Annotated in this window: 98 protein-coding genes (2 of these 98 cut by a window edge); 45 read left to right on the forward strand and 53 right to left on the reverse strand. The window is 64.4% G+C overall.

Annotated elements, in window-relative coordinates; all coding sequences use genetic code 11:
• From AC07UC_RS11210 to AC07UC_RS11255, 10 genes are all read left to right on the forward strand, one after another.
• Nucleotides 1–137, forward strand: the end of a protein-coding gene (locus AC07UC_RS11210; protein ID WP_494905695.1) for an NAD-dependent epimerase/dehydratase family protein. 592 nt of this gene lie to the left of the window's left edge; only the last 137 of its 729 coding nucleotides appear in the window; the start codon falls outside the window, past its left edge; its stop codon occupies nt 135–137.
• A gap of 16 nt (nt 138–153) precedes the next feature.
• On the forward strand, nt 154–666 hold the full coding sequence (locus tag AC07UC_RS11215; protein ID WP_494905697.1) for a cupin domain-containing protein: 513 nt from the start codon (nt 154–156) through the stop codon (nt 664–666).
• A gap of 156 nt (nt 667–822) precedes the next feature.
• Nucleotides 823–2,604, forward strand: coding sequence for a chloride channel protein (locus AC07UC_RS11220; RefSeq protein ID WP_494905699.1), 1,782 nt, complete (start codon nt 823–825; stop codon nt 2,602–2,604).
• Nucleotides 2,605–2,762: 158 nt separating this feature from the next.
• The gene (locus AC07UC_RS11225) at nt 2,763–3,422 is read left to right on the forward strand and encodes a helix-turn-helix domain-containing protein (RefSeq protein WP_140771765.1); all 660 of its coding nucleotides are present in this window, start codon (nt 2,763–2,765) and stop codon (nt 3,420–3,422) included.
• Nucleotides 3,423–3,461: 39 nt separating this feature from the next.
• Nucleotides 3,462–4,538 carry an extracellular solute-binding protein gene (locus AC07UC_RS11230; protein WP_494905701.1) on the forward strand — a complete coding sequence of 359 codons (1,077 nt, stop codon included), beginning with the start codon at nt 3,462–3,464 and terminating at the stop codon, nt 4,536–4,538.
• Between the two features lie 25 nt (nt 4,539–4,563).
• On the forward strand, nt 4,564–5,433 hold the full coding sequence (locus AC07UC_RS11235) for an ABC transporter permease (protein ID WP_494905702.1): 870 nt from the start codon (nt 4,564–4,566) through the stop codon (nt 5,431–5,433).
• Nucleotides 5,433–6,230, forward strand: coding sequence for an ABC transporter permease (locus AC07UC_RS11240; protein ID WP_202326020.1), 798 nt, complete (start codon nt 5,433–5,435; stop codon nt 6,228–6,230). The genes AC07UC_RS11235 and AC07UC_RS11240 overlap by 1 nt, the downstream gene beginning before the upstream one ends.
• Entirely contained in the window at nt 6,227–7,342 is a 1,116-nt protein-coding gene (locus AC07UC_RS11245) for an ABC transporter ATP-binding protein (RefSeq protein WP_494905704.1), read from the forward strand. Before AC07UC_RS11240 ends, AC07UC_RS11245 begins: the two co-directional genes overlap by 4 nt.
• Before the next feature lie 80 nt (nt 7,343–7,422).
• Nucleotides 7,423–8,808, forward strand: a complete 1,386-nt coding sequence (locus AC07UC_RS11250; RefSeq protein WP_494905706.1) for an NAD(P)/FAD-dependent oxidoreductase — start codon at nt 7,423–7,425, stop codon at nt 8,806–8,808.
• Nucleotides 8,809–8,903: 95 nt separating this feature from the next.
• Nucleotides 8,904–9,272, forward strand: a complete 369-nt coding sequence (locus tag AC07UC_RS11255; RefSeq protein WP_202327250.1) for a cupin domain-containing protein — start codon at nt 8,904–8,906, stop codon at nt 9,270–9,272.
• A gap of 27 nt (nt 9,273–9,299) precedes the next feature.
• Here the strand turns inward: AC07UC_RS11255 and AC07UC_RS11260 are convergent, their stop codons facing one another.
• From AC07UC_RS11260 to AC07UC_RS11410, 31 genes are all read right to left on the reverse strand, one after another.
• On the reverse strand, nt 9,300–10,943 hold the full coding sequence (locus AC07UC_RS11260) for an MFS transporter (protein WP_202326023.1): 1,644 nt from the start codon (nt 10,941–10,943) through the stop codon (nt 9,300–9,302).
• Nucleotides 10,944–11,278: 335 nt separating this feature from the next.
• A complete protein-coding gene (gene fliQ, locus AC07UC_RS11265; protein ID WP_013893193.1) occupies nt 11,279–11,545 on the reverse strand; it encodes a flagellar biosynthesis protein FliQ in 267 nt (88 codons plus the stop codon).
• A 13-nt stretch (nt 11,546–11,558) separates the two neighbouring features.
• Nucleotides 11,559–11,954 (reverse strand): flagellar hook assembly protein FlgD, encoded by a 396-nt coding sequence (gene flgD / locus AC07UC_RS11270; RefSeq protein WP_172352860.1) that lies wholly within the window; start codon nt 11,952–11,954, stop codon nt 11,559–11,561.
• 11 nt (nt 11,955–11,965) lie between these two features.
• Complete coding sequence (gene flbT, locus AC07UC_RS11275) at nt 11,966–12,409, reverse strand: flagellar biosynthesis repressor FlbT (RefSeq protein ID WP_140771750.1); 444 nt, start codon at nt 12,407–12,409, stop codon at nt 11,966–11,968.
• Nucleotides 12,406–12,753, reverse strand: coding sequence for a flagellar biosynthesis regulator FlaF (flaF, locus tag AC07UC_RS11280; RefSeq protein WP_140771748.1), 348 nt, complete (start codon nt 12,751–12,753; stop codon nt 12,406–12,408). The genes flbT and flaF overlap by 4 nt, the downstream gene beginning before the upstream one ends.
• A 29-nt stretch (nt 12,754–12,782) precedes the next feature.
• Nucleotides 12,783–13,826: a flagellar hook-associated family protein gene (locus tag AC07UC_RS11285; RefSeq protein ID WP_140771746.1), complete on the reverse strand. Its 1,044-nt coding sequence runs from the start codon at nt 13,824–13,826 to the stop codon at nt 12,783–12,785.
• Between the two features lie 3 nt (nt 13,827–13,829).
• Nucleotides 13,830–15,284, reverse strand: coding sequence for a flagellar hook-associated protein FlgK (flgK, locus tag AC07UC_RS11290; RefSeq protein ID WP_202326024.1), 1,455 nt, complete (start codon nt 15,282–15,284; stop codon nt 13,830–13,832).
• A 27-nt stretch (nt 15,285–15,311) separates the two neighbouring features.
• Entirely contained in the window at nt 15,312–16,568 is a 1,257-nt protein-coding gene (locus tag AC07UC_RS11295; protein ID WP_202326025.1) for a flagellar hook protein FlgE, read from the reverse strand.
• Between the two features lie 79 nt (nt 16,569–16,647).
• A complete protein-coding gene (locus AC07UC_RS11300) occupies nt 16,648–17,316 on the reverse strand; it encodes a response regulator transcription factor (RefSeq protein WP_019860967.1) in 669 nt (222 codons plus the stop codon).
• A 224-nt stretch (nt 17,317–17,540) separates the two neighbouring features.
• A complete protein-coding gene (locus AC07UC_RS11305) occupies nt 17,541–18,128 on the reverse strand; it encodes a transglycosylase SLT domain-containing protein (RefSeq protein ID WP_056578273.1) in 588 nt (195 codons plus the stop codon).
• Nucleotides 18,058–19,425: a flagellar hook-length control protein FliK gene (gene fliK, locus AC07UC_RS11310; protein WP_494905707.1), complete on the reverse strand. Its 1,368-nt coding sequence runs from the start codon at nt 19,423–19,425 to the stop codon at nt 18,058–18,060. The genes AC07UC_RS11305 and fliK overlap by 71 nt, the downstream gene beginning before the upstream one ends.
• Nucleotides 19,422–20,795 carry a MotC family chemotaxis protein gene (locus AC07UC_RS11315; RefSeq protein WP_494905708.1) on the reverse strand — a complete coding sequence of 458 codons (1,374 nt, stop codon included), beginning with the start codon at nt 20,793–20,795 and terminating at the stop codon, nt 19,422–19,424. The genes fliK and AC07UC_RS11315 overlap by 4 nt, the downstream gene beginning before the upstream one ends.
• The gene (locus tag AC07UC_RS11320; protein ID WP_494905710.1) at nt 20,792–22,171 is read right to left on the reverse strand and encodes a MotB family protein; all 1,380 of its coding nucleotides are present in this window, start codon (nt 22,169–22,171) and stop codon (nt 20,792–20,794) included. Before AC07UC_RS11320 ends, AC07UC_RS11315 begins: the two co-directional genes overlap by 4 nt.
• Nucleotides 22,168–22,788 carry a hypothetical protein gene (locus tag AC07UC_RS11325; RefSeq protein ID WP_494905712.1) on the reverse strand — a complete coding sequence of 207 codons (621 nt, stop codon included), beginning with the start codon at nt 22,786–22,788 and terminating at the stop codon, nt 22,168–22,170. The genes AC07UC_RS11320 and AC07UC_RS11325 overlap by 4 nt, the downstream gene beginning before the upstream one ends.
• Nucleotides 22,789–22,791: 3 nt before the next feature.
• Nucleotides 22,792–24,441: a flagellar basal-body MS-ring/collar protein FliF gene (fliF, locus tag AC07UC_RS11330; RefSeq protein ID WP_140771733.1), complete on the reverse strand. Its 1,650-nt coding sequence runs from the start codon at nt 24,439–24,441 to the stop codon at nt 22,792–22,794.
• 132 nt (nt 24,442–24,573) lie between these two features.
• Nucleotides 24,574–25,644: a flagellin N-terminal helical domain-containing protein gene (locus AC07UC_RS11335; protein ID WP_494905714.1), complete on the reverse strand. Its 1,071-nt coding sequence runs from the start codon at nt 25,642–25,644 to the stop codon at nt 24,574–24,576.
• A gap of 274 nt (nt 25,645–25,918) precedes the next feature.
• Entirely contained in the window at nt 25,919–26,914 is a 996-nt protein-coding gene (locus AC07UC_RS11340) for a flagellin N-terminal helical domain-containing protein (RefSeq protein WP_202326031.1), read from the reverse strand.
• Nucleotides 26,915–27,166: 252 nt separating this feature from the next.
• On the reverse strand, nt 27,167–27,898 hold the full coding sequence (fliP, locus tag AC07UC_RS11345) for a flagellar type III secretion system pore protein FliP (RefSeq protein ID WP_056578257.1): 732 nt from the start codon (nt 27,896–27,898) through the stop codon (nt 27,167–27,169).
• On the reverse strand, nt 27,895–28,389 hold the full coding sequence (locus tag AC07UC_RS11350) for a flagellar basal body-associated FliL family protein (protein WP_494905716.1): 495 nt from the start codon (nt 28,387–28,389) through the stop codon (nt 27,895–27,897). The genes fliP and AC07UC_RS11350 overlap by 4 nt, the downstream gene beginning before the upstream one ends.
• Nucleotides 28,390–28,409: 20 nt before the next feature.
• Nucleotides 28,410–29,120, reverse strand: coding sequence for a flagellar basal body L-ring protein FlgH (gene flgH / locus AC07UC_RS11355; RefSeq protein WP_494905718.1), 711 nt, complete (start codon nt 29,118–29,120; stop codon nt 28,410–28,412).
• Nucleotides 29,117–29,701: a MotE family protein gene (locus AC07UC_RS11360; RefSeq protein ID WP_494905720.1), complete on the reverse strand. Its 585-nt coding sequence runs from the start codon at nt 29,699–29,701 to the stop codon at nt 29,117–29,119. The genes flgH and AC07UC_RS11360 overlap by 4 nt, the downstream gene beginning before the upstream one ends.
• 3 nt (nt 29,702–29,704) lie before the next feature.
• Entirely contained in the window at nt 29,705–30,946 is a 1,242-nt protein-coding gene (locus AC07UC_RS11365; RefSeq protein WP_140771720.1) for a flagellar basal body P-ring protein FlgI, read from the reverse strand.
• Complete coding sequence (gene flgA, locus AC07UC_RS11370; RefSeq protein WP_494905723.1) at nt 30,943–31,479, reverse strand: flagellar basal body P-ring formation chaperone FlgA; 537 nt, start codon at nt 31,477–31,479, stop codon at nt 30,943–30,945. The genes AC07UC_RS11365 and flgA overlap by 4 nt, the downstream gene beginning before the upstream one ends.
• A 6-nt stretch (nt 31,480–31,485) precedes the next feature.
• Nucleotides 31,486–32,274 (reverse strand): flagellar basal-body rod protein FlgG, encoded by a 789-nt coding sequence (gene flgG / locus AC07UC_RS11375; protein WP_140704515.1) that lies wholly within the window; start codon nt 32,272–32,274, stop codon nt 31,486–31,488.
• Between the two features lie 10 nt (nt 32,275–32,284).
• Nucleotides 32,285–32,608: a flagellar hook-basal body complex protein FliE gene (fliE, locus tag AC07UC_RS11380; RefSeq protein WP_172224748.1), complete on the reverse strand. Its 324-nt coding sequence runs from the start codon at nt 32,606–32,608 to the stop codon at nt 32,285–32,287.
• Entirely contained in the window at nt 32,605–33,021 is a 417-nt protein-coding gene (flgC, locus tag AC07UC_RS11385) for a flagellar basal body rod protein FlgC (RefSeq protein WP_140771716.1), read from the reverse strand. The genes fliE and flgC overlap by 4 nt, the downstream gene beginning before the upstream one ends.
• Before the next feature lie 2 nt (nt 33,022–33,023).
• The gene (flgB, locus tag AC07UC_RS11390; RefSeq protein ID WP_202326036.1) at nt 33,024–33,404 is read right to left on the reverse strand and encodes a flagellar basal body rod protein FlgB; all 381 of its coding nucleotides are present in this window, start codon (nt 33,402–33,404) and stop codon (nt 33,024–33,026) included.
• Between the two features lie 156 nt (nt 33,405–33,560).
• Nucleotides 33,561–34,439 (reverse strand): hypothetical protein, encoded by an 879-nt coding sequence (locus AC07UC_RS11395; protein WP_494905727.1) that lies wholly within the window; start codon nt 34,437–34,439, stop codon nt 33,561–33,563.
• Entirely contained in the window at nt 34,420–35,817 is a 1,398-nt protein-coding gene (gene fliI, locus AC07UC_RS11400; RefSeq protein ID WP_494905729.1) for a flagellar protein export ATPase FliI, read from the reverse strand. The genes AC07UC_RS11395 and fliI overlap by 20 nt, the downstream gene beginning before the upstream one ends.
• A gap of 1 nt (nt 35,818) precedes the next feature.
• On the reverse strand, nt 35,819–36,544 hold the full coding sequence (flgF, locus tag AC07UC_RS11405) for a flagellar basal-body rod protein FlgF (protein ID WP_056578233.1): 726 nt from the start codon (nt 36,542–36,544) through the stop codon (nt 35,819–35,821).
• Between the two features lie 2 nt (nt 36,545–36,546).
• Nucleotides 36,547–37,668, reverse strand: coding sequence for a DUF1217 domain-containing protein (locus tag AC07UC_RS11410; protein WP_494905731.1), 1,122 nt, complete (start codon nt 37,666–37,668; stop codon nt 36,547–36,549).
• A gap of 161 nt (nt 37,669–37,829) precedes the next feature.
• Between AC07UC_RS11410 and motA the strand changes: the two genes are divergently transcribed.
• From motA to AC07UC_RS11440, 6 genes are all read left to right on the forward strand, one after another.
• Entirely contained in the window at nt 37,830–38,705 is an 876-nt protein-coding gene (gene motA, locus AC07UC_RS11415; RefSeq protein ID WP_140771708.1) for a flagellar motor stator protein MotA, read from the forward strand.
• Nucleotides 38,706–38,737: 32 nt separating this feature from the next.
• Complete coding sequence (locus AC07UC_RS11420) at nt 38,738–39,685, forward strand: FliM/FliN family flagellar motor switch protein (RefSeq protein ID WP_140771706.1); 948 nt, start codon at nt 38,738–38,740, stop codon at nt 39,683–39,685.
• 17 nt (nt 39,686–39,702) lie between these two features.
• Entirely contained in the window at nt 39,703–40,101 is a 399-nt protein-coding gene (gene fliN, locus AC07UC_RS11425) for a flagellar motor switch protein FliN (RefSeq protein ID WP_140771704.1), read from the forward strand.
• A 46-nt stretch (nt 40,102–40,147) separates the two neighbouring features.
• The gene (locus AC07UC_RS11430; protein WP_202326041.1) at nt 40,148–41,158 is read left to right on the forward strand and encodes a flagellar motor switch protein FliG; all 1,011 of its coding nucleotides are present in this window, start codon (nt 40,148–40,150) and stop codon (nt 41,156–41,158) included.
• 117 nt (nt 41,159–41,275) lie between these two features.
• Entirely contained in the window at nt 41,276–42,358 is a 1,083-nt protein-coding gene (gene flhB, locus AC07UC_RS11435) for a flagellar biosynthesis protein FlhB (RefSeq protein WP_202326042.1), read from the forward strand.
• Nucleotides 42,355–42,789 carry a BspJ family T4SS effector nucleomodulin gene (locus tag AC07UC_RS11440; RefSeq protein WP_140771698.1) on the forward strand — a complete coding sequence of 145 codons (435 nt, stop codon included), beginning with the start codon at nt 42,355–42,357 and terminating at the stop codon, nt 42,787–42,789. The genes flhB and AC07UC_RS11440 overlap by 4 nt, the downstream gene beginning before the upstream one ends.
• A 185-nt stretch (nt 42,790–42,974) precedes the next feature.
• On the opposite strand, the gene AC07UC_RS11445 is transcribed toward AC07UC_RS11440, so the two are convergent.
• Both AC07UC_RS11445 and AC07UC_RS11450 read right to left on the reverse strand, forming a co-directional pair.
• On the reverse strand, nt 42,975–43,745 hold the full coding sequence (locus AC07UC_RS11445; RefSeq protein ID WP_494905735.1) for a helix-turn-helix transcriptional regulator: 771 nt from the start codon (nt 43,743–43,745) through the stop codon (nt 42,975–42,977).
• On the reverse strand, nt 43,742–44,452 hold the full coding sequence (locus AC07UC_RS11450; protein WP_140771696.1) for a helix-turn-helix transcriptional regulator: 711 nt from the start codon (nt 44,450–44,452) through the stop codon (nt 43,742–43,744). The genes AC07UC_RS11445 and AC07UC_RS11450 overlap by 4 nt, the downstream gene beginning before the upstream one ends.
• A gap of 509 nt (nt 44,453–44,961) precedes the next feature.
• On the opposite strand from AC07UC_RS11450, the gene AC07UC_RS11455 reads away from it, so the two are divergent.
• Complete coding sequence (locus tag AC07UC_RS11455; protein WP_494905737.1) at nt 44,962–46,155, forward strand: TMEM43 family protein; 1,194 nt, start codon at nt 44,962–44,964, stop codon at nt 46,153–46,155.
• A 70-nt stretch (nt 46,156–46,225) separates the two neighbouring features.
• Here AC07UC_RS11455 and AC07UC_RS11460 read toward each other — a convergent pair whose 3' ends face one another.
• Together AC07UC_RS11460 and AC07UC_RS11465 are read right to left on the reverse strand one after the other, a co-directional pair.
• Nucleotides 46,226–47,257: a histone deacetylase family protein gene (locus tag AC07UC_RS11460; RefSeq protein ID WP_140771692.1), complete on the reverse strand. Its 1,032-nt coding sequence runs from the start codon at nt 47,255–47,257 to the stop codon at nt 46,226–46,228.
• Nucleotides 47,258–47,280: 23 nt separating this feature from the next.
• Entirely contained in the window at nt 47,281–47,934 is a 654-nt protein-coding gene (locus AC07UC_RS11465; protein ID WP_494905739.1) for a TetR/AcrR family transcriptional regulator, read from the reverse strand.
• Between the two features lie 259 nt (nt 47,935–48,193).
• On the opposite strand from AC07UC_RS11465, the gene AC07UC_RS11470 reads away from it, so the two are divergent.
• The 8 genes from AC07UC_RS11470 (at nt 48,194) to AC07UC_RS11505 (ending at nt 58,797) form a co-directional block, all read left to right on the forward strand.
• Nucleotides 48,194–49,873, forward strand: coding sequence for an amidohydrolase (locus AC07UC_RS11470; protein ID WP_494905741.1), 1,680 nt, complete (start codon nt 48,194–48,196; stop codon nt 49,871–49,873).
• A gap of 139 nt (nt 49,874–50,012) precedes the next feature.
• Nucleotides 50,013–51,107: an ABC transporter ATP-binding protein gene (locus AC07UC_RS11475; RefSeq protein WP_140771687.1), complete on the forward strand. Its 1,095-nt coding sequence runs from the start codon at nt 50,013–50,015 to the stop codon at nt 51,105–51,107.
• Nucleotides 51,107–52,027, forward strand: a complete 921-nt coding sequence (locus AC07UC_RS11480) for an ABC transporter permease (protein ID WP_140771685.1) — start codon at nt 51,107–51,109, stop codon at nt 52,025–52,027. The genes AC07UC_RS11475 and AC07UC_RS11480 overlap by 1 nt, the downstream gene beginning before the upstream one ends.
• The gene (locus AC07UC_RS11485; RefSeq protein ID WP_140771683.1) at nt 52,020–52,820 is read left to right on the forward strand and encodes an ABC transporter permease; all 801 of its coding nucleotides are present in this window, start codon (nt 52,020–52,022) and stop codon (nt 52,818–52,820) included. The genes AC07UC_RS11480 and AC07UC_RS11485 overlap by 8 nt, the downstream gene beginning before the upstream one ends.
• A 22-nt stretch (nt 52,821–52,842) precedes the next feature.
• The gene (locus AC07UC_RS11490; RefSeq protein ID WP_494905744.1) at nt 52,843–53,877 is read left to right on the forward strand and encodes an ABC transporter substrate-binding protein; all 1,035 of its coding nucleotides are present in this window, start codon (nt 52,843–52,845) and stop codon (nt 53,875–53,877) included.
• A 61-nt stretch (nt 53,878–53,938) separates the two neighbouring features.
• Nucleotides 53,939–55,135, forward strand: coding sequence for a serine hydrolase domain-containing protein (locus AC07UC_RS11495; protein ID WP_494905746.1), 1,197 nt, complete (start codon nt 53,939–53,941; stop codon nt 55,133–55,135).
• 33 nt (nt 55,136–55,168) lie between these two features.
• Nucleotides 55,169–56,350, forward strand: coding sequence for a serine hydrolase domain-containing protein (locus AC07UC_RS11500; protein WP_494905748.1), 1,182 nt, complete (start codon nt 55,169–55,171; stop codon nt 56,348–56,350).
• Between the two features lie 125 nt (nt 56,351–56,475).
• A complete protein-coding gene (locus tag AC07UC_RS11505) occupies nt 56,476–58,797 on the forward strand; it encodes a Tex family protein (RefSeq protein WP_494905750.1) in 2,322 nt (773 codons plus the stop codon).
• Here the strand turns inward: AC07UC_RS11505 and AC07UC_RS11510 are convergent, their stop codons facing one another.
• Entirely contained in the window at nt 58,798–59,709 is a 912-nt protein-coding gene (locus AC07UC_RS11510) for a LysR family transcriptional regulator (RefSeq protein WP_494905752.1), read from the reverse strand.
• A gap of 157 nt (nt 59,710–59,866) precedes the next feature.
• Between AC07UC_RS11510 and AC07UC_RS11515 the strand changes: the two genes are divergently transcribed.
• The 9 genes from AC07UC_RS11515 to amaB all read left to right on the forward strand — a co-directional run bounded on the left by AC07UC_RS11515 (nt 59,867) and on the right by amaB (nt 73,738).
• A complete protein-coding gene (locus tag AC07UC_RS11515) occupies nt 59,867–61,063 on the forward strand; it encodes an acyl-CoA dehydrogenase (protein WP_494905754.1) in 1,197 nt (398 codons plus the stop codon).
• Nucleotides 61,064–61,178: 115 nt separating this feature from the next.
• The gene (locus AC07UC_RS11520) at nt 61,179–64,538 is read left to right on the forward strand and encodes a transglutaminase family protein (protein WP_494905756.1); all 3,360 of its coding nucleotides are present in this window, start codon (nt 61,179–61,181) and stop codon (nt 64,536–64,538) included.
• Between the two features lie 6 nt (nt 64,539–64,544).
• On the forward strand, nt 64,545–66,956 hold the full coding sequence (locus AC07UC_RS11525; RefSeq protein ID WP_202326049.1) for a circularly permuted type 2 ATP-grasp protein: 2,412 nt from the start codon (nt 64,545–64,547) through the stop codon (nt 66,954–66,956).
• 164 nt (nt 66,957–67,120) lie between these two features.
• Nucleotides 67,121–68,005 (forward strand): transglutaminase family protein, encoded by an 885-nt coding sequence (locus tag AC07UC_RS11530; RefSeq protein ID WP_140771665.1) that lies wholly within the window; start codon nt 67,121–67,123, stop codon nt 68,003–68,005.
• Nucleotides 68,006–68,151: 146 nt separating this feature from the next.
• Nucleotides 68,152–69,090, forward strand: coding sequence for a glycosyltransferase family 2 protein (locus AC07UC_RS11535; RefSeq protein WP_494905759.1), 939 nt, complete (start codon nt 68,152–68,154; stop codon nt 69,088–69,090).
• A gap of 103 nt (nt 69,091–69,193) precedes the next feature.
• Nucleotides 69,194–70,282, forward strand: a complete 1,089-nt coding sequence (locus tag AC07UC_RS11540) for a DNA topoisomerase IB (RefSeq protein WP_494905761.1) — start codon at nt 69,194–69,196, stop codon at nt 70,280–70,282.
• A gap of 94 nt (nt 70,283–70,376) precedes the next feature.
• Nucleotides 70,377–70,751: a YciI family protein gene (locus AC07UC_RS11545; protein ID WP_056578181.1), complete on the forward strand. Its 375-nt coding sequence runs from the start codon at nt 70,377–70,379 to the stop codon at nt 70,749–70,751.
• Nucleotides 70,748–72,022 carry an RNA polymerase sigma factor gene (locus AC07UC_RS11550; protein ID WP_202326052.1) on the forward strand — a complete coding sequence of 425 codons (1,275 nt, stop codon included), beginning with the start codon at nt 70,748–70,750 and terminating at the stop codon, nt 72,020–72,022. Before AC07UC_RS11545 ends, AC07UC_RS11550 begins: the two co-directional genes overlap by 4 nt.
• A 201-nt stretch (nt 72,023–72,223) precedes the next feature.
• A complete protein-coding gene (gene amaB / locus AC07UC_RS11555; RefSeq protein WP_202326053.1) occupies nt 72,224–73,738 on the forward strand; it encodes an L-piperidine-6-carboxylate dehydrogenase in 1,515 nt (504 codons plus the stop codon).
• 240 nt (nt 73,739–73,978) lie between these two features.
• Here amaB and AC07UC_RS11560 read toward each other — a convergent pair whose 3' ends face one another.
• The 7 genes from AC07UC_RS11560 to AC07UC_RS11590 form a co-directional block, all read right to left on the reverse strand.
• On the reverse strand, nt 73,979–74,845 hold the full coding sequence (locus AC07UC_RS11560; protein ID WP_140771655.1) for a hypothetical protein: 867 nt from the start codon (nt 74,843–74,845) through the stop codon (nt 73,979–73,981).
• A 151-nt stretch (nt 74,846–74,996) separates the two neighbouring features.
• Nucleotides 74,997–75,911 (reverse strand): hypothetical protein, encoded by a 915-nt coding sequence (locus tag AC07UC_RS11565; protein WP_494905764.1) that lies wholly within the window; start codon nt 75,909–75,911, stop codon nt 74,997–74,999.
• A 505-nt stretch (nt 75,912–76,416) separates the two neighbouring features.
• Nucleotides 76,417–76,791, reverse strand: a complete 375-nt coding sequence (locus tag AC07UC_RS11570; RefSeq protein ID WP_140771651.1) for a hypothetical protein — start codon at nt 76,789–76,791, stop codon at nt 76,417–76,419.
• A 196-nt stretch (nt 76,792–76,987) separates the two neighbouring features.
• On the reverse strand, nt 76,988–80,272 hold the full coding sequence (locus AC07UC_RS11575; protein ID WP_494905766.1) for an efflux RND transporter permease subunit: 3,285 nt from the start codon (nt 80,270–80,272) through the stop codon (nt 76,988–76,990).
• On the reverse strand, nt 80,269–83,403 hold the full coding sequence (locus AC07UC_RS11580) for an MdtB/MuxB family multidrug efflux RND transporter permease subunit (RefSeq protein ID WP_494905768.1): 3,135 nt from the start codon (nt 83,401–83,403) through the stop codon (nt 80,269–80,271). Before AC07UC_RS11580 ends, AC07UC_RS11575 begins: the two co-directional genes overlap by 4 nt.
• Nucleotides 83,400–84,785, reverse strand: coding sequence for an efflux RND transporter periplasmic adaptor subunit (locus AC07UC_RS11585; RefSeq protein ID WP_494905769.1), 1,386 nt, complete (start codon nt 84,783–84,785; stop codon nt 83,400–83,402). Before AC07UC_RS11585 ends, AC07UC_RS11580 begins: the two co-directional genes overlap by 4 nt.
• Before the next feature lie 129 nt (nt 84,786–84,914).
• Nucleotides 84,915–85,673: an SDR family NAD(P)-dependent oxidoreductase gene (locus tag AC07UC_RS11590; protein ID WP_494905771.1), complete on the reverse strand. Its 759-nt coding sequence runs from the start codon at nt 85,671–85,673 to the stop codon at nt 84,915–84,917.
• A 154-nt stretch (nt 85,674–85,827) separates the two neighbouring features.
• On the opposite strand from AC07UC_RS11590, the gene AC07UC_RS11595 reads away from it, so the two are divergent.
• The 9 genes from AC07UC_RS11595 to AC07UC_RS11635 all read left to right on the forward strand — a co-directional run bounded on the left by AC07UC_RS11595 (nt 85,828) and on the right by AC07UC_RS11635 (nt 95,047).
• A complete protein-coding gene (locus tag AC07UC_RS11595) occupies nt 85,828–87,237 on the forward strand; it encodes an aldehyde dehydrogenase family protein (protein WP_494905773.1) in 1,410 nt (469 codons plus the stop codon).
• 16 nt (nt 87,238–87,253) lie between these two features.
• Nucleotides 87,254–88,057, forward strand: a complete 804-nt coding sequence (locus AC07UC_RS11600) for an N-formylglutamate amidohydrolase (RefSeq protein WP_494905775.1) — start codon at nt 87,254–87,256, stop codon at nt 88,055–88,057.
• 164 nt (nt 88,058–88,221) lie between these two features.
• The gene (locus AC07UC_RS11605) at nt 88,222–88,806 is read left to right on the forward strand and encodes a helix-turn-helix domain-containing protein (RefSeq protein ID WP_056578162.1); all 585 of its coding nucleotides are present in this window, start codon (nt 88,222–88,224) and stop codon (nt 88,804–88,806) included.
• Nucleotides 88,807–88,951: 145 nt separating this feature from the next.
• Nucleotides 88,952–89,677: an ABC transporter ATP-binding protein gene (locus AC07UC_RS11610; protein WP_140771639.1), complete on the forward strand. Its 726-nt coding sequence runs from the start codon at nt 88,952–88,954 to the stop codon at nt 89,675–89,677.
• Between the two features lie 43 nt (nt 89,678–89,720).
• Nucleotides 89,721–90,875: an ABC transporter substrate-binding protein gene (locus AC07UC_RS11615; protein ID WP_181179788.1), complete on the forward strand. Its 1,155-nt coding sequence runs from the start codon at nt 89,721–89,723 to the stop codon at nt 90,873–90,875.
• Between the two features lie 45 nt (nt 90,876–90,920).
• Complete coding sequence (locus tag AC07UC_RS11620; protein WP_056578155.1) at nt 90,921–91,625, forward strand: ABC transporter ATP-binding protein; 705 nt, start codon at nt 90,921–90,923, stop codon at nt 91,623–91,625.
• A gap of 8 nt (nt 91,626–91,633) precedes the next feature.
• The gene (locus AC07UC_RS11625) at nt 91,634–92,533 is read left to right on the forward strand and encodes a branched-chain amino acid ABC transporter permease (RefSeq protein ID WP_202326063.1); all 900 of its coding nucleotides are present in this window, start codon (nt 91,634–91,636) and stop codon (nt 92,531–92,533) included.
• A gap of 1 nt (nt 92,534) precedes the next feature.
• On the forward strand, nt 92,535–93,620 hold the full coding sequence (locus tag AC07UC_RS11630; protein ID WP_494905779.1) for a branched-chain amino acid ABC transporter permease: 1,086 nt from the start codon (nt 92,535–92,537) through the stop codon (nt 93,618–93,620).
• Between the two features lie 32 nt (nt 93,621–93,652).
• Complete coding sequence (locus tag AC07UC_RS11635; protein ID WP_056578149.1) at nt 93,653–95,047, forward strand: glutamine synthetase family protein; 1,395 nt, start codon at nt 93,653–93,655, stop codon at nt 95,045–95,047.
• Between the two features lie 95 nt (nt 95,048–95,142).
• On the opposite strand, the gene AC07UC_RS11640 is transcribed toward AC07UC_RS11635, so the two are convergent.
• The 10 genes from AC07UC_RS11640 to AC07UC_RS11685 form a co-directional block, all read right to left on the reverse strand.
• Complete coding sequence (locus AC07UC_RS11640; RefSeq protein WP_494905781.1) at nt 95,143–98,037, reverse strand: nitrate reductase; 2,895 nt, start codon at nt 98,035–98,037, stop codon at nt 95,143–95,145.
• Between the two features lie 4 nt (nt 98,038–98,041).
• The gene (nirD, locus tag AC07UC_RS11645) at nt 98,042–98,371 is read right to left on the reverse strand and encodes a nitrite reductase small subunit NirD (RefSeq protein ID WP_494905783.1); all 330 of its coding nucleotides are present in this window, start codon (nt 98,369–98,371) and stop codon (nt 98,042–98,044) included.
• Between the two features lie 43 nt (nt 98,372–98,414).
• Nucleotides 98,415–100,865 carry a nitrite reductase large subunit NirB gene (nirB, locus tag AC07UC_RS11650; RefSeq protein WP_494905784.1) on the reverse strand — a complete coding sequence of 817 codons (2,451 nt, stop codon included), beginning with the start codon at nt 100,863–100,865 and terminating at the stop codon, nt 98,415–98,417.
• 8 nt (nt 100,866–100,873) lie between these two features.
• Complete coding sequence (locus AC07UC_RS11655; protein ID WP_494905785.1) at nt 100,874–102,175, reverse strand: MFS transporter; 1,302 nt, start codon at nt 102,173–102,175, stop codon at nt 100,874–100,876.
• A 58-nt stretch (nt 102,176–102,233) separates the two neighbouring features.
• Nucleotides 102,234–102,431, reverse strand: a complete 198-nt coding sequence (locus AC07UC_RS11660) for a hypothetical protein (protein WP_494905786.1) — start codon at nt 102,429–102,431, stop codon at nt 102,234–102,236.
• A 354-nt stretch (nt 102,432–102,785) separates the two neighbouring features.
• On the reverse strand, nt 102,786–104,024 hold the full coding sequence (locus AC07UC_RS11665; RefSeq protein ID WP_494908922.1) for a CmpA/NrtA family ABC transporter substrate-binding protein: 1,239 nt from the start codon (nt 104,022–104,024) through the stop codon (nt 102,786–102,788).
• Between the two features lie 2 nt (nt 104,025–104,026).
• The gene (locus tag AC07UC_RS11670; protein WP_494905788.1) at nt 104,027–104,629 is read right to left on the reverse strand and encodes an ANTAR domain-containing response regulator; all 603 of its coding nucleotides are present in this window, start codon (nt 104,627–104,629) and stop codon (nt 104,027–104,029) included.
• A gap of 141 nt (nt 104,630–104,770) precedes the next feature.
• Nucleotides 104,771–105,094 (reverse strand): hypothetical protein, encoded by a 324-nt coding sequence (locus tag AC07UC_RS11675; RefSeq protein ID WP_494905789.1) that lies wholly within the window; start codon nt 105,092–105,094, stop codon nt 104,771–104,773.
• A 74-nt stretch (nt 105,095–105,168) separates the two neighbouring features.
• On the reverse strand, nt 105,169–106,020 hold the full coding sequence (locus AC07UC_RS11680) for an endonuclease/exonuclease/phosphatase family protein (protein WP_140771627.1): 852 nt from the start codon (nt 106,018–106,020) through the stop codon (nt 105,169–105,171).
• A gap of 119 nt (nt 106,021–106,139) precedes the next feature.
• Entirely contained in the window at nt 106,140–107,603 is a 1,464-nt protein-coding gene (locus tag AC07UC_RS11685; RefSeq protein WP_494905790.1) for a phospholipase D-like domain-containing protein, read from the reverse strand.
• 1,100 nt (nt 107,604–108,703) lie between these two features.
• Here AC07UC_RS11685 and AC07UC_RS11690 point away from each other — a divergent pair.
• Complete coding sequence (locus tag AC07UC_RS11690; RefSeq protein WP_494905792.1) at nt 108,704–109,039, forward strand: hypothetical protein; 336 nt, start codon at nt 108,704–108,706, stop codon at nt 109,037–109,039.
• Nucleotides 109,040–109,047: 8 nt separating this feature from the next.
• Nucleotides 109,048–115,343, forward strand: partial view of an autotransporter-associated beta strand repeat-containing protein gene (locus AC07UC_RS11695; RefSeq protein WP_494905794.1) — the 5' portion only. Its footprint extends 5,326 nt past the window's final position; 6,296 of the gene's 11,622 nt are visible here — the first part of the coding sequence; it begins with the start codon at nt 109,048–109,050; the stop codon falls past the right edge of the window.

Consider the following 115,343-nt stretch of genomic DNA (forward strand, 5'->3'; position numbering starts at 1 on the left):
CTGCCCATGCGGCGCTGCTCGCACTCGAAAAGGGGGCGCCCGGCGTCTTCAACGTGGCGGAACCCAACCAGGCTGTCTCGACGCAAAGGGCGGTCGAGGAGCTGGGTTGGCGTGCTGATTTCCGTTTGCCTGCGTGAATGCGGAGATATCGAGATGATCGGCAATCAAGCTCGTCCGCGCGCCGGCCAATTTGTCATCGCGGCCAGCGCTGTCGGGGTTTTGTTCGCGCTCGCGGCAAAGTGGGCCGGCCCCGGTTTCACAGGCGTCGTGTCGAAAGGCATGGAAATGCATGTGCAGATGGCAAATGCCGATGTGAACGGTGTTGCCGGGGCGCGGCCAAAGACGGTCGTCACGCCGGTCTCCTGCGAAAAACTGCCTGACGTGCCGGGCAAGTCGATCACCACGGTGATCGTGGCATTTCCACCGAACGGTTTTACGCCTCGTCACCGGCATCCGGGCTCGGTCAGCGCCTTCGTCCTGAAGGGCACGCTGCGCTCGCAGCTCGAAGGCAGCCCGGCCGCGGTCTTCACCAAGGGACAGACATGGTTCGAGCCGCCCGGCGCGGTCCATCTCTTCGCCGAGAATGCCAGCACCACCGAGCCCGCCGAACTCTTGGCGACCTTCGTCGCCGATGACGATTGCGGGCCGCTGACCATACCGGACTGACCGCGGAGCCGGCTGCCTCGCGATCAGAAGGCTGCAAGACGAAATCAGCTGGTTTCACGGCCACAATGGCGCCTTTGATGTCGCCATTGTGGTTGTCATGTCGTGCCGCCCGGCGTATCAGGCGGTTCTGCCTTTTGATGTCGGCGAGCCGCCCCGGTGCTTTCCAGAAACCACAGCGAAGTCTACGCCCGCCGGCTGCGCGCGGTGCTTCTGAGATCCATTCCTCTGCTCGAGGCGCGCGGCATTGCCGTGGTCATCCTCGCCGGCGTCGTCGGCGTCATGGCGGGCATACTGGTCACCGCGATGAGCCAGATCGTGCAGGATTTGCACGGGCTCCTGTTCGGCGTCCAACCCGGCGGCCGGCTGTCCGGCATGTTCTCGCTCGCCAATCCGGTTCAGGCGCTGATACCGGCGATCGGCGGCGCGCTGCTCGGGCTGACGGTGATCTGGCTGCGATTGCGTAAATTCCGCACTCCGGTCGATCCGATCGAGGCCAACGCGCTCTATGGCGGGCGCATGTCGCTGACCGACACGTTCATCATCGCCGGCCAGACCATGATCTCCAGCGGCTTCGGCGCGTCGGTCGGACTGGAAGCCGGCTACACGCAGGTCGGCTCTGGCCTGGCATCGCGGCTGGCGCGCATCTTCAGGCTGCGCCGCAATGATGTCCGCGTCCTCGTCGGCTGTGGCGCGGCCGGCGCCATCGCCGCCGCCTTCGATGCGCCGCTGACCGGTGCCTTCTATGGCTTCGAGCTGGTCATCGGCATCTACTCGGTCGCCAATGTCGCGCCGGTCATGACGGCCGCGATCTGCGCTTCGCTGACGGCTGAAATGTTCGGCGGCGTGCCGTTTCCGCTCGAGCTTTCAGGACTGCCGCAACTCACCGCCAGCCAGTACGTGCCGTTCCTGCTGCTCGGGCTGCTCGGCGGCGCCGCTTCAATCGCCATCATGCAGCTGGTGACGCTGATCGAACGCGGTTTCAACAGGCTGTCGGTCGATGCCTCGCTGCGCCCCGTCATCGGCGGCGTCATCGTCGGCCTCCTGGGGCTGATCACACCGCAGGTCCTGTCCAGCGGCCACGGCGCGCTGCATCGCGAGTTCGCCATGAACTATGGTCTGACCGTGGTGGCCAGCGTCTTCGTGCTGAAATTGGCGGCGTCGGCGATCTCGCTTGGTTCGGGCTTTCGCGGCGGCCTGTTCTTTGCGTCGCTGTTCCTCGGTGCGCTGCTCGGCAAGGCATTCGCCGGCGTGATGGCGCTGGTCTCGCCGGCAACCGGTATCGACCCCTCGGTCGCCGCCGTCGTTGGCATGACCTCGCTTGCCGTCGGTGTCGTCGGCGGTCCGCTGACGATGACCTTCCTGGCGCTGGAATCGACCCGTGACCTGACACTGACCGGCGTCGTGCTGGCGGCCTCGATCATGGCGGCGATCCTGGTGCGCGAGACATTCGGTTATTCGTTCTCGACATGGCGCTTCCATCTGCGTGGCGAAACGATCCGCAGCGCCCACGATGTCGGCTGGATGCGCAGCCTCACCGTCGGCTCGATGATGCGCAAGGACATCAAGACCATCGATGCCTCGACGACACTGGCCGCCTTCCGCAAGCAGATTCCGCTCGGATCCGGCCAACGCGTCATCGCCGTCGACCCGGGCGATCAGTATGTCGGCGTGCTGATCGTGGCCGAACTGCACAGCGATCCCTCCGGCGGCGACGTGCCGGTACGCGATCTTGCTCAGTACAAGGATGCGGTTCTGGTGCCCAGCATGAACGTGCAGGCCGCCGCCGAGACGTTCCAGCGCGCCGGCGCCGAGGAACTGGCCGTTGTCGAGGATTTCACCGACCACATCGTGCTGGGGCTGCTGACCGAGGGACACCTCATGCGGCGCTATGCCGAGGAGCTCGAAAAGGCGCGTCGGGATCTGTCCGGCGAGGGGTAGGGCTCCCTACGCGTTCCGACGGTTGCGGCTTACTTCAGCCTACAGATCATCCCAGCTTGCAAGCCTGGCCCAGCCATTGGCGAGGTCCTGGCGCCACGCGTGGCTTGCCAGTTGTGCAGTGGTACTGTACACATTGTTAAGTGAAGCGAGGAGACAGCATGCGCAAGGCCTCTGGCGCGGCTTCGGTAAAGACGGGCGACGCGCCCGCCGCGACCCATGCACATGAAGTGCTGGGCATGCGCCTCAAGAGCCTTCGCCTCGCCCGCAGGTTGTCATTGCGGGAGCTTGCGGAGGCGACTGGAACCAGCGCCAGTTTCATCAGCCAGCTCGAACGCGGCCTGACCGGGGCCAGCACCGCTTCGCTCAACCAGATGGCTTCGGCGCTTGGCGTCAGCGTCGCCATGTTGTTCGAGGAAAGCGCGGCGCAAAATCATGGCGTCCTGAGACGAAGCGAGCGGCCGAGCCTGCCGCCCAGCGACGGCTGCCGCAAGATGCTGTTGTCGCGCCCGCCGCTGAGCGACATGGAAGTCTATGTCGGCGAATTCGACATTGGCGGTTCGACCGGGCCCGATCGCTACACTCATGGCGACGCGCACGAGATGCTCGTCGTGCTGCGCGGGATCGTCGAGGTCTCGCTGGGTGAGGCGCGCCACGTGCTCGAGGAGGGCGACAGCATCGAATACACGACGTCGACACCGCATCGCTCAGAGAACATCGGCAGTGGCCGAGCCGAAGTGATGTGGATCATCGCGCCGCCGACCTCGGCGCGCGCCGAACTCGAACAATATACGGCCTGGAAACCGCTCGCGGCCAGGTAGTCCGATCAAAACGCGGGCATGAATGGGAGAGTTAGTGTGATGTTTAAATCGAGATTTGCAGGCCTTGGCGCCATTCTGGCGCTTGGCGTTGTGGCCGGCGCGGCCTTTGCGCAGGACAAGCCGGTGGCGGGCGAGGTGAAGGAAGGCTCGCTCAAGGGCAAGACCCTGACGCTCGTTTCCTATGGCGGCATCTACCAGGACGGCCAGGCGGCCGCGCTGAAGGAATTCGCCGACAAGTCCGGCGTCAAGCTGCTCAATGACGGCCCGACCGAGATCGCCAAGTTGCAGGCGCAGGTCGAGTCCGGCAACGTCACCTGGGACGTTGTCGATACCGACGACCTGCCGCCTTACGTCTATTGCGGCAAGCTGTTCCAGAAGCTGGATTTGACCAAGCTCGACGTCTCGAAAATCCCGGAAGGTCAGGTCGGCGAATGCTCGGTGCCGGCGATGAACTACGGCGTCGTGCTGATGTACAACACCGAGAAGTACAAGGATAATCCGCCCAAGAGCTGGGCCGACTTCTTCGACACGTCAAAGTTCCCCGGCGTGCGCGGAATCGACGGCTCTGGCAGCCCGACCGGCGGCTTGCTCGAACAGGCGTTCAAGGTTGCCGGCGGCGACCCGAAGGCAATGACGGTGGCCGATATCGACAAGGCCATCGACGTGGTCCGCAAGCTCGGCCCCGACACGATTTTCTGGAAGACGGGTGCCGAATCGCAGCAGCTCGCCGAATCCGGCGAAGCCGATATGCTGATGATGTGGACCGGCCGCGCCATGACCGCGGTCAAGAACGGCGCCAAATATGCGCCCGCCTGGCAGGATTGGCTGGTGGTGATGGACCAGATGACGATCCCGGTCGGCGTCAAGGACACGGACGCGTCCTATGCGCTGCTCAATGCCTATCTCGGCAAGCATGCCCAGGAAGTCCTGGCGGAGCAGACGTCCTATACCCCGATCAACAGCGACGCGCAGCCCAAGGTCGACGCTTCCGTTGCCGCCTTCCTGACCAATACTCCGGACCGCCAGAAGCAGGGCTACAAGCAGAACTTCAAGTTCTGGGTCCCGAATTTCGCGGTGGCGCAGGAGAAGTGGTCGGCGCTGATGGCCGGCAACTGACCGGCTGACCAAGAAGGCAAGGCCCGTGAGCGCGCACGAACCGACGACGCCATCCGCCCCGAGACGGGCCGGATGGGCATGGCGGCCGTTCGCGCTCACGCTGCCGGCGCTGGTGTTGCTTGCCGCGGTGATAGGTTATCCGCTGCTCACCATCGTGCTGCGCAGCCTGTCGGAACCGCAATGGGGCGTGCAGAATTACGCATGGTTCTTCGGCGCGCCCATCAATCTCACGGTGCTACAGCGCACTTTCACCATCTCGGCCTGGGTGACGATCGTCTGCGTGATCTGCGCTTACCCTTACGCCTATCTGATGACCGCCGTCGGGCCGCGCGTGCGGCTCGTCCTGGTGCTCTGCGTGCTGATCCCGTTCTGGGTAAGCGGCGTCGTGCGCACGCTGTCCTGGGTGATCCTTTTGCAGGATTCGGGCGTCATCAATTCGCTGCTGCGCGCGGCCGGTTTTGACGGCATCCGGCTGATCCGTACCCAGACCGGCGTGGTGATCGGCATGGCGCAAGTGCTTCTGCCCTTCATGATCCTGCCGCTCTACTCGGTGATGAAGGGCATCGACCTCAGGCTGATGCGGGCTGCGCAAAGCCTCGGCGCGCGACCTTCGCGTGCGTTCTTTACCGTCTACCTGCCGCTGTCGCTGCCCGGCGTCTATGCGGGCGCGATCATCGTGTTCATCCTGGCTCTGGGCTTCTACATCACGCCGGCGCTGCTCGGCGGGCCGCGCTCGACCATGCTGTCGACGCTGGTGCAGACCCAGGTGCTCAGCCTGCTGCAATGGGGCCGCGGCGGTGCCATGGGCGTGGTGCTGCTCGTCACCACGTTCGTGCTTCTGGCGCTCGCGGCACCCGTGATGCGCTCGCGGTACCGGGAAGCGGGACGGAGCTGATGGAGATGAAGCCGCTCACCCGCGTGATCCTCGGCCTCGTCTGCCTGCTGGTGGCGATATGGCTTGTCGCGCCGACGCTGGTCGTGGTGCCGATGTCGTTCAACGAGAACAAGTCGCTCGCCTTCCCGCCGCAAGGCTTCTCCTGGCAGTGGTACCAGAACTTCTTCACCAATCCGGACTGGTCGTCGAGCTTCCTCAACTCGCTGAAGGTCGCCTCCGTGGTGGCGGTGCTGGCCACGGTGCTTGGCACGCTCGCGGCCTTCGGCCTCGATCGCATGAAGGCAGGGCCCGCCAACCTGTTGCGGATGCTGATGCTGACGCCGATGGTGGTGCCGGGCGTGGTGCTGGCCATCGGCATCTACGCCGTCTATCTCGACACCCATCTCGTCGGCACGCTGCTGGGCTTCGTGCTTGCCCACACCATCCTTGCACTTCCCTTCGTGCTGATCGCGGTTTCCGCCAGTCTCGAAGTGTTCGACAGGCGCCTCGAGACGGCGGCGGCAAGCCTCGGCGCGGGAGCGCTGACCGCGTTCCGTACTGTGACGCTGCCGCTGATCCTGCCCGGCATGCTGTCGGGCCTGCTCTTCGCCTTCGCCACCTCTTTCGACGAGATCGTCGTGTCGCTGTTCATCACCAACCCCTATCTCAAGACCTTGCCCGTGCAGATATTCTCCTCCATCACCCGCGACGCCGACCCGACGGTTGCCGCCGTCGGCACGATCCTGCTTTTGGCCACTACGATCCTGATCGGCGGCGGCATGCTTCTTCTTGGCCACGAGCGGAAAGGACGCCCATGAAGCCGGGACAGGAGAGCAAGGGTGCGGCGATCGATCTCGAATCGATCAGCAAGGCCTATGGCGGCTTCAAGGCGCTGGATGGCGTTTCGCTGCGGATCGAGCCCGGCGAGTTCATGACGCTGCTTGGCCCGAGCGGTTCCGGCAAGACCACGACGCTGAACGTCGTGGCCGGCTTTACCGACGTGACCAGTGGCAAGCTGCAGGTCGGCGGCAAGAGCGTGGTCGGCGTGCCGGCGCACAAGCGCAACATCGGCGTTGTCTTCCAGCACTACGCGCTTTTCCCGCATATGAGCGTCGGCCGCAACGTCGCCTATCCGCTGACGCTGCGTGGCGTCGACCCGGCAGAGCGAAAGGCGCGCGTGGCAAGAGCGCTGGACATGGTCAAGATGGGCGACTTCGCGCATCGTTACCCCAGCGAGCTGTCGGGCGGCCAGCAGCAGCGCGTGGCGCTGGCCCGCGCGATCGTCTTCGATCCGCCGCTGCTTTTGATGGACGAGCCGCTCGGCGCGCTCGACAAGAAGCTGCGCGAATGGCTGCAGCTCGAGATCAAGCGCATCCATCGCGAGCTCGGCACCACCTTCGTCTACGTGACGCACGACCAGGAGGAGGCGCTGGTCCTGTCGGACCGCATCGCCGTGTTCAATCGCGGACGGATCGAGCAGGTCGGCACCGGCCGCGAGCTCTACGACGAACCGACGACGCTGTTCGTCGGCCGCTTCATCGGCGATTCCACGGTGCTGCGCGGAGAGGCGCGAAGCGACGGCGCAAGCACGGCGCTGACCATCGCCGGCGAGACGGTGACAGCGCCGCGGCGGATGGCGGGCGAAGCCCGTCCGGTCATGTTGCTGCGTCCAGAAAAACTCGCCATCCGTCGGCCAGGCCAGAGCGCTGCGGGCACCACCAACCGGCTGCCGGGGACGATCGCGGAAGCCATCTATCTCGGTTCGGGATCGAAATATGAAGTCAGGCTCGCCGACGGCTCCACGGCGATCGTGCGCTCGCCGCTGACCGGCGAGAGTTTTGGCCTGGGCGAGAAGGTGGAGCTTTGCTTCGACGGTGCCGATGCCAAGCTTCTGGCCGATGACAGCACCGCCGACGCGACGCTGACCTGATCATCTTTTTGTTTTAACGCAATTCCGGACGGAAAACCGCTTCACACTTTTCCTGGAATTGCTCTACCGAAAGTCATCCCATGCAAGCCAAACGCAACGGCGACATATCGTTCTGGTATGCGGATCTGGGCGGGGTTCCCACGCCCCGGCCGCCCTTGCCCGGCGATGTCGAGGCCGATGTCGCGATCGTCGGCGCCGGCTATACCGGGCTATGGACGGCCTATTATCTGAAGAAGGCCAGGCCGTCGCTGCGCGTCGTGCTGATCGAGCGCGAGTTTGCCGGCTTCGGCGCTTCGGGCCGCAATGGCGGCTGGCTGTCCGGTGGCTTCTCCTGGTCGCGCGAAAAATATCTCAAGACCTCGACCCGGCAAGGGGTGAGCGCCATGCAGGCGGCCATGGCGGGCTGCGTCGACGAGGTGATCCGGGTGGCGAGCGCGGAAGGTATCGATGCCGATATCCGCCGCGTCGACAATCTGACGGTGGCCACCAACCCGGCGCAGCTCGAACGCGCGCGCGAGGAATGCGAAACGATCCGCGCCTGGGACGTCGATCCGGACCGCGTCGAGATGCTGGATCAAGCAGCGACGCGGGCGCGCATCGACGTGCGCAATGTCATGGGCGGCTTCGTCGTCCATGGCCAGGCGCGGGTGCAGCCGGCCAAGCTGGTGCGCGGGCTTGCCGCCGCCGTCGAGCGCCTGGGCGTGCCGATCTACGAACAGACGACGGTGACGTCCATAGCCAAGGGCACCGTGACGACCGACCGCGGCACGGTGCGGGCGGAGACCGTCATCCGCGCGACGGAGGGTTTTACCGCAGGCATTCCCGGCGAGGAACGGACCTGGCTGGCGCTCAACAGCGCGCAGATCGTGACCGAGCCGCTGTCGGAGGCGCTTTGGCGCCAGATCGGCTGGGAAGGTCACGAGCTTCTCGGCAACGCCGCCCACGCCTACTGCTATGCCCAGCGCACGCGCGAGGGACGCATCACCATGGGCGGGCGCGGCGTGCCCTATCGCTACGGCTCGCGCACCGACATCAATGGGCAGACGCAGCAGGCCACGATCGATCAACTGCATCAGATCCTGACGACGTTGCTGCCGCAGACGGCGAACTGCCGTATCGAGCACGCCTGGTGCGGCGTGCTCGGCGTACCGCGCGACTGGTGCACGACCGTTGGCCTCGATCCCGCCACCCGTATCGGCTGGGCCGGCGGCTATGTCGGACTTGGCGTGTCGAGCTCCAATCTTTCGGGGCGCACGCTGGCTGACCTGATCCTCGGCCAGCAGACGGAGCTGACGAAGCTGCCCTGGGTCAACCGCAAGGTCAGGCCATGGGAGCCGGAGCCGTTCCGCTGGCTCGGCGTGCATTCGATGTATCAGCTTTATCGCATCGCTGACGGACGCGAAGCCGCCGGGCTTGCGCATACGTCGAGACTGGCCGCGCTCGCCGACAGCATTACGGGTCACTGAAGCGGTTCAGCGTTCGCTGAACCGCTCCAGCAATTTGTCTTTACGCAATTCCGGACGGAAAACCGCTGGACACTTTTCCTGGAATTGCTTTGTTCATGGAGTCCAACTTGATCGACCTTTCGACCTTCCACGATCTCGCCAAGACCGACATCGGCGCGTTCTCACCCAAGCCCACTTCCATCGAGGGAGATCAGGTCGAAGCGGCGCGTTCGCTTTTCCAGTCACCGGACGGCACCGTCGATATCGGTATCTGGGAGTGCACGCCCGGCCGCTTCACCGCCGACCGGTCGGATTCGTCGGAGATTTGCCACATCATTTCCGGACGGGTGGAGGTGAGCCGCGCCGATGGCGAGGCGCGTGAACTGGGACCAGGCGACCTTCTCGTGCTGCCGCGGGGATGGAAGGGCGAATGGCGGATCCGGGAAACCACGCGCAAGCTCTACATGATCCAGTCGGCGGGGTGATCGACGGACGTCAGCGGCGTATCGAAATCAGTGCTCGATCGGCCCCTTGGCCATCACCAGTGCCGTGCCGGCGGTGGTCGGACGCTCGATGACACGGCGTACGCGCGGCGGTTCGTCACCGCTGTGCAGTGCCCGCAAGCGATCGCCAACCATGGCGTCGGCATGGGTGATGCGGCCGTTGTGCCTGACATATTCGAGCCAGGTCGGCGTGTGGTAGTGCTCGATCCATATGGTCGGATTTTCGAGATCGCGCGCCAGTGTCCAGTTGCGGGCGCCGTCGCGGCGGCGGATGCGGCCGCGTTCGGCCATGGTGGCGAGGAATTCCGCCTCGTCCTCGTGGCGGATGATGTACTCGATCATGATGGCGATAGGCCCGCTGCGCGGCTTCAGGTCGAGCGCCAGATGCGGCTCCTTGAAACGGTTGAGCGGGTCGAGGTTCAGCACCTGCTGCTGCGGCAGCGGTAGCACCAGGCCGATGGCGCCGCCGGCGAGCATGGCGATGGCGGCCGCGATCAGCGCCGTCTCGGCGCCATGCGCATCGGCCACGACGCCCCAGATCCAGCTGCCCAGCGCGATGCCGCCGAAGGTCGCGGTCTGGTAGACCGACAGCACCCGGCCGACCACCCAGCGTGGCGTCGCCATCTGCACGGTGACGTTGAAGTGCGACAGCGCGATCACCCAGCAGGCGCCGCCAACCAGCAGGCCGAGCGACGTCTGCCATGCGTGATGGCTGATCGCGGCGTTGAAGGCGCAGACGGCGAAGCCGGCGAAGGCACAGCGCACCATCGTCTCGCTGGAGAGCATTTGCCGCAGCCGCACGCTGATCAGCGCGCCGCCGACGGCACCGATTCCGAACGAGCCAAGCATGATGCCGTAGGTCAAGGCGTCGCCCTTGACGACATCGCGTGCGACGAGCGGCAAGAGCGCCAGGACGGCGCCGGCGCTGAAGCCGAAGGCGGCACCCCTGACCAGCACCTTGCCGATGTTGGGCGACATGGCGACATAACGCAGGCCGGCGCCCATGGCAGCACCCAGCGACTCGCGCGGCAAGGTCGATACCGGCACGTCAGGCTTCCACCGCGCCATCACGACGATAAGGCCGATATAGCTGACCGCGTTCGCCGCGAAGGCGGCCGCGGCGCCGGCGGCCGCGACGATGATGCCGCCGATCGCCGGGCCGACGCTGCGCGTCAGGTTGAACCCCATGGAGTTCAGCGCAACGGCCGCGGGCACCTTGTTGCGGGGAACCATGTCGCCGACGGACGCCTGCCAGGATGGGCTGTTGAGCGCCGTGCCGCTGTCGATCAGGAAGGTGAAGGCAAGCAGCGTCCAGGGCGTGATCAGGCCATACCAGGTGAACACCGTCAGGAGCACCGAGACGACGAGCATGAAGGTCTGCGCGACCAGCATCACCTTGCGGCGGTCGAAGCTGTCGGCGATGGCGCCGGCGACAAGCGCGAACAGCATGATCGGCAAGGTGGTCGAGGCCTGGACCAGGGCGACCTGATAGGGCGAGGTGGCGATCGTGGTCATCATCCAGGCGGCACCGACGCCCTGGATCAGACCACCGAAATTGGAAACGAGACTTGCGGACCAGACGGCTCGGAAAATGCCATGCCGGAAGGGCGCCAGCGCCGAAGCGCCTTCGCTATCCGGTTTCTCGTCAATCATGGATGGGTCCCCGCCACAGCGTGCTGATCCTTGCGGTGATCCGTTTCTCCGCATCGTTTGCCGAAACTATGGCATCGCGCCGCAAAGGGCGAATGCGATGCGAGGAAGATCATGGTCCAACAAGGGGATAGAGGAGGGCCACACCTCCGCATCGCGAAAAGCCAAGCCATCGCTCACGGCCGGACGCCGGCCATGGCGCACATGGTCCGCCGGTCGGTCCGGGGTGGTCCGGGGTTTTGCGAGAGGCCCTTGCGACGAATGCCGCTATAGAGCCCTACGACTTGCCGGATGATGGACGTCGCGGACGGCCCCCCGTGCATCCCCTGCAGGTTGCGTCAGAACCCGTTCTGGATGCGCTCGAAGATGACGTTGGTAAAGGCCGATATCTGGCCGCCGATGAACGGACCCGTGAGCGCCACCACCAGCATGATGGCGACGATCTTCGGCACGAAGGTCAAGGTGATTTCCTGGACCTGCGTCAGCGCCTGGATGAGGGCAATGCCGATGCCGACCGCCATGGCGACCAGCACAACCGGCGCGGAGGCGGTCAGCACCGTCCACACCGCGTACTGGACGATGTCGAGTGCGTCGGCCTCGTTCATGTGGGAGGTTGGCCTAGCTTGCCGGCTTGATCGACACGCCTGCGCCGACGGGGATCTGGGTGCCATCCTGCAGCACTGCGATCAGTCCGCTGCTGGCGAGCGTCACCGAAGACACGATGCCGGTGGTCTTGCCGTCGGCCGACGTGATCGAACGGCCGATCAGCGCATCAGCCTGCGACAGCGCCGAGGACTGCATGATCTGGTCGAGCTTGGTGTTGGTCTGCACCGATTGCTCGACCTGCGAGAAGGTGGCGAGCTGGGCGACGTACTGGGTCGAATCCATCGGCTTGGTCGGATCCTGGTTCTTCATCTCGGCGATCAGAAGCTTCAGGAAGGACTGGTAGTCGACCGCTGTCTTCGAGGTCGACGTGGTCGTCGAATTGGCGCCAACCGGTATCGTCGTCGTCATGTCCACGGTCATCAGTAGCGTGCTCCCACGGCCAGTGGGCGCGGTGCGCCCGGAACATCGTCATTGCCGCCAAGCGCGCGGCGTTCGAGAGGATAAAGCGAACGGATCGCCTTCAATGCCTCGTAGATATGATCCTCGCCGACCATGCGGTCGATCTGCTTCAGAGCGCTGCAGATATCGGCGTCCTCGAAACTCGCGATGAGCAGCGGCAATGAGCGGCGGAACATCTCGCGCGCCTCGCCAGCACCGGCCGGGTTGATCAGCATGACCTGAACGATGAAATACAGCTGCCTGAGCGGCGTCGATGCCTGGTCGGCTTGGATCACATGGCTTTCGAGCAGGAACTGCACGTCGTTCATCAGTTCAACGGTGACCTTGCGGTCGACGCGGATGACGGCACCGTTGATGTAGATCTTCTCGTTGGGCTTCAGCGATATCTTCAGCGTGTTGGTCATTGAATGCCGTCGCGGATGATCTGGGACACTTCGATCAGCCCTTCGAAATTGTTGGTGCGGCCCTGGCGGATGTCCTCCGCCTCGCGCAGCAGCCATAGGCCGATGGAAATCAGGTTGGCGCGCAATTCCTTGGGAAGCGCATTGTCGCTGGAGCCGAGATCCTCGACGAAGGTGGTCCAGACGCGATTGGTGAAATGCAGCGCCTCCACCGCCTCCATCGAATCCTGGCCGGCCACTGCCGCCGCAGCCAGCATGTCGATCGAGCGGGTCAGGAGTTCGCGCTCACGGTCCTTGGCGTCCGAGACGGAGGTGCTTTGGACGTCGGCATAGGAAAATTGGTACATCGTTGGCTCTACCGTTCCGCTGGGAGTTGTCAGGTCAGGTAATTCAACAGGCTGAGCTGCTGCAGGCGCGCCGTCAGAGCGAAGGACGTCTCGATATGCTGCGTCAGATCGGCGACGCGGGTCGCGGCTTCGGCCGGGTCGACGGCCTCGAGATCGAGGATGTGCCGTTCGAACAGGTCGACCTGCGTCTTCATGCGGTCGCTGGCATCGGAGACACGCTTCTGCACGATGCCGGTTTCGGACTGGACCTGGGCGATGCCGCTCAGCGCCTCGCCGACCAGTGTCTGCGAGTGGCTGACGATGCTGTCCTTCGCCGCCTGGCTGATGTTGGTGGACATCAGGCTGGAGACAATGGCGGCGGCCATTGCGAGCTTCTTGATGCCGTCGCTGTTGGCGCTGGTCGAGGTGGCGGTGGTTTCGTTGAGGGCGATGCGGCTGACGATCTGCTGGTCGGTGGCGTTCGACATGTTGGCCTGCCAGCCCGCGCCGAGGAATTGCGGCGTAACATCGTTGGTGATGAAGTCGTCCATCTGGGCGGTGGTGATATTGGCGGCGGCCGGATCATCGGGCGTGAAGCCGAATTTGGCGACGAAGGAGGCATCGAAGGCGGCCTTGGCCGTTGAGCCGGCGGCGGTGAAATCGTTGATCGGCTTGACGTCGGTGTTGGTGCCGGCGAACAGATACTCGCCGTTGACGCTGGTGTTGAGGATCGAGGCAAGCTGCTGGATCGTCGTCTGGCCGGTCGATTGGGTCAGGCTGTCGGAGTTGTCGCCCGAAGACGCGGTGGTCAGGCTGGACAGGAAGGTCTGCGCCACGCCGGAGAGCTGGCCGAGCGCGGTCTGGGTCGACGCAAGCCGGGCGGTGACCAGCCCGTTGGAATCGACGATGACGTTCAGCCGGTCGAGGTCGCGCGAAAAGGTGACGGACTGGGCGGTGCGTCCGCCCAATGCCAGGCCGACATCGGCGACCTTGCCGGTCGATGATTCCTTCGTTGCTTTGACGAGGTCGGCCTGCATGCGCATCTGCTGATAGCGCATGGCATTGGAGAGGGCGGCCGAGGAAACTGAGGTCATGGATTATCCCACCGCGTTCAACAGGGCCGTCATCATGTCGTCGACGGTCTTCATCATCCGGGCTGATGCCTGATAGGTGTGTTCGAGGTCGAGCAGTAGCGACATTTCCTGGTCGACATTGACGCCGGTCGCATTGGACAGCGCCTCGGAGCTGCGCTGCGCCAGTGCCTCCTTCGCGTCGGCGGCGGTCGAAGCCTGCTGGCGCATGCCCTGGAGCCAGCCGATCGAATTGGCGGCGTAGTCGGAAACGCTGGAGGTCGCCGAAATGCCGGCGGCGGGATCGAACGTCATCGGCTGGTCGAGCCGATCGCCATAGGCGACCAGAAGGCTGGAATAGGAGGCGCCGCCGCTTGTGTTGGAGACGTAGGCAGCGCCGTTGGCGCCGCCGTCGCGCAGCAGGGTCGGATTGCCGCCGGTGCTCGGATCCATCGCCGTATTGATGCTGATCGTGGAAGCCAGGCCATTGACCAGGGTGCCCGCGGCCGGCACCGCCGGCGCGCCGGACCAGGTGAACAGGCCGGCGGCATTGGGCATCGATGTGGCGGTCTCGGCAAAGGCCGTGATCAGGCCGCGCGCGGTCTCGTCGAGCTGGCTCTGCATGGTCGAGGCGACGCCGTCGCGCAATTGCAGCAGGCCGGCAAGCTTGCCGCTGGCGCTGGTGTTGCCGCCGGCTCCCGCGGAGACCGGCACGTTGTCGATATAGACGGTGTTGCCGGCGGCTCCGGCGGCATAGCCTGCCGACGGGGTGAAGCTCACCGTGCGCGGTATGGTCTCGAACAGCGTGGTGCCATCACCCGTCGTGATGACCATGTCGTTGTCGCCGCGCGTGAAGGTCGATACCGGAACATAGTCCGCGATCTTTTTCAGCAGCGCGTCGCGCTGGTCGAGCGCGTCGGAAACATCGGTGCCGGAACGGGTCCCGGAAATAACCGCCTGGTTGGCGTCCTGGAACTGGCTGAGCAGCGAATTGAGGTCCTTGACCGCCGTGTCGATCTGGCTGTCGGTCTGGGTGCGGAAACTCTGAATGGCCTGGGAGCCTTCATTCAGGGAGCGCACGACCTGCTTGGCCGCGTCGATGACGCTGGAGCCGAGATTCTGGTTGGACGGCGAGGTGGCGTAGAGTTGCAGCGCCTGCTGCAGATTGGCGATAGCGGTCGAGGGCGAGGAGGCGTTGTCGACGCCGTTGACCGAAACGTCCAGCTGATCCATGCCGCTGTAGAGCGCGTTCTGGCCGCTATACGCCGACAAGGCGCTGAGATTTTGCCTAAAGAGCAGGTCGTTGGTTACGCGCTGGATATCAACCGAACGCGCGCCGGGCGCCGTGCTGGTGACGACGGCGATGCGGCGCGTGTAGTCTGGATTGGAGGCGTCTGCGACGTTGCGCGAGACAACGCTGGTCTGCCGCGCGGTGTTCATAAGCGCCGATTGGGCGATGCTCAATGCGGAAGATAACGACATGCTGGTCTTTCACGGGCCACGCCCGGTTTATCTCTTCAGGTTGACAAGGACGTCCATCAGGTCGGAACCGGTCTGGAAGACTTTCGAATTGGCGGTGTAGCTGCGCTGCGCCGCGATCATGTCGGTCAGCTCTTCGGCGATGTCGACGTTGGAATTCTCGAGCGCGCCGGAGATGATCGAGCCCAGCTTGCCTTCATTGGCAAAGCCGACGCGGACCGCGCCGGATTCGGTGCCCTGCGCGTAGACGTTGCCGGGGAGGGCCTTGAGCTGGTCGGGGCTCTGCACATCGGCCAGCGGAATCTTGTAGAGCGCCTTGGTGGAGCCATCCTTGTACTGGGCGTAGATGGTGCCGTCCTTGCCGATCTGGACCTTGTCGATGGTGCTCGGCGCGTTGCCGTTGACCTTCGCGTCGGAAACCGTGAAGCCGGTGCCGAGCTGGGTCATCGCCGACAGGTCGAGATTGAGGCTGGCGCCGCCCGGTACGGTAAAGGTAACGCCCGTGGTGGCGCCGGTGAGCTTGCCGGTGGTGGTGTCGAAGGTCAGGTTGGCTGTGCCGAGCGCGCCACCTGTGTAGGGGAACGATGTTCCCGGCGTCGCCTTGGACTGGTCGAAAACCGCCACCTGCCAGGTGCCGGCGCCGGTGTTGGTGAAATAGACGTCGAGCAGCTTCTTGTTGCCGAGATTGTCGTAGGCGACCATCGAGGATTTCGAAGTGTACTGCGCGCCCGCCGAGTTGGTGGAGGGCAGGTTGGCGGCGACGACCGGGGTCGCGCCGGCCGACAGGTTGCCGGTGTAGTTGCCCTCGGTGCTCGGCGTTGCGGTCATTCCCTGGTCGGAGATGACAACCGGGACCAGTCCTTCAAAGCCGTTCACCGTCGCCGCCGGCACGCCGTTTTCGTAGCTGTAGGCCATGAGCTGGAAGCCGGCCGCGTTGACCAGCCTGCCCTGTGCATCGGGAACGAAAGCGCCAGCGCGGGTCAGGAAAGGCGTGCCGCTCGGGTCCTGGACGACAAAGAAGCCGTCGCCGCTGACGGCAAGGTCGGAAACCGATGTCGTGTATTGAAGTACGCCCGGATCGCTGACCGACTGCCGGATCGTCGTGGTGATGCCGCCGGAATTATAGGCGCCTCCCGTCGACGGCATGATCAGCGTCGAAAATTCGGTGGAGGATCGCTTGTAGCCGTTGGTGTCGGAGTTGGCGATGTTGTCGGCTGTCGTCGACAGGCGGTTTGCCTGGGCGTTCATGCCGGAAACGCCGGTCCGCATCATTCCGTAGAGGCTCATCGAGATGTCTCCGCAATATCCATGCCACTGGCAACGAGGCTACGCGCCCTGTCTTGCGCGAGGCTGGCGCGGCACGGCATCAGAACACGAGCCGGTAGCCGAGGAAGCGCTTGGAATCGATCGGGTCGGTGCCCAGCTTCTCGCGCAGCTTCTTGCGCAATTTGCTGATGTGGCTTTCGACAACGTTCTCCTCGACCTCTTCGTCGAAGATGCCGTAGATGGCGTTGAAGACCTGGGTCTTGGTGACGCGGCGGCCGCGATTGCTCGCCAGATATTCAAGGATGCGGCGTTCGCGTCGCGGCAAGGGCAACGGTTGGCCGTCGATCTCGGGATCGCGGCCGTCCATGAAGATGCGCATGGCGCCGATCTCGGTGTAGGCGACATCCTCATGGGCGCGACGGCGGATGGCGGTGATACGGGCCAGGATCTCTCTGATATGGACGGGCTTGCGGATGACGTCGTCGACGCCGCTCTCGAACAACCGCAGCGTGTTCTCCAGCGAATGCTGCTCGCTGAGCGCAATGACAGGAGCGCCGGTGCGGTCGCGGATCTGGCGCGGCGAGATGGCGCCTTCGCGGCAGTCGCCGATCAGGAAGGCCCGCACCGAACGCAGGTCGGTATCGGCGGCCGAGTTCACCCATTCGCCGAATTCGCCGGGCGCGAAGCCCGCGCAGGCGACGCCCTCGCGATCAAAAAGTGAATTGTATCCCTCAGTCACGAGCTCTCGCTCGTCAACGATCACGATCATCGGCCCCGCCTTCCGAATCAGCACATCTGCCCCGTGGGGAAAGGCGTAACCGCTGGTGGGAATCGTGAACAACCGTCATTTCTTGTAACTAGTTTCTTGGGAGTCTGGAATCGTATCGGTTGCATTAGCGTGCAGCCAGATATGCTTGCGGCGGGAAGTTCCGGGCAAGTCAAAACGGCAAGCCCAAAGCAGTGGAATCGGTACATTAGAACCAGAGAATGCGCTCACTGGTTGCAGAAGGCGCGGGCGTTGGTTGTCCATCTGCCAAAGCCGGTGGCGACCATGTTGGCGATCACGCGGCAGACATAGACCTTCTGCGCCGGGTCGTTGTCCGGGCCGGCATGATAACGGGCGACGGCCATCGACCAGGTTTCGTGGCGGGCATGGAGACTGGCCAGGAAACGCGCCGCGTAGTCGACGTTCTGGCGCGGGTCCAGCATGTCCTCGACGCTGCGGAAATGCGAGGCGTGGTAGTGGTGGTTGATCTGCATGCAGCCGAGATCGATCAGTGTCTTGCCCTCGCGCTGCGCGTTGGCGAAGGTGGCAAGGGCCTCGGTCCGACTCCTTGGGAAGACCGCTTTTCCTTCTATATTCAATGCATTAGGCTGAAGGCTGCCTTTCTTTCCCGTCTCGGTCAGGCCGACGGCATAGAGGATGCCGGCGGGCACGCCGTAGCGGTCGGCGGCGCGCAGGATCTCGGGCTCGCAGGGATTGGTGGCGGCGAGGGCGGCGTTCGCGAGGCTAGATAAATATATCGCCGCCAGCGCGCTCGCGAGATGGCGAAGCGGCGCGGCCGTAATCCTGCGCGTCATCATGGTTACCCCTTGCGGACTGCTGGCCCGGTTGCTGGCCGCCGGCTCCACTGTTGCCACCGCCAGAGTTTCCAGGCTGGAAGGAGGACTGGTCGCGGCCAGGCGCGGCGGCGGGCGAGGCGGTTGCATCCGCCCGGGTTGTAGCCGGAACGGCCACCGACGGTTGCATGATGGTGACCTTGTCAACCTCGAAGCCCAGCCCGCGCAGCGACTTGACGATCGCCTCGCTGTCGCTGGAAAGCCGGCGGTAGGCATCGTGCGTTTCGGGCTTCAGTTCAATCGAGAGTTGTTCTCCGGAGAGGCGAAGATGGGCGGTGACCATGCCCAGTTCGGCCGGGTGAAGTTCGATCTTCAACACATGTGTCGGAACGGCAACAGAGCCGGTCGTCTGGGTGGCCGCGGAGGTCGTCGAAAACGCCTGCCGCGGGCCACCATCTGCCGCTACGGCGTTGATTATGCTGAGCGCCGCCTGGCTCATGGGAGCCTGAGGCGGGGCAGGGAAGCTGCGCTCGGAGACCACGTCGATGCGCGCCGACGCCGGGAGCTGCTTTCCTGGCTCCAGCCGCAACGAGGACTGGACGTCGGCGATGGATTTCATCTGTGGCGCCGCCTGCTTCGACCCGGCGCCAGGCACCTCGGCGGCCGTCGTCTCGGGTAGCGGGCCGGGAGCGATTGCATTGTCATGCCGCGATACGCCAGCTCCGGCGTCGCGGACGGACTGGCCGTCGAGCTTTGTCAGCGGTCCGTCGACGAGCGATGCCCGCTCCGACTTCGTCATCGGTTCGAGGTCGTCATGCCCGGTGGAGGTCGCCCGATAGGCCTTGGGCAAGATCTGCCCGTCGAGCGCCGATTCCTGTCCGGCCTGGCCCGCGTCGGCCGACTTGGCCGATGTCGAGAAATGGCGCAGGTCATGAAACGCCATCAGCAAAGGCAGATGGTCGTCGAGCGGCGTTGCGCCGGCGTCGGTCGTCGGCGTTTCGGTGTCGGCGTCCTTGTCCGCCTCGACTTCCTTGCCGTCCTTCATGGATTTCGCAGCCGTCAATCCGGTCGCTGCGGTCCTCGCCTTGCCAGCCGGCATCGGTTCGTCCTCGCCGGTTTGCGCCGCAAGGCCGGCGGCAAGTTTGCTCCAGCGTGGATCGCGTGCCCCGGACTCGGTCGTCGGCTGCTTTTCCGCCTGGCTTGCGCCGCGATGCACCATCCTGCCGAAACCAGCATCATCCTTCTTTCCGGGCACGGCTGGCTGCTCCGTGCGCGTGGCGGTAAATCCTGGCAGGGCCGGGCCGAGGCTGGGGGTCATTTCGGGGCGGCTCCAAGCATCTGGTCGATAAGGTCGAGCTGTCGGCGGGTTTTCATCATGGCGGCGTCGGTCGGGTCGGTCGTGTCGGAACCGGCAGTGTTTGCCGGCGCCGATGCCGGCAGGACCGTCGCCGAGTCGGCCGGAGGCGTTGGCGCGCTCGGTGCGGCCGCAGCCGTGCCGCCGGATGGCGCAACGGCAGGCTGTTCGGAGACCGCACCCTCGACGGGCGGCAATCCGGCCTCGTCGGCGGCCTGCGTGGCGGTAACCTCGGTCTCGGAACGCGGTGCAACGGTTGCCGGTGCCGCATTTGCTGCCGGAAGGGAAGCAGGCGGCGCCACCACCTCACCGGCGATGGCTTGGGCGGCGTCGAGCAGGGCACGGTCACCGTCCGACAGCCTGCTGCGGTCGATCTTGCCAAGCTTGGTGCGAACGTCCTCGATCGTGCCCGACGTCACCGTGGACAGGCTGGAGTAGAGCTGGGCGCGCGGATCGCCCTGATTGGTGTTGCCGTCGCGGCCCTGTTCGGCCCGCGCCGAGGCGAAGGCCGACAACTCGCTGAGGCCGTCGATCGCGGCACGGCGGGCAATGCGCAGATAAATGACCTTCTCGCGCTCGGGATCCATCATCGAGGTGATATCGGCCAACTTGTCCTGGCTGATCGACATGTGCAGCGCGATGACGCCGGAAACGAAGGAATCGGCGAACTGGCTGGCATAGGGCGAATAGAGATAGCGCTCGACATACTGGGTGGACGTAAGCGCGAACCGCACGGCATCGCCTTGGGCCACGGCGATGCCGACCGAGCGCCGCAAGGCGGCTTCCTCGACGAGGGTGCCGGGGCTGAGCAGCTTGGCCTCGTCGAGCAGCGTGAGCGCCGCCGCCGGGTCGTCCGTCGCCATCAGCGATCCTTTGACCAGCGCAAGAAAGGCCCCGAGGTCGCTTGGCAATGTCATGGGGTCGATTGGCTTCAGGACTTCAATGGCGCCGGCGGGCCGGCCAACCAGATAGTTGATGATGCCCTTGGCAATCGAGAGATCCTGGGCATCCACCGGGTTGGCGCGGGAGACCGCCGCCTCGACGGTAGATGGATTGCCGCCGCTCATGCCGTAGACCAGCAGCGCACGAAAATTCCTGGGATCCTTGAAGTCCTCTGCGTCCGCTGCGCGCAGGCGCGCGTCGGTCATCTCGAGCAGCTTGGCCTGCATCGGCATCGCGGCGTGATCGCCGGCGGCGATCCGATCCTGGATAAGCTGCAGCGAGCGCACCAGCTGGTAAGGCTGCAGCGTGTCCTGGGCAAAGCCGGCCGACGGATAGCCTGCGGCCAGCAGCAACAGGCCCATCAGCCGGCTGGTGATGGCCGCGCGCTTCATCCGCCGGTCGCCATCAGGATCTCGATGCGGCGGTTGACCGCCGACATGGGGTCGGCGGGATCCTTCGGCTGGCGGTCAGCGAAGCCGGCGACCTCGGTGATACGGCGTTCGTCGACGCCGCCGCGCACGAGCATGTAGTAGGCCGAATGCGCGCGCGCCGTCGACAACCGCCAATTGTCATAGCTGGCGCTGCGGAAGGGGCGCGCATCGGTGTGGCCGTTGATGCTGATGGTGCCCTTCTGGCCGTTGACGATGCGACCGATCTTTTCCATTGCCAGCACCAGTTCGCGGCTCGGCACAGCCGATCCGACTTCGAACATGCCGAAGTCGAGCTGATCGGTGATCGAGATGACCACGCCCTTGTCTGTGGCCTCGACCGAGACGCCATCATGAAGCTTGTCGCCGGGCTTGAAAGCATCAGCCAGCTGCTGCTTGACGTCGGCGGCCGCCTTCAGCGCGGCGGCGGTGGCTGCCTTTTCAGCAGTCTCGGGCTTTGCAGCCTCTTGCTTCTCGACGGTTGCATCCGGCCGGGGCGCATCGGCCGCCTTGGCATCCGTGACCTTGCCATCCGCTGCCTTGGCATCGCTGGCTTTGGTTTCGCCGGCCTTGGCCATAGCCGCGGCAACCTCCTTGCCATCCTTCGCCAGGGGCTCGAGCGGCGCGTCCTCGACCGGCGGGGCGGGCGGCACGGCCTTGACCTTGGCAACTTGCGTCTCGGCGGCCTTTTCGCCTGGCTTGAGAGGGTCGCCCTCGATCTTGGCGCGCTGCGCACTCGCCTCGGCGGCGGGCGTGGCCACCTGCTGCGACCAGAAATCGGGTTCGAAGGGATCGCGGTAGGATGCGCCGCCCGAGGCGCCCGTCGCGGGACCGGCGCTCTGCGCGCCGCCATCGCCCTTCTGGCTGACATTCTGCATGACGCCGGTGTCGGTGGCGATTTCCGACAGCACGGCGTAAGGGTCGGCGAAGAGATGATCGTCTGACTGTTGCGGCTGCTGTGGCTCCTGCTTTTCCTGCTTGCGGTCGGATGAACCCGCCTCGCCATTGCCGCCCTGACCAGCCTTGGCAGTGGTCTTTTGCGGGTTTTGGGCAGTCGTGCCAATCGCACTCGGCCCGTCGCCAAGGTCTTCCAGGCCCTTGCGGCTTGAATTGCGGTCGACCAGCTTGACGGGGTTGAAGTAGCTGGCGACGGCCGCCTTGGTCTGTTCGTTGGCGGCGTTGATCAGCCACATGACCAGGAAGAAGCACATCATGGCGGTCATGAAGTCGGCGAAGGCGATCTTCCAGACGCCACCATGGTGGCCTTCGTCGTGGTCACCATGGGCATGCCGCACGATGATGATCTCGTGCCTGCCGTGATCGGCCTCGGCGACACTCATGACAAGACCTCGGAAAGGGTTGCCGACCATTCGGCCATGCGTGTCTCGAACACGGCCTCGTCAATGGTCACCGTCAGGTCGAAGCCGGGCGCCTCGATGAAGTCGAGATTAGCAGCGCGTGGTCCAAGCGATGCCTTCAGCGTTTCGAACAGCGACAGCGGTCCGCGGACGGCGATGCGCACCGCTTCGCCATCGCCGACCGCTTCACGAACCGCGCCGGCAAGTGCTTCAAGCGAGCGCTTCTGCAGATCGTCGCTGACGACACCGCCGATGATGCGGGCGACCGTGGCGGCGACAAGATCCGTCACGCGCGCCTCCATGGCATCGATGCGTGTCGAAACGGCGTGGCCGACGTCACCGCCGAAGCTTTCGAGAAAGATCCGTGCTTCCTCGGCATTGGCCTGGCGTTCCGCTTCCAGCGCCGCGTCATGGGCAGATACAAGGCGTTCCGCCAGCGTTGCCTCCGCCTGGGCGACCGCCTCGGCGATAAGCGTGCCGATATCGGCCGGCGGTGCGGATGCTTCCGGCTTGTGCTCGGACGTGGCCTGGGGCTGGCTGATGCGCGGCGCGCGCGTGCCGAAATCAGGGAGAAGATCGAAAAGGGCTGCGGAGGCCATGGGTTACGCCGCGACTTCCTGGGCCGCCCATTTGCGCAAGATCTGCGCGGTGCGCTCCTCATTGAGGTCGACCATGCGGGCAAGCCGCTCCTGCGGCGCCGGCCTGATCTTCTGGCGAAGATCGTCGAGCGGGGTGACGCCGGGCCGCGCGCCGGGCAAGGCGCCGATGGCGGCACCCGCATCGGCGGAAGCGGTTGCCTCCGGTGTCGGCAGCGAACGCTGGACTTCATCGAAATTGGGACCCGACAAAGCGGGCGTCGCCTTTGCCGTCAGCGCCGCCGCCATCGGCCGCAGGCCGAAGAAGGCCACAAGGAACACCACCACGATGAAGGCGCCGGCGTTGATCAGCGTGCCGGCGTGCTGGCCGATGGAATCCAGCATTCCAGCCTGTGGGATCGCCTCGCCATCCAGTCCGTCGATGAACTCGACCGCGGAGACGTCGATGACGTCGCCGCGCTTGTCGTCGAAGCCGGTGGCGGAACTTACCATCTTCTGGATCTCGGCGACGCGCTTGGCGATCTGCTCCGGGGTGGCGTCCTTGCCCAGGATCGTCTTCAGCCGGTCCTGGTTGACGACCACGGCGATCGACATCTTGGTGACGGTGTAGCCGTTGGAGACGGTGGCGATCTTCTTGGAGTTGATCTCGTAGTTGGTGATCTCTTCCTTGCGGTCGTTGGCCGAGGAGGTCTGCGGACCCTCGGTGCTGGTCGCCTGGGTCTCCGGCAGGTTCTGTTCGACGCTGGCCGGGGTGGAGGCCTGCTTCTGGTTGCTGTTCTCATTGGCGCGCACCGACTGCACCGAGCGTTCGACGCGCGACTCCGGATCAAAGATCGTCTCTTCGGTCTGGCGGGTGTCGGTGTTGACATCGGCCTTGACGCTGGCGCGGAAATTGTCGGGCCCGAGATAGGGGGTGAGCGCGCGGCGGATGTTGTCGCCGATCTGCGCCTCCACGGTCTGCTCGACGCCCAGCGTGCGGGCCGCGCTGGTGTTGGAGGGATCATCGCCGGCGGCCAGCAGGTTTCCGTTCGAATCGAGCACCGTCACCTTGTCGGCCGAAAGGCCGGGGACGGCGGCGGCAACGAGATGGCGGATCGACTGGGCGCTTTTCTCGGCGTCGATGCCGGCATAGCGGATGACGACCGATGCCGAGGGCTGCTGTTCGTCGCGGCGGAAATTGGCACGCTCGGACATGACGATGTGGACGCGCGCCGCCTTGATGCCCGATATGGACTGGATGGTGCGGGCGATCTCGCCTTCGAGCGCACGCACGCGGGTGATCTGCTGCATGAACGAGGTGAGGCCCATCGCGCCGACATTATCGAACAACTCGTAGCCGGCATTGGAACTGGTCGGCAGGCCTTTTTCGGCAAGCAGCATGCGTGCCTGCGCCGTGGTGCCGGCAGGCACCAGAACGGAGGTCCCGTCCGAACCGACGTCGAAGCCGATGCCGGCCTCGCCCAGTACCAGGCCGATCTGGTTCACGTCGGAGCGATCGAGCCCGACATAGAGCGTGTCGTAGGCGGGACGGTTGAGGTAGACCGAGGCGATGCCGATAACGCCCATCACCAGAACGGCGATGCCCGCGAGCATGGCGAGGCGCTTCACACCAAAATCGCGGAGATTCGAGATGATGCTCTGGATCTGTTCCGGCACGATAGAAGCGACTCCCAGCATGATTGTCCGCCGGAACACTAGCCCTCGAAGCTTGTGCGAAAATGAAATCGGGCCGCGCTTGCGGCGCGGCCCGTGGATTGGAAGCAGGGGTAGCCGTCGGTTACGGCTGAATTAGCCGTTCTTGAACAGCGACAGGATCGACTGCGAGGAGCTGTTGGCGATCGACAGGGACTGGATGCCCAGCTGCTGCTGGACCTGCAGCGCCTGCAGCCGGGTCGATTCCTTGTTCATGTCGGCATCGACGAGCTGGCCGACGCCGCGGTCGATGGAGTCCATCAGGCTCTGCGTGAAGGTCTTCTGAAGGTCGATGCTGCTTTTTGCCGAACCGAGGATGGTGGCCTGGTCGGTCAGCTGGCTCATGACGTTGTCGATCTTGCCGATCATCTGGGTGATGATGTCGTCGGTTACGCCCGATGCCGTGATGTCGAGATTGAAGGCGGAAACGTTGTCGATCTTGGCAACCGTCGCGCCAGCCGCCGTCTGGCCAGCGGTGTTGGCGGCGATGTCGGTGGCGCCACCGGCAAGCGCGGTCGCATAGGCCTTGTCGTAAAGGGTCTGCGCGGCCGCTGTCGCGTATACGGAAGTCTTGCGGTCGAGCGTGCCCTGGTTCTTGACGGCGGTGGGGAGACCGGAATCGAACAGTTTCGTGCTTTCGACATCGATGTCGATCGTTCCGAGCGAGATGGCGCCTGACGAGGAGCGATTGAAGGATGAGACGATCTTGGCGTCGGGCTGGACGCCGTCATTGGCGGCAGTGACTTGCGTCGACGTCACCGAAAGGAAATTCGAACCCGAAAAGGTGGCGGCATCGGCAAAGGACTTCATCTGTGCCTGGAGCGCGGTGATTTCCGTCTGCGTCTTTGCCTTGGCGGCGTCCGTCTGGCCGACGGTGGAAAGTAGCTTGGTCTTGATCTGGCCGATCGTCGTCAGGACATTGTTCATGCCGGTATAGGCGGTGTCGACCTTCGAGGCGCCGAGGCCAAGCGCATCCTGCACCGTCGACAGCGCCTGGTTGTCGGAGCGCATCGTCGTGGCGATCGACCAGTAGGCGGCGTTGTCGGCGGCCTCCGAGACCCTGTAGCCCGTCGAGATTCGGGACTGTGTCTGCTCAAGCGATTTGTTGGTGGCGTTGAGGCTTTGAAGTGCAGTCAACGCCGCAGCGTTTGTCATGATGCTCGCCAAGAAACTCGCTCCTTTTCCCAGGCCGGCTTCTCAAAAACCGGCGTTGCCCTCGCGAGCCGCTGGCCCGCCCCATCGATTGCCGTCGACCCGACCGGGCCGATTCGCCAATCCGTTGTAAGCTATGGTTAACCATGACTAGCGCGTTATGGTTAACGCCCTGTTAAAGGCGCGCTTTCGAGGGTTAAGGAATGAGGGTTGCGTGGGGCTGGAGCAAACGCAAAACGGGCCGCGCTTTTGGCGCGGCCCGTCTGACGATGTAGCCGTTTGAGAGCGATCAGCCGCGGAAGAGCGACAGGATCGACTGCGACGAACCGTTGGCGATCGACAGCGCCTGGACGCCCAGCTGCTGCTGAACCTGCAGAGCCTGGAGGCGGGTCGATTCCTTGTTCATGTCGGCATCGACGAGCTGGCCGACGCCGCGATCGATGGAGTCCATCAGGCTCGAGGTGAAGGTCTTCTGCAGGTCGATGGAGCTCTTGGCGGCGCCGAGCTTGGTGGCGGCGCCCGTCATGTCCTTGAGCGCGGCATCGACGACGGTCATCATCTGCTGGATCTGGGTGTCGCTGGCAGCAGTGGTGCCCGAGAAGATGGCCAGGCTGGCGACCGAATAGGTGTCGGTAGCCGCGGCGGCAGCGCCCAGGGTCGGCGCCGAAGCCGTGGCAACTTCCGCGCCGGTGGTGCCGAGGCGATTGGAGTCGAGGATACCCTTCGACACGGTCGCAGCGGTGCCGGCTTCATACAGCTTGATGCTTTCCACGTTGACGTCGATCGTCGAGATCGAAACCGCACCGGCGGAGCTGCGGTTGAAGGCCGAAACGATCTTGACGTCCGCGGCGGCGGTGGCCGTCGCGCCGCTGTTTACCGACAGCATGTTGGTGCCGGAGAAGGTGGCGCCATCGGCGTAGGCCTTCAACTGCTTCTGAAGAGCGGCGATTTCAACCTGGGTCTTTTCCTTGGAAGCATCCGTCTGGCCGTAAGATGCGGTCAGCTTCTGCTGGATCTGGTTGATGGTGGTGATCGCGCTGTCCATGCCGGTGTAGGCGGTGTCGACCTTGGAAGCGCCGAGGCCGAGCGCGTCCGAAACGGTGGACATGGCCTGGTTGTCGGAGCGCATCGTGGTGGCGATCGACCAGTAAGCGGCGTTGTCCGAAGCCTGGGAGACGCGATAGCCCGTCGAGATGCGGGCCTGGGTGGTGTCGAGGTTCTTCTGTGTGGCGTTCAAGCTCTGCAGCGCGGTCAGCGCCGAGGCATTGGTCATGATACTGGCCATGGCTACTCGTACCCTAATTTTACAGGTTTTTTTGACATACCGGTTTGTCCGGTATGACGGAGCGGCATCATGCCAATGACCGTTGCGTTTGGGTCACCCGCCATCTGCGAGCGACTATGGCGGCAAGTCCCTACCAAAGGACTAAATCGGACGGTTAATCGAAAATAATTCGGGAGAATTCGATCACGGCTCCCGCACCGCCCAACCCCTGTCGGGGATGGCGTCCTTCGCCAGTGCGCGACGGAAAAAGAATCAGGTGAAGGAGCGCACCAGGCTGCCGACGAGCAGGTTCCAGCCGTCGATCAGGACGAAGAACAGGATCTTGAAAGGCAGCGACACCACGGTGGGCGGCAGCATCATCATGCCCATCGCCATTGTGATGGTGGCGACGATCAGATCGATGACCAGGAATGGCAGCACGATCAGGAAGCCGATCTCGAATCCGCGGCGGATCTCGGAGATCATGAAGGCGGGCACCAGGATGCGCAGGTCGACCGTCTCCTTGGCAACGACCTGGCCGCGCTCGCGGGCGAGGTCGGCGAAGAGATCGAAATCCTTGTCGCGCACATTGTGCAGCATGAAGGTGCGGAACGGATCCGAGATCTTCTCGAAGGCCTCGGTCTGGCTGATCTGGTTGTCCATCAGCGGCTTGACGCCGGTGTTCCAGGCCTGATCGAAGGTCGGCGCCATGACATAGAAGGTCATGAACAGCGACAGCGAAATCAGGATGAGGTTCGCCGGCGTCGACTGCAGGCCGATGCCGGCGCGCAAGATTGAGAAGGCGATGACGAAACGGGTGAAGCTCGTCACCATGATCAGCAATCCCGGCGCCACCGACAGCACGGTCAGCAGGCCGAACATCTGGATGATGTAGCCGACGGTGGTGCCGTCGGCCTTGCCGATGCCGCCAAGGTCCAGCTGCTGCGCCGCCGCGACGGAGGTGGCGGCACCGATCAATGCGATAGCGAGAAGGAATTTTCTCATTCGAGCAGCAATGTCCTGATGAGAATTTGCTTGGCATGCCCCTGGCTGCGGATCGAGGCGCGTTCCTCGAGATCCGCCTTCAGGTGCTGGTAACCGCTGGCGCCCTCGATCTGATGCATCTTCAGCGTACGCACGAAGGCCAGAAGGTCCTGATGGATGTCCTCCGTCATCGTTGGCGGCTGCGGTGCATCGTAGACCACGGATACTTCCATCCTGATCCAGGTGTCGGAGGGCGAGGCCATGTTGGTGGTGATCGGCGCCAGCGCGACCAGCGTCGGTCCCGTGCCGGGTTCGCGCGCGGCGGCAGGCTCCGCGACCTTGCCTTCATTCTCGGGCGCAACCGGCACCGATGACGGTGCGCCGACACCCTTGAGATAGCCGCCCGACATCCAGCCCATGCCGATGGCGGCGGCCGTCACCACCAGCAGCATGGCGCCCTGGACCACAAGGGAAGGACCTTTGCGGGGCTGAACCTGTTCGATATTGGCCATGGCGTTTTGTTCTCCAATTCCTAGAACGGAAGAACCTGGTCGAGAACCTGCTGGCCATAGGCCGGCTGCTGAACCTCGCTTATGCGGCCGCGTCCGCCGTAGGAGATGCGCGCCTCGGCGATACGCTCATAGGGGATCGTGTTCTCGGCGCCGATATCGGCCGGCCGCACGATGCCGGCGATGGTCAGCACCCTGAGTTCATAGTTGACGCGCACTTCCTGCGAGCCGCTGATCATCAGATTGCCGTTGGGCAGGACGTCCGTAACGACAGCCGCGACGTTGAGCTCGAGCGTTTCCGATCGCTTTATCTCGCCATCGGCGGTCGTGTCCGTCTGGGAGTTGAGCGCTCCGGAGCCCTTGCCGGCGGTGCTGCCGACCTTGTCCCATTGCGCGCTGATGTCGAAACCGAGCTTGCGGTTGGCGGTGCGGCTTCTGTCGTTCTGGTTCTTGAAGTTGGCGCGGTCGTTGATCTTGATCTTGACGGTCAGGATGTCGCCTTGGGATAGCGCGCGGGGATCGGTGAACAGCCGGCTCTGCCGATCGTCCCACAGCGAGAACTTCTTCACCGGCTGCCGCGGCGTCTCGGGATATTTGTACATGGATCCGGCGCTGCCGCCGTCGATACCGGAGCCCACCGGCGACAGCGACGGTTCCTTGCCGACCTCCTTGAGGTTGGTTCCGCAGCCGGACAGTGCCGCGACCGCGCACAGGATGAACATTCTGCGGATCATGACGGATCTACCCTTCGGGCTGCGCTGGCCATGATTCCGGTGAGCGTCGCCGCCGCCTTCTGGTCCATTTCGTTGAGAATGACGCCGGCCTTGCGCGAATCGAGCTTCATCAGGATGGCCGCCGCCAGGTCGGCGTTGACCATTGCCAGCCGTTCGGCCGCCGCATCGGGTTTCATGCCGGCATAGATCTTGACGACGCCGTCCTCGGCCCGGGCGAGGAATACCTCGCGCCGCTTTAGCCAGGTCTCGTATTCGGCTTTCTTGGCGTCCAGCGCTTTCATGCGCTCGTCGATGCCGGCCTGGAGCTGCTTCAACTCCTCGGCCTGCAAGGCGTAGCGGCGGTCGCGCGCGGCGTCGGCGATGTTGGAACAGAAGCGCTCGATCTCGCTCTGGTCGGGCGCTTTCTCCCGCGCCAATTGCTGCGGTGCCACCGCGGGCTGCGCTCCTGGCAGAACCTGGCGAACAGTATCCTCACCATGTGCTCCGCCGGAAACGGACATGGCCGCTAGAGCCGCGGCCGCGAACAGGATTGCGCGAGGGCGGCGCCTTTCATGGGATGAGGGAGACGAGATCATCGGCATCGCCTATTGGAGAACCAGATCGGCTTGCAGGGCGCCGGCCGACTTGATGCCTTGCAGGATGGCAATGATGCCATCCGGCTTGACGCCGAGGCGGTTGAGGCCGGAAACGAGGGTTTGCAGGTCGGGGCCGTCAAGCACGGCGACGCGGGCGTTGGGCCGGCTGACGTCGATGGCGGTGAACGGCTCGACGGCGGTCTCACCCTTGGAGAAGGGTTCGGGCTGCACGACGCGCGGCGCTTCGGTGATGCGCACCGTCAGCGTGCCATGGCTGATGGCGACGCGAGAGATCTTGACGTCGTTGCCGATGACGATGGTGCCGGTGCGCTCGTCGATGACGACGCGGGCCGGCGTGTCGGATTCGACCACCAGATTCTCGATCTCGGCATAGAAGCGGGCCGCCGAAACGCTCTTCGGCCGTCTGATCTGGACGGTACGGGAATCGCGCTCGGCCGCCACGCGCATGCCGAAGCGCTGGCTGGTGTAGTCGTTGATCGCGTCGGCGATGCGGATGGCGGTCGAAAAATCGGGGTTGCGCAATTGCAGCGTCAGCGTCGACTGGTCGTCGAATTCGGCTTTCACCTCCCGCTCGACGATGGCGCCGTTCGGCACCCGGCCGGCGGTCGGCACGCCTTGCGTCACTTGCTCGGCCTGACCCTGGGCGGTGAAACCCGAAACGATCACCGCGCCCTGGCCGACGGCGTAGATCTCGCCATCCGCCGCTTTCAGTGGTGTCATGATCAGCGTGCCGCCGGTAAGCGAGGTGGCGTCGCCCATCGAAGAGACGTCGATGTCGATGCGGGCGCCCGACTGCACATAGGGCGGCATGTTGGCGGTGACGATGACGGCGGCGACGTTCTTGGCGCGCGCGCTGCCACCTTCGGTGGCGATACCGAGATTTTCGAGCATGGCGCGGATAGACTGCTCGGTGAACGGCGAATTGCGCAGGCTGTCGCCGGACCCGGCGAGCCCGATGACGAGGCCGTAGCCGACCAGCTGGTTGTCGCGCGAACTCTGCAGCTGGGCGATGTCCTTGATGCGCGAGGCGACCTGGCCGGGCGGCAGCGAGCTTGGCCCGGGCGAGACGCGGAACATGCGGGTGGTGGTCGCCGGATTATATTCCGGATCGTCGTAGACGCCGCCATTCTTGGCGGCGAGATCGCGCTTGGCCTTGGGTGTCAGGCCGTCGGCGAGCGCCGGCTGCAGGCCCAGCGCGGCCGCGAGCAGAAGGGCAAGCGGGCGCATCATGAAGCGCTGACCTGGATGGTTCCGTCGGCCATCACCGTGCCGGAGAGGATCTTGCCGCTGTCGCTGTTGCGAACCTTGATGAGGTCGCCGGCCGAACCAGGCTGCAACGTTACGGCGGTTGCGGTGATCGTCAGTCCGCCTGCGACAAAGAAGACCTGCACCGCGGCACCCTGTTCGACCAGCCAGGCCTCGCGGATAGCGGCGGTCGGGATGTAGCGGCCGGGCAGCAGCGTGCGCTTGGCGATCTTGCCCTGAAGCTCCTCGGTGCGGGTCGCCATCGCTTCGGGCTTGTGCTTGCCCGGGATCAGCGTCACCTGCTTCAGGGCGGCAAGCTCGATCGTTTCGCCGGGATAGATGACCCGGTTGGGGATCAGCACGACCTCGCCGGCAGTCTGATTGCTGGCGATCTGCGTCGCCGATTGATTTGCCGACTGATTTGCCGATTCCTGGGCGAAAGCCGGCATGCCGCCGGCTACCAGCGCAAGGATCAGCGCGGTGCGGCGGAATGCGGAGCAGGAGATCGGCATGACCATCATCCGTTACCTGATGTTCTTGGAGACGACCGAGGCCATGTCGTCGGCGGCCTGGATCACCTTGGAGTTCATCTCATAGGCGCGCTGCGCCGAGATCAGCTCGGTGATTTCCTTGACAGGGTCGACGTTGGAAGCCTCGAGATAGCCCTGCTGGATGGTGGCGAAGCCGGGGTCGCCGGGCACGCCGACATTGGCCGGGCCGGAGGCCGTCGTTTCCTGGAACAGATTGTCGCCGAGCGGTGCGAGGCCGGCCTCGTTGGCGAAGTTGACGATCTGGAGCTGGCCGAGATTCTGCAGGTCGGTCTGGCCGTCGATGCGGGCAAAGACCTGACCGGTCTTGTTGACGATGACCTCGACGGCGTCGACCGGCACGGTGATGGCCGGAATGACACTGGCGCCATCCACCGTCACCAGCTGGCCGGTGGCGTTGGTGTTGAAGGCCCCGGCGCGGGTGTAGAGCGTGCCGCCATCGGCGCCCTCGATCTGGAACCAGCCCCTGCCGGTCAGCGCCATGTCGAAACTGTTGCCGGTGCTGGTCAGTTCGCCCTGTGTATGCACGTTGCGCACGGCCGTCGTCTTGACGCCGAGGCCGATCGAGACGCCCTCCGGCACCAGCGAGGCGTTGGAGCGGTTGGGCACGCCCTGCGTGCGGTCGACCTGATAGAGCAGGTCGGAGAATTCGGCGCGGGCACGCTTGTAGCCGGTGGTGTTGATGTTGGCGATGTTGTTGGCGATGACTTCCAGGTTCGTCTGCTGGGCATTCATGCCGGTGGCGGCGATGGCGAGTGCTTTCATGACCTACTCCTCAGATGCCCATGCGACTGACTTCGAGATAGGCCGAAACGACCTTGTCGCGGATGGCGACGGCGGTCTGAAGTGCCTGCTGGGCGCTCATCACGGCATCGACGACCTGACGGGTATCGGCATCGCCCTTGAGCGCCTGCAGCGACACCTGCTCGGCATTCTGCAGCGTGTTGACGGTCTTGGACGCCGCCTGGCTCACCGCTTCCGCGAAGGAGGTGCCAAGGTTGCCGGCCGTGGCCGGCGCGACACCGCCCTGAAGCAGGTCCGTCGCCGTGTCGCCCAGTCCGGGCTTCAGGTTAAGCGCACCGATGCCATTCACGATCATTGGTTCCTCATCAGGTCGATGGTCATTGAAATGAGGTCCCGCGCCTGCTTCACGACTTGCAGGTTGGCCTCGTAGGAGCGGTTGGCCTCGGTCATGTCGGCCATTTCGATCAGCACGTTGACATTGGGCATCTTGACGTAGCCCTTCTCGTCGGCGGCCTCGTTGCCGGGCTGGAATTCAATGGGAAAATTACTCGGATCGCGATCGATCGAGTTCACTTCAACCGTCGAGCTGCCGGACGCCCGGTCGAGTTCGGAGACGAAGCTGATGGTCTTGCGGCGATAGGGGTCGGCGCCGGGCGTGGTGCCGGTCGACTGGGCATTGGCGAGGTTTTCCGAAACCACGCGCAGGCGCTCGGACTGGGCGCCGAGGCCGGATGCTGCGACTTTCAGGGCTGCGGTCAGCGCGTCCATGATCAGCTCTTCACCGCCATCATCATCATCGAGTGGAAGGCCTTGACGATCGCCGTGTTGAGTTCGAAGGAGCGGCGTACTTCGCCGGCCTTGAGAAGCTGGTCTTCAAGCACGACGGTGTTCTTGGACGGCATGACCACGCCGTCATCTTCCTGCGGCTTGATGGTGAAGCCGGCATTGGTCGCCGCGCTGCCGAGATGGCCGGCCTCGGTGGCCTGCAGCGACACCGCGGTACGGTCGAGCACCTTCTCGAAGGGTTCGACATCGTTTGCCGTGTAGCCCGGCGTGTTGGCGTTGGCGATGTTGCCGGCGATCGCCGACTGGCGCACGGAAAGCCACTGCGCTTGCTTGGCGGCGAGATCGAAAAGGGAAACAGGCTCCATGGGAATCTCCGGGCATGTGCCCAAAGACTAGGCCGCCAGTCTTGCGCGGACCTTGCGGACAGCGGCTAGTGCATGACGCCGAAAAGCGTGAGCCGGTTTTCGGTCGACATCATGCCCTCTCTCCTTGATCCAGGGCAGGGCACAACCGCGACGGCCTTACCGGGAAAGCGGGATCACCTGGTTGGTGCTGGTCAGCATGACCCATTTGCCGTTGCGCTGCTCGATCGACGAGACCGTGCTCGAGTCCGGCAGCGTCGAGCCGCGCTGAACCATCCACAGGCCGGTATCGTCCTCGATCATGGCGCGACCGTTGGCGACATGAACCATGCGGAATTTCGCGACATCGGCGGGGAAGGGCTGGTCGCCGGGCGGCTGTGCCGGCGTGGCGTCATCCGGCACCGTTCCGGTGGCGAACAGGTCGATGCTGGTGTTGGGAACATCCCTGGTCGTCAGCGGCGCGCTGCGCTCGGCGACCACGCCGCCGCCCTCGCGTCCCGAATTGGTGCCGGTGCCGCCAAACTTGATCGCCTGAACGCCGAATTGGTCCTGGTTGAAGAAGATATACCAGGGAAACAGGGCGCAGATCAGGCCGAGCGTGACGCCGAGCGCGGCGATGACGAAGTCGCTTCGCCGGTCTGCCTTCCTGGCCAATTTCGGAAATTGCGGCTTTGGCGGTTGCGGCCATTCGGTGACGGGAAACAGGCCGTCGATCAACGATTCGCGGCTTGCCTGCGTCGCCTCGGCAGCCTCGACGCGGGGAACCACATGCATGGCGGGCACGGCAGTCTGAGTAAGAACAGGCTGGGATCTGGGGAGATCCGGCTCTGATCTGGGTACAGCCGGCTTGGCTCTGGGCAGAGCGGGTTTGGCGGCCCTGGCCAGCACAGCCGCGGTCTTGGCGGCTATGGCGCTGGCGGCCTTTGCCTTGGCGCTTCTCTCTTCCTCGGCCCGCGCTTCCTCGGCTGCCTTCGCCTCGGCAAGCATCTCGCTCAGGATGCGCTCGGTATACTGGCGTTCAGTCTCCTGGTTCGGCATTCAGCTTTCCCTTGAGATGGCGGGCAAGATCGGAGAACGGATCGGCCGAAGGGCGGTCCCTGGGCGATTGCGTCAGCGCCTCGTAGATCAGTGGCACCTGGCGCACGGCGATGTCGAGCTCGGCGTCGGCGCCGCCCTGATACGCGCCGAGCAGGCGAATGTCGCGCGTGTCCTCGAAGCGGGCGATCATCGATTTCAGCCGCGTCACCAAGGCGCGCTGTTCGACGCTCCAGGCCTTGCCGGCCAGGCGCGATATGGACGACAGCGGATTGACCGGTGGATAGCGACCCTGTTCGGCGATCGCACGGTCGAGAACGACATGGCCGTCGAGGATGCCGCGCACGGAATCGGCGACCGGATCGTTGTGGTCATCGCCGTCGACCAGCACGGAAATGATGGCGGTGATCGAGCCCTTGCCTTCCGCGCCAGGCCCGGCGCGCTCGAGCAGCTTGGGCAGTTCGGTGAAAACCGATGCGGGATAGCCGCGCGCGACCGGGGGCTCGCCGGTGCCTGTCGCCACCTCGCGCAAGGCATGGGCAAAGCGGGTGATCGAATCCAACACCAGGAGCACGCGATGGCCTTGGTCGCGAAAGTGCTCGGCGACCCGCATGGCTGTGTCGGGCGCGCGCCGGCGCATCATGGCGCTCTCGTCACTGGTGGCGACGACGGCCACGGTCTTGGCCATGCTGTCGCCGATCGTGTCCTCGAGGAATTCGCGGACTTCGCGGCCGCGTTCGCCGATCAGCGCGACGACGACGGTGTCGAACGCGTCGGCGCCGGCGAGCATGGCGAGCAGCGTCGACTTGCCGACGCCCGAGCCCGCGAAGACACCCATGCGCTGGCCGAAGCAGAGCGGCGTGAATATGTCGATGACCTTGACGCCGGTCATGAAGGCGGTGCCAACGCGTTGCCGTGCCATGGCACCGGGCGTGGTGCCGCCCGACATGTCGTCGCCCCTGATCAGCGGCGGGCCACCATCGATCGCCCTGGTGAGCGCGTCGATGGCACGTCCGCGCCATGAGGCGTGCGGCGCCACCGCGAGCGGACCCCTGCGAAACACGGCATCGCCGATACCGGCATCGGCGCTGCGTTCGAAGGGAGCGATGACGACCTCGTCGCGGCTGATCTTGACGATCTCGCCGCGGCGCGTGCCGGCCTGGCCGCGCTGCTCGACGATGTCGCCCAGCCTGGCGAAATCCGAAAGGCCGCGCACCTTGTAATGCGTGGGCGTGACTTCGGTGACCAGACCGCCACGCTTGACCAGCCCATCGGCGCTGCTGAAGCGGCGCCATACCCGCTCCAACGCGGCAAGCCGATCTTCCGGCGCCGGCTGGAGCTGAATTTCGGGTGCGCGGATGGAGGACTGGCCGAGCGGCATGCTACGACTTCGAGCCGAGCGTCTTGATCGCCTCGTCGGTGGAGGAATCCGTCTGCCGCATCAGGGCGGCGGTGTTCTCGAAGGCACGCTGGACCATGATCAGGCGGGTCATCTCCATCACCGGATTGACGTTGGATTCCTCGACGAACCCCTGGGCGATGCCGACATCGGAGCGATCGGTGACGGGATCGGGAGTGCGCGAAGGCACGATGCCTGAATTGCCGTAGCGCACGAAATTCTCGCCCGGGTCGAAGTTGTAGAGGCCGATCGAGCCGACTAGCTGGTCATTCTGGCGCAGCGAGCCGTCGGCGCCGGCCTTGGGCGGGCCGTTGCGAGGGTCGAGCTGGATCGGCGCGCCGCCGGCGTCGAGCACCGGATGGCCTTCGATCGACATCAGCTCGCCATTCTCGTTCATCGAGAAGCGGCCGTCGCGGGTCATGACGGTGCCGGCCGGCGTGTCGATGGCGAACCAGGCGTCGCCCTGGATGGCGAAATCGAATGGATTGCCGGTCTCGGTCAGGGATCCGTGGGCACCGGAAAGATAGGTCTTGCCGGACGAGGCGAAGGATACCGATTTCTGCCCGGTGCCCGACACAACGTCCTCGAATTTCACGCCGGTGGCGCGGAAGCCCACGGTGTTGGCGTTGGCGACATTGTCGGCGATCGTGTCGAGCCGGCGCTCGAGCGCCATCTGCGCAGAAAGGGCGACGTAGAGACTGTCTTGCATGGTCAGAACTTCAACTTCTGCATGGCCATCATCAGGTCGGTGGAGATGCCCGACGTGACTGGCTTGGCAAAGAGCACGCTGATGGACGACACCGCGGTCGAGGTCGGGTTGTTGATCTCGTACATGCTGGTGAAGCGCGTCAGGAACTTGCTGAGCTTCGCGGGATCGGTGAAATCAGTGAGGTTGAGCTTCTGCTCGAACAACTGCGCCTGCTTGTCGATGTCGGCGGTGGCGAAGGAATCGGGCAGGCCCAGCGCGGTTCGAACGACGCTGGCGAGCGCCGTGTCGGCCAGCACGTCGTACCAGCTGGTGATGTCGGGCGCCTTGCGCTGGAAATAGAGCGCCAGCCGCACGCCCTCATTGGTCTTGCCGGCATCCTCCTCCAGCGTCTGGCGCATGTATTTGTCGACGGTCGGCTGTTGCGCCGCATTGATGGTGGTGGCGTTCTCGCCGTACTGCTCGAAATTGAAGGCCGAGGCCAGTGCCGCGTAGGCCGGATCCGTCTGCTTGTTGGCGACGCTGTCGGGGTCGCGCACGCCACCCTGCAGGACCTGTTTGATGAGGTCCTTGTCCTCGGTCGCCGAATCGAGACCGAACGCCGCCAGTGCATAGGTGTAGAGCCGGTCGTTCGACATCAGGTCGTCGATGGACTTCACCTTGGTGATGTTGGCGAGATAATACGTCGTCTCGCCCCTCACATAGTCTGAATTCGGATCGACGCCGGCGATCTGAGCCTGCGTGGCGTAGTTCTTTGTCACCAGCTGCTGCGCCTTGTTGTAGATGGTGGCGTCGGCGCCGTTGGCGGCGAAATTGAAGGCGCTGACGAACTGGGCATAGCGCTTGTCGGTCAGCTTGTTGGCGAAACTGTTGGGGTCGGTGACACCTTCCTTGAGCGCCTTGACCATGAAGGCCTTGGCGTAGTCCATGTTCTCCAGCCCGTAGGCCTTCATGGCATATTTGAACAGCCGGTCATTGTTGACGAAATCGTCGATCGATTTCACCTTGGTGATGTTGGCGAGATAATATTTGGTGTCGCGATCAACCGTCGGCTGTTGCTCGATGCGGTCGATAGACTTGTTGATGTCCTTGGTGATCAACTGGTAGCTGGTAAAGGTATTGAGCAAGAACGTGCCTCCGGCCGAAGCTATGCCGGCACAATAGCCGCACTTCCTTGCGCGAAACTGAATCGCCCTGACATTCGGTTCCACGGCAGCTCGGATTCAAGCCTCACACAAGGCACGGGGACTATCCCTTGCACCTGGTGTGAAATGCGGAAGGACCTGCCGTGGGCATTCTGATCGGACTTGTGGTGACGCTCGGCTGCGTCCTCGGCGGCTTCATGGCCATGGGCGGGCATCTGCACGTGCTGGTCCAGCCCTGGGAGGCCGTGGTCATCTGCGGCGCTGCGTTGGGCACCTTCCTGGTCGCCAATCCGATGAAGACGGTCAAGGATACCGGCAAGGGCATTCTGGAAGCCTTCAAGCAGGCGGTGCCGAAGGAACAGGATTATCTGGAAACGCTCGGCGTGCTGCACAGCCTGATGCGCGAACTGCGCTCGAAGTCGCGCAGCGAGGTCGAGGCGCATATCGACAATCCGGAAGAATCAGCCATCTTCCAGGCCTTTCCGACGGTGCTCAAGAATCACGATCTGATGGCCTTCATCTGCGACTACTGCCGCATCATCATCATCGGCAATGCCCGCTCGCACGAGATCGAGGCGCTGATGGATGAAGAAATCCAGACCATCAAGAGCGACAAGATGAAGGCCTATCACGCGCTGGTCGCGGTCGGCGACGGCCTGCCGGCGCTGGGCATCGTCGCCGCGGTGCTGGGCGTGGTCAAGGCGATGGGCGCGCTCGACCAGTCGCCGGAAATCCTCGGCGGCCTGATCGGCGCCGCGCTGGTCGGCACCTTCCTCGGCATCTTCCTGTCCTATGCCGTGGTCGGGCCCGTGGCCACCAAGATCAAGACGGTGCGCGAGAAGAAGAACCGCCTCTACATCATCGTCAAGCAGACGCTGCTCGCCTACATGAACGGCGCGCTGCCGCAGGTGGCGATCGAGTTCGGCCGCAAGACCATCTCATCCTATGAACGGCCGACGATCGATGCCGTCGAGCAGAGCACGATGAACACCGCTTCCGCCGAGAAGAAGGCCGCCTGAGCGATGCGCGACAGCTTGGTACCAGCACTGTCATGACCAGTCCGGGCAGCCCCTCGGAGGTCCGCTCGCTGATCATCGAGCGCCTGGTCGGCGACAGCGGCGAGGCGGGCCAGGTCATCGGCACCGGCCGCGGCATGGCCGAGCGCGCCGCGCCGCTGCTGCAGAAGAGCCTGACCAGTGAGCTTGGCGTCCCGGTCACCATCGATCTCAGGGCCGTCGAGGTGAGCCGCGTCTCGGAGGCACGATCGCGCGCTGGCGATACCTTCGCCATGACTGTCGTCGCGTCGTCCATGTCCTCCGATGCCATGACCCTGGTGATCGATGCACCGGCGATCGCGATCGCGGTCTGCACGCTGTTCGGCGGCGACCCGGAGATGCCGGCATCGCCGATAGAGCGCGATCTGTCGCAGATCGAGATCGATGTCTCTACCATGGTGTTCCAGCAGGTCGCGCAAGCCCTCAACGGATCGGGACGGCGCTCGCTCGACCTGCGCCTTCCCGTGCCGCGGGCGGCGTCGGGCACCGAGGCGAAGCGGCACGTGCTGCGCGACGGCGCGGCGGTCCGCATCGTCTTTGGTATCTCGACACCGGTGGACAGCGGCACCGTCACGGTGACGATGCCGCAGCGTGTCGTTCTGGCCAGCCGCGATAGCGCTGCCGCCGGCGGCGAGGACGACCAGAGCGCGAGCTGGCGCCAGCGCTTTTCGGAAGAGGTGATGCGCTCCACCGTGGAGCTCGAGGCCACCATGCCGCTGGCCCGCCTGACACTCGGCGACCTCGCCGATTTCGAAATCGGCCAGGTCATCGAATTCGAGGAAACGGCGCAGTCGCGGGCACGCCTCGGCGCGCGCGGCAAGACGTTGTTCGTGTGCGAGTTCGGCAAGCTGGGGCAAAATTACACCGTCCGGATCAAGCATCCCTACGATGCCGGTCAGGACTTTATCGATGGGCTGATGCCGGCTTCCGCCGGGCGTGCCTGAGCATTTGGAGACGACGCATGGCCAAGACCAAGGTGGAAGCCGCCCTCGATCAACCAGACGACCAGCCCGACGAGCAGCTCGACCGTGCCATTGAGGAGTTGCGCGGCGTCCTGCATGAAGAAGAGCAACGTCCGGACGCGGCGTTCAGGGCCGCTTCATCGGCCAATTCGAACGTGATCATGAACATCCCGGTCGATGTCCAGATCATCCTCGGCAGCACCGAGATGCCGGTCTCCGACCTGATGGCGCTGCAGAAGGGCTCGACGGTGGCGCTCAACCGCCGCATCGGCGAGCCAGTCGACGTCGTGGTCAATGGCCGCAAGATCGCGCGCGGCGAGATCACGGTGCTCGAAAGCGATCCGTCGCGCTTCGGCATCAGGCTGACTGAAATCATCGCCGGCACGAAGGGCGCCTAGACATGGCTGGTGGGGCTTGCCGGTTGCAGCGGAGGCGAGAGGCAGCATGACACCGCTGACGACCTTGACGCGCGCGCAGAAGGCCGCCGCCATATTGGTGGCGATGGGCAAGCCATCCGCCAGCCGCCTGTTGAAATTCTTCAAGCAGGAAGAGTTGAAGGCGCTGATCGAGGGCGCTCGGCTATTGAGAACCATTCCGCAAAGCGATCTCGAGCGCATCGTCGCAGAATTCGAGGCCGAATTCACCGAGGGTGCCGGCCTGCTCGATTCCGCCGACAGGATGGACACCATCCTCAACGAATCCCTGTCGCCCGAAGAGATGAACGCGATCATGGGCAACAAGAAACCGGAGGCGGCGCCGGAAGGGCCACCGCCGATCTGGCCGGATCTTGAAAAGCTCGAACCCTCGCGGCTCGGCTCCTTCCTCGCCGGCGAACATCCGCAGACGGCGGCCATGGTGTTGTCGAAGCTGGCGCCGCAAGCGGCGGCGAGCGTGCTTTTGACACTGACGAAGCCGATGCGCGGCGAAATCATCAAGCGCATGGTGACGATGGCCAACGTTCCGGACGCCGCCGCCAGGATCGTCGAGAACCGGCTGCGCGCCAGCGTGCTGGCGGAAACCTCGACCAAGGACACGTCGGCGGGACAAGCGCGCGTCGCCAGCGTGCTCAACGAGCTGGACAAGCCGCTGCTCGAGGAGGTCATGCAGGATCTGGAGGCCGCCGGCACGCCCGATCTCGACGGTGTGCGGGCAAGGCTTTTCGCTTTCGACGACCTGCCATTGCTCACGCAGAAGGCGCGCGTGCTGCTGTTCGACGGACTGTCGACCGAGCTCGTCACGCTGGCGCTGCGCGGCACCTCGGCGGCACTCGCCGAAGCGGTCCTGTCGGCCATCGGCGCACGGTCGCGACGCATGATCGAGGCCGAACTCGGACAGGGTTCGGAGGGGGTACCCCTCGCCGATATCATGGCGGCGCGCAAGACGATCGTGTCGACGACGATCCGGCTGTCGCGCGAAGGCGCATTCGAGCTTCCGTCGACGCAGAACGCCGCCTAGAGCCGGATGATTTCAGGTCGAATCGACCTGAAGTCGGAATCTGCCTCTAAATCAAAGGATTAGAGCATGATGTCATCCGAAAACCGCTCCACACTTTTCGGCACCATGCTCTAAATTATGTCCGACGCGACCGACAAGGACTCGAAAACCGAAGAGGCGACGGAGAAGAAGATCCGCGACACCATCGAACAGGGCAAGCTGCCCCATTCGAGGGAAACCGCGATCCTGGCCTCCTTCGTCGCCATACTGGTGTTCACCGTCTTCTATGCCAAGGACGCGGTCATCAATCTCGGCATGTTCCTGTCGATGTTCCTCGAGAAGCCCGAAGCCTGGCCGATGGACACCGAGACCGATGTCATCGAGCTCTACAAGATTGTCATGCTGGAAGTGGGCCGCGCGATCGTCAGCCTGCTGGTGCTTCTGACCGTCGCCGGCATCGGCGCCTCGGTGCTCCAGAACATGCCGCAATTCGTCGGCGAGCGAATCAGGCCGCAGCTTTCGCGCATTTCGATCACCAAGGGCTGGAACCGGATGTTCGGTGCCCAGGGCTGGGTCGAGTTCCTGAAATCCCTGGCAAAGGTCGGTTTCGCCATCGCCGTGCTCACCTTCACGCTGTCGGAGGATCACCGCAAGCTGCTCGCCGGGATGATCACCAATCCAGTCGCCTTCGGTCTCGTCATCCGCGGCATCGCGGTCGACATACTGGTGGCGATCGTCTTCGTCATGGGGCTGATCGCGGCAATCGACATCGTTTGGTCGCGCTTCCACTGGAGGCAGGACCTGCGCATGAGCAAGCAGGAGGTCAAGGACGAGTTCAAACAGTCCGAGGGCGATCCGATCGTCAAGTCCCGGCTGCGTTCGCTGGCGCGTGACCGCGCGCGCAAGCGGATGATGACGGCGGTGCCGCGCGCGACGCTGATCATCGCCAACCCGACCCACTTCTCGATCGCCCTGAAATATGTGCGCGACGAGGATGCGGCGCCGCTCGTGGTTGCCAAGGGGCAGGATCTGGTGGCGCTGAAAATCCGCGAGATCGCGAAGGAGCACAACATTCCGATCTTCGAGGACGTGGCGCTCGCCCGCTCCATGTACAAGCAAGTTTCGGTCGATAATGTGATCCCGTCGCAATTCTACCAGGCCGTCGCCGAACTGGTGCGGATCGTCTACTCGAAAAAGGCTGAGCGCAGACAGATTTCATGAATCGCCAACCGCACGCAAAATCCCGCGAGATCATCGTCGCCAACGCCATCGAACAGGTGGTTGGCGAATTGCGGCTGATCGATGTCGCCGACTATATCGCCTTCATCCGGCTGGAGCATTTCGCGTGCCTGTCGGACCTGGTCGATTCAGCGGTGGAGCTGTTCTTCATGCCCGGCACGCTCAGGCTCGGCCACGGCGGCGAGGCGCATGTCGACTGGAGCGGCAGCCCGCGCATCGTGCTCGATCTGGAGTTGCGGCCACCCGGGGTGACCGTCTATTTCCAGCTGACGCTGAGCGAGGCCGGTAACTCGGTCGTGGTCAATTACGTGTCGTTCGAAAAGCCTGGCGAGGATCCCGAGCACAATACGGCGCTGCTGGAAGCGGTGATCGAAGAGGCCCGTATCCGCAAGGTGGAGCCCATGGCTTTCTGAGGTCTGTCGTGGGTCCGGCGAGACCGGCCTGCAAAAGGGCTCCCCGTGTTTCGGGTGCTCACATACCTGAACCTACGCTCCGCTCCGGCTCTCGTTATCCACCGGTTTGGTCGTTTCGCGCCGGTCTTCGATCGCGGCTCGGCCGGGTCTCAATCTCAACAGACGTTGAGCGCCTCATCGTTTCATTATTCGATCAGACCGAGCCGCAGCGCCTTGGCGACCGCCTGGTTGCGGTTGACGGCGTTGAGCTTCTGGGTCGACTGGGTCAGATACTGATTGGCTGTGTGCACGGACAGCTTCAGGAGCCGCGCGATCTCCTCGCTGGTGTTGCCGTTGGCGGTCAGCTTCAGGCACTCCAACTCGCGCTTGGAGATGGCACGCATCCTGCCGGTATCACCTGGACGGATGCGGGCGACCGCGGCGAACAGGGAAAAGCAGCGGGCGTGGATTTCGTAGAGTGCATCCTGCGGCAGCGCGATCTCCGACCCCAGGAAGACGACAAGGCCGCACTGACCGCGATCGGCATGGACGGGAAAGGCGATGCCGCTGGTGCCGGGCGCCAGCGGCGCCATCTGCTCGGTCCAGGCGAGGTTGCCGAACGTCTCGGTCATCGCGGCGAGCCCGTCATCCGTCCACCAGCGTGGCTCCGTCGAGTTGTGAGCGTGGCGCACGATCTCCTCGCCATTGGCGCCCGAGATAAACTTCGTCGCCACGGCGATGCCGGGATAGTCGGAATCGAAACACGGAACCAGCCGTGCGCGTTCCGGCGACGGGCTGACGAAGAACAGGCCGAAGGCCGAGGCGTTGATATCGACCGCGATCCACCGGCAGCGGCGCACGGCATCGGGAATGGTGACCGCGTGATGTGTTTCGGAGCCGAGCGAGAAGGCGCCGAAGGGGCTGCGCTGATCGTTGAAGATCGCCTCCGCGGCGTCCTTGATGTCGGCCTGTTTCAAATGATGCCACTCCTGATCGCCGTGGCGATGGCCATCGCACGGTTGCTGGCAGCGAATTTCTGGATGGCGTGGGTGATGTAGCTGTTGACGGTGTTGGAGGAGACGCCAAGGATGACCGCCACTTCATCGGTGGTCTTGCCTTCCGAAACCCAGAACAGGCATTCGCGCTCACGATCCGAGAGCGGATCCTGCATGGCCGCGGCGGCGATCAGCTGCGGAATGTGCGAGAGCGCGTAGCAGCATTTCAATTGCGCCTTCATCAGCGCCGGCTGGTCGATCTGGCCTGATGTCGCCGCTGAGAACAGAGCAAACAGGCGCTGGCGGCCGACATTCAGCCTGAGCGAATAGATCTCGGCATGGCCGAGCACGTCGAGGAGACGGGCCTCTTCGCCGGAAACCAGCCCGTCGACGTCGGGCGCCTGTGCCGCCACCAGCGGTCTGGGCCGGATGCCGGGCGCGACGGTAAGCGCGCCTTGGGCAAGGCCGGCGATCAGCCGCTTGCCGATCAGTTCAATGGCGTCGAAGATCCAGTTGGAGGAGACGATGCGCGCGTCGTTGCGGTCCTGGTCATGGACGATGGCAACCAGCATGTAGCTGTCGGCGCCGATCTCGGCGGTCAGCTCCATGAAGAAGCTGGTCAGATCACCGCGCGACGCCAGGCGCGAGCCCAATGTGTCGGATTGAAGAGGCGCGGCGGGACTGCTCATTTGTTGCTTTTGGCCGGAATCGTTTCTGATGCCCGGATGCTGGAGAGCCAGCCGCCGAACCCGAAAACGCGTTACTTTTACGAGACACACACGAGGCGCGGGGCCGCGCCCAACCAGACGGAATCCATTCAGGGAACGCGAAGCCGTCCGCGTCTGGCGCCGGAAGATTCCGGAACGTGAGACTTTGGGTGGTCGCCGCGCCCCCCGAGGACCGGCTGATTCGGGTCTAATCTACCCGTAGATGAATCTGACATCAAACGCGATTTGACAAAATCGAATCCGATGGACTCAGGCGCGACTCAGGGGACCATTTTCGCGGCCTTCGAGGGCGTGAAAATACCGGGACTGCGCAAGCCGCCCATATCGGCGACCGGCAGGTTGCGATAGATTCGCGAGCGCCGAAGGGGTGGGCACCTCCGGCAATCGAGTTCGTGAGCTGCAGGACGGATACGGTTGTGTCCGCAGCCGTGGCACGCGGGCTCCTGGCATCTTTTGTTTCGGGGGAAACGATGAGCGATTCATTTCGGGAAGTCACATCCGTCTCGTGGTTCGGGCGGATCAAGCGGGCGGTTGGCGGGGTCATCTTCGGTCTGCTGCTGATCGTGCTGATGGTGATCGGGCTGTTCTGGAACGAGGGCCGCGCGGTGCAAACGGCGCGTTCGCTGGCCGAAGGGGCGGGCGCCGTGGTCTCGATCAACGCCGACAGCGTCGATGCCGGCAATGACGGAAAGCTGGTGCATGTCAGCGGGCCGGTGACCGCGGATAGCGGCCTGTCCGATCCGGATTTCGGGATCGCAGCGCAAGGGCTGCGTCTGTCGCGCAACGTCGAGATGTACCAGTGGAAGGAAGAGTCCAAATCCGAGACCACCAAGAAGCTTGGCGGCGGCGAGGAGACGGAGACCACCTACAGCTATTCGAAGGTCTGGGACGACAGCCAGATCGACTCGTCGGATTTCAAGAAGCCGGACGGCCATCAGAATCCGCCAATGGCGATCCACAGCCGTGCCTTCCAGATTCCACAAGGCAAGCTTGTCGCCTTTGATCTGGACACGCCGGTGCTGGATCGCATCGACGGCGACAAGGCCTATTCGCTGTCGGCCAGTCAGTCGGCGGCGATCAAGGCCGCCTATACCGGGACGAAGCCGCTCAGCATCGTTGATGGCAAGATCTATCTCGGCAGCGACAACACAACGCCCGCGCTAGGCGACTACCGCATCGGCTACGAACTGGCGCCGCTCGGCGTCGTCAGCATTGTGGCGCGCCAGGCCGGCAGCCGGTTCGAACCATACCAGACGCAAGCCGGCGATGCGCTGCTGATGGTCGATACCGGCCAGGTGCCGGCCGACAAGATGTTCGCCGACGCGGTGAGCGCCAACACGCTGATCACCTGGCTGCTGCGCGCCGCCGGCCTGCTGTTGTTGACGATCGGTTTCGCGCTCTTCCTCAGCCCGATCGGCGTGATCCTCGACGTCATCCCGCTCCTCGGCAGCATGGCGCGGATGGGAACCGGCATCATCGCCTCCTTCCTGGCGATCCTGGTCGGCACGACGACGATTGCGATTGCCTGGTTCTGGTATCGGCCGGTTCTGGCCGCGGGCATATTGGCGGCCGGTATCATAGTTGCGGCGGCGGTCTATTATCTCGGCCGTTCACGCAAGGCTGCCGCACCCATGGGGACACCGAGCGCCGGCGCCGCGACGTAGCTGGCGAAAAGAAAAGGGCTGATATGCCGCCCTTTTCTTGCCTGTTGTTATCCGCTCCGGGTTTGCAGGCTTACCGATCCTCGAAACCGGTCAACACGCCGACGGCATTGATGCCGATCTCCTCGACGGCGTAGCCGCCTTCCTGGACGAACAGCGTCGGCAGGCCAAGCTTGGCGATGCGGCGGCCGATCTTGGGATAGTCCGCGCTCTTCAGCTTGAACTGGCTGATCGGGTCCTTCTCGAAGGTGTCGACGCCAAGCGAGACGACGACGATGTCGGGCGCGTAGGCGGCGAGCCTGGCGCAGGCATCCTCCAGCGAGGCGTTCCACGCGTCCCAGCCGGTGCCGAACGGCATGGGGTAGTTGATGTTGAAACCTTCGCCCGCGCCCGCGCCGCGTTCGTCCGCATGGCCGAGGAAGAACGGATATTCGACCATCGGGTCGCCATGCAGGTTGAGGACCTGCACGTCGGCGCGGTCGTAGAAGATTTCCTGCGTGCCGTTGCCGTGGTGGTAATCGACGTCAAGGATGGAGACGCGGGCCGCGCCCTGGTCGAGAAACCATTGCGCTGCGACGGCGGCGTTGTTGATGTAGCAATAGCCGCCCATGAAGCCGGCGCCGGCATGGTGGCCGGGCGGGCGGCAGAGCGCGAAGGCAGACCTTTCGCCACCCTTGACCAGGCCGGCCGCGGTCAGCGCCACGTCGTAGGAGGACTTGATCGCTGCCCATGTGCCTTCGACGAAGGTGGCGCCGCCGTCGAAGGAATAATAGCCGAGCAGGGCGTCGATGCGCTTTGGCGGCACGTCGCCGCGCAGGCCACGCGTCGGCCAGGTGAACGGCATCGCCGAACCCTGGAAACCGGATTCCACCCATTGCGGCCAGACCGTCGGCAGGAAGTCGATATAGTCAGCCCTGTGGACGCGCTTGGCGGCGGCAAGGTCGTGCTCGAGCGGCAGGACGATCGGACCGAGCTTCTCGCTTTCAACCCGCGCCTTGATGAATTCGGCACGCGAGGGTTTTTCGAAACCCGGCACGATGGCCGATGTGACCAGTTCCATCTGGCCGGCATGGCCAGCATGAAGCGGTGAATAGACAGTCTTCATGAAATTCCTCTCGAAATGCGAAATCAGTCTAGGTTGAGATAGGGGCTCACCAGAGCCAGCCACATGGCTTCGACGTCGTCCTCGATGAGGTCGAATGTCCTGCGATCTCTCTTCAGTCCGACCAGCCGGCAGGCGTGCCCGACCTCCATCATCACCAGGCCGAGCCGTTTGGCGATCTTGTCTTCGAGAGCAGGATTCACATGCCGCAGCCAGGCTGCGTAAAGCGCGATGATCTGCTCGTCATATTCGTCCTGGATCGGCCTGAGATCGGCGTTGCCGGATATCGCCTCGATCACCGGCATCAGGGTCGCGTTTTCAAGATAGATGCTGGATGTGTCGATGAAGAGCTTGCGAACTTCGCGCCGGAACTCCTCGCGGTTGGTGGGCCGGGGGACCTTGATGCGCTTCTCGATCACCTCGGGAAAGGAGGACAGCCAGCGCCGGGCGAGGTCCAGAAGGATGGCCTCCTTGTTGGGAAAGTATTGATAGACCGAACCGACCGACAGGCCCGCGCGCTGCGCTATGGCGAGCGTCGTCGGCGTCCTGGTTCCTTGCTCTCGCGTCAGGATCAGCGCCGCGTCGAGAATCCGGTCGACAACCCTGCTCGACCGTTGCTGCCGCGGCTGCTTGCGCGGCTCGAGCGCTATCCTGGTCTTGCGGTCGAGACTGCGCTTCACTGCTCGATGCCCTCGTTCCCCGCCTGGTCCCAACACAGGCGCGGGGTGCTGTCCACAATACATTCTAAATTCCGCATGTTGACAAACGCGAATAATCAGTCGCATTCTTTATCCACGCTGTCTCTTGAGATCACAAGGGGAATTTCAGAGCCGGCGTACTGACATTGTTTTTTGTCCCATGGCGCCGCTTCGCTGGAGCGGCAGACCGTTGGGTGCGGTGTTGTCGGTGTCAGTCGGTCATCAAAAGCGCGGAGTCGCGATGTCTGTTACGGGTGCGGATCACAATGCGGATCTGATCGTCATCAATGGTCGTGTGCTGACCATGGACGGAGGCAATCCCGTTGCCGAGGCCGTTGCCGTCAAGGACGGCGCCATCATCGCCATCGGCAGCCGCGCTGCAATCGAAGAGCTCAAGGGCTCGGCCACAGAAGTGATCGACGCCAAGGGCGGTTCGGTCCTGCCCGGTTTCATCGAAGCCCACATGCATCTGTTCTCGGGAGGGGCCGAGCTCGCGCATCTTCAGCTTGGCGGTGTCCATGGCTTCGAGGCGCTGCAGAAGGCGATCCGCGACTATGCATCGAAAAAGCCCAATGCCCCGATGCTGGTCGGGCAGGGTGTCGACTATACGGTGCTCGGCAGCGAACGGGTGACGCGCCACCATCTCGACGCCATTTTGCCCGATCGTCCGTTCTGCATGGCCGCGCCCGATCATCACACGATGTGGGCCAACACCAAGGCGCTGGAGATGGCCGGCATCCTGCATGGACGCGCGCTCGGTCCGGGCAATGAGATCGTCATGGGCGACGATGGCCTGGCGGCGGGCGAATTGCGCGAGGGTGAGGCCTTCGGTCCGGTGCTCGATCTTGCCGGCGAGGGCCGGGTGAGGCTGGGGCTGGCGACCGGCGGCGAGCCGGACCCGATGCCCTCGGCCGCCGAACGCGCCGCCGACCGCGACATCATGCGGCGCGGCCTCGCCTGGTGCGCGCGCCACGGCATCACCTCCATCCAGAACATGGACGGCAATCTCTACCAGCTCGAACTGCTGGCCGAGATCGACGCCGAGGAGGGCTTGCCCTGCCGCGTGCAGATCCCCTTCCACTACAAGAATTTCATGACGCTCGACATGCTCGACAAGGCGTCCGTCATGGCCGAGCGCTACAGCAGCGAGTGGCTGTCGTCGGGCATGGTCAAGGTGTTCTATGACGGCGTGCTCGATTCGTGGACGGCCGTCATGGTCGAGCCCTACGCCGACCGTCCGGACTGGGTCGGCGAGCCGCTGTTCACGCCGCAGCAGTTCATCGATCTGGCGGTCGCCGTCGACAGGCGTGGGCTGCAGATCGCCGTCCACTCGATCGGCGACGGCGCGGTGCGTGCGGTGCTCGACGGCTACGAGGCGGCGCAAAAAGCCAATGGCAAGCGCGACAGCCGTCACCGCATCGAACACATCGAGGTCACCACCACCGCGGACGTGCCGCGTTTTGCCGAACTCGGCGTCATCGCCTCGATGCAGCCGCCGCATCCGCCCGGCGCCATGGATTTCCCGCTCGAGCCGACCGTGTCGCGGATCGGGCCGGCCCGCTGGCCGCTGAGCTATGCCTGGCGGACCCTGAAGAACGCCGGCGCGCGTGTCGTCTTCGCCTCGGATTGGCCGGTGTCGCCGATCGACCCGATCCTGGGCATTCAGGCGGCAGTGATGCGCAAACCGTGGGCAGAAAGCGATCCGGACCAGAGTTTCTCGCTCCAGGAATCGATCGCCGCCTACACGGTCGAGGGCGCCTATGCCGAATTCGCCGAACATCGCAAAGGCGCGCTGAAATCAGGCTATATGGCCGATCTGGTGGTTTTGTCTGATGACATCGAGAAAACGGCGCCGGCCGATCTGCACAAGGTGCGCCCGGTGACGACGATCTGCGGTGGCAAGATCACCTATCAGGCCTGACAATGGCATGAGGCTTGCTGGCTAAAGACGGACTGAACTGTGATTCAATGCCGGGCTTGCCAACCTACCGGGCGTGTGGTCACATCGAACAGGGGAACAGCTCCGCCAGCAAGAGCGGGGTCAACAGTGAGGCGTAATCGTGCCGGACAAACCGGGTCGGAATGCGATTGAAGTAGTAAACGTCAGTAAAATTTTCGGATCGGGTGAGGGGCAGGTCGCTGCCCTCGACAAGGTCTCGGTGTCCATTCGCGAGAACGAGTTTTTCACGCTGCTGGGACCTTCCGGCTGCGGCAAGACCACCCTTTTGCGGCTGATCGCCGGCTTCGACTTTCCAACCGCCGGTGAAATCCTGCTCTACGGCCAGGACATCGCGCCGCTGCCGCCGTTCAAGCGGCCGGTCAACACCGTCTTCCAGTCCTATGCGTTGTTCCCGCACATGACCGTGGCCGACAATATCGGGTTTGGCCTGGAGATGCTGGGCAAGCCCAAGGCCGAGATCAAGGCGCGCGTCGCCGAGATGCTGAAGCTGGTCAAGATGGAAGCGCTGGCGGGCCGCCGCACGGCCCAGATTTCCGGTGGCCAGCAGCAGCGCGTTGCGCTGGCACGGGCGCTCGCGCCGCAGCCGAAAGTGCTGTTGCTCGACGAACCGCTCTCCGCGCTCGACTACAAGCTGCGCAAGGAGATGCAGATCGAGTTGAAGCGGCTGCAGCACGAAACCGGCATCACATTCATCTTCGTCACCCATGACCAGGAAGAAGCGCTGACCATGTCGGACCGCATCGCGGTGATGTCGTCGGGCAAGATCCTGCAAGTCGGCTCGCCCTGGGACATCTACGACAAGCCGGCGGAACGCTTCGTCGCCGACTTCATCGGCGAGACCAACTTCCTCACCGCCGCCATATCGGGCGCCGGCAATGGCAAGGCGCGCGCGACGCTCAAATCCGGCACGACCATCGAGGCCACCGTTGCCGAAGGGTTCCAGCCGAAGGACAACGCCACCGTGGTGGTGCGGCCCGAGCATGCCAAGCTGACCAAGGACAAGGGCGATCTGTCGGGCACGGTCGAAAACATCGTCTATTTCGGCACCGACACGCATATCCATGTCCAACTCGACAGCGGCGAAGCCTTCACCGTGCGCCAGCAGAACACGCGCAGCGCAGGCTGCGGTTTCGAACGCGGCGACAAGGTCGGCGTCCTGATCGGCAACGACGCCGCGCAAGTGCTGAGGGACTGATGGCCACCGCGGAAGAAGTCGCCAAGGCCGCCGAACGGCGCGATGTCCGTGACCGCTGGCTTTTGTCGGCGCCGGCGCTGCTGGTCATCCTGCTCGCCGCCACCGGCCCGTTGCTTATCGTGCTCGTCTATTCGTTCCTGACGCCCGGCGCCTATGGCGACGTGAAATGGCAGTTCTCGTCCGACGCATGGACATCGGTGTTCCTGGAACGCGATATTTTCGACGACACGCTTTCGCTCGCGGCGGCGCATGTCACCATCTTCTGGCGCTCGATCAAGCTTGCGGTGGTAACGACGCTGGCGACCTTGGCGCTCGGGTTCCCGACCGCCTATTTCATGGCCACGCGCAGCGAAAAGACCCGTGACCTCTGGCTGTTCCTGATCACCATCCCGTTCTGGACCAACCTGCTGATCCGCACCTTCGCCGTGCTGCAGATCATCCGCAACGAAGGCATCATCAACACCATCCTTTTGAAGCTCGGCATCATCTCGGCGCCGATCCAGATCCTCTACACCGACACCGCGATCCTGATCGGCATGGCCTATGTCTACCTGCCGCTGATGGTGCTGCCGATTTACGCCAGCATGGAGAAGCTCGACTTTCGCCTGGTCGAGGCGGGCTATGATCTCTACGCGACACGCTTCAAGGTGCTGCGGAAGATCATTTTCCCGTTGGTCAAACCCGGCGTCATCGCCGGCTCCATCCTTGTCTTCATTCCAGCCCTCGGCGCCTATGTGACGCCAAGCGTGCTTGGCGGCGGCAAGAACATGATGCTGTCCAACCTGATCGAATTGCAGTTCGGGCAGGGCCGCAACTGGCCGCTCGGCTCGGCGCTGTCGATCACGGTGATGATCATCGTCATGGTGGCGCTGCTTGCCTATGTGCGCAATGCCGGCAAGTCAGGGGTGCGTCATGGCTAGCAACTTCTCCATCAAGCACCAGCCTGGCTTCACCGCGATCGCGGCAACCTGTTTCGTCGTGCTCTATCTGCCGATCATCGTGCTGGTCGTCTACGCGTTCAACGCGGCGAGTTCGACATCCGAATGGGGCGGTTTCTCGATGAGATGGTTCCAGTCGGCATACCAGAACACGCAGGTCATCGATGCAACGCTGCGCTCGTTCCAGATCGGCGCCATCGCGGCGGTGCTGTCGACGATCTTCGCCACCATGGCTGCGCTCGCCACCACGCGTACCGCCTCCTATCCCGGCCTTACCTTCAAATACGCGGCGATCAACCAGCCGCTGATGGTGCCCGAGATCGTCACCGGCGTTGCGCTGCTGATCTTCTTCTCGCGCATCAAGATCTTCACCGGCTATTCCGGCCTCGGCTACCTGATCGCCGCGCATACGGCGTTCTGCATCCCGTTCGCCTACCTGCCGATCCGGGCGCGGCTGGAGAACATGGACCTGACGCTGGAGCGTGCCGCGGCCGATCTCTACGCAACGCCGTGGAAGACCTTCCGCCGCATCACGCTGCCGCTTCTGTGGCCGGGCATCCTGGCCGGCCTGATGCTGGCCTTCGTCATCTCGCTCGACGACGTCGTCATCACCGAATTCGTCAAATCGGGCGGCCAGGACACGCTACCCACCTACATGCTCGGCCAGATCCGCCGTGGCGTTACACCCGAGATCAACGCGATATCGACCGCTTTCCTGCTGCTTTCGGTCGCGATCGTCACGTTGTTTTTCTTTGTCAGCAGGAAACGAGACTGAACCTGAAATGGGAGATAGAACGATGAACTGGAAGACAACAGCGACCGCCATGGGGTTGGCGCTGCTCGCTTCGACGGGCCTCGCCCGCGCCGACGGCGTGCTCAACATCTACAATTGGGGCAACTACACCAGCCCCGACGTGATCAAGAAGTTCGAGGACAAATACAACATCAAGGTGACCATCACCGACTACGATTCCAATGACACCGCGCTCGCCAAGGTCCGGCAGGGCGGCACCGGCTTCGACATCGCCGTGCCCTCGCAGACCTACGTGCCGATCTGGATCAAGGAAGGTCTCCTGCTCGAGACCGATCCGGGCAAGATGGAGAATTTCAAGAACGTCGCTCCTGAATGGGCCAATCCCGAGTTCGATCCGGGCCGCAAATATTCCGTGCCATGGGCCTGGGGCACGATCGGCGTCGTCGTCAACACCGATGCCTACAAGGGGCCGGCCAACACGTGGGGTATCGTCTTCAACACGCCGGACGAGCTGAAAGGCAAGGTCAACGTCGTTCCCGAGATGGGTGACGTGATCTTCGCGGCGATCAAATATGTCGGCGGCGAGCAGTGCACGGACGACAAGGCTGTGCTGAAGAAGGTGCGCGACCTCTTGGTGGCGGCCAAGCCGAACTGGATCGCGATGGAATACAACACCATCGAGAAGATGGGTGCCGGCGACTTCAAGGCGACCAGCGACTGGAACGGCTCGGCATTGCGTCAGCGCCTGGCCAACCCGGCCATCCACTACAACTATCCGAAGGAAGGCTTTGGCCTGTGGAGCGACAACGTCGTCGTTCTCAAGGAAGCCAAGAACGTCGAGAACGCCAAGCTGTTCCAGAACTTCATCATGGATCCGGAAAACGCGGCGGGCCTCTCGGCCTTCCACCGCTATGCCAACGCCATCACCGGCTCTGACAAGTACATGCCGGCCGACATGAAGGACGCGCCGGAAGTCGTCATTCCGGCCGACGCCAAGCCGCATGGCGAGTTCCAGAAGATGTGCGCGCCGGAAACGCAGGAGCTCTACACCAAGATCTGGACCGAACTGCAGAAGTAATCGCTGCGTGAGAGACCCGGCGGTACACGCCGGGTCTTTTCTTTTCCGGGAATGGCCTTTCATGGACTCCTATCGCAACAGCGATCCGCGGCCGCCGATCATGCAGGGCTCGCCGCCCGCCATGGTCCCTCCGAAGCTCGACTGGGACCGGCCGCCGTGGAACCGCTGGGCGTTCCAGCACATCAGGGAAATTCTGCCGACAGCCGAAGTCTGGCGCGGCAACGGCCATCGCCATCGTCTCGAACGCGCCGAGGTCGATCTTGACGGGCTGGCGGTCGAGGACAGCGAGGGCAAGCCGACAACCCTCGCCGGGTTGTTGGACGAGACCTACACGGATGGCTTCCTCGTGCTCAAGGACGGCAAGATAGCCTATGAGCGCTATTTCAACGGCATGGACGAGCGCACGCTGCATCTGTCGCAGTCGATGGCCAAGTCCGTCACCGGCTCGGTGTTCGGCATATTGGCTGGACGCGGCCTGATCGATCCGGCCAGGCCGGTCACCGACTATCTACCTGAACTCGGCGCCACCGGCTGGGCCGGGGCCAGCGTCCAGCATGTGCTCGACATGACGACGGGCGTGCGTTTTTCCGAGGAATATACCGACCGCTATTCCGATATCGGCCAGGTCGACGTCGCCACCGGATGGAAGCCGGTGCCGCCAGGCAGCGATCCGGATTTCCGCTGGCCCTCGCACATGTTCGAGCTGATCCTGGGCCTGAAGGACACGGTTCGCCCGCATGGCACTGGATTTGAATACCGCTCGATCGAGACCGACGTGCTCGCCTTCATCATGGAGCGCGTGACCGGCAAGCGGCTGGCGCAGCTGGTTTCGGAAGAACTCTGGCAAAAGCTCGGTGCCGATGAAAGCGCCTGCTTCACCGTCGACAGCGCCGGTTATGCGCTGGCCGATGGCGGCTTCAATGCGACGCTGCGCGACTATGCCCGCTTCGGCCAGATGATCCTCGACAATGGCGGCGGCATCGTGCCGGCCGGCTGGGTCGAAGCGACACGCAACGGCAAGCACGGGCCGGATTTCTCCACCAGCCTGCCGGAAGGCAGCTATCGCAATCAGTTCTGGATCGAGGATGCCAACTCGCGCGCACTGATGTGCCGGGGTGTGTTCGGGCAAATGATCCATATGGACTGGAACACAGGAATGGTCGTGGTGAAGCTTTCGACCTGGCCGGATTTCAGCAATCTCGGCTATTCCACAGCGACGCTGAAGGCGGTGCACGCCATCGCCGCCGCGCTGATCTGAGCCCCCACAAGAAACGACCTGGAAGGAAACGCCATGACCGGCAAGACCGCGTTCGAGACCCGCTACGGCTTTCGCCGCAACGAGGTGCTGCTTTCCAACTGGCGCGTGAACCCGTTCAATCGATGGTCGTTCCAGAATCTGGGCGAACTGGTGCCGACAGCGCGCGTGACCGCTACATCGGGTAGTGCCGAGGCACCCGCGCGGGATTTCGGTGGCTTGCTTGGTGAAAAGGTTTCGCTTGCCAGCGCTCCGGAGACGATGGCGGAATTCCTGGTGCGCTCCAGCACCGATGCGCTGACGGTGATGAAGGGCGGCAAGGTGATCGGCGACTGGTTCGCGCCGCATATGGATTTTGGCGCCCGCCACATCATCTTCTCGATCAGCAAGTCGGTCACCGCCGTCATCGCCGGCATATTGGAAGGCGAGGGCGTGTTCGATCCGGAAGCGCCGGTGACGACCTACATCCCCGAAGCCGCCGGCTCGGCCTATGGCGATGCGAGTTGCCGGCATGTGCTCGACATGAGCGTCAGCCTCGATTTCGAGGAAGCCTATCTTGATCCGGAAAGCGCTTTCGCGCGCTACCGTCGCGCCACGCTGTGGAATCCGGGCGGCGGCACGGAAAGCCTGCGCCAATTCATCCTGACCCTGCAGCGCCTGGCCGAGCCGCATGGCCAGACCTTCCGCTATCGCTCGCCCAATTCAGACCTGCTCGGCCTGTTGCTGGAGCGGGCTTCCGGCCAGCGCTTCACCGACCTGATGCGCGAGAAGCTGTGGCTGCCGCTTGGCGCCGTCAGCGAAGCCTCGATCGGCGTCGACATGGAAGGCACGGCGCGCACCGCCGGCGGCATTTCGGTGACGCCGCGCGACCTGGCGCGCGTCGGCGAAATGATGCGGCAAGGGGGCACCGCCAATGGACGCCGCATCGTGTCAGAGGCCTGGGTGCGCGACACGACAAGCACCGGCGGCAGCGCGGAAGCCTGGCAGCGCGGCGCGATGCTGCCGCTGTTTCCCAAGGGCCGTTATCGCAACAAATGGTACCAGACCGGACATGAGAACGGTGCCTATTGCGGCATCGGCATCCATGGCCAATGGCTTTATGTCGATCCCAGCACCGAAGTGGTGATCTCCAAGATGTCGTCGCAACCGGAGCCGGTCGACGACCCGCTGGATCTTGAACTCGTCGCGTTTTTCGAAGCGTTGAGCCGGATGGTCTAAGCGGCTCCGCAGCCACATTAGCGCGCGCTTTCCTGTGGACCGCCGGGCTGATGGAGGCGCGGCGGTTGGCGGACCGGATGTCTGCGCCTATGGTCGCCGCTCTTTTCGACAAGAGTGGGAATGACATGGCATCCGACATCAAGCGCATCGCAGCCATCATCGCGGCCGAGATCGCTGCCCGGCCCGAACAGGCGGCCGCGGCGATCGAACTGCTCGACGAGGGCGCGACGGTGCCGTTCGTGGCACGTTACCGCAAGGAGGTGACCGGCGGGCTTGACGATACGCAATTGCGCGACCTTGCCGAGCGGCTCGCCTATCTGCGTGAGCTCGACGCGCGCCGCGACACCATCCTTGGCTCGATCCGCGAACAGGGCAAGCTGACGCAGGAGCTTGAGACCAAGATCGCCGCCGCCGCTACCAAGGCGGAGCTGGAAGACATCTATCTGCCCTACAAGCCCAAGCGCCGTACCAAGGCCGAGATCGCCAGGGAGCGCGGGCTGGGGCCGCTGGCGGAGGCCATTCTTGCGGACCGTTCACTGGTGCCCGCCGAACTGGCGCTGGCCTATGTCACCGAGGAGGTGGCCGACGCCAAGGCGGCCCTTGAGGGCGCGCGCGATATTCTCTCTGAACAATTCGCCGAGAATGCCGACCTGGTCGGCAAGCTGCGCACCTACATGAAGGAACGCGCTTTCATGCGCGCCAAAGTGGTCGACGGCAAGCAGGAGGCCGGGGCGAAATTCTCGGACTATTTCGACCATGTCGAGCGCTGGGCAAATGTGCCGAGCCACCGTGCACTGGCCATGTTGCGCGGCCGCAACGAAGAGGTGCTGTCGCTCGACATCGAGGTCGACGCCGACGACACGTCGCCGGTGAAGCCGGTCGAGCGGATGATCGCCAACGCCTATGCCATCGGCGCCAGCCTGCCGGGCGACCGCTGGCTGATGGACGTCGCCGGCTGGACCTGGCGGATAAAACTGTCGCTGCACCTGACGCTCGACCTGATGCGCGATCTGCGCGAACGGGCCGAGGAGGAGGCGATCCATGTCTTCGCCCGCAATCTCAAGGACTTGCTGCTCGCCGCGCCCGCCGGGTCGCGTGCCACGATGGGCCTTGACCCCGGCATCCGGACCGGCGTCAAGGTTGCCGTGATCGACGGCACCGGCAAGGTGCTGACAACGACGACGGTCTATCCGTTCCCGCCGAAGAACGATGTGCGCGGCACGCAGGCCGAACTCGCCAAACTCATCCGACTGCACAAGGTCGAGCTGATTTCCATTGGCAACGGCACCGGCAGCCGCGAGACGGAAAAGCTGGTGGCGGACATGCTGTCCGACATGCCTTCCGATGGCGGACCCAAGCCGCTCAAGGTCATCGTCAGCGAGGCGGGCGCCTCGGTCTACTCGGCGTCGGCAACGGCGGCGGCGGAATTCCCCGGTCTGGACGTATCGCTGCGCGGCGCGGTGTCGATCGCGCGGCGCTTGCAGGATCCGCTCGCCGAACTGGTCAAGATCGAACCGAAGTCGATCGGCGTCGGCCAGTATCAGCATGACGTCGACCAGTATCGGCTCGGCCGCTCGCTGGAGGCGGTGGTCGAGGACGCGGTCAACGCCGTCGGCGTCGATCTCAACACCGCTTCGGCGCCATTGCTGGCGCGCGTTTCGGGCCTTGGCGCGTCGCTCGCCGACGCCATCGTCGCGCATCGCGACGCCACCGGGCCGTTTGCCAGCCGCAAGGACCTTCTCAAGGTGCCACGGCTTGGGCCGCGCGCGTTCGAGCAATCCGCCGGCTTCCTGCGCATTGCCAATGGCAGCGAGCCGCTCGATGCCTCGTCGGTCCACCCGGAAGCCTACGGGGTCGCCAAGAAGATCGTCGCCGCCTGCGGCCGCGATGTGCGTTCGCTGATGGGCGACAGCGCCGCACTCAAGGCGCTCGACCCGCGCGTCTTCGTCGACGAGCGTTTCGGCCTGCCGACGGTGCGCGACATTCTTGCCGAGCTGGAAAAGCCTGGCCGCGACCCGCGCCCCGGCTTCAAGACGGCGACCTTTGCCGACGGCATTGATGACATCAAGGATCTGAAGCCCGGCATGCTGCTGGAAGGCACCGTCACCAATGTCGCGGCCTTCGGCGCCTTTGTCGATATCGGGGTGCACCAGGACGGCCTGGTGCATGTCTCGCAACTGGCCGACCGTTTCATCAAGGACGCGCATGAGGTGGTCAAGGCGGGCGACGTAGTGAAGGTGCGCGTCGTCGATGTCGATATCAAGCGCAAGCGCATCGCGCTTTCCATGCGCAAGGACGGCGGTGAGGGAGCGTCAAAAGGTGGGCCACGCGACAATGGCGGCGGCAGGCCGGCGCCACGTGGCCCGGCACCGCAGCGCCAGCCGGAGCGGCCGGCCCAGCAGGGCGCGTTTGGTGCTGCGTTGGCGGATGCGCTGAAGCGGAAGTAATTACCACGCCAGAACAGCCGGCTCCTTCTCGACCTGGCTCAGCAGCCAGTCGCGAAAACTGGCGACGGGCGGATGGCCGCGCTTGTCGTGCGGAACGACGAGATAATAGGCGCTGCGGCTTTGCATGGGCTGGCCGGGGGCCGGCACAAGCTGGCCGCGCTGCAATTCGCCTGCGATGAGGAGCAGCGGCAGGAGCGCGACGCCAAGCCCTTCCATGCAGGCCTGGGCGGCGGTGCCGAACTGCTCGAACTGCATGCCGGGCCCGGTCGGCGCGCTCAGGCCCTGATGCTCGAACCATTCGGTCCAGGCACCGGGACGCGTTGCCATATGCAGCAAGGGCAGGCGGCCGATATCAGCCGGCGTGGCGATGGCGCGGCCGGCGAGGAATTCGGGCGACACCACCGGCGCCACCGTTTCGCGCACCAGGAGGGTCGAGTCGGCGTCCGGCCAATCGGGCAGGCCATAGTGGATGGCGGCGTCCAGCCTCTCCCTGGCGAAGTCGAAACGGCCGACGCGGGTGACGAAGTTGATGGTGATGTCGGGGTTGTTCTCGACGAAATCGGGGATCATCGGCATCAGCCAGCGCGTGCCGAAGGTCGGCAGAATGGCGAGGTTCAAGATGCCACTATGCCGATTGCTCATCAATCCAAGGGCTGCGTCGCGCAGCTGGCCAAGTGCCGAACGCACCGCTTCGGCGTAGATTTCGCCCGCCGTCGACAACCGGACATTACGGCTGTCGCGCTCGAACAGCCGGCGGCCAAACTGATCCTCCAACAGCTTGATCTGCCGGCTTACAGCGCCTTGAGTCAAATCCAGCTCCTGGGCAGCGGCGGTAAAAGACCCAAGCCGCGCCACCGCTTCGAAGGCAGCGAGGGCGCTGATGTTAGGCAGGAGGCGGCGCTGGACACTCATGATCCATTCCTAACGCTCATTGATTGGTGAAGCAATTTCGTTTGATTTTTTCAGGCCCCGGGTCGATAAGCCGGACCAAGATTTTGCTTCACGCATGCCGTTGTTGCCAAGGATCCTGAACTCCTTCGCCGGCATGCATAGAGTCCGGGAGAGAGCCATGGCCGCCGACAAGAATGCCTTCGTCTGGGAAGATCCGTTCCTGATCGAGGAGCAGCTTTCCGAAGATGAGCGCATGGTGCGCGATGGTGCAGCGGCTTTTGCCGCCGACAAGCTCGCGCCGCGCATCGAGGACGCCTACCTCAACGAGACCTTCGACACCGCCATCTTTCGCGAGATGGGCGCTGCCGGCCTGCTCGGCATCAACATCCCGGAAGAATTTGGCGGGCTCGGCGCCAACTATGTGACCTACGGGCTGGTCGCGCGGGAAGTCGAACGCGTCGATTCCGGCTATCGCTCGATGATGTCGGTGCAGTCGTCGCTGGTGATGTATCCGATCTACGCCTATGGCTCGGACGAACAGCGCAAGAGGTACCTGCCCAAGCTCGCCAGCGGCGAGTGGATCGGCTGCTTCGGCCTGACCGAGCCGGATGCCGGCTCCGATCCGGGCGGCATGAAGACGCGCGCCGAGAAGACCGCTAGCGGCTACAAGCTCTCCGGTTCCAAGATGTGGATTTCCAACGCGCCGGTCGCCGACGTGTTCGTCGTCTGGGCGAAGCTGAAGGGCGAGAACGGCAAGGACGAGATCCGCGGTTTCGTGCTCGAAAAGGGCATGAAGGGGCTGTCTGCGCCGAAGATCGGCGGGAAGCTGTCGCTGCGGGCGTCGATCACTGGCGAGGTGGTGATGGAAGGCGTCGAGGTCGGCGAAGACGCGCTGCTGCCCAACGCCAAGGGCCTGGGCGGCCCGTTCGGCTGCCTCAACCGGGCTCGTTATGGCATTTCCTGGGGCTCGATGGGGGCGGCGGAAGATTGCTGGCATCGCGCCCGCCAGTATGGCCTTGACCGCAAGCAGTTCGGCAAGCCGCTGGCCGGCACGCAGCTTTACCAGAAGAAGCTCGCCGACATGCAGACTGAGATCGCGCTCGGGCTGCAGGCATCCTTGCGCGTCGGGCGCCTGCTCGACGAAGGCAAGATGGTGCCGGAGATGATCTCGATCGTCAAGCGCAACAATTGCGGCAAGGCGCTCGACATCGCCCGCCAGGCCCGCGACATGCATGGCGGCAACGGCATCCAGATCGGCTACCACGTCATGCGCCACGCGCAGAACCTGGAGACCGTCAACACCTATGAGGGCACGCACGACGTGCATGCGCTGATCCTGGGGCGGGCCCAGACCGGGATACAGGCGTTCTTTTGAGCGACTTTAAGCCGGCAACCGGTCCTTTAATTTAGGTGCAGCGCAACATCCGCTTGGAGAATGGCGGCCAGATGTGTCAGGGTTCGGCTGAATAAACGCCGATCTCCGGGGCCCCATGGCAATTCTGGCAGCCGTCTACCACCTGACCCACTACAAATATGACCGGCCGGTGGTTCTCGGGCCCCAGATCATCAGGCTGCAGCCGGCACCGCATTCCCGTACCAAGGTCTTGAGCCACTCGCTCAAGGTCGAGCCGGCGAACCATTTCATCAATTTGCAGCAGGATCCCTACGGCAACTTCCTTGCCCGCTTCGTCTTTCCCGAGCCGGTGAGCGAGCTCAAGATCGAGGTCGACCTCGTCGCCGACATGACGGTCTACAATCCGTTCGATTTCTTCGTCGAACCGTCGGCCGAGACATTCCCATTCGAATACCCGGAAGAGATCAGGGATGACCTCGCTATCTACCGGACGCCGGAACCGGCGGGCCCGCTGCTTTCGGCTTTCCTGAAAACCGTTGACACCACCCAGAAGAACACGGTCAATTTCCTTGTCGACCTGAATGCCCGGTTGCAACGTGAGATCGCCTATATCGTGCGCATGGAGACCGGCGTGTTCTCGCCGGAGGAAACGCTGGCCGCCGGCAAGGGATCGTGCCGGGACTCTAGCTGGTTGCTGGTGCAGATCCTGCGCAATCTCGGCATCGCCGCGCGCTTCGTGTCGGGCTATCTGATCCAGCTCAAACCCGACCTCATCGCGCTCGATGGGCCGGCCGGCACATCAGTCGACTTCACGGATCTGCATGCCTGGTGCGAGGTCTATCTTCCCGGCGCCGGCTGGATCGGCTTCGACCCGACCTCCGGCCTGCTCACCGGCGAGAGCCATGTGCCGCTCGCCGCGACACCGCATTTCCGCAATGCGGCCCCCATTTCCGGCATGGCGAGCTTTGCCAATGTCGAATTCGGCTTCGACATGCGGGTCGACCGCATCGCCGAGCATCCGCGCATCACCAAGCCGTTCTCGGATGAAAGCTGGCGGGCGCTCGACGCGCTCGGCAACAGGGTCGATGCAGCACTTGGCGAAGGCGATGTGCGGCTGACGATGGGCGGCGAGCCGACCTTCGTGTCGATCGATGATTTCGAGTCGGCCGAATGGAACACCGCCGCCGTCGGGCCGACCAAACGCGAAAAGGCCGATGCGCTGATCCGTCGGCTGCGCGAACGTTTCGCGCCGGGCGGCTTCCTCCATTACGGCCAGGGCAAATGGTATCCCGGTGAAAGCCTGCCGCGCTGGACCTTTTCGCTCTACTGGCGTGCCGATGGCGAGCCTGTGTGGAGCGACCCGTCGCTGATCGCGCGCGAAAAGAGTTCGGCCGATATCGGCCCGAAACAGGCCGAAAGCCTTCTCACCGCGATCGCCGGGGAACTCGGCATCGACACGTCGATGGTCAGCGAAGCTTATGAGGACCCGGCCGAGTGGCTGCTCAAGGAAGGCAAGCTGCCGGAGAATGTCGATCCGTCCAATTCCAAGCTGGAGGATCCGGAAGAGCGCAGCCGCATGGCCAAAGTGTTCGAGCGCGGGCTGACCAAGCCGTCCGGCTATGTGCTGCCGGTGCAGCGCTGGAACAGCCAGGCATCCGGGCCACGCTGGCGTTCGGAAAAATGGAAGACGCGACGCGGGCGGCTGTTCCTGGTGCCTGGCGATTCACCGGTCGGTTATCGCTTGCCGCTCGGCACGCTGCCTTATGTGCCACCGGCGCAATTCCCCTACATCGTGCCCGTCGATCCGTCGCTGCCGCGCGGAGCGCTGCCCGCGCGTGAAGCCATCTTGCCCTCCGCCGCGCCTGCCGAACTTGAAGGCGCCGACGAGATGGCGCGCCGGCAGCAGGCGGTGTCGTTCACCGCGGCGACCGGCCAGCAGGACCGGGTCGAACAGGAGATCACCGAGATTGGTGGCGCGGTGCGCACCGCGCTCTCGGTTGAGCCGCGCGATGGACGGCTCTGCGTGTTCATGCCGCCGGTTGAAGCACTGGAGGACTATCTCGAACTGGTCGCGGCCGCCGAGAACGCTGCGCGAGCCATCGGCCTTCCCGTCCACATCGAGGGCTATGGCCCGCCGCATGATCCGCGCCTCAATGTCATCCGCGTCGCGCCCGATCCCGGCGTCATCGAGGTCAACATCCATCCGGCTTCCAACTGGCAGGATTGCGTGGCGACGACGACGGCAATCTATGAGGAAGCGCGGCTGACGCGGCTTGGCGCCGACAAATTCATGATCGACGGCCGCCACACGGGCACTGGCGGTGGCAATCATGTCGTCGTCGGCGGCGCGACACCAAACGACAGCCCGTTCCTGCGCCGGCCCGATCTGTTGAAGAGCCTGGTGCTGCAATGGCAGCGGCATCCGTCGCTGTCCTACCTGTTTTCGGGCCTGTTCATCGGCCCGACCAGCCAGGCGCCGCGCTTCGACGAGGCGCGCCACGATTCGCTCTACGAACTCGAAATCGCCATGGCGCAGGTGCCGCATCCCGACCAGGGCGCGGCACCCCTGCCGTGGCTGGTCGACCGGCTGTTCCGCAACCTGTTGACGGACGTGACCGGCAACACGCATCGCTCGGAAATCTGCATCGACAAGCTGTTTTCGCCGGATGGGCCGACCGGCCGGCTCGGCCTGGTCGAGTTCCGCGGCTTCGAAATGCCGCCCAACGCGCGCATGAGCCTTGCGCAGCAGCTTCTGGTCCGTGCCATCATCGCCCGTGCCTGGAAGAACCCGCTCGACGGCCGTTTCGTGCGCTGGGGCACTTCGCTGCATGACCGCTTCATGCTGCCGCATCATGTCTGGGCTGATTTTCTCGACGTGCTCGACGATCTCAAGCTCAACGGTTTCGAATTCCGGCCTGAATGGTTCGACGCCCAGCTCGAATTCCGCTTTCCCTTCTGCGGCGAGGTGCGGCATGCCGGCATCAAGCTGGAATTGCGCCAGGCGCTGGAGCCATGGCATGTCATGGGCGAGCAGGGCGCGATCGGCGGTACCGTGCGCTTTGTCGATTCCTCGGTCGAACGGCTGCAGGTCAAGACCGAAGGGCTCAATCCGGAACGCCATGCGATCGTCTGCAACGGCCGCATCGTGCCGATGAAGGTGACGGACAATCGCGAGGTGGCGGTGGCGGGTGTGCGCTTCAAGGCCTGGCAGCCGGCGTCTGGCCTGCACCCGGCGCTGCCGGTCAACACGCCGCTGGTGTTCGACATCTACGACCGCTGGTCGGGCAGGGCGGTCGGCGGCTGCGTCTACCATGTCGCGCATCCCGGCGGGCGCAACTACGATACGTTCCCGGTCAACGGCAACGAGGCGGAAGCGCGGCGGCTCGCCCGCTTCGAACCGCGCGGCCACACGCCATCAGGCTATGTGCCGCGTGAAGAACAACCGGCGGAAGATTTCCCGATGACCCTTGACCTTCGGCGTCCACCCAGACTGTGATCGGACATGGCAAAGGGGAATCACAAGAGGGTACGCGGCAAGCCGCAGATCCACAGCCTGCTGGAGCACTACCAGCCGATCGACGGTGTCGTCGACGAAATGGTCGACGCGTCAGGCAATCCCCGTCCGGCGTGGAAGCAGTTCATCGAGGCGCTCGACGAAATAGGGTCTGAAAAGCTCGGCCAGCGTTTCGCCCGCGCCGACCAGTATCTGCGCGATGCCGGCGTCTATTACCGCGTCTACGACAAGGCCGGCGCCAATGAGCGCGAATGGCCGCTGGCGCATGTGCCCTTGCTCATCGAAGACGCCGAATGGGCCGCGATCAGCGCCGGGCTCATCCAGAGGGCGGAGCTGTTCGAGGAAACCATCGCCGATATCCATGGGCGCAACCGGCTGGTCGAAAAAGGCATCCTGCCGGCGGGATTGATCGCGGCCAGCCCCGAATATTTGCGGCCCGTGGTCGGTACCACGCCGGCCGGTGGCCATTTCCTGCATTTCTGTGCTTTCGAGCTCGGCCGTGGGCCCGATGGCCGCTGGTGGGTGCTGGGCGACCGCACGCAAGCGCCATCGGGCGCCGGCTTCGCGCTGGAGAACCGCGTCGCCACCACGCGCGCGCTGTCCGACATCTATGGCGAGATGCACGTGCACCGGCTTGCCGGCTTCTTCCGACGCTTCCGCGATGCGCTGATCGGCATGGCCAGGGAAACCGACGGCCGCGTCGCCATCCTGACGCCGGGGCCGCTCAACGAAACCTACTACGAACACGCCTATATCGCCCGTTACCTCGGCATCATGCTGCTCGAGGGCGAGGACCTCACTGTTTCCGGCGGCAGGCTGATGGTGCGCACCGTTTCCGGCCTGATGCCGATCAGCGTGCTCTGGCGCCGTCTCGATGCCGCCTTCGCCGATCCGCTCGAATTGCGCTCGGACTCGCAGATCGGCACGCCGGGGCTGGTGGAAGCGATCCGCCAGGGTGCGGTTGCGACCGTCAACGCGCTGGGCTCAGGCCTGATGGAAACGCGGGCGCTGCTTGCTTTCCTGCCCAAGATCGCGCGCGAATTGCGCGGCGAGGAGCTGCTGCTGCCGAGCGTCGCGACCTGGTGGTGCGGGCAGGCGACGGAACGCGCCCATGTGCTTGCCAATATCGACCGCATGGTGGTCGGCCCGGCGCTCTCGACGAGACTAGCCTTCGAGGATGATGGCCAGACCACGCTGGGCTCGACGCTGTCGGCCGGCGAGCGGGCCGAACTGGTGGCGCGCATCGAACGCGACGGCGGCGCCTTCGTCGGCCAGGAAGCGGTGACGCTGTCGACGACACCGGTCTTTGTCGGCGGCTGGCTGGAGCCGCGGCCGGCCAGCTTGCGCGTTTATCTGGCACGCACGCCCGAGGGCTGGACGGTGATGCCGGGCGGGTTCGCCCGCGTCGGCCTGTCGCTCGACCCGACCGCGATCGCCATGCAGCGCGGCGGCCAGGCGGCTGACGTCTGGGTGGTCAGCGACAGGCCGGTTGAGCGTGAAACGCTGTTGCCGCAGGAGGGCGACAGCTTCAGCCGCACCCGGCCGGGCAGCCTGCCCAGCCGCGCGGCGGAGAACCTGACCTGGCTCGGGCGCTATATCGAGCGCTCGGAAGACACGGTGCGCATCCTGCGCGCCTATCATGTGCGGCTGGCCGAGACCTCCGATCCGGATATGCCGCTGCTGGCCGACATCAGGGACTATCTCGAACCGTTCGGCATCGACGTTGCGACAGCGATCCCGTTGGGGCTGATCGGAACGCTCGACAGCGCGGTCTACAGCGCAGGACAGATCCGCGACCGCTTCTCGCCCGATGGCTGGCTGGCGCTGAAGGACCTGTCGAAGACCATCCATCAGTTCGCCAAGACGGTGGCGCCGGGCGACGATGCGACACGGGCAATGACGGTGATCCTGCGCAAGCTCGCCGGCTTTTCCGGCCTGCTGCACGAGAACATGTACCGCTTCGCCGGCTGGCGTTTCCTCGAGATCGGCCGGCGGCTGGAGCGCGGCATCCAGATTGCCCGTACGCTGTCCCGGCTGACCGGCTCCAAGGCGCCGGATGGGGCGCTCGACATGATGCTCGAGATCGGCGACAGCGTCATGACCCACCGCCGGCAGTATCCGGTGCAGGCTGGCCGGCGCACGGTGATCGATCTTCTGGCGCTCGACCCACTCAATCCGCGCTCCATCCTGTTCCAGCTCGAAAGGCTGAAGGCGGAGATCGGCCTGTTGCCGTCGCTTGGCGGCGAGGGGCATATGTCGCCGGCGGCAAAGGAGATCCTGCAGCTCAACACGGCCATCGCCATCAAGGAGCCATCGGACATGACGGCAAAGGCGCTGGACGAGCTCGCCTATGAGATCGGGGGGCTCTACAACAGCCTCGCCAAGGCCTATTTCGGTTAGAGCCGGATGATTTCAGATCAATCATCCGACTCTAAATTAGGAGATAGAGCATGACGTCGTCCGGAAACCGCTTCACAGTTTTCGGCATCATGCTCTAGGCAGGCTCCGCAAAAGTGTCGCACGGTTCTGCGACAAGAACCTGCGGCAAACAAGAAAAGCAGCGCATGCTCTACGACATCAGGCTCCATCTCCATTACGACTACGCAGCCGCGGCCGGCGGCGGCCGCCATCAGATCCGCGTGCTGCCGTCGACGATTTCCGGTGTGCAACGCGTCATCGCCGCATCCCTGTCATTCACGCCGGCGCCGAATGAACGGTCGGATTTTTTGGACTTCTTCGGCAACAGCGTCACGTCCATCGCCTTTCGCGACGCGCATGACGCGCTCGACATCCGTATGAGCGCACGCGTTTCGGTGTCGCGGCCGGAACCCGGACTCGACGTGTCGCCCGATATCGCCCGGCTGAGGCAGGAGCTGGCCGCGGTGCGGTCGCTGGCGCCTGATGCGCCGCACCATTTTCTGGCGGGAAGCGCTCACTCCGGCATCGATGCGGCGATAACCGCCTATGCGGGGGACAGCATTGCCGGCTCGGCCGCCGGTACGGCGATGAATCTCTGCAATCGCATCCATCGCGACTTCACCTATGACGGTGAGGCGACCACGGTGCGGACCCGGGCCAGCGATGCCTTCAAGCTGAAGCGCGGCGTGTGCCAGGATTTTTCGCACATCATGATCGCCGGTCTGCGCGGGCTCGGCATTCCGGCCGGCTATGTCAGCGGCTTCCTGCGCACCATTCCACCCAAGGGGAAGCCCCGGCTGGAAGGCGCCGATGCCATGCATGCCTGGGTCAAGGTCTGGTGCGGGCGTGACGCCGGCTGGCAGGAGTTCGATCCGACCAACGGCATGCGGGCGAGCAACGACCATATCACCGTCGGCTATGGCCGCGACTATTCCGATGTCGCGCCGATCGTCGGCGTTCTCAAGACCACGGGCGGTCAGGTGGGCGAGCAGGCCGTCGACGTCATTCCGGTCGCGCTCGAAAAGGTGTGAATGCGAGCGAAACGCCGAACCGTCCCGTTGTTGCAATTCTGGATTGTCGAAGGCGACTTCTCAAACATCGAACGGGCCGCTAGTCTGTATTCGTTCCGAGGGACAATCATCGTACTGCCAAGGCGCGCGAGCGCGGGATTTTGTAATTGAAAGCGGTCAGCGTCGTCATTCCTGCCCACAATGCAGCGGCCACAATCGCCACGACACTGGCGTCACTCGCCGGCGAGGCCGAGGTTATCGGCGAGGTCCTGCTGGTCGACGATGCATCGACGGACGGCACGGCGGCGACGGCGCTGCGGGCCGCGGCGCAACTGTCCTTGCCGCTGCGTGTGCTGCCGGCCAATTGCCGCGACGCCGGCGGCGCCCGCAACGTGGCGCTGGCCGAGGCACTCCATACCTGGGTCTACCTGATCGACGCCGACGATCTGCATCTTGATGGCGGATTGCGCGCACTGCTGCGGCAGGCCGAGAGCCAGCCGAAAGCCGACATGATCGTTGGCGCCTATCGACGACGCGTGAGCGGTGAGGATCGGCAGATCAAGGTGCCGAACGGCTACCAGGCCGCCTGCCTGGCAAACGCTTCCGCCTATGTGAAAGGCGACATACGTTCGGTCGCGGTGGGCAGCGTGCTGGCGTCCCGGCGCCTGATCGGCGAGACGCGGTTTCCTGTGGGGCTTGCCTATGACGAGGACACGCTGTTCTGGGCGCGACTGATGAGCAAGGCCTCGCTGGCCATGATGCCGCAGCCGGTCATGGTCTATGAGGTTTCGCCCACCCGTTCGGACGATCGTTTTGCGATCAACCCGGTGCGGCGCTTCCTGGAGTGGCGTCGCGAACTGCGCACGCTCACGGATTGCAGCATCCCGGTCTCGGCGCTCAAGGCCAGGGAGGGACTCGTCGCCCTCAAGATCGCCCGCGTCCACTACGCCCGTGGCGACCTGGACACCGCCGCGCGCTTCCTGGCGGTGGCGGCGGTCGCGCCCAAGCGACGCTCGGAGGCATGGCGCTGCCTGCGCTACAAGCTCAAGCTCGCCGTGCGCCGCCGGCTGTCGGCTCAGCAGATAGAACTGCAAGGCGTGCTCTAGAGCAATTCGGCGCCCGTTCGGCGCCGCATCGCGGACTTTTCGGATGGCTGTGGAACCAGCAGTCAGCCAACGGCTTATCTACCGACATCTGCATGGAGCCGTCATGCTGCAGAAATCCGGATCAACCTACAGCCGATCGGCTGGCGGTGAAGCGAAGAATGGCGCGCAGCTTTCGGCAAGGGATGCCGCACTGACCTATGTCAGCGATGCCGAGCCCGGCATCCGCCGGCTGAAGGCAGGCAAGCGGTTTTCCTACAAGGGGCCGGACGGGAAAGCAGTCTCGGATGCCACCAGGGCACGGATCGAGGCGATCGTCATTCCGCCGGCTTGGACGGATGTCTGGATCTCGCCCGACGCGGATGGGCATATCCAGGCGACCGGAAGGGACCAGCGCGGACGCAAGCAGTATCGCTATCATCCGCAATGGGCCGAGGAACGCGACGGTGCCAAATATTCAAGCCTCGTCGCCTTCGCCGAAAGCCTTCCGGAGCTCCGGCGCACCATAGATCGCGATTTCCGCCGCCGCGGCCTGCCGTTTGAGCGTGTCGTCGCCGCGGTCGTCTGGCTGCTCGACAACACGATGATCCGCGTCGGCAATGCCGCCTATGCGCGTGACAACAAGAGCTTCGGCCTGACGACATTGCGCGACCGCCATGTCGACATCAGGGGATCGAGCCTGCGCTTTGCCTTCAAGGGCAAGTCCGGCAAGGAATGGAAACTGAAGCTGGTGGACCGCCGCATTGCGGGGATCGTACGGGGTGCACAGGATCTGCCGGGCCAGAAGCTGTTCCAGTATCTCGACGAGGACGGCAACAGGCGCCCGGTCCGCTCCGACGACGTCAACCGCTATATCCGCCAGGCGGTTGGCGATGCCTTCAGCTCGAAGCATTTCCGCACATGGGGCGGCACCATCCATGCCGCGTCGCTGTTTGCGCAGACGGAGCTGCCCGAAAGCCAGGCACAGCAAAAGCGCGTGATGAACAGTGTCATCGACAAGGTCGCCGAGCGGCTGGGCAACACCCGCGCGGTCTGCCGCAAATGCTATATCCACCCGCAGGTCTTCGAGGCCTGGCTGCAGGGGCGGCTGCTTGCCGAAATGGCGGAGGCCAACAAGCGCAAGCGGTCCATCGAGGGTCTCGATGAGGAGGAGGCGCTCGTGCTGAGATGGTTGAAACGCACGAACGGTGACTGACGGCAATTGTCAGCCGCCATCTCGGGATTTTTTTATCGACGTCGTGTCGGGATCGGCCCTACTGTTTCGTCCTTTGATACAGAAAGGACCAGCCATGCTCTACGCCATCCTCTGCTATGCCTCCGAAGACGTCGTCAGCTCGTGGAGCAAGGCGCAGGACGACGAAGTCATGGCCAATCTCCTCGGCGTCCAGGAGAAATACGCCAAGGCCGGCCGGCTTGGTCCCGTGGCGCGGCTTCTGCCGACGACGGCGGCGACGACGCTGCGGAAGGTCAAGGGCGAATCGATCGTCATTGACGGCCCGTTCGCAGAGACCAAGGAGCAGTTCCTCGGTTTCTATACGCTCGAATGCGCCGATCTCGACGAGGCCGTCGAGTTCGCCCGTGAGCTTTCCGAGGTCAATCCGAGCGGTGGATCCTATGAGATACGGCCGGTCTCGGTGTTCAATCCCACCGGGGTTGCCGTATGACCGAACTTGCCTGGATCAGCTCAGCGATCAGCGCCGCCCGCCCGCAGGCGATGGGTGCGCTGCTGCGCTATTTCCGCGATCTCGATACGGCGGAGGAAGCTTTCCAGGATGCCTGTCTCAGGGCGTTGAAGAACTGGCCACAGAACGGGCCGCCGCGCGATCCGGCGGCCTGGCTGATCTTCGTCGGCCGCAACAGCGGCATCGACGCGGTGCGCAAGCGCGCCAAGCAGGCGCCGATGCCCGAAGAAGACCAGATCTCCGATCTGGACGATGCCGAAAGCGATATCGCCGAGCGGCTGGACGGAGCGCATTACCGCGACGACATATTGCGGCTGCTCTTCATCTGCTGCCATCCGGACCTGCCGGCAACGCAGCAGATCGCGGTCGCGCTGCGCATCGTTTCCGGCCTGACGGTCAAGCAGATCGCGCGCGCCTTCCTGGTTGGCGAGAGCGCCATGGAACAGCGCATCACCCGCGCCAAGGCGCGCATCGCCGACGCCGGTATGCCGTTCGAGACGCCGGGCGCCGTCGAGCGCTCCGAGCGGCTCGCGGCGGTGGCGGCCATGGTCTACCTTATCTTCAACGAGGGCTATTCCACCAACAGCGGCGAGGCACCGGCCCGCGCGCCGCTCTGCGAGGAGGCGATCCGGCTGGCCCGGCTGTTGCTGCGGCTGTTCCAGACCGAGCCGGAAATCATGGGGCTGACGGCGCTGCTCCTGCTCCAGCATGCGCGCGCACCGGCCCGTTTCGACGAAGACGGCGAGATCGTGCTGCTCGAGGACCAGGATCGCGGCCTGTGGAGCCGCAAGATGATCGACGAGGGGCTGGCCCTTGTCGACAAGGCTTTGCGCCATCGCAAGCCCGGCCCCTACCAGGTGCAGGCGGCGATCGCCGCCCTGCATGCGCGGGCTGATAAGGCCGAGGACACCGACTGGGTGGAGATAGACCTGCTCTATGGCCTGCTCGAACAGATGCAGCCGTCGCCGGTCATCACGCTCAACCGCGCGGTGGCGGTCTCCAAGGTGCGCGGCCCGGAAGCCGCCCTTGCCATGATCGAGCCGCTGGAGCCGAGGCTTTCCGGCTATTTCCATTTCTTCGGCCTCAAGGGCGGACTGCTGATGCAACTCGACCGGGGCGAGGAGGCGCGGATCGCCTTCGACCGGGCTATCGCGCTTGCCAACACGGCCGCGGAAGCGGCCCATATCCGCATGCATATCGACCGTTTGATGAAAGACGGTGCCGTACGCACGCCGGCGAAAAAGGCCAACTGAGCAGCATTCGCCGGTCTGGCTCAATCGTCTCTGGCTCAATCTTGTAATTTGGGCTTGGACCATGCCGGGGTGGCGATTTTCCCCTGAAACGAGTAAGGCCACGCCATGACTGTGCCTCGAGTGCCTTTGGCACGCGGGCGAAATGGCGCGAGGCTTTGACCCGACGCCATATGATGACGACGGGATCTGAAAGGGACAAAAATGACGATAGCGAAGGAAACGGCTGAGCTTCTGGCGAAACTGGGTGTTGCCAGGGAGGCGCTTGCCGGCGGCGACCTGATCGTGAAGAGCCCGGTGACGGGTGAAGAGATCGCGGCGCTGAAAACGATCTCGCCGGCCGATGCGGCCAGGTCGATCGATGCCGCGCACAAGGCGTTCCAGTCCTGGCGGCTGGTGCCGGGGCCCAAGCGCGGCGAACTGGTGCGGCTGCTCGGCGAGGAATTGCGTATCCACAAGGCCGAGCTCGGCCGGCTGGTGTCGATCGAGGTCGGCAAGATCCCGTCCGAGGGGCTCGGCGAAGTGCAGGAGATGATCGACATCTGCGATTTCGCCGTCGGCCTGTCGCGGCAATTGTATGGTCTCACCATCGCCACCGAACGCCCAGGCCATCGCATGATGGAAACCTGGCATCCGCTCGGCGTCGTCGGCGTCATCTCCGCCTTCAACTTCCCGGTCGCGGTGTGGTCGTGGAACGCAGCCCTGGCGCTGGTCTGCGGTGATGCGGTGGTGTGGAAGCCGTCGGAGAAGACGCCGCTGACCGCACTTGCCTGCGAGGCGATCTTTGCGCGCGCCGTCAAGCGTTTCGGCGCCGACGCGCCGCAGGGCCTGCTCCAGGTGCTGATCGGCGATCGCGCCGTCGGCGAAGTCCTGGTCGATCATCCCAAGGTGCCGCTGGTGTCGGCCACCGGCTCGACGCGCATGGGCAGGGAGGTCGGGCCAAGGCTGGCCAAGCGCTTTGCGCGCGCGGTGCTGGAACTCGGCGGCAACAATGCCGGCATCGTGGCGCCCAGCGCCGACCTCGACATGGCGTTGCGAGCGATTGCCTTCGGCGCCATGGGCACGGCCGGACAGCGCTGCACGACGCTGCGGCGCCTGTTCGTGCATGAGAGCGTCTATGACGCGCTGCTGCCGCGGCTGAAGAAGGCCTATCAGAGCGTTTCGGTCGGCAATCCGCTGGAGACCTCCTCGCTGGTCGGGCCGCTGATCGACAAGGCCGCCTACGAGGCCATGCAGAAGTCGTTGAAGGAGGCCACGGCCCATGGCGGCAAGGTGACCGGCGGCACGCGGGTCGAGAACGGTCATCCCGATGCCTATTATGTGCATCCCGCCCTTGTCGAAATGCCGAAGCAGGTCTCGCCGGTGACCGAAGAGACCTTCGCGCCGATCCTCTATGTGATGAAATATTCCGACTTCGACGCCGTGCTCGACGAGCACAATGCGGTGGGTGCGGGCCTGTCGTCGTCGATCTTCACGCGCGACCTGCAGGAATCGGAGCGCTTCCTCGGCGTCGACGGTTCGGACTGCGGCATCGCCAACGTCAACATCGGCACGTCGGGGGCCGAGATCGGCGGTGCCTTCGGCGGCGAAAAGGAAACCGGCGGCGGCCGCGAGAGCGGCTCGGATGCGTGGAGGGCCTATATGCGGCGCGCCACCAACACGGTGAACTACTCCAAGGCGCTGCCACTGGCCCAGGGCGTCTCATTCGACATCGATTGAGACCGCCGGGGGGTGTCCAAGGCTAGTGTCGATTGGGCTCGGCGAGCATCAATCGACACAGGTGGAGGGCGTACATGCCGCACTGACGCTGGACAATCGTTCGCGCTTGTCCAGGGTCGGCTTTTCATAACGTCTTTCATGCAGGTCCCTCTCCAATCATGGCGCCGCGCATAGCGGCGATTGGAGCGCTAGCGGGCATGACGGATTCGTGCATCCCCCGTGCGGCAGACGACGCACGGGTCAGCGGGCTGCCGTCGAACCAAAGGTTTCGGTGAAAGCGGCATCCATGATCGCCAGCTTCACCGCCTGGGCGGCCATGTATTCCCCATAGAAATCGCGCGACACCCACATGACCGACTGGCCCCGTTGGCCGAGCCAGCCGACACTGCCGAGGTCTTCGGCGGCGCGAAGCTTGCGTGCAAGGTGAGTGCGCGACAGTTTCAGCCATTTCGCGAAATCGCCGATCGAGACGACGCCGGTCGGGATCCGATCGAGGCCGGCATGCTCGGGATCGACGCCCGATATCAGCCAGTCCATGACGACGCCGCCATTGTTGAGCCAGGTGAACAGGGAAAAGGTCTGCTTGGGCTCGCGCACCGGGTTGGACGAGAGCAAGCCATCGGCAATCCGTGGCTGCAGCATGGCGAGCGCGTCCGGCCTGGCCAGGAACAGGGCCAGGCGGTTCGCACCGTCGAGACCGTCCAGCGTCTGCAGATGCGCCATCAGCCAGAGGGTGACCGGCTCCAGCGAGGCCGCGGCCGGCTGCATGGGACGGATGCGGCCGTCCTGTGCCGTGGGCACATACTCGATGAAACCGTAGTGCAGCATTTCCTTGACGAAGGCGTCGGCGGTGTTGCGGCTGGCCACCGAATTCTGCCGGATCGCGTCGAGGAAACGGGCTGCCGTCAGTTCCTTACGATAGTCGTCGGGCTCCCGCCTGAAATGCAAGGCGAGACCGATATGGGCCATGAGCCAGCGTTGCTGCGTGGCAAACACCGACGCGAGCCGCGGATTCATCTCATAAGTCTGGTTCATCGCCTGTGCCTGGACGCGGATACAGCGATGCAGTGCCGGATGAGCGGCAATTTCTTCCAACGTCAGCGCCATTCCCCCCGCTGCGATAAGACCCCTTGTCGCGAAGACGCGAGGACACATTTTCAGTCTTCGCGCCTTGTGTCCAGACGCCGGCCGTCAACAGTGAGTGAATGCGCACAGTGGGTACAAATCGCGGGAGTGCTTCATGGCTTCGCGCCGCTGCTCAGCCACCGCCTCGCGATGGCGGAAAACAGGTCTCGAAGGCGGTATCGACAACGGCCAGCTTGGCGGCCTGGACAGTCATGTACTCCTCATAGAACCCGTGCGACACCCACATCACCGAATGGCCGCGCTGGCCAACCCAGCCAATGCTGCCTAATTCCTCGGCGGTGCGCAGTTTGCGGCCGAGATGGGTCCGCGACAGCTTGAGCCATCTGGCGAAGTCGCCGATCGAAACCACGCCGGTCGGGATTCGCTCCAGGCCGGCGTGATCGGGATCGATGCCGGACATCAGCCAGTCCATGACGATGCCGCCATTGTTGAGCCAGATGAACAGGGAAAAGGTCTGGTTGGGTTCACGCACCGGCTTCGAGGCCAGCAGGCCGTCGGCTATCAGGGGCTGCAGCGTGGCAAGCATGTCGGGCCGGTCCAGGAATCTGGCCAACCGGTCGCCGCCATCGATATGGTCAAGCGTGCGCAGATGGGCAATGACCCAGCCGGTGAATCTCTCAATGGTGGCCGCCGTCGGCTGCAGGGGATGCGTGCGACCGTCCCCGCCCGCCACATACTCCGCGATGTTGTAGTGCAGCATCTCCTTGATGAAGGCGTCCGCCGTGTTGCGGCTGGCCACCGCGTTCTTGTGCACGACCTCGATGAAACGCGAGACTGTCAGTTCCTTGCGGCGGTCGTTCGGATCGCGCCTGAAGTGCATGGCAAGGCCGACATGGCCCATAAGCCAGCGCTGCTGCGTGGCAAAGATGGAAGCCAGTCGCGGTGTTTCCTCATAGATTCGGATCAGGGACTGCGACTGTTCCTGAACGTAGCGGTGCAAGGCCGGATGGGCCGCTATGTCTTCCAATTTCAGCGCGGATCTCCTGAAGTTTTGAAACAACTCTGATGGCGAGATTGCGTTCCTCATTTTCCAATCTTCAGTATTTGTGTCCAGACGTACCAATTGCGAAGAACAGCGCCAGCCGAGATATGGATCCACGGCGACAGGTTCACGGTTCGGTCTGCTAACTGATTGCCATGGCTTGGAAAAATCCTCCCAATCACCGTCAGTCGAACGAGCGCCCGTTGGATTGATCTTCGAGCGCGGCAAACTCGAACGATATCACCTATGCCGGTGCGGGCTTCATCGCAAGCAGCCAGTGCAGGGGGCTACAAGCCTATGCACATGGTGCTGGCGGGCCGGTGACGGCCTTCTTCACCGGCCCGCCGGTGGGTGGCAACAGGCCGATGCTGGTCGAGGATGTTCGGCTTGTTGGCTTGGCCTTCGGCCAAGGCCTGGCCGAAACCGCTTCCATTTGCGCAAATTGCCGTGGTCCGGCAGGCTCCTGCCTTGCTCGTTCGCGAGGCTCGATGAAAAAATCCGGCGCCACGGAAACCTGTCCGAGGCGCCGTGCGATGATGATCAGCCCGCGTCAGCCGTTCGGGTAATAGCCGCCATCGGCGCCGTCGCCGATGTAGGTGCCGCCGCCTGAATCGGTCTGCAGTTGCTGATCCAGTCTCTCGATCTGGCCGAGCAAGCTCTGGTATGCGCCGCCACCGGTGGCCGAGCGATGGATGCTGTCGGCCTGCGTCATCAGATCGTGCTCCTGCTCAGGGGTGATCGCCTTTGCATCCATTGCCTCGACAATCCCCTGCTTGACGCCCTGCAACTGATCCAGGACCGCCCGTGACTCGACGGACATGCCGCCAGGTTCGACCCGGTGGCGATGCACCGCGTAAGCACTCGATAGTGGCACTGCCGCCAGGAGCGATGCAATTGCTATGATCTTTGGTGTGAAACCGCGCATGGTTGCGCCTCCCTTCAACGGGAAAAGCGGTAAGGCTATCGCTTTCCGATCGCGGGCAATCTGCTCCCGTCGCGTCGCGATGATCCTGTCATCGCCGGTGGTTCGTGGCCCGCAAAGTCGATATAGGGATGTTCCGGGGCCCGGCATGGCAGAGGAACGGAAAGTTGACAGGTTGTGATCGGCGGGGTGAGCCGGCTCACTCCCCGGCTTGCACAGTTGGTTGCCGGGGATACCGTGCCCGTGAACGCAATTGCCGGCACCAGCGACTGAAGCGGTCGACATAGATGTAGATGACCGGCGTCGTGTAGAGGGTCAGGATCTGGCTCAGGATCAGGCCGCCGACGATGGCGATGCCAAGCGGCTGGCGCAGTTCCGCGCCCTCGCCAAGGCCGATCGCCAATGGCACGGCGCCGAACAATGCCGCCATGGTCGTCATCATGATCGGGCGAAAGCGCAGCAGGCACGCCTGGTAGATGGCGTCATGCGCCGGCTTGCCTTCGTTGCGCTCGGCAGCCAGCGCGAAGTCGATCATCATGATCGCGTTCTTCTTGACGATGCCGATCAGGAGGATGATGCCGATCAGCGCCATGATCGAAAACTCGATGTTGAACAGGGTCAGCGCCAGCAAGGCGCCGACACCGGCCGAAGGCAAGGTCGACAGAATGGTCAGCGGGTGGGCGTAACTCTCGTAGAGAATGCCGAGCACGACATAGACGGCGATCAGCGCGGCGAGGATCAGCAGCGGCTGATCGGACAGCGAGTCCTGGAAGACGCGCGCCGTGCCCTGGAAACTGCCATGGATGGTGGCCGGCATGCCGATGCGGTCGGCAGCGGCGTTGATGGCCGCGACGCCTTCGCTGAGCGCGACGCCGGGCGCCAGATTGAAGGACAGGGTGGTGGCGACGAACAGGCCCTGATGGTTGACCGACAGCGGCGTGCTGCCGGGGCCGTAATGCGCGACGGCCGACAACGGCACCATGGTCTCGGCTCCGGTGCTGACCGCCGATCCGGTCGAGGCCGCCGTCCTGCCGGTGCTGGTGATGGAATTGTTGGCCTGGTTGCGCGCCGCGTCGGCGGCGATCGACTGTGCCGAGGTGGACCGGCCTGATACAGCGAATGTGCCGGCGACCGCATTGCTGGCCTGCGAACCATGCACCGAACCGCCGGAGGTGCTGACATAGACCTTGTTCAGCGCGTCCGGGTTCTGCCAGTATTGCGGCGCCACCTCCATGATGACGTGGTACTGGTTGCGCGCCACGTAGATGGTCGACACCTGGCGCTGGCCGAAGGCGTCGTAGAGCGTGTTGTCGATCTGGCTGGCTGATACGCCGAGGCGCGTCGCCGTATCACGGTCGATGGTGACGTCGGCTTCCAGGCCTTTGTTCTGCTGGTCGGAGTTGACGTCGGTGAGCCTGGGCTCTGTTTGCAGCGCGGCGGCGAGCTTCGGCGCCCACTCCGCCAGCTCGTCGAAACTGTCACCTTGCAATGTGTACTGGTATTGCGCGTTCGACTGGCGCCCGCCGACGCGGATATCCTGCACGGCCTGCAGGAACAGCGTGGCGCCCGGCACATCAGCCAGTTCGCGCCGCAGCCGGCCGATGACCTGGTCGGCGGAGATCTTGCGCTCGGCCAGCGGCTTCAGCGACACGAACATGAAGCCGGAATTGGTCTGGCCGCCGCCGGTGAAGCCGACGGCTGTGTCGACGGCCGGATCCTTGCCGACGATGGCCGCGTACTGGCTGAGTTTCTGCGACATCGACTGGAAAGAGGTTGCCTGGTCGGCCTGGATCGAGCCGGTCAGCCGTCCGGTGTCCTGCTGCGGGAAGAAGCCCTTCGGGATGGTGACATAGAGGTAGCCGTTGAGGCAGAGCGTGGCCGCAAGCACGGCCATGATCAGCAGCGGATTGTCGAGCGCCCAGGACAGCGACCAGCGATAGAAATTCAGCATGCCCTCGAAGATACGTTCGCTGAAGCGGTAGAGCTGGCCGTGTTCGCGTTGCCCTTCGGGGCGCAGCAGGATCGAGCACATCATCGGCGTGGTGGTCAGCGATATTGCGAGCGAGACCAGGATCGCCGCCGACAGCGTTATGGCGAATTCGCGGAACAGCCGGCCAACGATGCCGCCCATCAGCAGGATCGGGATGAAGACGGCGATCAGCGACAGGCTCATCGACAGTACGGTGAAGCCGACTTCCTGGGAGCCCTTGATGGCCGCCTCCATGCGGCCCATGCCGGAAGCGGTGTGGCGGGCGATGTTTTCAAGCACGACGATGGCATCGTCGACGACAAAGCCGGTGGCGACCGTCATCGCCATCAGCGACAGATTGTCGATGCTGAAGCCCATGAGGTACATGGCGCCCAGCGTGCCGACCAGGGACACGGGCACTGCCACGATCGGCACCAGCGCCGAGCGCACGTCGCGCAGGAAGGCGAAGACGACGAGGATCACCAGGCCGATGGCGATCATCAGCGTCCGCGCGACCTCGCTCAGCGAGGCGCGGATGGTGGTCGAGCGGTCGACCGCCAGCGACAGGTCGATGGCCGGCGAGATGGAGGCGCGCAGCGTCGGCAACAGCGCCTTCACCCGGTCCACCGTCGCGATGATGTTGGCGTTGGGCGAGCGGTTGAGGATGATCAGCACGCCCGGCTTGCCGTTGGCGAGACCGGCATTGCGGATGTTCTCGACGGAATCATTGACCTGGCCGACATCGGAGAGCCTGACCGGCGCGCCATTGCGGTAGGCGACGATGAGTGAGCGGTAGGCGTCCGCCTGGTTGGCCTGGTCGTTGGCGTAGATCTGATACCGTTGCTGGCCGACATCGATCGCGCCCTTGGGGCTGTGGGCGTTGGCGGAGGCAAGGGCCGCGCGCACATCCTCCAGCCCGATGCCATAATCGTAGAGTACCTGCGGGTTGAGTTCGACGCGCACGGCCGGCAGCGAGCTGCCGCCCACCGACACCTCGCCGATGCCGTCGACCTGCGAGAGTTTCTGCGCCAGCACGGTGCTTGCGGCATCGAAGAGCTGACCCTTGGACAGGGTGTCCGATGTCATCGACAGGATGAGGATCGGGGCATCGGCGGGATTGACCTTGCGATAGGTCGGGTTGGAGCGCAGGCTGGACGGCAGGTCGGCGCGCGCGGCGTTGATCGCCGCCTGGACGTCACGCGCGGCGCCGTCGATGTCACGGTCCAGCCCGAACTGCAAGGTGATGCGGGCGCTGCCGACGCTGCTCGACGAGGTCATTTCATTGACGTCGGCGATTTCGCCGAGATGCCGCTCGAGCGGGCTGGCGACGGTGTTGGCCACCACCTGGGGACTGGCCCCCGGCAGCGAGGCCGATACCGAGATGACGGGGTAGTCGACCGCCGGCAGCGGTGCCACCGGCAATTGCGGAAACGCCACCAGTCCGGCCGCCAGCAGGCCGAAGGTCAGCAGCGTCGTTGCCACCGGCCGCCGGATGAAGGGAACCGACAGGTTCATGGCCTGGCGTCCATGCCCTGGATGCGGGGACGATCGGGGGCACCGGGAAGGTTGGGTTCGATGCCTCGCAGGCGGGCGGCGAGGCGGTCGAACCAGAGATAGATCACCGGCGTGGTGAACAGGGTCAGCAACTGGCTGAGCAGCAGGCCGCCGACAATGGAGACGCCCAGGGGATGGCGCAGTTCCGAGCCGACGCCGGTACCCAGCATCAGCGGCAAGGCGCCCAGCATTGCCGCCAGCGTCGTCATCAGGATCGGGCGGAAGCGCAGCAGGCAGGCCTGGTAGATGGCCTCGCGCGGCGTCTTGCCCTCATGGCGCTGCGCGTCGAGCGCGAAGTCGATCATCATGATGGCGTTCTTCTTGACCACGCCGATCAACAGGATGATGCCGATGATCGAGATGATGGTCAGGTCCTGGCCGGCGATCATCAGCGCCAGCAGCGCGCCGATGCCGGCCGAAGGCAGCGTCGACAGGATGGTGATGGGGTGGATGAAGCTCTCATAGAGCACGCCGAGCACGATGTAGACGGTCACCACCGCCGCCAGGATCAGGAACAGCGTGTTGTCGAGCGAAGCCTGGAAGGCTCGGGCGGCGCCCTGGAAGCTGGTGATGATGCTGAGCGGCATGCCGATGTCGGCCTGCGCCTGCTGGATCGCGGTGACCGCCTCGCCGAGCGACGCGCCCGGCGCCAGGTTGAACGAGACGGTGGTGGCCGGGAATTGCCCCATATGGGTGATCTGCAGCGGCGAGGTGGCGATATGGGTGGTCGCCACCACCGACAGTGGCACCGGCGCGCCACCCGTTGACGAAGGCAGGTAGACGGAGGACAGCGCCTTCAGCGAGTCCTGTTCGGACGGGGCGGCCTCGAGAATGACGCGGTACTGGCTTGACGTGGTGTAGATGGTCGAGACCATGCGCTGGCCGAAAGCGTCGTAAAGCGCATTGTCGACGGTCGCCGGCGTGATGCCGAAGCGGGCGGCCTGGTCGCGGTCGATGTCGACAAAGACGGCAAAGCCGCTGTTCGACAGGTCGCTGGCGACATCGGCGAGCTGCGGCAGCGTGTTCAGCCTGGCGAGCAGCTTCGGCGTCCATTCGCCCAATTCGTCGGCATTGGCGTCCTGGAGCACGAATTGATACTGGGTGCGGCTGACCTGGCCGTCGATGGTCAAATCCTGGACCGGCTGCATGTAGAGGGTGACGCCAGCCACCGAAGCGGCTTCCTGTTTCAGGCGCGCGATGACGGCGGTGATATCGGCGGTGCGCTCCTCATGCGGCTTGAGGTTGATCAGGATGCGGCCGACATTGAGCGTGGTGTTGGTGCCGTCGACGCCGATGAAGGACGACAGGCTGTCGACATCGGGATCCCTAAGGATGATGGCAGCCAGCTGCTGCTGGCGCTGCGCCATGGCGGCATAGGAGATCGACTGCGGCGCCTCTGATATGGCCTGGATGACGCCGGTGTCCTGCACCGGGAAGAACCCCTTGGGGATGACCACGTAGAGCACCGCCGTCAGCACCAGGGTCGCCGCCGCCACCACGAGCATCAATGTCTGCCGGTCGAGCACCCAGGTCAGTGCCCGGCCGTAGCCGCGGATCACCCAGTCGAAGAAATCGTGGCTGGCGCGCTGCAGGGCGTTCTCATGCACCGCCGACAAGGGCTTCAGCAGTTTGGCGCAGGCCATCGGCACCAGGGTCAGCGATACCACGGCCGAGATCAGGATGGTGGTGGCGAGCGTGATGGAGAATTCGCGGAACAGCCGGCCGACGACATCGCCCATGAACAGAAGCGGGATCAGCACCGCGATCAGCGAGACGGTCAGCGAGATGATGGTGAAGCCGATCTGCTGCGACCCTTTCAGCGCCGCCTGCAGCGGAGTCGCGCCTTCCTCGACATAGCGCGCGACGTTCTCGATGACGACGATGGCGTCGTCGACGACGAAGCCGGTGGCGATGGTCAGCGCCATCAGCGACAGATTGTCGAGGCTGAAGCCGAACAGATACATGACGCCCAGCGTGCCGACCAGCGACAGGGGAACCGAGAGGCTGGGGATCAGCGTGGCGCGCGCGCTGCGCAGGAAGACGAAGATGACCAGCACGACCAGGATGATCGACAGCGTCAGCTCGTATTCGACGTCGCGCACGGAGGCGCGGATGGTCGTGGTGCGGTCGGTCAGCACCTTTACGTCGATGGCGTTCGGCAGCGAGGCCTGGAGCTGCGGCAGCAGCGCCTTGATGCGGTCGACCACGTCGATGACGTTGGCTCCCGGCTGGCGCTGGATGTTGAGGATGATCGCCGGCGTGCTGTTCATCCAGGCCGCCAGCCGGTTGTTCTCGGTGGCGTCGACCACATCGGCCACATCGCTCAGCCGCACCGGGGCGCCGTCCTTGTAGGCGACGATCAGCGAACGGTATTCGTCGGCGCTCTTCAGCTGGTCGTTGGCGTTGATCGTATAGGCGCGCGACGGTCCGTCGAAATTGCCCTTGGGCGTGTTGACGTTGGCGCTGCCCAAGGTGGTGCGCAGGTCGTCGAGGTTGAGGCCATAGGCCGCGAGCTTGCGCGGGTCGGCCTGGACGCGCACGGCGGGGCGCTGGCCGCCACTGAGGCTGACCAGCCCGACCCCCGGCAGCTGCGATATCTTCTGCGCCAGCCGGGTGTCGGCAAGCTGCTGCACGTCGCGCAGCGGCATCGTGGCCGAGGTCAGGCCCAGCGTCAGCACTGGCGCGTCCGCCGGATTGACCTTGGCATAGATCGGTGGCGCCGGCAGGTCGGCCGGCAAGAGATTGCCGGCGGCGTTGATGGCGGCCTGCACCTCCTGTTCGGCGACATCGAGCGAGATCGCCAGGCTGAACTGCAGCGTGATGACCGAGGAGCCGGCCGAGCTTACCGAGTTCATCTGGTTGAGGTTGGCGATCTGGCCGAGCTGGACCTCCAGGGGTGCTGTGACCGATGACGTCATGACGTCGGGGCTGGCGCCGGGATAGAAGGTCTGCACCTGGATGGTCGGATAGTCGACCTCGGGCAGGGCCGAGACGGGCAGATAACGATAGGCGAGCAGGCCGGACAGCATGATGGCGACCATGAACAGCGACGTCGCCACCGGCCGCAGGATGAAGGCTCGAGACGGGCTCATTGCTGCTGCCCGGACTCCGCGTGACGGTGCTTGCGTCCCTGGCCCTTGTGCCTGCCCGTGTCGTCCGGCTTCGGCGTATCGGACGTGGGTTGGTCGGGTGTCGGCGCCTGCGCCTGGGGCGCTGTACCGGCGGGCAAGGCAGCGGATGCCTGCGGAGGTGTCTGTGCTGGCGCCTGTGTTGAGGGCTGTGCCGGGGCTGGCGCCTGGCCGTCCTGTCCGAGGTTGATATGGGCGCCGTCGCGGAGTTTGTCGGCGCCGTCGACGACGACACGCTCGCCGGGGTTCAGGCCGGCGAGTATCTCGACATGCTCGCCATTGGTGACGCCGAGCGTGACCTTGCGCACGGAAACCGTGCTGTCGGGATTGACCAGGTAGACGAAGGTGCCGGGCAGGCCGCGCTGGATCGCCGATACCGGGGCGATCGCCACGTCCTTGTGCTCGTCGACGAGAAGCGCGACGTTGACGAACTGGTTCGGATAGAGGACACGCGCCTCATTGGCGAAGCCCGCCCTCAGCTTGATGGTGCCGGTGCTTGGGTCGATCTGGCTGTCGAAGGTCTCGAGCTGGCCGTCGGCAAGCTTCTTGGCTCCGGCGCGGTCGAAGGCGGTGGCGGGCAGCGTGGCCCCCTGCTGCATGCGCTGCGCGATTGCGGGCAATTCATCCTCGGGCACGGTGAACAGCACGCTGATCGGCTGGACCTGCGTGATGACGACGATGCCGTTGGCATCGCTGGGGGTTACGTAGTTGCCCTGATCAACCTGGCGCAGGCCGGCCCGTCCGTCGACCGGAGCCAGGATGCGGCAATAATCGAGATTGAGGGTGGCGGTCTGTATCATCGCCTGGTCGACCTGGATGGAACCCTGATCCTGCGCGACAAGGGCGACCTGCGCGTCGAGGGTCTGGGGTGTCGCCGTCCCCTGGGCCACCAGCTTCTGGTCGCGAACGAGGTCGAGCTGGGCATCCCTGAGCATGGCCTGGTCGCGTACCAGCTGGCCCTGGGCCTGGGCGAGCGCCGCCTGGTAGGGGCGGGGATCGATCTGCGCCAGCAGGTCGCCCTTCTTGACGTCCTGGCCCTCCTTGAAATTCACCTGGACGAGCGGACCGGTGACCTGCGGCTTGACCGTGACGGTGGAGAGCGAGGTCACCGTGCCGAGGGCATTGAGGGTGACGTCTATCGTGCCCTTTTCGATGGCGGCGGCGCCGATCGTCGTCGGCTGCGCGCCGCGTCTGCCGCCGGGCTGCCTGGCCTCGACATGCGGCCGCTGATAGAGATAAGCCCCCGTGGCGGCAACGATCGCAATGAAGATCAGCCAGGGGATCCAGCCGCGCGAACGGCGTTGCGCGACGGTCGTCTGCAGGGGCATTTCCAATTGCTGGTCCATGGCGGCGTCTTTCACCCCCGTGAACCAATATGGCCGAAACCGGCCCAAGTCGAATTAACACTTGGACAGGTTCGAACGGCTCTGCGGCCGTTCGCTTCGGTCGCGCCATCGCGCCCTGGTGGGCGCCTTCTACATGCGCATCAACAGGCCGCCATCGACGGCAAGCTCGATGCCGGTGATGTAGCTCGCCGCGTCGGAGAGGAGGAACAGCGCGGCGTTGGCCATGTCCTGCGGCGTGCCGATGCGACCGAGCGGTGCGTAGCTCGCCACGGCCGAGCGCTTTTCCTCGGTGTCCCAGCGCGCCTGCAGTGGCGTCAACGCCATGCCGGGGCAGATGGCGTTGGAGCGGATGCGCTCGCCGGCGAGTTGCATGGCGAGTGATTTGGAGAGCGCGCACACACCTGCCTTCGAGGCCTGGTAGGCGTCCTGTGGATTGGCGTCGCCGCGATACCACTGGATGGTCGAGAAATGCACCATGGCGCCGCCGCGCCCGCCCGAGCGCATATGCGGAACGACCGAGCGTGCGGTGTGGACGAAGGACTTCAGATTGATGTTGAAAACCTCGTCCCAGACGTCGAGGTCCATCTCCAAGGCCGATTTGTCGCGGCCAAACCACAGCACGCCCGCGACATTGGCGAGATAGTCGATGCCGCCGCGTTCGCGGCCCGCCGTATCGACGACTTGTTCGACGAAGGCGGCGTCGGTCAGATCGCCCTGCGCGAAGGTGAGCTTGTCGTCATAGGCGGCCAGCGACGCCGGACGGGCCTTGACGTCGATGGCGGTGACGGAGGCGCCGGCATCGAGCAGGGCCAGCGTGATCGCCTCGCCCATGCCGCCGCCCGCGCCGGCGACCACCGCATGCCTGCCGGTGAAATCGTAAGCGATCATCTCAACTCCCTCATGTGCTGCCGCCAATGCGCGATGTCGGGACAATAGGGGCGGATAAAAATTCCATCAAGCGGTATTAGAAAAAATTTGCCAAAATGGAAAATCGCGATATCGTGCCCCGAATGACCTCTCATCTCAGATGGATTTCACGACCATGAACCTGCATTCCGGCGCGCGGACCTTTTCCGTGACTTCTCCCGTCGACGGCTCGACCTACACGACGCGCGCCTATGCGGACGGGGCGGCCATCGAGACCGCGCTGAGCCGGGCACGTGCCGCGCTGCCGTCGTGGCGGCGCACGCCGCTGGCAGAGCGGCTGGCGATCCTGCTGCGCTTCGGCGAGGAGATGAAAGCGCGGGCAACGCCGCTCGCTGAAATGGTGGCGTGGCAGATCGGCCGGCCGCTGTGGCAGGCCGACGAGACGCCGCGCCTGGCGTTGGTTGGCGAACTGCTGGCCGGCGTCGCACCGGAAACGCTGGCCGATGTGCCGTATCCTTCGGATGAAAACATCCGCCGCTATGCCAAGCCCGTGGCAGGTGGCCTGCATCTGTCGATCTGCGCCTGGAACTACCCGACCGCCATGCTCGGCTATCTCGTGACGTCGCCGCTCGCGGCGGGCAATGTCGTGATCTTCAAGCACTCACCGCAAACGCCGCTGATCGCCGAACTGGCCGAGGAAGCCTTCCGTGCCGCCGGCGGTCCCGAGGGCGTGTTCCAGAGCCTGCATCTCGACCATGCCGATGCCGAGAAGCTGATCGCGTCGGGTGCCTTCAACGCGGTGAATTTCATCGGCTCGGTCAATGGCGGAAGGCGTGTCCATGCCGCCGCCGCCGGCACCTTCACACAGGTGCATCTCGAACTCGGCGGCAAGGACCCGACCTATGTCAGGGCCGATGCCGACATCGAGGCGACGATCCCGCAGATCGCGGAGGGCACCTACTCCAATGCCGGCCAGTCCTGCTGCTCGGTCGAGCGCATCTATGTCGACAAGGCAATCCATGACCGCTTCGTCGAAGCCCTGGTCGCCGAGACCGCCAAATGGACCATTGGCCATCCCTTCGACGAGAAGCCGATGATCGGCCCTGTGGTGCGGGCGAGTGCGGCCGACACCATTCGCGCTCTTACCGAAAGCGCGGTGCGGGCAGGGGCTAGGCGCCTGATGCAGCAGGATGGCGCGCTCAAGGCCTCCGGCCTCGGCGCCGCCTATGTCGCGCCGGAGGTGCTGGTCGGGGTCGATCACACCATGCAGATCATGCGCGACGAGCTGTTCGGGCCGGTAGCCTGCATCCAGTCGGTCGGCAGCGATGATGAGGCTATCCGCCTGATGAACGACAGCGATTTCGGGCTGAGCGCCTCGATCTGGACCAGGGATATCGAGCGCGGCGTGGCGCTGCTTGACGAAGTCGAGGCCGGCACGGTCTATCTCAACCGCTGCGATCACGCCGACCTGCATCTGCCCTGGGGCGGCATCAAGAACTCCGGCCTTGGCCGCACCAATGGCCGCGCCGGACTGGCGGAGGCGACAGCGGCGAAGGCTTACCATGTCCGCTCCGTCATCGGTTGATCCGGAGCCTGGTGCGATGAACGTCGCGGGCCTTGCAGGGCTTGACGATGCGGCCATCGCCGCGCTGGCCGCGGCCGGCGTCGAGCGGCTGCACATCGATGCCGCCAGCCCCTACCTGCTGATCGCCGAGCACGCCGGCGATGTCGTGCCCTCGCCCTGGCATGACCTTGGCCTGCCAGGGCCCTATCTCGGCACGCATTTCGCGGTCGACATCGGCATCGACGCCTTGACCCGCAGGCTGTCGCGCACGTTACGGGCGCCGGCCGTTCTCGCGCACTACTCGCGGCTGTTCCTGGACTACAACAGGCCGGCCGACGAGTGGGACTTCATGCGTCCGGATCTCGGCGGCATCCCGGTGCCCGGCAATGTCGCGCCGGATGCCACCGATGTCAGGCTGCGCAAGTCCATCGCCTGGGCGCCGGTCGAACAGGCAATCGTCGAGGCCGCAGCCGGCCGGCAGGCGCTGGTCTCGGTGCATTCCTTCACCCCGGTGATGGGCGGTGTCAGGCGCAATGTCGACATCGGCGTCTTGTGGCGGGAGCCGTCTGCCTTCGTCACCTCGGTGCTGAAGATGCTTGGCGCGCACGGTGCGGAAGCGGGCTTGAGGATCGGCGACAACGAACCCTATGACTGGCGCCAGGCGATCGGCTACACGTTGAACCGGCACGGACTGGAGCAGGGCAGGCCTTGCCTCTACCTCGAGGTCCGCAACGACCTGCTTTCCGATCCGGAAACATTCGAGCTTGTCAGCCGCACGCTCGAAACCGTCTTTGCAACTGTTGCGATGTCGCTATGGCCGAAACCAGCCGTAGCCGTCTAAAGCGGTTCGCCGAACGGCGACCCGCTTTATCTCCTTGTTTTGACGCAATTCCGAACGGAAAACCGCCGCACACTTTTCCTGGAATTGCTCTAGAGGCTGGACGCCCCAAGGCGGCCCCGCTAGAGCTTGTCGAATTGGAAACACGACAGCCAAGGGCGTGGGCGATGCAGGGCAATGTGGGCAGCAAGATCCGCGACGCGCGCAAGGAGCAGAATATCACGCTGCGAGATCTCAGCGAACGCTCCGGCCTGTCTGTGTCGCAACTGTCCAAACTCGAGAACGGCAAGGCGCGGCTGACGGTCGATGTCGCGCTGATGATCGCCGGCGTGCTGCATGTGCCGGTGGCTTCCTTCCTGTTCAGCCCCAAGCCCGGCATGCAGGCACGCCGTTCCATCACGCGCGCCGGCAGCGGCATCCTGCACCAGGGCAATGCCATGGAATTCGAGGTCCTGTGCAGCGATTTCCGCGACAAGACCAACATTTTCTGGCGCGTCACGCTGCGCGCGAAGAGTTTCGAGGAGAATGGCGGCTGGCGCAGCCATTCGGGCGAAGAGTTCATCCACGTGCTGAGCGGCAGCCTGGAACTGCACACGATCCACTATGATCCGACGGTGCTGCTGCCGGGCGACAGCATCCTGTTTGACGGCGAAATGCAGCACGCCTATATCGCGCTTGGCGACGAGCCCGTCGTCATGCTCATGTCGAACACCGTGCCGCGCGACGGGCTTCCCGCCGGCGCGGGGATTTGAGCCCAAGCTGACCGCACAGCTCCTCATCTCAAGAATATTTTCTAAAATGGAAAAAAATGCTTGTTATGGAAAAGTCGGAGGTCTAGCATCCATTTGACCGGCCGACAGGAGAAATAGCCATCGACCGGGATGGGAGATGTGACCGATGCTGTCGGTTGAGGCAGTCAGCAAGACCTTTGGCGGCGTGCAGGCATTGCGCAATGCGTCGCTGTCCTGTGAGGCCGGCGAAATCCTCGGCCTGATCGGCCCCAATGGCGCGGGGAAATCCACGCTGGTCAATGCCATCTCCGGCGTGCTCAAGCCCGATACCGGGAGTGTCCGGCTGGGAGGCCAGGAGATCACCGGCCATGGTCCCGAGCATTGCGCTCGCGCCGGGGTCGCGCGCACTTTTCAGACCATCCGCCTGTTCAAGGATCTGACCGTCCGGCAGAATGTCGAGGTCGCCCATATCACCTGCCAGGCGGTTCGCCCGGATGCGGCGGCGCGCATCGGCATCGACCAGCTGCTCGCCCAGTATCAGCTCGATGGTTTTGCCGACGTCCCGGCCGGCACGCTGTCCTACGGCAGCCAGCGCCGGCTCGAAATCGCCAGAGCGCTGGCGCTGGGCCCATCGCTGCTTTTGCTCGACGAGCCGGCCGCGGGCCTCAACGAAGGCGAGTCCGAGACGCTTGCCGTGGCGATCGAAGGCATTCGCAGCGATGTCGGCTGCGCCACCATCGTCATCGACCACGATCTGCGCTTCATCAACCGGCTCTGCGACCGGCTCTGCGTCATGGACCAGGGCCAGGTGATCGCCTCCGGACAGACCGAAGAGGTGTGGCGCGATCCGCGCGTCATCGAGGTTTATGTCGGGCAGTCCGCCACATCGTGACGGCGCCCGGGCCAGCAACAACAAGGGAGAAGGAGGGGTTCAAATGGAGAAGATGATCTTGGGAGCCGCGGTCGTCGCGGCGGGGCTTTTGCAGGTGGCGCATGCTGAGGCCGCCGACCTGAAGATCGGGCTCGCCGTGGCGATGACCGGCACCTATGCACCTTACAGCGAAGCCGAGGGCGCGCGCTGCATGGCCGACAAGCTGAACAAGGCGGCTGCAGCAGGCGATCCCAAGGTCGAGCTGATGATCGAGGACAATCGCTCCGACCCGCAGCTCTCGGTGTCGCTCGGCCAGAAATTCCTCGATGCGGGCGCGCAGATCATCACCGGCGTGCCGTTCCCCGACGCGCTGATCCCGACCGCTCAGATCGCGGCACCCTACGGCGCCACCGTGTTTTCGGCGCCGAACACGCAGCTTGAAATGCAGCAGGCAGGGCTCGACAATTTCATCGCCGGCGCGGTGCCCGATCCGATCAACGCGGCGGCCACAGCCAACGCGCTTTACGGCAAGGGCGCGCGCAGCGTGGCATTGATGGTCTCGCCCGATGCCGGATCCTATTCGGAAAAGCTGCCGGAATGGTTCGGCGAGGTGTTCGAGCATCTCGGCGGCAAGGTCGTCGGCAAGTTCAACTATTCCTGGGGTACCACCGACTGGTCGCCGCAGATCGCCAGCATCAAGGCGCTGCCGCAGAAGCCGGACGCCATCCATATTTGCGGCGTGCTGCCCGACGTCGGCATCTTCATCCGCCAGCTGCGCGCCAATGGTTATGACGGCTGGGTCGCCGGCTGCGATGCCTTCGACGACAAGTCCCTGGAAGGCACCGTCGGTGATCCGGCGTCGCTGGAGAAGGTGATGTTCGCCACCCATGGCGCGACCGGCATCGACAGCCCGATCGACAAGTTCCTCGCCCAGTGCAAGGCCGATGGCTACAAGATCAACGGCATCTTCGACGCGCTCGGCGCCGACATGGTGCAGATCAGCTACGAGGCGGCCAAGAAATCCGGCACCGTCGAACCCGCTGCCTTGCGTGAGGCGATCCGCGCACCGGGCGGCTATCCCGGCACCACCGCGCCCACCATCTCCTTCGCCGAGAAGAAGGGTTATCCGGTGAAAGCCGTGCCGGTGATGGGCTTCTCCAACGGCAAGCGGGTGCTGATCACCGACACGCCGCCGACCTTCGTGCCGGCGCTGAACTGACGGGCAGCAGGCGATGATGATGATGAGAGCCTGGCAGGCCCAGTCGTGCTGAGCGTCGACAATCTGGTCGTCCGCTACGGCGCGGTGAGCGCGGTGCGCGACCTCAGCCTGAAGGTCGGGCGGGGCGAACTTGTCGCCTTGCTCGGTCCCAACGGCGCCGGCAAGAGTTCGACCATCAACGCGCTGACCGGCCTGGTCACGCCGGCCTCCGGTCGCATCGTGCTTGACGGCCAGGACATCTCGCGTGTCCGCACCGAGGATCGTATCCGCGCCGGCCTGACTTCGACGCCGGAGGGCCGGCACATCTTCGCCAATCTGACCGTGGGCGAAAACCTGCGGCTGGGTGCAGCGACACGACGCGATCCCAAGGGCGTGCGCGGCGATATCGAGCGCTTCCTGGCGCTGTTTCCAGTGCTGTCCGAGCGCTACGGCCAAGCGGCCGGTACGCTTTCGGGCGGCGAGCAGCAGATGCTCGCCATCGCCCGCTCTCTGATGTCGCGGCCGAAGCTCTTGCTGCTCGACGAGCCGTCGCTCGGGCTGGCGCCGAAGATCGTCGTGCAGATCTTCGATTTCATCGGCGAACTCAAGCGGGAAGGGCTGACGCTGCTGGTGGTCGAGCAGAACGCCAAGCAGGCGCTGCGCTTCGCCGACCGCGTCTATGTCGTCAGCGCCGGGACGCTTCGCTACGACGGGCCGCCGGCCGAGCTTGCCGACGAACATGGCCTCTTCAACCTCTATATTGGCGGGTAGGCGGCGACATGGACTATGCCCTGCAGCAGCTTCTCAACGCGCTGGCCTTCGGCGCGGAATATTCACTGGTCGCGCTCGGCCTGGCGGTGGTGTTCTCCATCATGGGCCTGGTCAATTTCGCGCATGGCGAAATCATCGGCGTCTCTGCCTACAGCGTGTTCCTGGCGGCCGCCCTTGGCCTGACCTCGCCATTCGTGGCCGTGCTGCTTGCCGTCGCCGCCGCCGCCCTTGCGGCGGTCGCCTTCGAACGCGTCGCGTTCCGGCCGGTGCGCTACGCGCCGACGACGACAGGACTGCTCACCGCCTTCGGCGTCTCGATCGTCGTGCAGAACCTGTTCATGCTGCTGATCTCGCCCAAGCCGCAGTCGGTCTCGATCCTCAACGGGCTGAACCAGATGTGGTTCTTCGGCCCGTTCGCGGTGTCGTCGCTGCAGGTGATGGAACTCATCGTTTCCGGCCTGACCATTCTGGCGCTGGTGCTCTTCCTCAACCGCTCGACGCTTGGCCTGGCGATCCGCGCGGCATCGCGCGATTTCGCCACGGTGCGGCTGATGGGCATCAAGGCCAACCGGGTGATCGCCACCGCCTTCGCCATTTCGGGCGCACTGGCCGGCATCGCGGCCGTGTTCATCATCGCGCGGCGCGGCAGCGTCTCGCCCGATCTTGGTTTCGGCCTGGTGTTGAAGGCCTTCGTCGCCTGCGTCATCGGCGGCTTCGGCTCGCTGGCGGGGGCGGCGGCCGGCGGCATGCTGCTCGGCTTCATCGAAGTCGGGCTGCTGGTTGCCTTGCCGCAGGAATATGGGGGCTTCAAGGATGCGCTCACCTACGTGATCATCGTCGCGCTGCTGGTCTACCGGCCGGAAGGCCTGCTCGGCCAGCGGGTCGAACTTGGCGACAAGGAGATCTAGGGTGTCGCAGACTATCGAAACCACTGCGCATCCGGTTGCGGCTGTCACACGGCCCAACAGCGCCCTGAAGCGCTCGCTTATGGGCGGGTTGGTGACGTCGCTGCCGGTGCTGGTGATCGGGCTCGCGATCCTCAATTTCGCGCCGACCTACTACACCTATCTGGCGCTCGGCGCCTTCGTGAACCTGATCGTCGTCGTCGGCCTGCAAGTGTTCATGGGCAACTCCAACATCGCCAATCTCGGCCACAGCGCCTTTGTCGGCCTTGGCGCCTATGGCGTCGCCATTCTCTCGACGCCGCTGGCGATGAAGAAGCTGTCGATCCCCAACGCGCCGTTCGGTTTCGCGACGCTGCAGCTCGACCCGGTGTCCTCTGCGTTGATCGCTCTCGTTGTGGTCGGCATCGTCGCCGCTATCAGCGGCAAGGTCATCAGCCGCTTGTCGGGCGTCGCCGCGACCATCGTCAGCCTGGCGCTGCTGATCATCGTGCATTCGGTGTTTCTCAACTGGACCGATCTGTTCAAGGGCAACCAGGCCTTCTTCGGCATCCCAAAGGTGGTTGGCCTGCCCTGGATGCTGGTGTTTTCGGTCGTAGTGATCGTGCTGGCGCGGCTGTTCAAGGATAGCCGCTGGGGCCTGCAGCTGCGGGCGAGCGCCCAGAGTCCGCAAGCCGCCGCTGCGCTCGGCATCGACGCGAAAAAGCTGCGGCTGATGTCGTGGGTGCTGTCGGCGCTGATCTGCGGCCTTGCCGGTGTGCTCTATGCCTATTTCGCCGGCACGATCAGCCCAAAGCTCTTCTACTTCCAGATGATCTTCAACACGCTGGCGATGCTGATCCTGGGCGGCATGGCCACGGTGACGGGCGCGGTGACCGGCGTGATCGTGCTTTCGGTCGGGCTGGAATTCATCCGCAGCATCGAATCCGGCGTGACGATCGGCAGCGTCCAGCTGCCGCAATTGCTCGGCCTGTCCGGCGTGGCGCTCGGCGTCGTCATCGTGCTGTGCATGGCGTTCCGGCCGAGCGGCATCAGCGGCCGCTACGAGCTCGACGAATTGTTGTCGCGATTTTTGAGGCGCAACGCGAAATAGCGGCGCCCGGCATTCTTGGTGGAGGACTGAAAGTGGAATTTGAGGACAAGGCCGCGGCTTACGCGCCCCAGCTCGAGGCGTTGCAGAAGAAACTCGCGGCCGACGGGGTCGAGTTCATCGAGGTGCATACGGTCGACACGTCGGGCGCGTTCCGCTCCAAGATCGCACCGCTGAAGCTGTCGACGCATGGCGAATCCATCAACGCCATCCTCTATTGCGTCACCCATGGCGACGGCCAGCCGATGGGCGATGTCGCCTTCGCATCGCCCAGCGCCAATGAGGAGAACGGCTTTCCCAATATCAAGGGGATCATCGATCCCGCGACCGTGGTGCGGCATGGCTGGAAGCCGAAATTCGCCTCGGCCATCACCCGCTCCTACATGCTCGATGGCGCGGTCTGTCCGTTCGATCCGCGCGGCGTGCTGGCTCGCGTCGAGGAGCGCGCCAAGGCGCTCGGCTACGAGCCGATGTTCGCGCTGGAATACGAGTTTGGTATCTTCCATGCCGACCACGATCTGATGCGCGCCGGGCGCTATCGTGAGCTCAAGCCATGGGGCCATTCGCTGATCAACTATGATCTGGTGCGCAGCGGCGAGTATCAGGATTTCGCCGCCGAGTTCATCACCCGGATGAAGAGCATCGGCATCGGCGTTGCCTCGCTGGTCACCGAATATGGCTACGGCATGTATGAATATGCGCTGACGCCGAAGACCCCGCTGCAGGCGGCCGATGATGCCATGCGCGCCAAGCTGCATCTGCGCGAGCTCTGCGCCGAGCGGGGCCTGGTCGCCACCTTCATGACCCGCTTCCAGCCGCCGGGCAAGGAAAGCGCCTGTGGCGCGCATCACCATGTCAGCCTGTGGCGCGACGGCAAGCCGGCCTTCGCCGCTGGCCCGAACAGGCTGACGCCGGTCGCCGAGAAATTCCTCGCGGGCGTGCTCAACCGGATGCAGGAAACGCATCTCCTGTTCCGGCCGACGGTCAATTCCTACCGCCGCTTCGACCGTGGCGCCTGGTCACCGGAAGATGTCGCCTGGGGCTTCGAGAACCGCACCGCGCCAATCCGCGCCATCACAACGCCCAATGACGGCGCCTGCCGGCTGGAGCATCGTGCGCCGGGTGCCGACATCAATCCCTATCTGTCGATCGCGGCGATCCTCGCGGCGGGCTGCGAGGGCATTGAAAAGGACCTGCCACTGGAAGCGCCGGTGACGTCGAACCTCGCCACTCTCGACAAGCCGAAACTGCCGCGCACGCTCAATGCCTCCATCGAGGCATTCGCCGCGTCGGACTTCTGCGCCGAGGCGTTCGGCGAGGCCTTCCGCGACAACTATGCCGAAAGCCGGCGCGCAGAGCAGGCGGCGTTCGACGCCTGGCAGGCCTCGCACATCACCGACTTCGAATGGCAGCGCTATTTTGTGAGCTGACTCTTATTTTAACGCAATTCCGAAGGGCAAAGCGCTATGCGCTTTGCCCGGGAAAACCGCTTCACACTTTTCCTGGAATTGCTTTAGGACGCCGTTCACTCGGCCGCCTGAACGCGATTGGCCTGGATGAGGGCGCGGATCTCCGACCGGCAGGAGCCGCAATTGGTGCCGGCCTTTAGCGCACCGCCGATGGCTTCGACGGTGGTGCAGCCGGCTGCCACTGCCGCCACGATCTGGTTGGCTCCGACGTTGAAACAGGAGCAGACGGTGGCGCCTGCATCTGGCCGATCGGCACCGGCGCGGCCGGCGACGATTCTGAAGCGTTCGCGCTGGCTGGCGTGAACCTGCTCGAGCTGTTCAGCCGCCCAGCCACGCGACACCGCGACCGGGCCGGGCGCGACGAACAAGGCGCCCATGAGGTGCTCGCCATCGAAGGCGGCGATGCGGTGCCGGCCGGCGTCGCGGTCGTGATAGGCGAGCATCTGAGCATCGGGCGACGTGGCGAACAAGGATTGGGCAAACCCAGTCCAGTCGATGCCGTCGTCAGCGAAGGCAAGCTCTACCCGCCAGCCACCCTTGCAGCGGGCAATCGCCCAATAGTCTGCGGCAATGGTCGCGGGGCGTTGCCGCGTCACGGCAAAACCAAAAGCCTTGGCGGCAAACTTCTCCATGCGTGCGGCGACATGTTTCAGCGCGGGTTGGCCCGAGACCGGATCGACGAGCTGCGCGGTCAGTGCGTCGAGCCGGCCCCTTGCCGCGAACTGGTCGGTCCAGTGCATTGGTGCGAAGACGCTGCCCCGGCGCTGGCGGGACGTGATCAGGGCGCGGACCAGCACCTCGCCGTGTCGGCTGGAGATACGCACGATGTCGGCGTCGCCGATGCCGTGGTGCTGCGCGTCCACGGGGTGGATTTCGACGAAGGGCTCGGCAATGTGCTGGGACAGACGCGGGCTTTTGCCGGTGCGCGTCATGGTGTGCCAGTGGTCGCGGATGCGGCCGGTGTTGAGGACGAGCGGGAAATCGTTGATGACGCGGATGTCGGTGGTGGGACGGATGGCGATGAAGCGGGCTTTGCGGTCGGGTGTGTAGAAATTGCCGCTGGCGAAGAAGCGGGTGGGGTGGCGTTCGGTGGAGGCGACCGCCTCCAGCGGAGGCACAGTTTGAACGACCCTCTCCAGTGGGCGTCGAGCTTGAACGCCCCCCTCTGTCCTGCCGGACATCTCCCCCTCAAGGGGGGAGATTGGCAGTTTCGAGCCCGCAGCCCCTTCTGCAACGTTGACGATTGGCGAAGGCAGCAATGAGGGCTGATCTCCCCCCTTGAGGGGGAGATGGCCGGCAGGCCAGAGGGGGGTGCCTTGGCTCGGCGCTGGCCACTGGAATGGAGCCAGCGCGCCGTATTCCTCAGCATCTACCCCCGCATAAAACCCAATATCGAAGTCCCGCGCACCGTCATTCTCAAACCCAGACAGCGCGGCGTGCTCGCCAAAAATCTCCGTCGGCGAAGCATGCGCGAACGCCTCGGCAAATCCCATCCGTCGCGCCACTTCGGCGACAATCCACCAGTCGGGCCGCGCCTCACCGGGTGGGGGCAGAAAGGCGCGCTGGCGCGAGATGCGGCGTTCCGAATTGGTGACGGTGCCGTCCTTTTCGCCCCAGGCAGTGGCCGGCAGCCGTACATGGGCATGGCGCACGGTGTCCGTGCAGGCCAGCACGTCCGACACCACGACGAACGGGCAAGCCTTGATCGCCGCTTCGACGGCGTCGGCGTCCGGCATCGAATCGACAGGGTTGGTGGCCATGATCCACAGCGCCTTGACGCGCCCGTCGGCCACGGCCTGAAACATCTCGACCGCCTTCAGGCCGGGCTTCTGCGCGATATCAGGCGCGTTCCAGAAGCGCCGCACGCGGCCACGGTGCTCGGGGTTCTCGATCTCCATATGGGCGGCGAGCATATTCGCCATGCCGCCGACCTCACGGCCACCCATGGCGTTGGGCTGGCCGGTCACGGAGAACGGCCCGGCTCCCGGCTTGCCGATGCGGCCGGTGGCGAGATGGCAGTTGATGATGGCATTGACCTTGTCGGTGCCCGACGACGACTGGTTCACACCCTGGCTGTAGACCGTCACTGTCCTGGAGGTGGCGGCAAACAGGCTGTAGAAACGGCCAAGCTCGTCTTCGCTAAGGCCGGTGGCCGTGGCAACACCGGCAAGATCGAGCGTGGAGGCGGCGAAAAGGGCTTGTCCGAAGCCCGTCGTGTGCGCCGTGATATAGGCGCGGTCGAGCGCGTTGTGCTGGCCGAGCCAGGCGAGCAGGCCGGTGAACAGAGCGACGTCGCCATCGGGCGCGATCGCCAGATGCATGTCGGCTATGTCAGCGGTCATGGTGCGGCGCGGGTCGACAAGCACGATCTTCATCCCGGGCCGTTTTTCCCGGGCCGCCGCGATGCGCTGGTAGAGCACGGGGTGGCACCAGGCGAGGTTGGAGCCGACGAGCACGATGAGATCGGCGAGCTCCAGATCCTCGTATGTTCCCGGCACCGTGTCGGAACCGAAGGCGCGGCGGTGGCCGGCGACGGATGAGGCCATGCACAGGCGAGAATTGGTGTCGATGTTGGTCGAGCCGACAAAACCCTTCATCAGCTTGTTGGCGAGATAATAGTCCTCGGTCAGCAACTGGCCCGAGACATAGAAGGCGACCGCGTCCGGCCCGTGCTCGGCGATGGTTTGCGAGAAGGTCGAGGCGACGCGGTCGAGTGCTTCGTCCCACCCTGCGCGGCGGCCTTGGATTTCGGGGTGGAGCAGCCTGCCGTCGAGGCCGATGGTCTCGGCCAGCGCCGAGCCCTTGGAGCAGAGGCGGCCGAAATTCGCGGGATGATCGGGGTCGCCGCGAACGGACACTTGTCCGTCCGCGGCGACCTTCGCCAGCACGCCGCAGCCCACCCCGCAATAGGGGCAGGTGGTCCTCACCTCGCGCGCCTCGTCAATCTGCATGTGTTCAGGCCGCATGGCTCGCCAGCGTTTCCAGTGCCAGGAACAGGCGTTCGCCCTCGACCTTGACCGGGATGGTGCGCACCACGCCTTCGTCGGCGCCGAGCGCCTTGCCCGTCTCCAGCGAGATCACCCAATTGTGCAAGGGACAGGTCACCGCCGCGCCATGGACGATGCCCTGGCTCAGCGGACCGCCTTTGTGCGGGCAGTGATCGTCGATGGCGAAGACCTGGTCGTCCTGGGTGCGGAAGACGGCGACCTTGCGTTGCGGGGTGGCGACGCAGCGCGCGCCACGGCGGGGGATGTCGGAGATGGTGCCGATGGCGACCCAGGTCATTGAGCTGCCTTTGCTTGATGGGATTGCGCCGCTGACATCTCCATCACTCCGCCGCCTGCGCAAACCCGACCGAAGCCATCGGCCGAAACTCGTGCTTGTCCTTGCCGGAGACGCGTTCCGACCACGGGTCGACCTGGGCGAATTTCTGGGAAAAGACGAAGCGGTCGTAATAGGCCTTGCGCTTGGCATCGTCGTCCATGATCTGGCGCTTGATCTCGGGGATGCCAATGCGCTTGGCCCATTTGTAGATGCGCTCGAGATAGCGGCCCTGCTCGCGGTACATCTGTGTCAGCGCCACGATGTGCTCCAGCGCCTCGTCCTCGGTCTTGACCAGGCCCAGCACTTCGGTGCCCTTGATGTCGAGGCCTGCCGCGCCCGCGAAATGGATTTCGTAGCCAGAGTCGACGCAGATGACGCCGACATCCTTGCAGGTCGCTTCGGCGCAATTCCTGGGACAGCCCGACACCGCCATCTTGAGCTTGGCCGGGGTCCATGAGCCCCACATGAATTTTTCGATGCGGATGCCGAGCCCCGTCGAATCCTGCGTGCCGAAGCGGCACCAGTCCGAGCCGACGCAGGTCTTCACCGTGCGCAGGCCCTTGGCATAGGCATGACCGGAGACGAAGCCGGCCTGGCCGAGATCGGCCCACACCGCCGGCAGGTCTTCCTTGCGGATGCCCAGCATGTCGATGCGCTGGCCGCCGGTGACCTTGACCATCGGGATCTCGAACTTGTCGACGACGTCGGCGATGGCGCGCAGTTCGGCGGCGTTGGTCACCCCGCCCCACATGCGCGGCACCACTGAATAGGTGCCGTCCTTCTGGATGTTGGCGTGGACACGCTCGTTGATGAAGCGCGACTGATAGTCGTCAGCGTAGTCGTCCGGCCAGTCGCAGACGAGATAGTAGTTAAGGGCGGGCCGGCATTTGGCGCAGCCGCAGGAGGTCTTCCACTCCAGCTCCTGCATGACGGCCGGAATGGTCTTCAGGTGCTTGGCCTTGATCAGCCGGCGCACCTCGTCATGGCCGAGCGTGGTGCAGGCGCACATGGGCTGCACGGCGGCCGGGTTGTAGGTGTCGCCAAGGGTCAGCACCATCAGCTTCTCGACCAGCCCGGTGCAGGAGCCGCAGGAGGCCGACGCCTTGGTGTGCGCCCTGACATCGTCGAGCGAAGTCAGGCCCTTGGCCGTGATCATGCTGGTGATCTTGCTCTTACAGACGCCATTGCAGCCGCAGATTTCCGCATCATCCGGCAAGGCTGCAACGGCCGCCATAGGGTCCAGCGGGGCACCCCCCTGGTATGACTGACCGAAAATAAGCGTGTCGCGCATCTCCGAAATATCGGTCTGCTTCTTCTTGAGGTCGTTGAACCAGGCGCCGTCAGCGGTCTCGCCGTAAAGCACGGTGCCGATGATGCGGTCATCCCGGAGCACCAGACGCTTGTAGACACCGGCCGAAGCATCGCGCAGCACGATCTCCTGGCGGTCGTCGCCATCGGCGAAGTCGCCAAGCGAGAACAGCTCGATGCCGGTGACCTTGAGCTTGGTCGGCGTGTCGGAATGGACGAAGGCGGCAGCCTCGTCGCCGGCGAGCTGGCTCGCCGCAACACGCGCCATCTCGTAGAGCGGTGCGACCAGCCCGTAGACCATGCCGTTGACCTCGGCGCATTCGCCGAGCGCGTAGATGTCGGGGTCGTTGCTGCGCATGCCGGCGTCGACGACGATGCCTCTGTTGACGGCGATACCAGCCTCTTTCGCCAGTGCCGCATTCGGCCTGATGCCGACCGCCATCACCACCAGCGTCGCCGGAATCACGGTGCCGTCGGCGAGTTCCACCTGCTCGACCTTGCCGTTGCCGCTGATTGCCTGCGTGTTGGCCTTGGTGATGACCTTGATGCCGCGTTGCTCCACCGCGCGCTGCAGCAGGTAGCCGGCGGCCGGATCGAGCTGGCGCTCCATCAGCGTCGGCATGACATGAAGCACGGTGACGTCCATGCCTTGCGCATTCAGTCCGGCCGCCGCCTCCAGCCCGAGCAGGCCGCCGCCGATGACCACGGCCTTGGCCCGCGACTGGGCGGCAAGCATCATGGCGCGTACATCGTCGAGATCGCGGTAGGTCAGCACGCCGGGCAGATTGTGACCGGGCACCGGAATGATGAACGGCACCGAACCGGTGGCGATGACAAGCTTGTCGTAAGGCTCTGTGACGCCATGATCGGAGGTGACGGTCTTTGCTTGCCGGTCGATGGCAACGATCTTGTGGCCCTTGTAGAGGGTGATGCCGTGCTTGATGTACCAGCCGTCACCATGGATGATGATCTCCTCATAATCCTTCTCGCCCGACAGAACAGGCGACAGCATGATGCGGTCGTAGTTCACGCGCGGCTCGGCGTTGAAGATGGTGACCTGGTAGCGGCCGGGCGCCTTTTCCAGCAGATGCTCCAGCATGCGCCCGGGGGCCATGCCGTTGCCGATGATGACGAGTTTCTCGGTCATATCCAGTCTCACTCAGCCGCGTAGGAAAGGGGTGAAGCTTCAGCAGGTGCCGCACGCTCCATGCGCCGGATGGAGACATGCATCCAGGCAAGGCAGGCGACGACGATCAGGAACAGCAGCATGAAGCAGCTCGACCAGACGCCGGTGAGGTCGTTGAGCGCGCCGAAGGCGATCGGAAGGACAAAGCCGCCGAGCCCGCCGATCATGCCCACGACGCCTCCTACAGCGCCGACATTCTGCGGATAGTAGGCGGGGATGTGCTTGTAGACCGCAGCCTTGCCGAGGCTCATGAAGAAGCCGAGCACGCAGGCAACGGCGATGAAGGCGAGCGGGCCGATCTCGAAATGGAAGGCGATCGGCCCGCTGATGCCGCGTACGACGTAGTCTGCCGAGGGGAGAGACAGAACGAGAGTCGCGACGGCACTGACGGCGAAGGTCGAATAGAGCACGGTACGGGCGCCGATCCGGTCGGAAATTACGCCGCCATAGGCGCGGAAGACGCTCGCGGGAATCGAATAGGCGGCGCCGATCATGCCGGCGGTCGCAAGCCCGAACCCGTAAACGCCGATCAGGTAGCGCGGCAGCCACAGCGACAGCGCCACGAACGCGCCGAAGGCGAAGAAATAGTAGAAGGCGAAGCGCCAGACCTGCAGGTTCTTGAGCGGTGCGAATTCCTGCCAGAAGCTTCTGGTCGGTGCTGCCTTGCCGGCACGGCGCTCGCGGATGACCGGATCGTCGCCGGTGGTGAACCAGAAGATAGCGGCCATGACGACGAGTGCGGCCGCCCAGATCATCGCGACCGACTGCCAGCCCCAGGAGAGCAGCACGAACGGCGCCAGGAACTTGGTGACCGCGGCCCCGACATTGCCGGCGCCGAAGATGCCAAGGGCCGTGCCCTGCCTATCGGCGGGGAAGAAGCGCGAGACATAGGACACGCCAACGGCGAAAGAGCCGCCGGCGAGCCCGACGCCAAGTGCTGCGACCAGCATCTGCCCGTAGGTGTGCGCAAAGGCCAGCAGGAAGGTCGCGACCGCCGCGGCAAGCATGGTCGCGGTGTAGACCAGCCGTCCGCCAAAACGGTCGGTCCAGACGCCGAGCACCATGCGCACGAGCGAACCAGTCAGGATCGGCGTGCCGACGAGCAGGCCGAACTCAGTCTCGTTCAGCCCAAGCTCCTGCTTGATGCGCACGCCGATGATCGAAAAGATCGTCCACACCGCGAAGCAGATGGTGAAGGCGATGGTGGACATCACGAGCGCCTGCCGGGGAGCATTGTCCGGGCTGGGCGCGGCTGGGAGATTTGCGGTCATTTGTCGACTCCGGTATGCGGCGCGGGAGGCGCCGCCCTTGTCTGTTCGTTCGCTATTGTCAGCGGCGCGACATCGGCGAGCTGGTTGAAACCGAGCTTTGCGCGGTCACTTCGGGACCCTTGCCGTCAGTCTTGACGCCTGCGGGAAAGAGCAGGAGCGCGGCGGTGAACAGCACCGCCGTCAGCGCGCTGCTCGCCAGAAAATCGCGGCGTGTGAAATCCTTGAGGGTGGTGACAGTTCCGATCCGTATTGCCATCGTCGTCTCCGGTTGACGCCGCCTGGGACCAGCGCCGTCGATTGCGTATCGGCCAAAACAAAAAAGCCGCCGGCCAGGTCTTCGCGCCCGGAAATCCGGATCGCGTCTTGACCTGAGCGGCAGCTTTGCCTGTGGGCGCCCGCCATTGGACGCCTGTTCGAGTGCCCGAGAAGGGCTCGGCTAATTCAAAGCAGGAACCGTGCCAGTTTCGGGTGGCAGAAAAAAATCAATGAAATCAGTGATGCAAAGCGATCGTCGCCGCGCGGCCCCGCAGGCCGCGCAGGTCAAAGATTGTTCATCAGAACTATCGAGCGCACAATTTTTGTGCAATGCACAAGAATGGCGCTGGAATGATCAGGCTTCCGCGCGGGCCGATTTCTGACCGGCAATGTAGGCGTCGATCTCGTCAGGATCGAAGATCTGGCCGTCGAAGAAACCGTCCGGGCCGAGCACAAGGCCCGCCCCGGTCGCGCCGACCGCGGTGGCGAGCTTGAGCGCGCCCTCGACCTTGGCATTGGCGCCGGGAAGTGCCACGCCGAGCGGCTTCATCGCCGCGCGGTAGAGGTCGGGCCTGTAGCAGTCGCGCGCAATGGCGAGATTTTCAGGTGTGTGCGCCACATGCCCCCAGCGCACCATCTGCGTGTAGAACCACAGCGCATGGCTCTTCCACGGAAAGTTCGCCGCCTTGTCGAAGGGCAGGAAGAAGTCGTCAACATCTCGTTGCGCTGTGCCGCCCAATCGGAGATGACCGGTCAGGATCGGCATCTGCACGGCCGGCGGCAGGCCGAGGAAGGCGGGCTGCGCCATCACGGCGGCCAGCTCGGCGTGGTTGACCGGATCCTGGCACCAGCGCGCCGAATGATGCAGCGCGCGCAGCAGCGCGGCCAGAGCCCCGGGATTCTCGTCCGCCCAGGCCTTGCGCACGCCGATCACCTTCTCCGGACTGTTGCGCCATATCTGCGCCTTGACGGTGACGATATGGCCGGTGCCGGCGGCCACCGCGGCGCTGTTCCAGGGTTCGCCGACGCAGTAGCCGTCGATGCGCCCAGTGGCCAGCGCGTCGGCCATGAACGGCGGCGGTACGATGACAATCTCGATTTCGCGGTCGGGATCGATGCCGCAGGCGGCCAGCCAGTAGCGCAGTTCGTAATTGTGCCCGGAATGCGGATGCACGACGGCGAAGCGTAACGGCTCGCGCCCGCCCGCCGCCCGCTCGCGGATGAAGCCGCCAAGTGCCGCTCCGGCTCGCGCCGGATCAAGATCGGGTTCCGCGCCATGCGCGGCCATGCCGGCCCAGACTGCGTTGGAAATGGTGACGCAATTGCCGCCAAGCCCGAGCGAGAAGGGCACGATGGTTTCGGAAGCGAGCGGCGTCAGCCCGAGATTGCAGGCGAGCGGCATCGGCCCCAGCATATGCGCGAGATGGAAATGGCCGATGGCGATACGGTCGCGGATGTTGGCCCAGGACGTCTCGCGGTGCAGCGTGAGATCTATGCCTTCGCGCGCGGCGAAGCCAAGCTGGCTTGCCGCGACCAGCACGGCGCTGTCGAAAAGCGGCATGAAGCCGGCGGTGATCTGATGCTCGGCACCCATGCTCATTCGTCCTCCGCCGGTCCGAGCAGCCCGGCGGCAGTCACCAGGCTCTGGGCGATCTCGCTGATCTTGCGGTTCTGGTTCATCGCCGTCTTGCGCAACAGCGTGTAGGCGGCGTCTTCGGAGAGGCCGCGCGACTTCATCAATATGCCCTTGGCGCGGTCAATGACCTTGCGACCCTCTAGCTCGCTGCGCGCCTCTTCCAGCTCGCGTGCCATGCGCGAGAAAGCATTGAAGCGGCTCACCGCCATGTCGAGGATCGGCTTGACGCGCTCTTGCCTGAGCCCGTCGACGACATAGGCGGACACGCCGGCATCGACCGCTGCCTCGATCGAGGCCTGGTCCGAGCGGTCGACGAACATGGCGATCGGCCGCTTCACGGCACGCGACAGCTGGAACATGTTTTCGAGCATGTCACGGTTGGGGTTTTCGAGGTCGATGACGATGACATCCGGCTCGATCTCGGCGATCCGTCGCGCGATGCCGGTCACGTCATGGATGATGGTGACCCGTTCATGGCCAGCCTCGCGCAGTCCCGCCTCGATGATCGAGGCGCGGATGCGATTTTCGTCGATCACCAGGACGGCTAGGGAGGATCGGACCATGCCCGCATTGTGGGCAAGGCCGCGAAATTGTGCAATGCGGTATAGCCACGTCCATGTAAGAACCGTGGCTATGCCATCGCCGTCGCGATACTCACTCTCCGCCGAGGATCAGGTTCTGGCGGAACCGAGCAAACCGGGGTTTTAGCCGCAGACGCGAACGTCCTCGATCACCCTGTGATGATGGCGCCAATGCACGACCGTTTCGGTGTGGCAGCGGTGATGCCGGTGGTGGCGCCGGTATTCGCCGTCATTGTCATACTGGACGTTCTGGTCGCCATCATACTGATTGTCATAACGGCGGTCATGGTGCCGGCGAACAACAATTCCGCCATTATCGGACTCGTCATCCGGTGAATATCGGTTGCCGTCGTCGGACTGGATAATCACGCTAGCGGCTTGCGTTGGCGCAATGACTGCCGCTGTCGCCGTCAATGCCAAAAGGGAAGCTAAAATCAATTTTTTCATTTCGTCCTCCTGCGAGTTCAGGACTTAAACTCGACGTATCAACTCGCGGAAGAACCGAGCGTTCCACTGTAAATCTACACACTTTGCGACGCAGGAGACATTGCGTTATCGGCCGAAACCATATGATCCAGGCGCACGAAGGCTGTTAGCGGTAGATGATCGGAGGCAACGCGCGATAGCGGCGTATCGTGCGCTTCGACCGCCGCTATCATTCCGTGCCGATTGGTCATGATCCGGTCGAGCGCCAAGAGCGGCAGGTTGGAGGGGAAGGTGGGGACCGCCGGCGGTTGCGGCCCGAAAGTCGCATGCAGCGTGTTGAGCGCGGAGCGGTTTCCAAGCCGCCACTCGTTAAGGTCGCCAAGCAGCAGGGTCGGCTTCTCATCGGCGCTGCTCATGATGTCCAGCACGACGCGAGCCTGCTGGGAGCGCGAATGGCGCAGCAAGCCGAGATGGGCGGCGATGACACGCAATGTCCGGTTTCCATCGAGGTCGATCTCCGCCACCACCGCGCCGCGCGGTTCCAGGCCCGGAAGCCTGATCTGATGCACGTCACGGACGACACCCCTCTTGAACAGCAGGACATTGCCATGCCAGCCGTGACCCTTGCCGGTGGCCGAAATCGGCACCGGCACGAGGCCGGTTTCGCGCTCGAGGCGGGGCAGGTCCAGGAGGCCGTCACGGTCGCCGAAACGGTTGTCGGCCTCCTGCAGGGCAATGACATCGGGGTCGATTTCGCGGATGACGCGGCTGGTCCGCTCAGGGTCGAACTTCCGGTCGACACCGATACATTTATGGACATTGTAGGAAGCGACCAGCGTGCCGGTGGCGGCGGTCGCCTTGTGCGCAGCCGCGTTTGCTTTCCGCATCCGCCGGTCGCGGATGGTCAAAAGCATGCTTGCCGGAAGGCTGCGTCCGTTCATTCGCATCGTGTGCTTGCCATTCCTGCTGCCTTCACCATGCACTTCAAATAGAGTCTTTGCGCCTATGTTCCATGATCGACTTCAAACTATCCGGCAAACACGTCGTTTTGTTAAAGTCAGGCCTTCTAGAGATAGGGTGATCCCAGCCACAGGATACGGTCGAACAGCCGGATGATGAAGGGCCGGGCCCGCAAGGAGTCCAGGGTGACAGGGATGGCCGTTTCGATTGCCGATCCAATCCGGGTTTCGATCTCGTGGGCAAAGCCCGCGTCGAGGACCTCCAGATCGATCTCGAAGTTGAGCCGCAACGACCGGGCGTCGAGATTGGACGAGCCGACATAGGCCCAGACGCCGTCGATCGAAAGCAGCTTGGAATGGTCGAATGGGCCTTCCGTGCGCCATATGCGGCAATAGTTCTTCAGGATCTGGTCGAATTGCGCGGTCATGGCGCGGTCGACAAGGAAGAGATTGTTCACCGCGGGCACCACGACATCGATCTCGACGCCGCGTCGGGCGGCGGTGATCAACGCGCTGATCAGCTCCCGGTCCGGCAGGAAATAGGGCGACATCAGGCGGATCGACTTGCGCGCGACCGAGAACGCACCGATCAGCAGTTTGTGGTTGGTCTCATTGCTGGCATCAGGCCCGGATGCAACCGCCCGCACCAGCATCGGCTGGCCAGGTGGCGGCGACAGCGGGGCAATTCGCCAGGCATCGCCCTTCAGGGCCTCGTTGGTGGCGAAGCGCCAGTCTTCGGCGGCAACCGAGAACAGGTCGGCGACGACAGGCCCGGTGACCTTGAAATGCGTGTCCCTTGCGCTGTTGGAGCCTGCGAACTCGGCGGAAAAACCCTTGCGGATGTTCATGCCGCCGGTAAAGGCAACCGTGCCGTCGACCACAAGGATCTTCCGGTGGGTCCTGAGATTGGCGTAAGGCAGGCGCAGGCCCATGACGATGTTGCCGTTGAAGACGTCGGCGGGAATGTCGGCCTCGCGCAGATGACCCAGGATGCTGGGGACCGAATAGCGGGCGCCGACGGCGTCGATCAGCACACGAACGGTGACGCCGCGCCGGACGGCACCGGCCAGCGATTCGACGAAAAGCAGGCCGACGGCGTCATTGTCGAAAATGTAAGTCTCGAGCAGGAGGCTGCGTTCGGCGCCATCGATGGCCGCGCACATGGCGGCATAGGCCTCGTCGCCGGTCTCCAGTACGTCGATGGCATTGCCTGGGTTGAGCGCGCGCCGCGCCACCCTGTCGCCCAGTGTCCGCAGACCGGTGAAGCGCTGCCCGTACCGTTCGACAATGAGTGCCTCCTCGGCAGCGACGTCACCCTCGTGCTTGGCGGCCACCGCATCGCCGGCAAGCGGGCGCTGCGCGGTGATCGTGGCGCGGCGAATGCGGTTGATGCCGGCCACGGCATAGATCAGCACGCCGAGGATCGGTGACAGCACCATTACGCCCACCCAGCCGGTGGCGGCGCGGACATCTTCCTTGGTCATGACGGCGTGGGCGATACCGACGGTCGCCATCACCACCGAGATGATTGCCAGGATTTGGCTCCAGTGAGTCGCAATGGTGTCGAACATTGCCGGGACTATCCAGCGAGCGATTGCAGAAGGCAATGCGGCCGATCATGCTTCGCATTCGCAGGTGGCGCCCATAGCTCGGTCAGCACTTTGGATAGGCGTCAGCGCCACGGGATTGGCCAGGGCAAAACATCGGTTCTGCGTGCTCCAGCGTCGCCTTGCCGGGTCCCATGGAACGTTGCCGCGCCGCGGTCGTTTAGTCCCGGTGCCACTGCCATCGGAGCGTGACCATGAAGAAAACCTACGTCAAACCCACGCTTGTGAAACGCGAAAAACTAACCGAGCGCACAGCGCAAATCGTGGCATCCGGGATCATACTGAGCGAGTAGCCGCACCTTCGCGAGCCGGAGTTCCCGCTCCTGCGAACAGATGCACAGTGTCGATTGGCATCGAGTTGTTGACGGCCGCTTCTGTGTTTCGAGATCATCGAGGATCGGTGAAGTTGAAGTCGCGGAGCGTCTCACCGCACCCTTGGGCGAGAGTACCCCGACGGCGTCAAAACAGTGTGGAGAAAGTGGTAGCGGGAGAGCGCTACCGCCTTTCCCCCTACTCATCGAACCACCAGTTCCGGCTTCGCTGCTGCGGCTGAGAAAGCGAGCTTGCATCTCATCGACTTAGCGAGGATCGAGGAACGTTTCGTCGCGTCGAGCTTCCTAATCTTGAAGCGCCTCGGTCCACGCGCTCTCGCTCGTGACCTGTTGCACCGCTTCGCCGGCAGACCGCTAAGAACCTTGGGTGGAGTCCACACGCTGAAGACCGGCTCACGAATGTTCGGCCGTCGCAACGCATCTGCGATCGAGGTGATAGTATCCGGAATCGCCCGTGCCGATCACAAAACATAATAGAATCAATACGATTCAACGTTGAATAAAGCCATATTATTTAGTTTGGATGCAAATCCATCGTTCCAAATTGAAGGTGTATATTAGCAATTTCTGTTAATCCATTTACTGCGGTCGTATTAGCGTAAAGTGTAAGATTTTTATCAGATCCGCCTTTCTTGCCTGGATCTTCTTCAACTGCTAGTCTTGCTTATCCGGAATCCTGGAGTGAGGAGATGCATGCGGCCATCTCTTGGAAGGGAAGCGGTGGCGGCAGGGATGTTGACCTCCCTGCGTTTTGCGTGTGCTCCGGCGTTTGCCGCACATAGCTCCTCCGTCGCCGCCATGAGCAACAACCTGGAGCCCACCTCGCTCCCTCAGGGTTTGAATGGGTTGGATGTCGGCTGCGATGCAGCCACAGATGGCGCGGACGGCGAAAGTACACCTGCCTTCGACAGCCGGATTGTCAGTGGCGGTCAGATGGCCCAACGTGCGGCCGGTATCAACGTCTTGACAGGCAACAGCACCTGCGGCTGGCGCACGGCGGAAATAACCGGCGACATCTTCGCCCCCGGCGATCCTGGAGCGGCGCCGGGCAACCGGTCGGGACCATAGGTCCCGCAATGCCTGTCGTTGCACCCAACCAGATCCTCGGCACTGCAAGCGATCGGATACACCCCACGTCACGGGCCACACGGACCAGCTTGCTCGCGCTTGCCGGCGCGGCTGGGTTATCGCTGTCTGCCCCCACCTATGCGTGGGCGACCTGCTCGCAGGCCGGCAATCCGCCGACCTGGACCTGCACTACGACCGGTGGTGCCCAGACGACGCGGATCGGCAACGGTCCCAGCACCGCCTCAGGTGCCGTGGTAACGGTCAACCCAGGCGCCCAGATCACCGTCGGAAATCAAAACGCGATCAGCCTGGGCGACAATTCAACGATCACCATAGGCAACAACGCCAGCGTCACCAACAATGGCACGTCCTCCACCAGCACGACCGGTTTGTGGGGCACCGGTCCCAACACGATCGAGTTCGGGTCGAACGGCACGCTCACCATTGGCACCGGCGCGGTCGTCACCGCGAACGGCACCCAGAACAATGGCGAGCCGATCAACGTCATGGGGACCGGCAACATCATCACCAACCGCGGCACGATCACCTCGCGCAGCGGCGCCGCGATCTGGTTCGAGGACAAGACGACCGGCGGCACCAATACGATCGACAATTACGGCATCATCCGCACCCAGCTTGGCGCCAACTCCAACGTTATCGGCAACAGCAGCAACGGCAACGTCAACTTCATCAACCGCACCGGCGCGAGGGTGGAGGGCAGCCTGTCCTTCGCCGGCGGCAACGACAATCTGACGCTGGAAGCCGGCTCCGTCATCACCGGCAGCTTCAACGGCGGCGGCGGCACCAACACGTTGACCCTGAGCGGCGAGGCGGGTTCCTCGGACAGCCTGTCCGGCGACATCCGCAATTTCCAGACCTTGACCAAGACCGGCGACGGCACCTGGACGCTGACCGGCGCCGTGGGCGCCAATGGCGGCAATGCGCCGCTGCAGATGTTCGTCAACCAGGGCACGCTGGCGCTTACCGGCAACAATGCCAATTTCAGCGGCAGCGTTACCGTCAACGCCGCCGGCACGCTGGAGGCGCGCGCCCAGAGCCTGCCGCCCGCCGTTACGGATAACGGGCTGGTGCGCTTCGTGCAGGATACGGCCGGCACCTATTCCGGCGTCATTTCCGGCACGGGCTCCGTGGAGAAAACGCTTGGCGGCACCCTGACGCTTTCGGGCACCAACACCTATTCGGGTGGGACCGCCATCAATTCGGGAACGGTCCTGATCTCCTCCAACGCCAATCTCGGCGCCGCCTCGGGCGGACTGTCGATCAATGGCGGCGCGCTGGGCGTTACCGCCGACGTCACCACCGCGCGCACCACGGTCCTCGGTCCGCTGGGCGGCACGCTCAGCGCCGCGGCCGGCACGACGCTGACCGACAACGGCAGGATCACCGGGACCGGCGCGCTCACCAAGTCGGGCGACGGCACCGTCATTCTCACCGGCACCGCCAATAGCTATACCGGCACGACGATCACGGGGGGCGTGCTGCAGGTCTTCAGCAACGCCAACCTGGGGGCCGCGGTCGGGCCGCTCGTCCTCGATGGTGGCACCTTGCGCACCACCGCCGATATGACGACATCCCGCCCAACCACGCTTGGCGCTGGCGGTGGCACGCTGGAAACCGTCGCCGGAACCACGCTCACCGACAACAGCATCATTTCGGGCAGCGGACAACTCACCAAGACCGGCGATGGCGCCCTGATCCTGACCGGCACCAGCAGCTATACGGGCGGGACGCTGGTGACGGGCGGCGTTATCGAAATCGCAAATGACGCTTCACTGGGCGCTTCATCCGGGACGTTCACGCTTGACGGGGGCACGCTGCGCATCACCCAGAACGTCACCGCGACGCGCGACACGGTCCTCGGGCCTTCGGGTGGCACCGTGCAGGTGCTCGACGGGGTCGAGGTAAACTACGATGGTTCCATCACCGGCAGCGGCAGCTACACGAAGACGGGGGCCGGCGATATCTTCCTGGACGGGACCAGCAGCTTCACCGGCGGCCTCAACGTCAATGAGGGCAGCGTCTTCGTCAACGGCGATCTGAGCGCCGCCACCGGTACCACCATCGTGCAGAGCGGTGCGCGGTTGAGCGGTGACGGCACGCTGGGCGGCGATGTGATCATCAACAATGGCGGCAGGCTGACGGCCGGAGCCGTCTCGGGCGCGCCGGGTACTCTCGACGTCGGGAACCTTACGCTCAACAGCAATTCGGATCTCTTCCTCAACATGGTCGACACGACCGTCGGCGGGGCGCTCAACGACCTGATCAACGTCAATGGCAATCTCGTTCTGGACGGTACGATCAAGGTGCTGGAGCAGCAGCAGACTCTCGGCCCCGGCGTCTACCGTGTCATCAACTACACCGGAACGCTCACGGACAACGGCCTCGATATCGGCGGGTACGCGACCATAGACGGCACGACAACGCGGCCCCTCACGGGCTTCAGCGTCCAGACGGCGGTCGCTGGGCAGGTGAATCTCATCAACACCAGCGGCCTTTCGCTGGACTATTGGGACGGCACGGACGGACCCAAGAATAATGGCGCTGTCGACGGCGGCGACGGTATCTGGCGCCATGCCGGTCCGGCCGCGACCGCCAACTGGACGGATCCCAACGGCACCGTCAACGCTCCCTGGTCCGACGGCGGCTTCGCCATCTTCTCCGCCACGCCCGGCACCGTGACCGTCAGCAGCGACAGCGGCGCGGTCATCGCCTCCGGCATGCAATTCGCGTCCAGCGGCTATGTCGTCCAGGGTGATCCGATCATCCTGGCGGGCCCCTCGAATGCCTCGGTCATCCGCGTCGGCGACGGCACGACCAATGCGGTGAACATCACGGCGACGATCTCCGCGACCCTCACCGGCAATTCGAGCCTGGACAAGACCGATGCCGGCACGCTGATCCTGACCGGCGCCAACAGCTATACCGGCGGCACTCAGATCGACGGCGGCATGGTGCAGGTTTCGAGCGACGCCAGCCTCGGCGCGGCGGGAACAGCCATTACGCTGAACGGCGGCGCGCTCGGCGCCTCCGCGTCCTTCACGTCGGGGCGGGTGGTTACCGTTACCGGCAGCGGCGGTCGGATCGATACCGCGACGGGCGCTCAGCTTACGCTGACAACAGGCGTCGCCGGCGCCGGCGCGCTCACCAAGAGCGGCGACGGGACGCTGCTGCTCACCGCGAACGCCAGCTATGCCGGCGGCACCACCATCGCCGCCGGCACGCTTCAGCTCGGCAATGGCGGCACGGCCGGCGGCGTGGTCGGCCCGATCGTCGACAACGGCACCTTGCGCGTCGACCGTTCCAATCAGCTCAGCCTGGATGCGATCTCCGGCACCGGCGCGCTCGTTCAGGCGGGCACGGGCACGACGATCCTGACGGCGGACAACAGCTATACCGGCGGCACGACGATCAGCGCCGGCACACTGCAGATCGGCAATGGCGGCACGGCGGGCAGCGTCGTCGGGCCGATCGTCGATGACAGCGCGCTGGCGTTCAACCGCTCGGACGAGTGGACACTCGCCGGCGTCATCTCCGGTAGTGGCTCGGTTACCCAGACCGGGTCGGGCACCACGATCCTGACCGGAACCAACAACTATTCCGGTTCGACGACCGTTTCCGGCGGACGCCTCTATATCGACGGCGACCAGAGCGCGGCGACCGGGCCGACCGTGGCGATGAATGGCACACGCCTGGGCGGCAACGGCATCATCGGCGGCGACGTCACGATGGAGGATGGCGCTACCCTCTCTCCCGGCCCCGACTCCCTGGTTGCCGGCACGCTGACCATCAACGGCGACCTGACGCTCAGTTCCAATTCGAAGCTGCTCTACAACATAACCAGCACGGTGGTGGGCGGCGCCGGCAACGACCTCACCGTCGTCAACGGCAATTTGACGCTCGGCGGCACGATCGACGTTGTCGACCAGGGCCAGAACCTTGGACCCGGCGTTTACCGGATATTCAACTACGGCGGCGCGCTGACAAACAACGGCCTGACGATCGGTGGATATACAACCGACGGCTCCAGCATAAGCCGTCCGCTCACCGACTTCATCGTCCAGACGGTGATCCCGGGCCAGGTGAACCTCATCAACGTCTCCGGAGGCGATCTCAATTATTGGGACGGCGAGGCGGTCGACAACAAGAACGACAATGTCATCGAGGGCGGTGATGGCACCTGGCGTCATTCGGGCCCAGCCGCGACCTCCAACTGGACAGATCCGGCCGGCGCGGTGAACGCGCCCTGGGCCGACAGCCAATTCGCCATCTTCCTCGGCGCTCCCGGGACGGTGACGGTCTCACTCGATTCCGGTCCGGTGATTTCCTCCGGCATGCAGTTCGGCGTCGACGGCTATGTGGTCCAGGGCGCTGCGATCCAGCTCATCAGTTCGCCCGACGCGCCCGGCGAGGCGACCATCCGCGTTGGAGACGGCACCGCGGCGGGCGCCGGCATGACCGCCACCATCTCCGCGCCGCTGACAGGCGATGTCCTGCTGAACAAGACGGACGCCGGCACGCTGATCCTGAGCGGCGACAACACCTATACCGGCGGCACGCGGATCGAGGGCGGTGTCATCCAGATCGCGACCGACACCGCGCTCGGCTCGCCGGACAGCCTGCTGACGCTCGACGGCGGCACGCTGCGCATGACCGCCAGCCTCACCAAGACGCGCCCCATCACAGTGGGGTCGAACGGCGGCACGCTCGACACCGTCACCGGCACCACGACCACCATCATGAGCGCCATCGACGGCAGCGGCTCGCTCGCCAAGGCCGGCGACGGCACGCTCGTCCTGGCAAACGACAACGTCTACATGGGCGGCACGACGATCGAGGCGGGCACGCTGCAGCTCGGCAATGGCGGCACGACAGGCAGCGTGACGGGCGATATCGTCGACAATGGCAGCCTCGTCGTCAAGCGCTCGGACCAGCTTACCATTGACGGCACCATCTCCGGCACCGGCTCCTTCGAACAGGCAGGCACCGGCACCACCATCCTGACCGCCAACGAAACCTACAGCGGCGGCACGACGATCAGCGCCGGCACGCTGCAGATCGGCAATGGAGGCACGACGGGCCATGTGGACGGCAACATCGTCGACAACGCCACTCTTGTCATCGATCGGTCCGACACCAAGCTGACGCCCGGCACCATCTCGGGCACCGGGCAGTTGATCCAGAGAGGCACGGGGACGGTCGTGCTGCAGGCCGACAACACCTATACCGGCGGCACGATGATCGAAAACGGCACGCTGCAGCTCGGCGATGGCGGCACGGCGGGCGGCATCGTCGGCGATGTCACCGACAATGGCGTCCTGGCGTTCAACCGTTCGGACGAAGTGACCTTCGCGGGAGTGGTCAGCGGTTCCGGTTCGCTCGAACAGCTCGGTCCCGGCAAGACGATCCTGACCGGCACCAACACCTATACCGGCGGCACCACCGTTGCCGACGGTACCCTGCAGATTGGCAACGGCGGCACGTCCGGGCAGATATTCGGCGACATCCTCAACAACGGCACCGTGATCCTAAACCGCTCCGACGACATCCTCTACAGCGGTTCGATCTCCGGCACGGGCGCCACCATAAAGGACGGCGCCGGCACGCTGATTGTCACCGGCACCGGCACCTATACCGGAGGAACCACAATCAACGAGGGCCGCCTCCAACTCGGCGACGGCGGTACCAGCGGCAGCATTGTCGGCGACGTGGTCAACAACGCACAACTCGCGGTGGACCGTTCGGACAGCCTGCTGCTCAGCGGCGTCATCTCCGGACCCGGTTCATTCGAGCAGGCGGGCACCGGCACCACCATCTTCGAAGGAGACAACACTTATACCGGCGAGACCCTGATCAGCCAGGGCACCTTGCAACTCGGCAATGGCGGCACGACAGGCAGCGTGGCCGGCGATATCGTCGACAATGGCACTCTGGTCATCAACCGCTCCGACACCGAGACCCTGGCAAGCGTCGTCTCCGGTACCGGCCAGCTGGTCCAGGCTGGCCTGGGCACTCTGATCATCGACAAAGCCAACAGCTATTCGGGCGGCACCGCGATCGAATCCGGTACCCTCCAGATTTCCAGCGACGACAACCTCGGCAATGCGTCCGGCGGCCTTCGCGTCGACGGCGGCACGCTCGCCACGACGGCCGACATGACGACCGCGCGCACCACGGTGCTTGGCCAGCAGGGAGGCACGTTCGACACGCTCTCGGGCACGACGCTCACCCATGATGGCGTGATCGACGGCGCCGGCGGTCTCACCAAGACCGGCGAGGGCACGCT

Source organism: Mesorhizobium sp. GW821-FHT04C10, assembly GCF_059420305.1.

Coding starts and splice junctions, on each gene's coding strand:
- AC07UC_RS11450 (WP_140771696.1), bottom strand. CDS start 44,452: ATGAGCAGTCCCGCCGCGCCTCTTCAATCCGACACATTGGGCTCGCGC.
- AC07UC_RS11215 (WP_494905697.1), top strand. CDS start 154: ATGATCGGCAATCAAGCTCGTCCGCGCGCCGGCCAATTTGTCATCGCG.
- AC07UC_RS11360 (WP_494905720.1), bottom strand. CDS start 29,701: ATGCCGATGATCTCGTCTCCCTCATCCCATGAAAGGCGCCGCCCTCGC.
- AC07UC_RS11490 (WP_494905744.1), top strand. CDS start 52,843: ATGAACTGGAAGACAACAGCGACCGCCATGGGGTTGGCGCTGCTCGCT.
- AC07UC_RS11295 (WP_202326025.1), bottom strand. CDS start 16,568: ATGAGCCTCTACGGAATGATGCGGACCGGCGTTTCCGGCATGAACGCC.
- flaF (WP_140771748.1), bottom strand. CDS start 12,753: ATGTACCAATTTTCCTATGCCGACGTCCAAAGCACCTCCGTCTCGGAC.
- AC07UC_RS11590 (WP_494905771.1), bottom strand. CDS start 85,673: ATGATCGCTTACGATTTCACCGGCAGGCATGCGGTGGTCGCCGGCGCG.
- AC07UC_RS11455 (WP_494905737.1), top strand. CDS start 44,962: ATGAGCGATTCATTTCGGGAAGTCACATCCGTCTCGTGGTTCGGGCGG.
- nirD (WP_494905783.1), bottom strand. CDS start 98,371: ATGACCTGGGTCGCCATCGGCACCATCTCCGACATCCCCCGCCGTGGC.
- nirB (WP_494905784.1), bottom strand. CDS start 100,865: ATGACCGAGAAACTCGTCATCATCGGCAACGGCATGGCCCCCGGGCGC.
- AC07UC_RS11420 (WP_140771706.1), top strand. CDS start 38,738: ATGACCAGTCCGGGCAGCCCCTCGGAGGTCCGCTCGCTGATCATCGAG.
- AC07UC_RS11495 (WP_494905746.1), top strand. CDS start 53,939: ATGGACTCCTATCGCAACAGCGATCCGCGGCCGCCGATCATGCAGGGC.
- AC07UC_RS11605 (WP_056578162.1), top strand. CDS start 88,222: ATGCAGGGCAATGTGGGCAGCAAGATCCGCGACGCGCGCAAGGAGCAG.
- AC07UC_RS11320 (WP_494905710.1), bottom strand. CDS start 22,171: ATGAGTGTCGCCGAGGCCGATCACGGCAGGCACGAGATCATCATCGTG.
- AC07UC_RS11260 (WP_202326023.1), bottom strand. CDS start 10,943: ATGATTGACGAGAAACCGGATAGCGAAGGCGCTTCGGCGCTGGCGCCC.
- AC07UC_RS11315 (WP_494905708.1), bottom strand. CDS start 20,795: ATGAAGCGCGCGGCCATCACCAGCCGGCTGATGGGCCTGTTGCTGCTG.
- AC07UC_RS11285 (WP_140771746.1), bottom strand. CDS start 13,826: ATGACCTCAGTTTCCTCGGCCGCCCTCTCCAATGCCATGCGCTATCAG.
- AC07UC_RS11225 (WP_140771765.1), top strand. CDS start 2,763: ATGCGCAAGGCCTCTGGCGCGGCTTCGGTAAAGACGGGCGACGCGCCC.
- AC07UC_RS11500 (WP_494905748.1), top strand. CDS start 55,169: ATGACCGGCAAGACCGCGTTCGAGACCCGCTACGGCTTTCGCCGCAAC.
- AC07UC_RS11460 (WP_140771692.1), bottom strand. CDS start 47,257: ATGAAGACTGTCTATTCACCGCTTCATGCTGGCCATGCCGGCCAGATG.
- AC07UC_RS11530 (WP_140771665.1), top strand. CDS start 67,121: ATGCTCTACGACATCAGGCTCCATCTCCATTACGACTACGCAGCCGCG.
- AC07UC_RS11430 (WP_202326041.1), top strand. CDS start 40,148: ATGACACCGCTGACGACCTTGACGCGCGCGCAGAAGGCCGCCGCCATA.
- AC07UC_RS11340 (WP_202326031.1), bottom strand. CDS start 26,914: ATGGCCAGTATCATGACCAATGCCTCGGCGCTGACCGCGCTGCAGAGC.
- AC07UC_RS11245 (WP_494905704.1), top strand. CDS start 6,227: ATGAAGCCGGGACAGGAGAGCAAGGGTGCGGCGATCGATCTCGAATCG.
- AC07UC_RS11230 (WP_494905701.1), top strand. CDS start 3,462: ATGTTTAAATCGAGATTTGCAGGCCTTGGCGCCATTCTGGCGCTTGGC.
- AC07UC_RS11525 (WP_202326049.1), top strand. CDS start 64,545: ATGGCAAAGGGGAATCACAAGAGGGTACGCGGCAAGCCGCAGATCCAC.
- fliE (WP_172224748.1), bottom strand. CDS start 32,608: ATGATCGTGAATGGCATCGGTGCGCTTAACCTGAAGCCCGGACTGGGC.
- AC07UC_RS11540 (WP_494905761.1), top strand. CDS start 69,194: ATGCTGCAGAAATCCGGATCAACCTACAGCCGATCGGCTGGCGGTGAA.
- AC07UC_RS11670 (WP_494905788.1), bottom strand. CDS start 104,629: ATGGTCCGATCCTCCCTAGCCGTCCTGGTGATCGACGAAAATCGCATC.
- flbT (WP_140771750.1), bottom strand. CDS start 12,409: ATGACCAACACGCTGAAGATATCGCTGAAGCCCAACGAGAAGATCTAC.
- AC07UC_RS11255 (WP_202327250.1), top strand. CDS start 8,904: ATGGAGTCCAACTTGATCGACCTTTCGACCTTCCACGATCTCGCCAAG.
- AC07UC_RS11240 (WP_202326020.1), top strand. CDS start 5,433: ATGGAGATGAAGCCGCTCACCCGCGTGATCCTCGGCCTCGTCTGCCTG.
- fliK (WP_494905707.1), bottom strand. CDS start 19,425: ATGACCCCCAGCCTCGGCCCGGCCCTGCCAGGATTTACCGCCACGCGC.
- AC07UC_RS11325 (WP_494905712.1), bottom strand. CDS start 22,788: ATGGCCTCCGCAGCCCTTTTCGATCTTCTCCCTGATTTCGGCACGCGC.
- AC07UC_RS11365 (WP_140771720.1), bottom strand. CDS start 30,946: ATGATGCGCCCGCTTGCCCTTCTGCTCGCGGCCGCGCTGGGCCTGCAG.
- AC07UC_RS11690 (WP_494905792.1), top strand. CDS start 108,704: ATGTTGACCTCCCTGCGTTTTGCGTGTGCTCCGGCGTTTGCCGCACAT.
- AC07UC_RS11480 (WP_140771685.1), top strand. CDS start 51,107: ATGGCCACCGCGGAAGAAGTCGCCAAGGCCGCCGAACGGCGCGATGTC.
- AC07UC_RS11550 (WP_202326052.1), top strand. CDS start 70,748: ATGACCGAACTTGCCTGGATCAGCTCAGCGATCAGCGCCGCCCGCCCG.
- AC07UC_RS11250 (WP_494905706.1), top strand. CDS start 7,423: ATGCAAGCCAAACGCAACGGCGACATATCGTTCTGGTATGCGGATCTG.
- fliN (WP_140771704.1), top strand. CDS start 39,703: ATGGCCAAGACCAAGGTGGAAGCCGCCCTCGATCAACCAGACGACCAG.
- AC07UC_RS11395 (WP_494905727.1), bottom strand. CDS start 34,439: ATGCCGAACCAGGAGACTGAACGCCAGTATACCGAGCGCATCCTGAGC.
- AC07UC_RS11595 (WP_494905773.1), top strand. CDS start 85,828: ATGAACCTGCATTCCGGCGCGCGGACCTTTTCCGTGACTTCTCCCGTC.
- flgD (WP_172352860.1), bottom strand. CDS start 11,954: ATGACGACGACGATACCGGTTGGCGCCAATTCGACGACCACGTCGACC.
- AC07UC_RS11680 (WP_140771627.1), bottom strand. CDS start 106,020: ATGCGAATGAACGGACGCAGCCTTCCGGCAAGCATGCTTTTGACCATC.
- AC07UC_RS11580 (WP_494905768.1), bottom strand. CDS start 83,403: ATGAGCCCGTCTCGAGCCTTCATCCTGCGGCCGGTGGCGACGTCGCTG.
- AC07UC_RS11520 (WP_494905756.1), top strand. CDS start 61,179: ATGGCAATTCTGGCAGCCGTCTACCACCTGACCCACTACAAATATGAC.
- AC07UC_RS11640 (WP_494905781.1), bottom strand. CDS start 98,037: ATGCAGATTGACGAGGCGCGCGAGGTGAGGACCACCTGCCCCTATTGC.
- AC07UC_RS11300 (WP_019860967.1), bottom strand. CDS start 17,316: ATGATCGTGATCGTTGACGAGCGAGAGCTCGTGACTGAGGGATACAAT.
- AC07UC_RS11485 (WP_140771683.1), top strand. CDS start 52,020: ATGGCTAGCAACTTCTCCATCAAGCACCAGCCTGGCTTCACCGCGATC.
- amaB (WP_202326053.1), top strand. CDS start 72,224: ATGACGATAGCGAAGGAAACGGCTGAGCTTCTGGCGAAACTGGGTGTT.
- AC07UC_RS11560 (WP_140771655.1), bottom strand. CDS start 74,845: ATGGCGCTGACGTTGGAAGAAATTGCCGCTCATCCGGCACTGCATCGC.
- AC07UC_RS11565 (WP_494905764.1), bottom strand. CDS start 75,911: ATGAGGAACGCAATCTCGCCATCAGAGTTGTTTCAAAACTTCAGGAGA.
- AC07UC_RS11515 (WP_494905754.1), top strand. CDS start 59,867: ATGGCCGCCGACAAGAATGCCTTCGTCTGGGAAGATCCGTTCCTGATC.
- flgK (WP_202326024.1), bottom strand. CDS start 15,284: ATGTCGTTATCTTCCGCATTGAGCATCGCCCAATCGGCGCTTATGAAC.
- AC07UC_RS11625 (WP_202326063.1), top strand. CDS start 91,634: ATGGACTATGCCCTGCAGCAGCTTCTCAACGCGCTGGCCTTCGGCGCG.
- AC07UC_RS11660 (WP_494905786.1), bottom strand. CDS start 102,431: ATGGCAATACGGATCGGAACTGTCACCACCCTCAAGGATTTCACACGC.
- AC07UC_RS11655 (WP_494905785.1), bottom strand. CDS start 102,175: ATGACCGCAAATCTCCCAGCCGCGCCCAGCCCGGACAATGCTCCCCGG.
- AC07UC_RS11665 (WP_494908922.1), bottom strand. CDS start 104,024: ATGGGTGCCGAGCATCAGATCACCGCCGGCTTCATGCCGCTTTTCGAC.
- flhB (WP_202326042.1), top strand. CDS start 41,276: ATGTCCGACGCGACCGACAAGGACTCGAAAACCGAAGAGGCGACGGAG.
- AC07UC_RS11615 (WP_181179788.1), top strand. CDS start 89,721: ATGGAGAAGATGATCTTGGGAGCCGCGGTCGTCGCGGCGGGGCTTTTG.
- AC07UC_RS11575 (WP_494905766.1), bottom strand. CDS start 80,272: ATGAACCTGTCGGTTCCCTTCATCCGGCGGCCGGTGGCAACGACGCTG.
- AC07UC_RS11440 (WP_140771698.1), top strand. CDS start 42,355: ATGAATCGCCAACCGCACGCAAAATCCCGCGAGATCATCGTCGCCAAC.
- AC07UC_RS11510 (WP_494905752.1), bottom strand. CDS start 59,709: ATGAGTGTCCAGCGCCGCCTCCTGCCTAACATCAGCGCCCTCGCTGCC.
- AC07UC_RS11350 (WP_494905716.1), bottom strand. CDS start 28,389: ATGGCCAATATCGAACAGGTTCAGCCCCGCAAAGGTCCTTCCCTTGTG.
- AC07UC_RS11585 (WP_494905769.1), bottom strand. CDS start 84,785: ATGGACCAGCAATTGGAAATGCCCCTGCAGACGACCGTCGCGCAACGC.
- flgA (WP_494905723.1), bottom strand. CDS start 31,479: ATGGTCATGCCGATCTCCTGCTCCGCATTCCGCCGCACCGCGCTGATC.
- fliQ (WP_013893193.1), bottom strand. CDS start 11,545: ATGAACGAGGCCGACGCACTCGACATCGTCCAGTACGCGGTGTGGACG.
- flgH (WP_494905718.1), bottom strand. CDS start 29,120: ATGATCCGCAGAATGTTCATCCTGTGCGCGGTCGCGGCACTGTCCGGC.
- AC07UC_RS11505 (WP_494905750.1), top strand. CDS start 56,476: ATGGCATCCGACATCAAGCGCATCGCAGCCATCATCGCGGCCGAGATC.
- AC07UC_RS11685 (WP_494905790.1), bottom strand. CDS start 107,603: ATGTTCGACACCATTGCGACTCACTGGAGCCAAATCCTGGCAATCATC.
- fliI (WP_494905729.1), bottom strand. CDS start 35,817: ATGCCGCTCGGCCAGTCCTCCATCCGCGCACCCGAAATTCAGCTCCAG.
- flgB (WP_202326036.1), bottom strand. CDS start 33,404: ATGGAGCCTGTTTCCCTTTTCGATCTCGCCGCCAAGCAAGCGCAGTGG.
- AC07UC_RS11470 (WP_494905741.1), top strand. CDS start 48,194: ATGTCTGTTACGGGTGCGGATCACAATGCGGATCTGATCGTCATCAAT.
- AC07UC_RS11600 (WP_494905775.1), top strand. CDS start 87,254: ATGAACGTCGCGGGCCTTGCAGGGCTTGACGATGCGGCCATCGCCGCG.
- AC07UC_RS11610 (WP_140771639.1), top strand. CDS start 88,952: ATGCTGTCGGTTGAGGCAGTCAGCAAGACCTTTGGCGGCGTGCAGGCA.
- flgC (WP_140771716.1), bottom strand. CDS start 33,021: ATGGACGCGCTGACCGCAGCCCTGAAAGTCGCAGCATCCGGCCTCGGC.
- AC07UC_RS11570 (WP_140771651.1), bottom strand. CDS start 76,791: ATGCGCGGTTTCACACCAAAGATCATAGCAATTGCATCGCTCCTGGCG.
- flgF (WP_056578233.1), bottom strand. CDS start 36,544: ATGCAAGACAGTCTCTACGTCGCCCTTTCTGCGCAGATGGCGCTCGAG.
- fliP (WP_056578257.1), bottom strand. CDS start 27,898: ATGAGAAAATTCCTTCTCGCTATCGCATTGATCGGTGCCGCCACCTCC.
- AC07UC_RS11675 (WP_494905789.1), bottom strand. CDS start 105,094: ATGAAAAAATTGATTTTAGCTTCCCTTTTGGCATTGACGGCGACAGCG.
- flgG (WP_140704515.1), bottom strand. CDS start 32,274: ATGAAAGCACTCGCCATCGCCGCCACCGGCATGAATGCCCAGCAGACG.
- AC07UC_RS11545 (WP_056578181.1), top strand. CDS start 70,377: ATGCTCTACGCCATCCTCTGCTATGCCTCCGAAGACGTCGTCAGCTCG.
- AC07UC_RS11305 (WP_056578273.1), bottom strand. CDS start 18,128: ATGACGCGCAGGATTACGGCCGCGCCGCTTCGCCATCTCGCGAGCGCG.